We start from the raw sequence: 115,343 nt of genomic DNA on the forward strand, positions 1-115,343 counted from the left end.
CGTCCTTGAATGACGCCATAACGCCCGATTGGTCGAACGTCGGCGGAATCATGGATTTGTCGGCAATCGCCTTCTGATACTTCTTCACGCCCTCGATAAATTGCGGGCTCACTTCCACCTTCGTCGGGTTTACGATCGAATCCGTAAAAGGAGCACCTCCCGCCGATACCGAGTACAGTGACATGTTGAACGCATCGGGGCGGCCATAATATCCGTATTGCTGAACGCCGCCTTTGTTAGATGTCAGTTTCGCCATGTCGCCAAAAAATTCATCATACGTCCAACCCTGCTTCGGATCCGGAAGTCCGGCATCTTTGAACAGCTTTTTGTTGTAGAAAACGCCATATGTATTAAGAAGACCCGGCAATCCGTAAAGCTTGTTATTCGATTTCCAACTGTCGACGACACCCGGATAAAATCCGTTCATAAAATCCTTATCCGAACTCGCTTTGGCCGACCAGTCGTAAAGAAGACCTTTCGTGCCGTTTTGCAGCGTCATGTCGTTGCCTGTCATGAAAATGTCCGGGGCCTGTTTGGCAGCCATCATCTCGTTGATTTTGATGCCGTAATCCTGAAGCGGAGCAGGGAGCAGCTTAACGGTGATACCCGGGTTCTTTTCCTCGAACTTCTTCATCGAAGCCATGATCTTGTCGTTCATAGCCTGGGACTCCCAAGTCATCAACGTGACCTCCGTGGTCGCCGCTTTGCTATCGTTGCCGGACGTAGGCGCCGAAGTAGTCGTACCTCCGCTCGAAACCGTGCTGTTCGAGCAACCTGCCGCCGTCCCCAATGCCAGCGTCAACGCTCCTGCCAAACTAACCATTTTAACCGCTTTCATTTTAAAGACCTCCTAAGATTGTTTATTTCAAGCCGGCGGAATTGACCGACCCGAGACCCTGCATAAAGTACTTTTGGCCGAGGAAAAAGATGATGATCATCGGAAGCATGTAGATTAAATCTGCAGCCATAAAATAGTTCCACTGCGTCGTCCAACTTGATGCAAAAGAGGCAAGAGCTACCGATAGCGTCCATTTGCTTTGATCCGCAATATAGATGAGTGGCTCCAGGTACTGGTTCCATGCTCCGTTAAAGGCGAAGATAATCATGGTGACGATGACCGGCAGCGACATGGGAACAAGCACATACCAAAGGATTTGGAAGTCTCCGGCCCCGTCGATCTTGGATGCCTCGTCGAACGATTTCGGAATCGTGCTCGTGAATTGGATGAACAAGAACGTAAAGGTGGCATTGCCGAGAAATGCCGGTACGATCAGCGGAAGATAAGTATTGTACCAGCCGAGCGAGATGAACAAATGAAAGATCGGAACGAGCCCTACGAAGCCCGGCAGCATGAGGCTGCCAACGAAGAACGAAAACCACATTTTACGTCCAGGAAAACGAAGCCTGCCGAGTCCGTATCCGACGAGGACCGAGCTGACGACTTGCCCAATCGTGCAGGCGACGGCGATGAACATCGAGTTGCCGAACGTCCTCCAGAAGTTGATAGTCTGCGTTCCCTTGACGAAGTTTTCAAGATGAAACTCCTTCGGGTACCAATCGGGCGGTATCTTGAATATTTCTTCATTCCCTTTCAGCGCTATCGTAATCATCCAGAGGAGCGGATACAGCATGGCGATGGAGCCGACGAGAAGAATCAAGAAACGAACCGTATCTTTCAAAGGATATTTGGATACACGGTCGGCTGTCCGGGAATTTTCTATTACCGCAGACTGGGACATAGCCATTCGTTTCACCCCCTATTGTCATTTTCGTAATACACGAATCGATTGGAATACCTGTAAGTAAGCAGAGTGAAGAACATGATGATGAGGAACAGAACCCAAACCTCAGCGATACCGTATCCGAACATTTTACCGTTAAACACATCTCCGTAAATCTTATAATTGAGCAGCATCGTCGAGAAGTTGGGACCGCCGTGAGTTAAGACAACAATTTGGGTGAAGGCCTGAAAGGAGCCGATAATACCCAAAATGAGCTGCAGAAAAAGAATCGGTGTGATCATCGGCAGCGTCACACGGGAGAACGTCGTCCATCCGCTGGCCCCGTCCACCTCCGCAGCTTCATACAAATCCTGCGGTACGGATTGCAGTCCGCTTAAGAAGATGATCATCCCTGAACCGACCTGCCACAAGCCGGACAGGATGATGGATAGAAGAGCCGTATTCTCGCTCGTGAGCCAAGGAGCGGCCGGCAGACCGAACAATCTGAGCACCTGATTGGCCAATCCATACTGCGGATGATACATGAAAAGCCATAGGGTCAAGGTTGCCACCGCTGGGATAACCGTCGGCAAGTAAAAGGCAGTCCGGAAAAACTTGATGCCCGGCAGCTTGCGGTTGAGAAGCATGGCCAACACAAGGCCGAATATGAGTGATGAAGGCACATTGAGCAGAACGAAATAGAAGGTCACTCGGAGCGACTTCCAGAAAGCCGGATCGACTGTAAACATATAAGTGAAGTTATCGAATCCGACAAACTTAGGCTTGTTGATGCCATCCCAATCCGTAAGCGCATAATAAAGCGAAGAGATTAACGGATAGGCGACGAATACGCTGAAACCGATAATCGAGGGGAGGATGAACAAATAACCCTTGATCCATTGGCGGTAAACCCTCTTGCGGGATGCTGCAATCAAAAGTTCCGACCACCTTTCTTTATTCGGGTTTCTGTTCGAGCCATCGGCAAATAAACTCGCCGAACAAACTGTTCGCCCAAGCGAACCATTCTCTTGTGAACGTATCCGGTCTGTCGGGATGAAAGCTTTCGTGCATAAAGCCTGTGCCTGCGGTAGTGGAAACTAACATCCGTACCAGATCGTCCCGCTCAATCGGATCGATCGAGGTCAGCCCTTGGATGATGAGTCCGATCGGCCAAATGTGACCGGGCGGCGTATGCGGGCTGCCGACGCCTTGGGCGAAGCGGCCCGACGAGTAATACGGGTTATCCGGGCTTAGAACGAACTTTCTTGTATTCCTATAGACCGGGTCGTTCGCGTCTCGGTAACCAAGGTAAGGAATCGAAAGCAGACTCGGAACGTTGGCGTCATCCATCAGATTGTAGTTGCCGAAGCCGTCGGTTTCGTAAGCGTACATCCATCCGTGCTCAGGATGCTTGACCTTGCCGTATGTCTCAATACCGAATTCGATTTCTACAGATAATTTGTAAGCGCTTTCAATTAAGCTGTGGTCACGATAAATCTCCTTGGCCAACTGTCCAATATAACGAAGGATGATGACGGCGAACATATTCGAAGGGATCAGGAATCCGAACTTGCAGGCATCGTCGCTCGGTCGGAAGCCCGACCAGATCATGCCGGTATAATTGGTTCGGGTGCCTCTTCCGCCGAAAGGCAGCGTGTCTGAAGGAGGGCAGCCCGTTCTTTCGAAAGCGTACTCGGAATCTCGGTCATGCCGCTGTTCTACGCGCATGATTTCAACAATCCGATGAAACATCGTATGTACCGTCTCACTGAATACCATTCTGTCTTGAGTAGCTTCCCAATAGTCCCAGCACAGTTGAACAGGATAACACAGTGAATCCAATTCGTACTTCCGTTCCCAAACCCAAGGTCCTTTGACCGTTAGGTCTCCCGAATGCCCTTGCCCATTCGGCTCCTTATTGAATGCGTTTGCGTATGGATCGAGCATCAGGTATCGAGCCTGCCGTTCGATTACCCCGCGTATCATCCGCTGCACATCCGGATCGTCGACTGCCAGCTGAATATAAGGCCGAACCTGGGCGGACGAATCTCTGAGCCACATCGCCGGGATATCTCCGGTAATGACGAAGGACGTCCCGTCGTCCAACAGTTCTACAGTCGTTTCCAACGTATTCGGGTAGCATTTCTGAAAGATTTCAGAAAGTCCCGGGTCGATCCGCTGAAGTCGATCCGCTGTTTCTTCAATTTTCCGATAAACCGAACTATACATAACCACACTCCTATTCAGATTGTAATCGCTTCCTTTCGTGATATCAATATAACATCTCAAATAACATAATGTCAATATACTATTTATATACCAAGTATAATTCAATTATATCAACTATTGATTTATAATCTCGATTTGCCGCCGAATCAACTTGTGCTCAACCAGGTGGTTTTCCGGGGTCACTTCACCTGCCCATTTGGTTGCTAGCAAGTCCAACGCACGTTGTCCGATACTCCATTCGTCCTGCCGAATATGCGTGAACTCCGGCGGGCTAAACGAATCTTCAGGGTAATCGAAACAGACTATTTCATAATTATCCGGAACCCGCTTGCCCATCTTGTTCAGCCACTCGGATATGCGCATAGCCATCAGATATTCGCAAGCCACGAAGGCCGTCGTGCCCGGATGCCTTTCGATAAAAGATTGCAGCGTTCCATAATCGTTCGAGATGTATTCTTTCGTCCCGCCGACCGGCAGCGTGCTGTAAAGGTTCGTCACGATCATGTCCGGATTTGCCGGAATCCCGCGCTGTGTAAATGCCGACAAGTACCCTTGAATGCGGTCCTCAATCGTCGAGGTGTTTTCGGACGGCGGCGATACGAAGGCGATTTCCCGATGACCTTGATCGAGAAGATACTCAGTCAGTTCCTGCGCGGCTTTGCGATTATCCGTATACACAGTCGTTGCGGCAATCCCGCGCAAATAGCGGTCCACCAGCACGACCGGAAACCCGTTAAGAACAAGACGCAACAGTTCGGCGTTATAGTGCTCTCCGTGTACCGGAAAAACAATCAAACCCGAAGCACCCTGCCGAATCGATGCACGGATCGCCTCCTCCTCCACGTTTTGTTTATCATAAGTCAGCTTCAGCATAAGCGGGATACCATAGCTCGAGCACCGCTCTTCAATTCCGCGTACCATCTTAAGTCCAAAGGAATGATCAAAGTCGGGTAAGATGAGGCTGACGATCCTCGGACCCGCAGCGTGATCGCGTTCCCCCCGGCCGGAAGGAACCGCTTCCTGCTGTTCGTGGTAATTGAGAATTTTCTGTGCGACGAACGATCCCTTTCCCTGCACCCTCTCGATCCATTCGTGCTGTGCAAGCATCTCCAACGCCTTTTTCGACGTAATGCGGCTAACGCTGAACTGAGTAGACAATTCGTTTTCCGAAGGAATACGATCGCCAGGTTTTAGCCTACCTGCCTTGATTTCATCCAGCAAATGACTATATATCTTCTCGTATAACGACATGACCTATCAATCCTTCACCTGTAATATTGTTGATATATCAAGTATAACATTATCAAATTCTTGATACAACAACATATTAATTGTTGACAGATTTGCAAGTACGGCTGAATATTGAGTGGTAAATATTAACAATCTCCTATAATCGGACGCGCGATAGCAAGCGAGGAATGTCATAAAATCTTACTATACTCTCACATGGATCAGCTTCAAGAATGTTTTGTTCCGCGTCATCAGCTCAGTGTTACTAATCATCGTGTTACGCGAAATATGGACCGCTATTTACAGCAGCGGAGCTGCCAATTTAACCGTATCTCTGCAGGATTTGCTCACCTACTCCGTCGTTGCCAGCGTAATCTGGACGCTGATTCCATCTGATTTTCATTGGCATATTTCACAGCAGGTGCAGACCGGAGACATTGTGCTCGACTTGCAGAAGCCGTGGAATTTTCAAACGATGTATTTTTTTCGTTCGCTCGCCGGCTCATTTATATGCTTATCCCGATCGCGGTCGCGTCACTTTTGCAGTTCCCGATTCGTAACAGATCGTGTTCGTCATGTCATTATCGAGGTTCAGCCATGGTTTATTCGTTACGTTCTTCCAGCAAATCTGGAACTTGGAATATCTAATTCGCGAGGGTCTTATGGATCGAGTCCTCGTCCGCCCCCTCAACCCGCTATTTCAATTTTTCGCAATGCGCATCCAAATTTACGGCTTCGGCGATCTAATGGCCGGCATTGGCGGACTTGCATACGCCGCCCCGCACATTGGTCAATGGAGCATGCTAAAGCTATTTTTCTTGATTATCATTATACTCAGCGGAGCGGCCATCGAATGGGCGCTTATGACAATGCTAGGCGTTTCGGCATTCTGGACGTTGCAGTCGGGAGGTTTATTGGCGCTATTAGACACGCTATTAAACAAGCTCTCTCGCTTCCCGCTATCCTTGTACGGCAGACCGATCCAACTGGTGCTAACGTTTGTGCTGCCGGTCGCATTCATGTCGTTTTACCCGGCATATTTGTTCATGAACGAGGTAGGGCAGCAGCCGCCCTCTCCGTGGCTGGTGTACGCTTCTCCGGGAGTAGCGGTCGTACTGGTTGGGTTAGCTTATCAGGTATGGCGTAGGGGCATAGACGTTTATCAGGGGGCGGGATCGTAGTGGCGGTTATCGAAGTAAAACAAATCGCGCGCGAATTCAAAGTGAGAAGCGGGACTCGCTGCTCATTTCGGCTGTTCAAGACTCTGCTCGGTCGTAATTTCGGCGTGAAACGAGTCGTCGATAATATTAGCTTTACAATTGAGGAGGGCGACTTTGTCGGTTATATCGGTCCGAATGGAGCAGGCAAATCGACAACGATCAAAATGCTTTCCGGTGTGCTAACACCGACATCCGGCACTGTGCAAGTACTCGGTCTGGAGCCGTTCAAGAATCGGAAACAAAACGCCAAAGCGATCGGTGTCGTATTCGGTCAGCGGACACAGCTATGGTGGGACTTGCCGTTCCTCGACTCGTTCAGGCTGCTTGGTTCGGTATACAAAGTAGAGCCGGAACGGCTGCGGAATAATATTACCACTTTTACAGAGCTGCTCGATTGGGGGATTTTCTCGATACGCCCGTCCGCCAGCTCAGCCTTGGGCAACGCATGCGCGGAGATATAGCGGCTTCATTGCTACACGACCCGCAAATCCTATCGAGGATATTATTAAAGAGTTGTATGCACTGGGAGATGCGTTGAGGAAAATACAAGAATCGCACGCGAAGACGGAGTGATAGCGGAAACTGAAGTTCCGTTTATTACTCCATTTTTCGTTCTCTTCGGCGGGATCTACGTTGATTATATGTATTTTACTCATTTAATCGGTCTCTGAATATTTCGATGCAATAGAGCCACCCTTCCGGGGGTAGGAGCCGTCTGTATTCGGCAGCTCCCTAAAAAACATTCAAAGAATGTATAATCATTCATTTTAATACATAAACATTTTCGTGAAACAAAAACCACAACAAATTAATCGTTACGTGCACGTCTTGACTATAAGGATAGCGGATCGCACGGTCAACCGGTTGAATGAACCCGCCGGACAAAGGCTTCATCAAATATAATGTCACCCATCTACAAAGCATTGCCCCGTGCAGCAGTTGACTCTCCGAGGTTTCTCAACCGCTGCACGGGGGTTGTATAAACATGCATAATTATACATTTATCATCAATTCTGAAAATCTTTTCTCATCAATTCTAATAATTTTCTCAAGAAATATGACACCACACACAAAAAAAACCAGGGCTTCCGCCCTGGCTCAATCCTAAGAACACCTGCTGTACCCGCAGTTGACGCAATTCTTACACCCTTCGCTGTTCACCAGCGAAGCGGATCCACACGACGGGCACAGGTCCTTCGGCGCAGCACTAGCCGCGCTACTTCCATGACCCGTGTGCCCCGCGGCCACTACCGGTGCAGGTGCTGGCGCATCCAGCACTTCACTCGTCGCGGTCACGTAGTTCCGCGCGTCGTCTTGCTCGTTCATCACTTCGTCGTGCTGCTCGAGCGCTTTCGCAACCGCGTCCGCGATGGACTCGACGCGGTTGTTGCCGAAGCCAATGGCGCCAGAGCCGCCAATGCCTTTCAAGTGCTTCACGAGCAGCTTCACTTTATCGCCGTGATCGCCATAACGCAGGAACAAGGAGCACACGCGACCGAGTGCTTCGGACATTGCGAACACGTCGGAGCCTGCTTTTCCTACGTTGAGGAAGATTTCACTCGGCGTACCGTTCATATCATTAATCGTGATATACGCCATCCCGAATGGTGTATTCACTTTATACGTTGCACCTCGTAGAATTTGCGGGCGGCGTTTGTATTGTTTATCGAATACTTGCTCCGTCTTCGCATCCACATCTACAGCTAGTTTGCCTGATAGATTAGTAAAGCTCTCTTCTTCTTTCACAGCTTCCGCGGCAACAGCCACTGGAGCCGCCTCTGCTTTCTTCTCATCTTTTTTCTCCGCGCTTGTACTCAATACTTGCACATCACGGCTGCCATCACGGTAGATGGTTACACCCTTACAACCTAGATCAAAAGCCAATTCATACAAGCGTTTCGTCTCTTCCACGGTGAAATCTGCCGGACAATTCGCTGTTTTGGAGATCGAGCTGTCTACCCATGTTTGAATCGCAGCTTGCGCCCGGATATGATCTTCCGCAGTCAATGTCATGGAGGTTACGAAGTAATCCGGCAGCTCTTGACCTGGATTCGCATCTGTCCACTCCTGTGCGATCGGCACATACTGTTTATCAAAGCCAAGACGGCTTTGTCGGTAATATTCAAAAGCAAAGTATGGCTCAATGCCTGTCGATGTACCCACCATTGTCCCCGTACTTCCAGTAGGTGCTTGAGTAATTACGGTTACATTGCGCATGCCATTCTGCTTAATCGCTTCGCCAACTTCTGGGAATACTTTCGTCATGTTTTTCATAAAGCCGCTCTCAAGGAACTTATCTTCAATAAATTCTTTGAAAGACCCTTTTTCACCAGCAATTTCAGCCGATGCCAGATAAGCTTCCCTAGCCATAAAGCCATAGATTTTGTCCAAAAACTCCAAGGACTCCGGACTTCCGTACCGAATTTTCAATTTAATCATCAGTTCAGCAAGTCCCATAGTACCTAAACCTACACGGCGCTCGCCTTGTTGATTCGTACGATTTTCTTCAAAATGATACGGTGTCTTATCGATAACATTATCAAGAAAGCGAGTCGAATAACGGACCACTTTGGCCAAATCTGCCCAATCCACGTCATGCTTCTCCACGTCATAAAACTTAGATAGATTAATAGCAGATAAGTTACAAACGCCCCAAGCCGGAAGCCCCTGCTCCCCGCATGGATTCGTACAAATAATCGGATTGAAGTACCAACTGTTGGACATTTGGTTGTAGTATTCCAAGAATACAACACCCGGCTCAGCTGATTTCCAAGCAGACTCAATGATCGTATGCCAAACATCACGTGCTCTTACAGTACGATAAGGCTTGACGGATTTACCAAGCTTTTTCCAAGCATCTAAGTTGCCATCCCATTTATCGTTATAATCAGGATCCGTCGTATCTGGGAAAACAAGCTCCCACTCGAGATCTTCCTTAACGGCTTTCATAAATGCATTGCTAACACAAACAGATAAATTTGCATTCGTGATTTGACCCATCTTTGATTTCACCGTAATGAAATCCTCAAGATCTGGATGCCAGTCGTTAATCATGAGCATAAGTGCTCCGCGACGGCTGCCGCCTTGTTCAATTAAGCCTGTTGTATAGCTGAACAAACCACCCCAAGAAACAGCGCCGCTGGATGATCCATTAACACCTTTCACAACAGATCGGCGTGGGCGAAGGGAAGAAAGATTGATACCAACTCCACCGCCGCGTGACATAATTTCCGTCATTTCCGAGAGTGTGCTCATAATTCCGCCTCGGCTATCGTGTGGAGACGGGATGACATAGCAGTTAAATAGGGTTAGTTCATCACTTGCATCAGCACCAGCAGCAATACGTCCGCCTGGTACAAGCTTCCAATCATCAAGAATATATCTGAATTTATCTGTCCATTCTTTGCGTTTTTCAGGGGTTGCCTCTACCGATGCCATTGCACCTGCCAAACGGTCCCACATTTCTTCTGGTGTCTTCTCAATATTTAAAGTGAGCTTTTCCACTGCGGATTCAACAGTCTCACCACTTCTTGTCTTTACTTTGACGGTATTGCCATTACGACTGATAATTTCGCCAACTTCTTTGGCTGGGAATTTAGGGTCATCCTTCGTTAAAACGAGAACGGTATCGCCCACCTTGGCCAAACTCGTATCCGCATTTTTGAGTGCATAACGATCCAAAAATATTTTCTCGCTTAATCCATCCAGCTTCTTATTAGACTGTACAATCCCCATCCATAATTCCCTCCCAATAAGCTACATACTCAGCTACAACTAAAATTAAAGTTACTTTATGAAGTTTATGTAAAATTACAATATGTGGTGTGCGAAATTCATTATACCTCACTATATATTGATCTTCTAATAGCTAAAGAACCAAATTTCGTTATTAAGACAACCCTTAATCATATTAGCTAATCCTTACTTACTAATTCTCTCTTTTTCACGGTCAGAATAACCAAATTTAATCATTCAACCAAGCAAGATGAGATCGGCTATACAGCTCGTTTTGACGATCGTTAATTCCTCTGCTAACCTATATATAGGATATCACATTTTACTTGTTTTTAGAACATTTGTTCGATAAATACATTTGTTAAAATGTGGACAGTGGTTTCAGTATCCTACTTTCATAAGAAAACGCTTGAGGAGATGTTGGATATTTATTTCTTTAAAAATGATTTCGTCAACAAGAAGGACGTTCTTATTTCTCCAGATGATCGTGGCTACTACTTTGGAGATGGGATATATGAAGTATTCCGGGTATATAACGGGAAAATTTACGAGCAAGCTGCTCACATGCAGAGACTCCAAAGAACCGCAAGTGAAGTGCGGATAGAACTACCTTTTACTATTGAAAAAATGGGTCATATACTCACACAGCTTATTGAAAAGAATGGTCTCAATGAAGGCACTGTTTATATGCAAATCACGAGAGGCGAAGCTCCTCGGGCACATCCGTTCCCTGCACAAGCTATGCCCATTCTGCTGGCCTACTGCACAGAGGTGCGCAGACCCATTGCCACGATACATAATGGCATTAACGCAATCACATTAGAGGATATCCGCTGGCTGAGATGTGATCTCAAAACGCTCAATCTTCTCCCAAATGTCATGGCCAAACAAGCAGCGCTTGATCACGGGGTGCAAGAAGTCGTGCTCCATCGCAGCGGTACTGTCACCGAATGCAGCGCCTCTAATTTGATGATGATCAAAGATGGCGTACTTTACACGCACCCAGCTAACCATTTGATCCTTCATGGAATCACTCGGGCTGTCGTTTTGAGATTAGCTCACTCACTAAATATCACAGTGAAAGAAGAATCCTTTACGACGGAGCAGCTTCTGCTGGCTGATGAAGCCTTTATCACGGGAACTACCGTGGAAATTACACCTATCTTACAGATTGATGGCAAAGCAATTGGACATGGCGCGCCAGGTCCGATTACACGTACTCTGCAAAGTGAGTTTGAACGTACTTTTGCACAGTAAAAAAAAGCACGCTCCTTTCCTAGAAAGGTCCGTGCTTTTTTGCTCTTTCACGCGCTTTCGCTTAACGACGCAAATTCCACTCATCCGTGCCATATTTCTCACGCACAAGATGTTCAGAAAGCTCAATCTCATAAGGTGTCAACGATTCCTCCACAAGCTCCACACCAAGCCCCCGTGCGATCTCACGACGAAACGCATCCTCCACCTGTCTGAGCGTTACAGCCTCTTTTCCTTGCGCCCGAAGCAGCTCATTAATTGCCACAGCTTTCTTCAAAAAGCTCGTCTTCATTCGATCCGCAACCTTCTCGTTGGAGAAACGCAGCATGCGAAATAGCTGATCGGTATCCATGTCGAGCAGGATGGAGCCGTGCTGCAGCACGACATTTTTTTGCCGAACCTGTGCGCTGCCGGCGACTTTACGTCCCTCAACAACCAGCTCATACCATGAGGGGGAATCGAAGCAGGCCGCTGATCCAGCGGATGCGTACTTCTCCTTCTCCTCATCACTTGCGAGCTGGACCATTTCTGCACCCAGACCAAGCGCACGAAATCCTTGCAAAAGTCCCTCGCTCAGCACGCGATAAGCTTCGGTCACATTTCGCGGAATGCCCGGATAGTCCTCCGCAACGATAATGCTATATGTAAGCTCCTTATCGTGTAGAACGGCTCTCCCCCCGGTTGGACGCCTTACGAAGCCAATTCCCTCATTTGCTACCGCTTCCTGATCAACTTCCGACGCCTTTTGGAAATAGCCAATCGACAGCGTTGCCGGATTCCATCCGTAGAAACGTACCGTAGGAGGAACGAGCCCTTCACTATGGGCGGTCAGTATTGCTTCATCTAATGCCATATTTTCAGCAGGAGATCGATCTCCTGTATGTATAAAACGCCATGTCGTCATCTCTTTCTGTCACCCTTCCCACTTTGCTATCCGAAGACAACCTATATCATATCATATAATCGTACATGCTTACGATGTTGGTGACGGTTGAATGCCACAACTTGCTAATGAAATTCAGATCGAGTACAGTTCTAGCTCGAAACGAGCAGTAATTGCCAGATTAGCTGCACTTTTTGCAGCATATCTTTCAAATCAGAAATACGCTGCTGCAGGCTGAATTAATGTACCTTTTACAGCATTTCAGGTTTCGCGCCACTTGGTGGACATTTTTACTACGAAACAGTTCACGACAACTTCCATGGAAAAGTTATGAAAGCGCCTCTTCTGGACATACTAACACGTAATCGACGCAAATCTGGTGAGCTTGGAGCCATTTCACGACTCTGAAACCCAGTATTGTTCCATTCTCAATTTTCTACGAAAGCTCAGCTCATGCCTGCAAAGTCATTTTTTTACGAACTCAGTACACGCTTACGAAGTTAGTTTTCTAACGAAAACTCTTAGGAGGGCACATCGATGCGTCAACATGAACAGCAAGAGAACATTCGCCCCATTCATAATCAGCTTGATATGCACTTTGAGAGGGACTGGTTTACTGAGCTGGACAATCGTGTGCGCGGAGGTGGTCCATGGGACGATTGGACGCTGTACCAGCTAGCCTACGAATCGGAAGAATCGGGGCTTATTTCGACGTTTGACGAGATGCAGTGCCTCGTTCATCTAGGGCAGCTTGAACCTATGGCTCATCAGATTGATACGGCGAAACGTGTGCTTAATGAGATGCGTGGTCGGGCTATTTTGGCCGATGAAGTTGGGCTTGGGAAAACGATTGAGGCTGGTTTGATTTTAAAAGAATACATGATCCGCGGCTTGGTCCGCAAAACACTTATCCTCGTACCCGCTTCCCTTGTGCTGCAATGGGTCCGGGAATTGAATAGCAAATTCGGCATTCCAGCTGTTGCTCATAAAAAAGCCTATATGTGGAAACAAAGCGACGTCATTGTGGCCTCCATGGACACCGCCAAACGTGATCCGCATCGTGAAATTGTCATGGGTCTTGAATATGACATGCTAATCGTCGACGAAGCCCACAAGCTCAAAAATAAAAAAACGACCAATTATACTTTCGTGAACGAGCTGCGAAAAAAATATTGTCTGCTGCTCACTGCCACGCCGGTGCAGAACGACCTGAAAGAGCTATTCAACCTCATCACCCTGCTCAAACCAGGTCAACTAGGGATTCATAGCAACTTCAAAACCAACTATGTGGTTGGCAAAAGGACACCTAAAAACGAAGGTCAGCTTCAACAGGAGCTTTCCAAAGTTATGATTCGCAATCGTCGCGGCGACGGCGGCGTTCATTATACGAAAAGGGTTGTTAGGAACATTCCTCTCACGCTCTCCCATGATGAACAGGCACTCTACGATGGGGTAACGAATTTCGTTCGAACCAGGTACCAAGAGAGCGCTGGAGATCTCAGCAGTGTACTCTCGCTTATCACTCTGCAGCGCGAAGTCTGCAGTTCCCGTGATGCCGTGTTCATCACGCTCGTCAATTTGTTCAAGAAAACAGCCGAGGACTCGCCGCAACGCGCCAAAATATGGGAGCTAGTTGAGCTGATTCGCAGTATTAAAGCGAACACCAAAGCAGAGACCACGATGAAGCTCGTACAAGATATTAATGATAAAGTCATCATTTTCACCGAATACCGCGCTTCTCAAGAATATCTTCTCAATTATTTGAAAGAGCATAAAATAACAGCTGTCCCTTATCGAGGCGGTATGAATCGCGGTAAAAAAGATTGGATGATGGATTTATTCCGTAATCGAGTACAAGTCCTTGTCGCTACAGAGGCTGGCGGCGAAGGGATTAACCTCCAATTTTGCCATAACATGATTAATTTCGATCTGCCTTGGAACCCAATGCGTGTGGAACAGCGAATTGGTCGTGTACATCGACTCGGGCAAACGCATGATGTCAACATCTATAACCTTTCTACCAGAAACACGATTGAGGAGCATATTCTTTCTTTGCTGCATGAGAAAATCAATATGTTTGAGCTGGTTATCGGTCAACTCGATACGATCCTAGAGAAAATCGAGAAAAAAGGCTCCCTCGAAACATCGTTGTTCCGCATGGTCATGGAGGCTGGCTCTAGCGAAGATATACGCAGAAAGATCGATGAGCTAGGTCATTCGTTTATCGAGGTTAAATCAGAGATTGAACAAAATCCGGTATACGGGGCAGCCTTCCAAGGCATTCTTGATGCTGTTGGCGGGACGCAAAATATCGAGGTAAGGCCATGAATAAACGCAACATTCACACGTTCGTCATGCGCTTTCTTGAAGCATATAATTGCACGATTCTAGAGAAATCACCTACTTACGTCACTGCAAAGCTCTCTCCTGAAGCAGATAGAGAGATGACAGGCCGCCCTTATTATTGGAGCTTCGTAGAACGTACAGGGGCTGCAGCCGAAACGATGACCTATAAGTTCATCTTCGATCCTGAACAGATGAAGCTGGAGACTAAAGCGAAGACCACCGCAACAGCTGTCAAAAGCCCGCCTAACGCGGGAGCGCCCAGCCAGGGCCTGGGCCAGAGCCAAGGGCAAGGTCAGAACCAAGTCCCCCAGCCACCTGACGCAAACTCAGACAGCATTCTTGGCCGCTATTTCGGCTTCGTACCTACGACAGTCATATCCCAGCGGCTTCCGCAGGACGAAGTAACCTTCGGCAGTAGGCGTCTGGAACAAATGTTCAACATTGTCCGTGAACGAGGACGATTCGTTCATTTGTTTGAGGAACCATTCCCAATGAGCGCTACCTATCACGCTGCGCTTGTCTATGACACTTGGTTCTGCGTGAACTACAAGGTAGAGCTTGCTTGCGACCGCAAACGAAGCGAGATTCACTCTCTCGCTATTCATCTGAATAGCGGTGAAATTCGGGAACATTTTCATAAACATATGCTTACCAAGAGCCTCTCTCCGAAGCTTCCTGCGAATAGTCACATTTTGCCTGACACGATTTCACTGCCTAAAGCCATTAATGCCCTTGAAATGATGCTCGAACGTAAGGTCAGTGCGTATGATCATTCTTGGGCTGATGAAGCTAACGAGCAGCACCGCAGCGAAATTAATCGTGTGGAAGCTTATTACAACGGTCTCCTGCTGAGCGCTGAGCCTGACAAAAGAGACGAAATTGAAACCCAATGCCGTAACCGCCTGCAAGAGATTGACTGGCAGCACAAGCCGCGTATTGTCGTATCTGTCATCAATTGCGGTTTGTTTCATTTAAATGCCGGACGAGGACCCAGAAACTGACGTTAGTCGCTAAAACATCGCAAAATTAACACTACAGGTTCTAACAATCTTTTTAAGACATAAGAATTACAATAGGTTAATAGGTTCATACCACTAGAGGTTAACGATAGGTAGGTGAACGAGGATGAAGCTGTGGACAACATGGACGGCGGCCTGCTTCATAAGTGTGAGCAGTTTATTATTCATACCGCTCCAAACCTCTGCAGGCGACTCCGTAGAACGGACAAGCTATACGCAGGCGGCAAGGGAAACGATAGCTAGTAACACAGAGACGAAGCCATTACCTGATTTGCGGAGTGAATCCACTTTGACCGCTACGATCAACACTTGGCGAACAACTCTCGCTCGGGAATCGGGGTTTGAGCGCTGGCAGACGGCAGTTTGGAACAGTTATCCGCTCGGACCAGGCACCCATGGTTGGGTGGTTATCCTCACCGATCATGGACAGGATGTTGGCTATATGATCGTACATGCCACGGACAACGGCTCCTTCCGATTAACCGAGTACGGAACGGGGAACAATCCGCTATTCAGCTTGACCACGCTGTATCGTTCTTTGGTACAGCAGGAACTCATTCCAACTACTACTTCTTACTCTGATTTTGTTCAAAATGAAACGATTCTTTTAGACCGGCTTTACATGGACCAGCTAACCGCTGTATGGAAAATAAGTTTGCAAGATCAAACGTACTATTTGGATGCCAAATCCGGAGAGCTGCTTCCGCTCAAAGAGGACCCTACCCCGAGGATAACTGAGGATCGGCCAGAACCAACCGATTTGACGAGCAAAGCTCAAACGGCGTTATATCCCGCCTTTGATCCTTATGACAGACTCCCATGGGTCCAGGGCAAACCGCTTCCAGTGACCAAACTGAGCGAACTTCAAAAGACTTTAAACCCTCAGGCTAAATTAACTTATGTCACCGAGCTCTATGATGGTCAAGTCACGCTGCCGCTGGCCATTCTGGGTTATCAACAATGGGTATCTGGGGATACCTACCTGACTTTAGATCATGTTGGACCCCGTTACGTGCTGCTGGAGAATGCTTTAAGGTTAGGACATATTTTTCCGTAAAAAAAAGCCTTAGACCACTATTTCCAGAGGTCTAAGGCTTTCCGCTTTATTTCCAAGTAAAATCAATAGCTTTAAGAAAAGCTTTAGCTAAAATAGTATGACCTACGTTGTTCGGATGTACACGATCCCAAGCGATGTAGGCTGGGTAGTAAGCCTGTAGAACAGGTTCAAAGGCAGCTTGCGTATCCACGAAAAGGGAACTCGTTTCTTCGGCTATCTGTTTCACGATTGCTCCGTATTGATCCATCTTGGAACGCATGGCATCTTGCGGATTCGGCTCTATGTAAAAGGGTGTCATCAGTACAAGCCCTTTGACAAGAGGACGTGTCTGTTCGACTAGCTCTCTTAACGTCTTTTCATAAGTCTGAATGCCCACTTGTTTTTCCTTTTGATGCGGTACGTCAAAATGCCTCCAAACGTCATTAATACCGATCATGATAGATAACCAGTCCGGCTTCAAATCGATGACATCCGTTTGCCATCTGGCTTGGAGATCAAGTACCGTATTACCGCTGGTACCCACATTAACGGTACGAATTTGAAGCTCTGGATACGTTGCATTGATCAGCCCGTCCACGATAGAGACATAGCCTTTACCTAAAGCTCCGAATAATCCTTCACCAATCGGTCTTGATCGTTCGCAATCCGTAACAGAATCACCAATCATGACGAGCTTATTATTTTTCTCAAGTTTCATTATGGCATCTTCCCCCAATTTATGGTAGTACGTTCGTCCTGACTATATTCGATATGTAAACTAAAAAACCTCTCGCACCAATCATCCGGATGAACGAAATCTCCCGATGATAGGTGAAGAGGCTTTGTCATTTTATTTTTTGGGTTTTGCCTGATCAATCAGCATTCGTGTGGCCAGCGGCAGCATGCCGAACCAGCGTGTTTGCCAGCTTTCCCGCTGTTCCTTGCTCATCGCTTTAACCTGCTGACGAACTTCCTTTGGTGTTTCTATATACGTGACGACTTGCTGCGTTATGTACTTAACCAGATCATCGCTTTTTGCCATATGTCCACCTGCCTTCTATCCCTATTTTAACCACAGAGACAGGAGCTTAAACTTGCAAAAGACAGGTGGATATAGGGGATTAACCGATTTTGCCGCCACTCTCCGCAATGATTTTGTCTGCAAAAGATTTAATCGTGCTGCAACCGAGCAGCATCGGTTTATTATCACACTGCAATAACAAGGTATGAGCATTCGTATCCCACGCATATTGAAATCCGACATTCATGCCAACCACCGTTACCATGAACTTGCCTTGTGTTGTATTAGGAATCGTAATGCCCTGCTTTCTGCCGACTTGTTGTAAGGCTTTGAATACCGAAGACGAAATCCCTCTATACGTCCATGTGCTGCAAGCCGCCATAGGTCATCTCCTCTCTCCCCTTATAGGATCATTAAATTGTATGAACAGAGAAAGGAAATCGTGCTTGTTTCTTAAAAATCCATTGATCATAGCGCAGTCTTACACGTCTATTCACGTTATCCAAGCATACACTAGAGTAAGTAGAGAGAGAGGTGTTGACTTGGATGTGGAAACAGATGCTGCTAACGGAGCAGCTAGAGATTCAAATGGACGAATCCAATCATCTACTCGAGGTCAAATTAAGCAGAACCGAGCAGGAGGAGACAGCAACCGTCCGATTAAACCATGCTGAACTCATCCAAATCCTGCATACCCTGCTCGAAATTAATCGAAGCTTCCGCGGAGATATTTCCTATTTTCATTCTGTTCAAGTTCAGGTCAAGCCCAAGCTCGATCTCCTAAGATAGCTTCAAGCAAAAAAGCACCTTCGATTCCCACCTTACGGTGAGAGACGAAAGTGCTTTTTGGTGTCTCTGATGATCTGTTTAATCCCTGTTTAACCCAACAATTGAGGCTAGGAACTTCAAGATGTACAAGAAGAGATTAATGAAATCGAGATAAATATTTAATGCTGCAAGTGGGACCTCTTCCGCCGATACACCGTTTCGGTATTGAGCTACATCGTAGAGAACCCAACCGCTGAAAATCAAGATGCCGATCATCGACCATACTAGGTTCATCGCAGAACCAAAGTTAACGAACATACCGACTACACTCATTAGCACGAGTCCGATCGTCCCGGCAAATAAGAAGCCGCCTAGAAAGCTGAAGTCACGCTGCGAACGATGAGCATAAAAGGCAAGTCCGCCGAAAATTGCTGCAGTTGCGAAGAAAGCGCCAGATACTACATTTGCCCCCAGCAAACCGCCATACGCCATAATAACTGGGTACAGAGTAACCCCTGAAATCGCGGTAAATGCATAAAGAAAGCCGTATCCGATATGCTTGCCGCGAACACGAATGATGATTGCGGCCACCAGCATGACCACCTCAGCAATGATGAAAAGCATGATCATCGATGGCGGAACGACAATTGCACCGACCAATGTCCCTAGGAAGGAAACCAACAGGGAAATTGCAAACGTTTGAAGCACATGAGCAAAACTGCCAGAATGCGTAACCGTAATCGTTCTATCCATGAAACATCAGCTCCTTTGTAATGATGTACAATCTATACTATGTATTATACCTAGTTTTCATGAAAGCCGCTATACATCTATGCGTTTAAAACATTAGAGCTCAATAACCAAATCCCAAATTGATGAAAAAGACGAACATGGTTGCATAAAAACAAAAACAACCCCTTCAGACTTATCTGAAAGGGTTATTGCTTGATGCGATCAAGAGGACTCGAACCTCCACGGGGGTAAGCCCACACGGACCTGAACCGTGCGCGTCTGCCAATTCCGCCATGATCGCGTATACGCTGCTCTATGAACGAAGTCATAATAGCTGCGACAAAACTTAATATAACATGGGAAATGAGAGCTAGTCAACGATACTTTTACAATTCGTGAATAATTCTTCCCTTCACTCCTAACCCTATTCGCAAAGGAGGAATGACCTATGAATGAGGAAGAAATTCGTGCTTTGGAACCGAAATATACAGGCAATCAAAGGCACCTTACGGAAGGTGAAGCTGAAGCCATTGTGCATGATCCGAACTACAAAAGTGAAGATGAGGATGAGTCTGGATTAGGCACGATTGCAGCCGCAGCTGCGTTCGGAGTGTTCCGTAGAACTTAACTAACAAAACTTGAATGCTTCATGCAAATGCGGGAGCCAACCAAAAGGAACAAGCGCCCTACTTATCCACATGGATTAGTAGGGCGTTTGTTCATACAATTGTCCGGAATGCATGATGGCTTCGTATACCGTCCTTCCGATCAAGTAACCAATTGCTGTCGCTGTACCCGCGTAACGATAGGTCTGGCCACGGCACGTAGCAGCAATAAGTACGGCATCGGTTGTCGTTCCTGTTGCAGGCTGACCCTCAACGAGGATACCTAATGCTTGTAGAGCTGCAGCTTTGGCCTCCGTTGCCGTAATGACAGCATTAACCATGGCCGCATCGGTTAAGCAACCGTTGATAACGACAATCGTGTTAATCGTTCCAGGGTAAAGGGAAGCGGCAGGGAGTTCAGTTCCTGCTCTTGCTTTATTCCCCAGCCCCACCGTAACCCACGAGCAAACTTGAAGGGGCTCATGATCTGGCTTCATCGCAAGTTCCTGGCCGAATTCGCCGATAACACCGTCTTCGCCCGTTTCCCAGGTAAGGGTGCTGTAGCCAACGTCCTTTACCTTCGCCGCGGTCAGCATACCCGCTGTTTCTTGGGGATTCAAACCCTCACGCTGGATGAATTCCTCCATCTCTCGGAGCGGATCCGCCTCATTATACAGCTTGTCCACCTGCCGGTTCATCATTACCTTATGCGTGCCGAATCCACCGCCCCATGGCGAAGAATTCAGCGTTCGCAGCGGATTGTCGCTACAAATCCGCAAGTACGGACCTTGGTGGGAACTAACCAAGTCCATGCGAATACCGGAGATAGGAACCTCCATGGATCCCATCCATGCGTCCTTATTCGTCATCAGAAACGCCATCTGGTTCGATGGGATCCTGCGGAAGCATAAATTCAGGAGGTCTTTCGGCTTCATATGGTTGATAGATATAATTACGTGCGAGCTTGACTACTTTGCGGTTTTTTTTGCGAATTAACACGCTCTCGTCATCCCAAGCTACTACTATTCCACGCACATCATTCGTTGGACTGACGTCCCGAATAACACGCAATAATGTGCTTTCAACTCTATAGTGATCAAGCTGTTCTTCCGATATCATTAACTTACCTCCAACATTTCATATGTACATCATTAGCATACACCAATTTGCATTTAGATCAAACTTTACATAAAACCGCTTTACTGAGGTTAACTTAACTAATGACGAAACAAAGTTAACACAAAAAAGCAAACTTACTCCATGGGAGGTTCTATAGTGGATAAAAAGACGTACTACATCAACGTTGGCACGGGGGAAGTTCTGGAAGACAAAGGAGCACTTAATTTCGAATTCGAGATCTCAGCAACCGAAGAAGAAATTGATAAGCTTCAAGAGCTTTTCGAGGAAACCGATAACTCCTCCCAAGGCAGTTATGCAACTTCTTGGCTTCCTTGGAAAGTTTATTACTCCAATGAGACCAATCAGGAATACGATTATTATTTAACAGAAGTATATCGAACCCTTCACAAGCTCGGTTCTGAACAAACGAAAAGGCATATTGAAAGCATGAATGTACTGGAAAATGGCGTCTGAGTAGAGTTAGAGTTAGAAGCATAGCCATAAACAGAGCATACGTCTGAGTCAGAGCCCCGCTTCACCGGATCCGAGAAAGCCTCTGACACCGTTCCGTGAGGGAACGTCGATCCTCTATTATGCGATTTACACCCGAATTCACGGTTAAGAGGAACGACGATTCGTTATTTCACTGTTTTGGTCCCTTAATTGTTCAATTTTCATCAAATAAGGCCCTCACGTTCCGCTAATCCACTTTTTAGCTCATATTTCCAAAAATAGCGAATTGTAGTTCCCCCAATCTAACAAAACTAAGCTTAAACCAAGAAACCAACACCATTTAGATCATAGAAAAAGGCCAACGAATCCTCTTCGGATTCACTGGCCTCTTCCTTATATGGGCATAAATTAACTAACATGTTCCTTCGAATCATTCGTCTCGTACCAGAAATCAAGGACTTTGCTGGACATTACGCGCTTCTGAATATACTCCACTTGTGCGGCAGAGAAATGTTGTTCCCACTCGATAGTCAGTTCTGTGCAGAGCTTTACGATCGTTAACAACTCGGACCATGCTACATATCGTTTGTACCAGAAAAATTGAGGGTGTTCGATCATATACGGATACAGGTCATCAAACTCTGTATGCTTACAATCTAGCGCACGTTCAAAATGTGTTTTGGCTTCCCCAAGCTTTGTCATAAAATATTCAATGGAACCATTTTCGATACCCATAGATGTCAGCCTCCTCTCATACCATATACTCATTATAAAGGATAAATCGGTTTGAGGGAAGTCATGAACAAATTGTAAAATCAGTTAAAAGTGATTTGCCCATTTGCAAGCGAGGAAATGCGAGCTAATGATTCCACACGAATTCCACGCTCTCGAATCGAGCTTCCGCCAGCTTGGAATGATTTTTCTACAGCAATACCTACACCAACAAGCTCAGCTTCCGCTTTTTCAATGATACGAATTAATCCGCGTGCTGCGTCTCCATTCGCGATAAAATCATCGATCAGCAGAACTCGCTCGCCTTTGTGAAGCAAATGAGAGGATACCATAATATCCGTAACAATCCCTTTGGTAAAGGATGGCACACGCTCACTATATGTATCTTGATCCATCGTCAACGTCTTCTTCCGACGTGCAAATATCATGGGAACCTCAAGATGTAAAGCTGTCGTATAGGCAATCGGAATACCGGACGATTCTACGGTAAGCACCTTGTCAGGCTTCGTTTCTCTAAATAATCTTGCAAATTCTTTCCCCATCTCCATGATGAGTACAGGATCAACCTGATGATTAAGTATGGCATCCAGCTTTAGCACTTGATCCGACACGACTACACCGACCTCTAGGATCCGCTGTTTTAATAATTCCATGATTCTAGCCCCCTAAACCTGTCTATTATGAGTAAGTTACCATATTGATGAAGTAGGTTTCAAGTCCCAATTTGTGAATATCCCTCTTTTGAAGTGAAACTTTTACTCTGTTCAAGGTGTCTATATGTATATAAGGTTCAGCATTTTGAAATTTGTCTACAATTGCTCACATTTGGGTAACTTGATGCATTGAAATAGAACCAGAAAACAGTATGATTAGTAATGTTGCAATTTTCACTCCAATTATTCGGCAGAAAGGATAGATGACGATGAACAACCTGCTTAAACCTGTCATGCTTGGCTTTGTGCCAGTCGCATTTGCTTCTTTACTGTTAGCTGGATGCCAAGAGTCATCTGCTCCTTCCGGACAGCCTACTATAGATCCAACTAACCATGTACAAAATAACCCTATTGCAGAAAGCACTCCTCCTGCGATCGTAGTATCAACAGCGACAGCATCACCTTCGCCAACGCCGGAAGACACGGCGAAGCACGAGGCACAAGTCGCAGGCACGTCCAAAACGGATTTAACCGACATCCCCCCATTATCTGCGAGTTCGAAGCCAACCGCTAAGCCGAAGATTAAAGCAGAGGATGCGTACCAACAGGAGAAACCAACGTTGATGGGCTTGAAGCTCGGAACGAGTAAGGACGTTGTGCTTGAACGTTTTGGGAAGGCGAAGAAACAATTCGTGATGGATGCAGATGAAGACGCCATTCAAGTCTATGATTTCACGGATTTCTCCGTAGGCTTCAATAAGAAGGATGCTCTTGAGTTTGTTGACGTACATTCCACGGAGATTGATCCTGGGCTACGCGGATTGCGCCTCGGTCAGAAAGTCCAAGAAGCTGTTGACATTCTAGGCAAACCGGACACTAACTCCACTTATGTTCTTTCCTACAAATCGCAAGGAACACTGCTTAAGCTCGATATCGATCCGACGGAGGGCACCATCCAATCGATTAAACTTTTCGCGAACCATTAAATCGCAAAGAATACAAAATAAGACCATGAATGCTCCTCTTATAGGATGCACTCATGGTCTTATTTCATGTGTACGGGAATCATATCGCTCTCCGCTTCCGGAAGCGGAAGTAAATGGCCGTTCCAATAATGGCTATAACCGCTATAGTCAATAAGCTTATTCCCATGTATTTATGTATCAATTGGAATAAACCCTCCAAGTTACTGCCAATAAAATGCCCTAATGTTAAGAAGGTTGTACACCACAGCAGAGCTCCTGTACCCGCGAAGAACAAATATTTATAAAACTTAACCCCGCTTACACCTGACAAATAACAAGTGAAATGACGTACCCCCGGCACGAAATACCCAAAGAAAACAGTCCAGAGCCCATACTTCTTAAACCACCCTTCGGCCCGCTCAATCCGGTTCGGTGTTAGTTTAAACCATTTGCCATACCGATAAAGAAACGGTTTACCCACGCGATGACCGATTAAATAACTAACAACCATTCCTGTCATCGTGCCGGCATAAATCACAATTAACGCTGTTCCAAACTCAAAGGGACCTCCAAGTGCCGTTAGCGAACCCACGAAAGCCATTAGGGTTTCATCTGGTACGGGTACCCCAACGATTCCAGCAGACAGCAAAAGGTATAAAGCAATATATCCATAATGACTTATGAAATCATATAGAAATTCCTTCACAAAAGACTCACTCCCGCATTGTACTTCGTCTTATTCAATCCCATTCTAACAGAAATGACAGCTTGCCCCAAGTTCCAGTCATGCGCGTGGGATCCCGAACATACCTTGTACTATATCAAACGAAAGAAAGCGGGGCAATCTATGCGAACAGGTTCACAGATCGTCCGTGTTGCCTTTACCTACATTGGAACGGTTGTTGGAGCAGGGTTCGCTTCTGGACAAGAGATCCTGCAGTTTTTCACACGTTACGGCTGGCTAGCCTCGTTGACGATTGCTTTATCCAGCATCCTTTTCATCTGGATTGGCATTAAACTCATGTTGATGGCTCATGATCTGAAAGCCGCATCCTATGAGGATTTAAATCGAGCCATTTTTGGCCAAAGAATCGGTAACGCCATTAGCTTGTTTATGATGATCGTCCTTTTTGGGATTACAACCGTCATGCTCGCTGGGGGCGGAACCGTATTTGAGGAACAGCTGCACCTCTCATACCAAACAGGACTCTTCGTGACATTGGTGCTCGCCTATTTCGTATTATCCCGCGGAATTGGCGCCATTATGACCGTGAATTCAATCGTCGTTCCCATCATGCTGCTCTTCAGCTTGGTCATCGTCATTTATACGTGGCATTCGCCTTCTTCAGGAAACTGGTTGCGCATTACTAGTGATGATCCACTAGAAAAAATATGGTTTGCACCTTTCCTCTATACCGCCTTTAATTTAGCCATGGCCCAAGCCGTGCTCGTTCCAATGGGAGCGTCCATTCGCAATCGATCCGTTCTTTACTGGGGCGGACTGCTTGGAGGTGCAGGCATTGGTCTGCTCCTGTTGTCTGCACATTACGCACTATCCGCGCAAATGCCAGGTATCGCACAATTCGAGATCCCAATGGGAAATATTATTACCCGACTAGGATCCGTACCGCAAATTGCTTATTTACTCGTTATTTATGGTGAAATTTTCACGACCTTCATTGCTGACGCCTACGGCTTGTCCCAGCAGCTTCAACAGCGCATGAAACTGCACCCTAAGGTTATTCTCGTTAGTATCCTAATACTTAGTTATCTAATCAGTCAAATTGGTTTCAAAATACTTCTTTCCGCTTTGTATCCCTTATTTGGCTTTATCAGTGTTGTCTGGCTCGTTCTGATGATCTGGCGCAATCGTAACCGTGCGATGTAGAGCACCTGACTGAATAAAACCAAGAACGACGATCAAACGTACAAACAACAGAAGCATGCCCATAGCAGAAATAATGATTCCTATGAGCAGGTAGGAGAAATGGAAATTGGCAATAGCCGTTTGATCTCGCCAAACAGCAAATAGTTCGGCTAACAATAGTAAAAGACCGATAATAAACAGTAAAACGACCGCGTAATCAAAGACCGTCCATTTTGAAAAGTATTTGACGGCAATTTCCACCTGACCTGCTGGTTTTGGCGCTGCCGCCTGCTGCTTCCAAAGCTGATGAACCATCCAAGCTGTATATATGGCAACCCCTGTTACAAAAAGGCCAAGCAGGCCACCTATAATAGCTAATAGCATGTTCATAAAGCTGATCCCCCCTTCATTCAATCCTTACTCGCTGTTAGCCATGACGCAACCCATAAATGAGAACAAGCGTTAATAGGAAACAGAAGACGGGAAGCGAATAAAGTAAGGGGAGAAGCAACCAACTAGGAAGATTCATGGCTGGAAGCCAAAACAGCTGCAGACGCTTTTCTCCAACATGCCCCTCATCTTCTATGGATATTTTGTCGGCTAAAGATTCCGATGCCCCTTCATTCCATTCGATCTTCCCCTTCTTCCATCCGACCTGATAGGTGATTTCCCGATGCTCTTTCTTCTTATCGTTTCCTGATTCCAATTCCGATTCCTCCATTGCAACGCTTCTACAAACGAATTAAGCGATTTCCGGGAATAACTCTTGCTGCCGCATCCCGCACGTGGCTGTGGCAGGTAAAGAGCAGCACTTGATGCTTGCTGCTTATGTCTGCAAGAACGCGTAAACAGCTCTCCATTCGTTCCTCATCGAAATTGACGAGTATATCGTCCATCACCAGCGGTAAAATAGCCTTGTAAGCATACTCCTGGGCGAGTGCAAAGCGCATGGATAAGTAGAGCTGCTCTGCCGTTCCCCGACTAAGCTGAGTCGTATCCAGCGACTCTCCATTCGCTCGTATGGCCACTAGCCGCTGCTCTCCGAATGGCGCTTTGACATGAGAGAAGGCACCGTTCGTCATTTTCGCAAAGTAATCCGATGCTCGCAGAAGCACGCCAGGCTGCCGTTCATGCTCGTAAAATTCGCGGGCTTTCTTCATCAGCAGTGAAGCAAAAGAAGCTACGGCGTATTGATCCACTTGCTGCCGAATGGTAGCTCGATATGCTTCAGCCTGAAGAAGATGATCGGCCTGTTCTGAGCCTTGCTCCAGCTTCTCAATTTGCCCCGCCAGCTTGCCAACGACCTCCCGAAGTTCATTCGTTTCATGGGCAGTATCGGTTAACTGACCTTGGAGGGATGTCATTTGAAGTGAGATATCCTCTTCTCCTTGGGTTTCCAAAAGCTCGGTGTAGCTGGGAAGTAAGGATCGGCTAAGTAACGTTTCGAGCGAGGATTCCAGCAATGTTTGTTCTTCCATCAGTTTCCTGCGTTCTTCCTGCTCTCTCTGATGAATACGCAGTTCTTCACCGTCACATGCAGACGCTTCCTGTAAAAGCTGGTCCAACCGGCCTTGTGTACGCTGCTCATTGGTCTGTAGAAGCTGCAGTTCTTGCTCGGTTTCCGAATATAACTGCTCGCCATGCTTCTTCTCCGTAAGCAGCTTCACTTGTTCTTGCTCCTGCTCTTTCCAGCGTTTGAGCGCGAATACGGGCTCTTGCCGTGTCACCGGTGAAAGTCGAAGAAGTGAACCGACTGTCTTTTCGTAATGATCGATGTTTGTTACTAATACCTCAAGCTTGGACTCCAGCTTATGAAGCTGACGAAGACTTTCCTGCCCTTGCTCAATCGTCTGGATGGTTTCTAACAGGGCATCTGCTGATAACTGTGTACTTAGTCCCAGCGATTGCAGCCAATGATTCCAATCCAACTGGAGCTGATCTGACTCCAACATAAGCTGCTCGAAGTATCCACTACGCTGATCTTCTTGCTGCCGAAGAGATTGCAGCATCTCCTTCGTGTCCTGCAGCTTCTCTAGTTTACGAAGCAGCTCGCTTCGTTGCTGTTTATTTTGCTCAGCTTCACGCATCCAAGCATCCAATTGTGGCTGGAGAACTTCAAGAGACAATGATGCGGAACGGCCCCACGAATGAGCAGCTGATGCTGCCGCAGCTTCACCGTAGCCCGTTTGCTGTTGGGCAAAAGGTTGGATTTGTTCTTGAAGGCGGCGTTCCAGCAAGCGAAGTTCATCACTCAGACTTTCATCCCTGATCGGGGATGAAGTCATCACTCGGGAAGAGCGGCTCTCTGTCTCTGCACGATCAGAAACAAGTAAATAGAGCGCAGTACCAGCAAATAAAAGAAAGGCGCAGAGAGCTGCCAGCCAGCTGCCCTGCCATAACAGCAATAATGGCGCCAAGACGGCCAAAAGGCCGGTTATGACAACGATGCGTTGACGCAGTCTCCGTGAGGCCGTTTTGCCTGCTTTCGCCGCCTCTTCCAGACTAAGCTGGAACTGATTTTCCACAGCATCGCGTTCTTTTTGATGGGCAAGCTCTCTCACAAGCAGCTGCCACCTGGCATAATCTCTCGCTATTTGGTGCAAGGTGGCAGATGGATCTGCTCCTCCCCAACCAGGAGAGGCTGAACCATCTGTTCTTACCCCGCTTTTATGTAGATCGGATTCCAAGCTCCTTACCGTTTCTTGGACGCGTTCCACCTGCTGCTGCAGACTCTCAAGCTCTGTTCTGACGCGCAGCTCACTCTCCTTGGACTTATGAAACCGGTCTTTGTAAGCTCGTACCTGTTCACGCAGCGAAATCGTTACCGAGAAAGAGGCTAAATCTGTCTCCTCCCAGTGAACATCTATTTGTTTAAGCAGCCTATCTACCTGCGCGCGTTGGTGTTCCCGCTCCACGCGCATTTGATCTACGCTGCGTTTATTCTCTTCATATGTGGCTGCTTGCTCCAGCCAATGATTCAGCTCAATCTGATGCTCGAGCAGATCAGGCACAAGCTCTATAGCGCGCAGCTGACTCGTTAGTCCCTGCTGCCGCAGCAGGAGCCGAGCGCGCTCCGCATGAATGCGCTCCAGCTCTGCCTCGAGCGCGTCAAGCCTCGCCGAGGCATGCTCGGGGAAGCCCGCCAGCGCAGGCAGCGCCGCAAGCTCCTGGCCGATCTGACGCAAGCGGATCCATCCGCTGCGCGCCTTGCCGGCCAGGCCAAGCTTGTGCAGTTCCGCGCGCAGCGATTCCTGCTGCCCCTCCAGGGCAGCAATGCGCTCCTCCGCGGAGCGGCGCTCCGCTCGCAGCCGATCGTAGTCGGCTGCTGGGTCCCGGCTGCGGCGCAGCGACTGCTCCAGACCCTCAAGCTCCTTCAGGAGACGGTTCATCTCCTGATTGCGCCCGCGGGGTCTGTACAGGCCGTCGGCCTGCGCCGTCAGCTTGCGCTCGGCCTCCATGATGGCCGAGCCGCTCACACCAAGCCCAGCGCTATACAGATAGCCGCTGAGCTCGTCCGTCTGCAGGGTGCGCAGCTCCTGCAGTTCGGTTAAACCGAAAGCGAACAAGCTGCGGAAGAGGTCGGCCGATAGGCCGCCCAGCAGCGTGTTCAGCAGGTCTTCGCCCCCGGTGGTGCCATCACCGAGGGTAACCTTGACGAGCCCCGCAGAGGCTCGTCTGCCGCCTGCGGCGGGCGCGTCGTAGCGCTCGACGCGAATGAGCTGACCCTGCTCATCGAGCAGGGTTAGCGCGCCTCCATGCGCGCCGCCGCCCAGCGGCTCGTAGCGTTCCAACCGGCTCTGACGAGTCGGGAAGCCGAACAGCACCGCGCGGACGAAGCCCATGAGCGTGCTCTTGCCCGCTTCGTTGGCGCCGTAAAACAGCACCAATGGGCTGTCCGTATCAAGCTGCCGCTCGCGCAGGCTGCCGAAGCCTTGAACCTGCATGGATACGATTCTCATCCATGTCCCCCCCCATCCGCGGACAACAGATCCGCGGCTAATTCTTGTGCGGCGCGCAGCCACTCGCGCAACCGTTCAGGCTCCGCCGCAGCCGGGTCACCGGCTGCCTGCGGCAAGCTCTGCAGCGCGGCCAGCGCCTCGCTTGCAAACAAAGCAAGCGCTTCGTCGTCGCCTTGCAGCGCAGCCGAATACCGCAGAAGGTCGCCAAGGAAGCTCTTCTCCTGCTGTAAGGCCTCGAGGTCGAGCTCACTTGCCGTTCGGTCCTCGATCGATTCCACCCAGACGAAGCGGCTCCGCTCGGCTTCGTCCTCACGCAGTTCGGCGGTCAGCTCCTGCAATGCCCGCCCTTTGCGCAGCAAGCCATGCACCGCGCTGCGCCCTTCCAGAACAAGACGGACGACGGCATCTCTGCCGTCCGCCTCAGACCGGATACGCTCGAGCTGCTCCCCGAGCCGGTCTTTCAATTCCTGCTCGGTCTGTATGCCTGTCACCGACAGCTGCTCTAAGAACCAACGAACCTGGTCCAACGCATGGAAGGTTAGCTCAGCTCGTCCATCCTCAGACATATCGACGATATAACACCCACGTGGTCCTGTTTCCCGAATACTTCGGCCCTGCAGGTTCCCTGGGTAAACAATCGCCGGCTGCTGATGAAGCACATTCCTCGTATGTACGTGGCCTAATGCCCAGTAGTTCATACCCGCTTCAAGCAAATCCTGCTTGCTGCAAGGGGCATAATTATCATGACCGGGATCACCGTCGACATTCGTATGTAAAAGGCCGATCTGACATACGTTCTCTTGGCCTGCTTTAAATTTGACAGCTAAATTATCCGTAACAGCCGAGCTTCGATATGAAATGCCATGAATCTGGGCGATGATGCCGCGATTCGGCTTTTCCACGCTAATCGTCTCCACTTGGTCGCACGCAAAAAAATGGACTGCTGCCGGCCAATCCAATTTCGCGGCACGTCCATCCTCCGGGTCATGATTTCCATGAATAATATAAGTAGGAATTCCCCTGTCAGCTAATCGCTCCAGTGCTTTCTGGAAGCGAATTTGAGCGCGTAAGGAACGATCAGATAAATCATAAACATCCCCACTAATGAGTACAAAATCTACCTGCTCTTGTATCGCTAAAGCCACGAGTTCCTTGAGCGCTTCAAACGTCGATTCTCGTATTCGCTCACGAACCCGTTCAGGCAGCGCCGACATGCCTTTGAACGGACTGTCCAGATGCAGATCGGCGGCATGCATAAACCGCAGTCGTTTCATGTCTCAAACGCCTTCCTAATTCAGCTTTTTTCACTATCCGCACTATCATCGTTATTTGATTGAGCAGCGATAGGATAACTCTCATATACACTTTTAAGCTGCCGCAGCACACGGTTTAAAGAGTAAGTTTTCTTCGCCTTTTCCCAAGCAGTTCGTGCCAAATTATAGCGGAAAGTAGGATCAATGACGACTTTTTCCAAAGCATGGCTAAGCGCCATCGCATCACCAACCGGTACAAGCAAGCCGTTATGTCCATGTTCGATTTGCTCAGCGATCCCTCCGACATCAGTTCCTATTAACGCTAACCAGCACAGTGCTGCTTCTGCAAATACAGACCCGAATGCCTCCGCGCGCGATGGCAGAACGAATACATCAAAGAACGGCATAAATTCTTCTGGATGCAGCATATAGCCATAGAAAATCGTTTCTTCGTAAATATTATGCTGAATCGCGAGCTTCTCCAGCTCTTCTCGGCTCGGTCCATCACCAATAATATGTAAAACGAAGGGATGACCGCGTTTTTTCAGCTCTCCGCAAGCAATCAGCAGCGTATCGAGCCCTTTGGCAGGCACTAAACGGCAAACAGTTATGAACTGCGTAACTGGATTTTCATGTGAAATCGGACGAAAACGCTTTTCGTCAAAACCATTTGGGATAACGCCAATCCGTTCACTATCCTGCACATATTCCGCCATATATTGCTTGAACGAATTAGAGACTGTGATCATCTGATCGACTCTCGCTTCAAGCTCCCCGTAAATTTGAGTAAGGAATTGATGCTCTACGCCATTCTCCTGAATGCGTCCATTCAAAATAAGCTCTCTCTCAAAGCTAGAATGAATGGTTAAAATGACGGGTGTTTCGGGGTAAATCTGCTTCATGGCAAGTGCCGCAATCGGATGATGAGCATGGATGATATCATACTTCTTGGAAATTCTTAGCTTCGTCCACCAAACATAATCCTTGTACGTCTGAATGTATTTATCAACGATCGGGTTTCCGGCATACTTCCGCCAATCAAAAGTGACGAACTCCACTTCCTCAGTACCCTTGCCTCGAATCCGCTTAGGTAGCGAAAATAATTCCATTTCCCAGCCTTTTTTATTAAAACGGTCCAATATATAGGGAACCATGGATGACACCCCACCCGGCTGTTCCGGGGGGAAAAACAATGCTTGCAATATGTTCATTGCATGAGCCCCTCTCCCAAATCCTTGAGCTTACCTTCTTATTGTAACTTGTGTGCGCCGAATAGAAAAGAGAACACCTTCGAGCCCTAACAATCGATTCTATCCCTCTCTCGCATTTTCCTTTATAATAGAGTCACTACATGTCGAAAAACAGGGTATTTTGGAGGAAAGTATGAACGTCGTTGATCTGCTTTTCGGTGATTTAGCTTCATTATTATCGAATGCCATTATCGTTGTCATTGTTGCCCTTATGTTCGTGATCTCTCTTCGATTATTTCTAGACCGTCGCAAAAAAGGCTACATGTCGATGACCATTTCACTAGTTATAGTAGGCATTCATTACCTATTACAATTATATTTATCACTCAGCAACATTGATACAAGTTTAACCGCCTACATGCTGCTAATGCTTAAAATAATATCCTTTATCCTTATAAATATGGGGATCTATCAGTTATACAATCGTACGAATCGTAAGCAGTACATATTCTTCTATGGCTTAATGATTATGGGTTTTGTCGTTTCTATCCTTCATTTCAGTGTGCCGAATATGTATACAGGGACGCATGAGCAAGTTAGATTGCTTCAGGATATTGGTCTAGAGCTCTATGTATTTGTACTGATCTTTCTTTGTTTCTACACAATTCCACCGTACATCGGCCAACAGGTCAAATATCAAATGGCACTGACGGTTTACTTTTTCATTCAATCTGTCCACCTTGTAAATGCCTATATGTATGGGAACGTTCAGCCTTTGTTATCCATTGCAGCCAATGTCTTACCGATTATTTATTATTTTTTATTATTTATGCTGCTCTTTGAACGTGTCGTAGAGCTTATGCAGGCCATTTATAATTCATCCATAACGGACGGGCTTACACGTCTATATAATCGCAAATTTTTCTATAATCGCGTTTCCCAATATGTTGGACGGCATTTGCCTGTGTACATTTTATTTAGCGACATTGATAACTTCAAGAAGCTAAATGATACCCAAGGTCATCAGATGGGGGACGATGTGCTCAAGCAAGTTGCGCTGATTATGAAAGAAGAAGCCGAAGAATGCGGCATTGCCGGCCGATACGGTGGCGAAGAGATGGTCGTCATGGTGACAGATCCTAGTGTCAAAATGGAAGCCTTTGCGGAACGCGTTCGCAGTCGAATCGAAAAAGAAACGATCGTAACCGCAAGTATCGGCTACAGCAAGTACAAGAATGGTCTAAGCGCCGAGGAGCTCATCAAACAGGCGGATGAAGCCATGTACCGAGCAAAAACGAGCGGCAAAAATAAAGTAGTGAAGTATGCCTAATAAATAAGGGAAGTCCCCAGTAGCTATAGGGACTTCCCTTATTTATTGCGATAAAACCTTACCTATGTAAGTCTTTTCTATGTCTATTTACTTATGTAGTGGTGATCTTACAGAAGGACAAAAAGAAGAGCAATAACCGCAGGTAAACCCTGTACTAGCAAAATCGACCTTTTTGCAGTTGCCCCGCCATACAAGGCAGCAATAATCACACAGATTAAGAAGAAAATCTCAATGGAACGACCCATGGATGCATCAGGGTGAACGAGTCCCCATACAAGACCAGCTGCAAGAAATCCATTATATAAACCTTGATTAGCAGCAAGAGATTTGGTTTCCTGGGCTTGTTCCTTCGTCATTCCGAAGGCTTTCAAACCGCGAGGTGTCGTCCATAAAAACATTTCCAATATTAGAATGTAGATATGCTCTATAGCTACGATGCCAACAAATAGGGAAGCTAACATGAATACCTCCTCCTTTCAACGTCATTTTACTTGAAAAGCTTTCTTTTGGCTACAGAGCAGATTGTCTTCATCTCTTTTGATTTCCCGATCACTTTTATACTTACCTTGAAGTAAGCGTCACACCTCCAGGTAACTAAATCACCTATTTATTTGGAACCGCTACAATTAACANGGCTACAGAGCAGATTGTCTTCATCTCTTTTGATTTCCCGATCACTTTTATACTTACCTTGAAGTAAGCGTCACACCTCCAGGTAACTAAATCACCTATTTGTCAGTTCTTACATAAACCGGGGAATGTCTTTATACTAATAGATAGTACTTATCCCACATTGCACTAGGAGGTTAACAATCATGCAATATCGCAAACTCGGTAACAGCGGTCTCAAAGTCAGTGAAATCAGTCTTGGCAGTTGGCTCACATACGGCGGTTATGTCGGGGAAGACCCTGCCGTCCGTTCGATTGAACAAGCTTATGATTTGGGTGTTAATTTCTTTGATACAGCTAACGTCTACGAACGTGGTGAAGCAGAAAAAGTCATGGGCAAAGCACTTGCTTCCTATCCACGGGCTACAGAGCAGATTGTCTTCATCTCTTTATGATTTGGGTGTTAATTTCTTTGATACAGCTAACGTCTACGAACGTGGTGAAGCAGAAAAAGTCATGGGCAAAGCACTTGCTTCCTATCCACGGGAATCCTATGTTCTAGCCACCAAAGTTTTTAATACGATGGGCGATGGTCCTAATGATCGCGGTTTATCCCGCAAGCATATTAAAGAACAGGCCGAAGCCAGTCTACGTCGACTGAATGCGGATTACATTGATATTTACTATTGCCACCGTTATGACCCTGAAACTCCGCTAGAAGAAACTTTGCGTGCATTGGACGATTTGGTCACACAAGGCAAGGTACTTTACATCGGCGTTAGCGAATGGACGCCTGCTCAGATTGTCGACGCATATGCCATTGCAGACAAGCTTTTGTTAGATAAGCTCATTGTCAATCAACCGATCTACAACCTATTTAATCGCTACATCGAAAAAGAAATTATCCCACTTGGTGAGGCTAAGGGATTCGGCCAGGTTGTCTTCTCGCCGCTTGCACAGGGGCTTCTTACAGGCAAATATCGTGCAGGACAACCCATCGCAGCCGATAGCCGAGCAAGCAGTAAGAATTGGAGCGATAAGCAATTAAACGAAGCTTCTTTGAATAGAGTGGCACAATTATCTGGAATCGCCGACGAGCTTGGCATCAAGGTCTCTCAGCTGGCCATTGCTTGGATTCTCAGACAAAATAATGTAGCAAGTGCTCTCGTTGGTGCTAGCCGCCCTGAGCAAGTCGTTGAAAACTGCGCAGCTAGCGGCATCCGCTTGACGGAAGATGTGTTACAAAAGGTGGAAGACATCCTTCAAGGATAAGAAGTACGCCTGAACTTGATGAAAATCCCTTACTACGTGAGGGGTTTTCTTTTTATTCATTATTTTCTTGACTAAACAGTCCGAAAAAGGATAAATACACCGCGTTGATACTTGATTCAATAGGAAGAAAAACAGCCATCCAAGATGCATGCATCTCGAATGGCTGTTCATTTTACTTAATCATTTCCTTCATGAAAATGCTCTTTACAAAACGCTTCTACTGCGGCAACTTCATCATCCTCTAAATCAAAATCCAAATAGAGTTGTGTCGTTTTCTCATATAGCTCGTATTTCATAATTCCGGACTTTTCCTCTTCCACGCTATAGATCGCTCTAATATATAATCCGCTTTCGGAGTAAAGCTCATCATCTTCCTCAACTTCAATATCTATGAGAAATTCATATCGCTGCCCCGTCAATATCCCAAATGGATCTTTCACTAATTCCACAGTGTAACTTGTCATTGTAAACATTGGACCACCCCTTTTTCATCTGCAGGTTATAGTATACCTGAAATTAAGAAAAAAACTAAACTTTCCTGAAGTATCTCTTCTTTATTCTCCATCGTTACTCGACTTATGCTGTTTTCGCGACCAGTTTTTAGGATTTAAGTACCGTCTATATTTTCTCGCCACTTCTTTACCAAGAATGATGCCGCCTGTCCAGAACGCAATTTCGCTAACAATAAGAAGACCAGCGATCCAACCAGCCATCTCACTTCCGTTATGAATGAAGAAGGGAATCGTAAATGCCGACAATAGAGCAACCCCTGAGACGATCAGCAAAGCAATACCTAGTTTTTTCAAATAAAACAACCCCCCACTTTCAACTCCTACACTTAAACTCTACTTGGCTTTTCCATCATTATCAAGTTTTATAAGAAAAACTGATTACTCCGCCCCTTAAAGTCATTCAGCAGCTACGTGAGGTAGATAGGCTTCTATTCAAATACTGATAAACAGCTGGTCAGATCCAACTCTGTGGAGTGATTTCGAACATATAAGCTGCTAATCGGAGGATCGGAGGGAACGAGGAGCCTCTATTTCGGTGATTATGCTGATACAGGGCCGGTAAGCGGAACGTGGGGGCGTTATTTTGGCGTTTTACCGGTTTTTTCGCCTCGAAAGCGGAAATAGAGGCTCCTCGTTCCGCGAAAACGTGATATACGCGTTTTTGAGTAAAATAAGGCATCTACGTTCCGCTACAATCTGGTGAATATGTTCACAGGTGGGTGAACATTAAATATTGAGCTACATGGCAGAAGGAGCGACTATATTGGAGAATCGACACGAAATGGACGGTTGAGAAAACCTTTATCAAGGTCAAGGATGTGTGGCCACATAAGAAAGCGGTTATGAGAACCGAAAACTTATACTTTCTTACATGGAAAAAAGACCGCACAGCCTAAGCTGTTGCGATCTTCATTTAAACTATTTAATCATTACTTATGGCGCATTCGGTCCAACCTCTGTTACAACCAACGGATGTTTCCCAAAGGATGTGCTTGAAGACCGTTCATCTGCACCAATATCCGTGGTGGAGCGTGTTTCTCCATCCATATCCTCTGTTACAAAGGTGTAGGTTCCTAAAGCAGCGTTGATCGCCGGACTGGTAGCGGACAATTTTTGCAACCCGTTAACGGTTGTTAACAACGGATTGATTCCCCAAATTTGGGCAGCCGTCCTCGAACTATTATTGCTAACTGTGCTGCCGAACCCCATATTCCCTTCGAATACGGTGTTGGTGGTCACAACTTCATCGTACAAGGTACCCGTGGAATTTCTCACGATATTATTAGCCACTCTGCTGTCCTGAGCAGCGTATGTTTTACTGGAACCAACAACAATTCCTGTCGTGCTATTAACGATCGTATTATTGATGACTTGCGCTCGGTAAATTTTCCACTGCGCTCTCAAGTCATCAGGTGTTGGATTGGAAGGATACCCACTCGTGCCCCCATCATAATTACCATTGTCAAGAATAATGGCGTTAGCCGTGAGGTTCTCCATGTAATTGTTGTAAATCTTATGGTCATTGCCATAAATACGGATTCCCGCTTCTTCCGTTTCTACACCATCACCAAGGAAATAGTTTCCGTAAAATGAGTTGTTATGTCCATGTCTTGAGGTGAGCCCTCCTTTGGACGTCTTAAAGGTATTATAACGAACCGTGTTGTTGCTGCTTTTCACAGAAACGATTTCGGGTTCGCCATCGCAGTTCTCAAATAGATTATACTGGATAGTATTAAATCCATTGGACAAGGAGATTCCTGATAATCCAAGGCGTATCGTTTCTTTACCATTAGCCACCCATGGACCCACATCATGAAAGTAATTATATTCGATGACGTCATACTGAGAGATGTTTCCGTCATTATCACCTTGATAGGCAATTAGAGGATCCATGTCGCTCTTGGGACCGAAGTCATTATGGTCGATTCGATTGTGATGACTATTGACTCCGCTAACCTGAAGCCAGATGAGGGTTCCTCCGGTTGCTTGCAGCGCGAATTGATTTCGAGTAACTCGAATGTTATTGGATCCATCAAGGAGAAGGGCTGTGTTTCCTAAGTTTGTAAATTTAAGCCCTTCGATAACGACATTGGATGAGTTTTGAATTTGGAGAGACGCCCCGCCAGAAATAATCGCCTGCCCTTGATTAGCTGCCTTGATCGTGATAGGGCTGCTTGCTGTTCCGTTTTTGTTGCTCAAGACGAAGGGGCCTGTTTGTGAGTAGGTCCCATTAGCGAGAACGATCGTAGTACCCGCACTTGCATTACTCAAGGCCGTTGCTAACTCTCCGGATGTGGAAACAGGTATACCAGGAGTAACAGGAACAACACCATAGATTTCTACCTCAGTATAACTGTTCCATGTGTTGACGGAGTTGCCGTGTCCAACAATTCGCACATAACGGATTGGCGTTACATCTGGGAAGTCAAAAGTCTGTAAGCTTGTATTCAAACTGCTGGTCACGTTAGCCTGAACCGTTGTAAAATTCACGTTATCTGTGGAAGTTTGAATATCGAAACTAGAAGTTCTTGTATCCCCGCTTAAAAATGCAATCTTAATGAAGGCGACCTTGACATTCGAACCCAAATCGTACTTGATCCATTGCCCATTTCCGCTAGCAGACCAACGTGTGGTCAAGCTTCCATCCACTGTGTTAGCAGGCACATTCCCATCATCCGCGCTTGCGGTCACGGAAGACCCGGAGATGGAGAACTTCGCGTCACCGGAAGCGCTTACAGAAGTGTCTCCGTAAATTTCAACCTCTGTGTAACTATTCCATGCGTTGACAGAGTTGCCATGTCCAACAATCCGCACATAACGGACGGGGTCTACATCCGGAAAATCAAACATCTGCAGGCTTGTATTCAAACTGCTCGTCACGTTAGCCTGAACCGTCGTAAAAGTAACATTATCCGTAGATACTTGAATATCAAAATTAGATGTTCTCGTATCCCCATTTAGAAAAGCGATTTTAAGGAAAGATACTTTTTTTACAGAGCCCAAATCGTACTTGATCCATTGCCCGTCACCACTTGCAGACCAACGGGTCGTTAAGCTTCCATCCACCGTATTGGCAGGTACGTTCCCATCATCCGCACTCGCCGTCACGCCAGACGTTGCGACCGACAATTTAGCGTCAGCAGCATAACTTGAAAAAGGGATCATGGCAAGAAATAAACTAATCATTAACATAACAATGCCTGCTTTTTTTCCTTTTCCCATTAAAACATCCTCCTCTTATCTTGGTTTCATTAACGAACAACCAAACCTTCCAACCATTGAACTCCTTTCATTGTCGTCGAGTGCGCACTCTCCTTCAATTTTATATAAATCATGGAGATAATAAATCTTCATAATCGTAAATTCATCTTTAAAATCGAAACTCCACACCCTCATTACCTAATCTGGATATTCAAATAGGGATGTAAACATAAAAAAGGGAGTGTCCTTGGTTACCAGACATCCCTTCACTGCATTGCCTCTACATTCTTACAACCAAAGCATTGGTTGTCTGATGGCCATATTTCGACGCACCTCTGAATTCGCCGGGCTTTTGTCCAGCAAGTGCCACAGCTTCAGCAAATCATTAGATTCGTAAGCAAGCCCTGCGAATAATAGAAACGATATCCCTACAGGCCACTCTTCAAAGCACTCCACATCATGCCTATAAGGCCACGAAGCTTTATTCATTAAATATGGCGTCAGAAAATCGATTCCCTTCCGGATTCCCCTTCCATCGAGTAATTGATAATCCCATAGGTTATCGTTCGGAGTCGATAGGATATGGCAGAGGGTGACCAGATTATCCAATGCGAAGATGGAATAGGCGTAAGGCTTAGTTCGTGCCAATTCCCTCGGCAAACTGCCGTTCTGATCCATTTGTTCAGCTAGCAGACGGGTCTTGAATTGTTCCCGACAATAAGCAAGCATTTGTTGATTCCCAGTCATCCGACCAAATGCGGCTGCTTGCACGAACCAACAGATCCCATGATTATTGGACGCGTCCCGTTCCTCAATACCTTGCTGGTGCGTGCTCATCCAATTCAAGTAACTGGAGAACCAATCCTCGAGGCTCAACCTGAAAGCATCCTCCACACTTAAAGACCTTTGCAAAACTTCAAAAGCTACCGTAATGTCGATCAAGTGGAGCGTATCGATAATCCCGATTCCCCTTCCCTCGCATACACCAGGAATCGCTTGGGCATACAGCAGATGCGGATTCATTCGGGTCTGTTCATCCAAGAAAAACCCCTTCAAAAGCTGTATCGCTTTTGCCGCATGCCGCTCATCCTCAGTAATCCGATAGGCCGAAGCCAACCTGACCACGTGCGACCTCATAATCCGCAGCGCACTCCGGTGATAATCGAAATTGCCAGGATTACTTTCGCCATCGCGGCGAATATACGGCAGTTCGTCCTCCGTATCCGGATTCGGCCACCAATAGTCTCCATTCGAATAATAGTCATGCATGCCTCCTGGACTTCCATGAGCAATATGATCTGTTATATGTATCATCGAGGCCTGAAGCGACTCCTCCGCATCATGGAGAATTCTGTCCATATCAAAGTAATCATTCCATTGTTCCTTCTTTAACTTTAAGATTCCCATTATCAGGCTCCTCCCTGCAAACTACTAACCTTCCGCGTGCAACTCATGTAAAAGCAATTGGCCTGTGACCTACTAATTCCATAATGAAATTAGCTAATCACAGGCCAGTTTGCTAGAAAATACGATTCTTCCAGCCTAGCAGCTTCGCAATAGCTTCAACGTAATAATAGTCCCCATAAATCAAGGAAACATCAATGTTCTGCCCAGCGGGTAAATTTCCAGTTCCACCACGTAGGATTGCCTCATGCTCCGGCTGATCCCATGTCGCATAGTTCTGGGTCAAGGAAAGCAGGATCCGTTCCGCTGCTCGTCGATATAGTGCGCCCTCTACGGCTGGAAGTGCATCAGCCAGCTCAAGCAGACCAGACGCAGCACAGGTTGCCGCAGACGTGTCGCGCGGGAGGCCTTCCAATGATTCATCTGCGCGGAAATCCCAATGCGCTACATAATCTTCAGGCAAGCAAGCTAGAAAATAGTGCGCTACGCGTCTAGCGGCATGGAGATATTTGGCATCCCCTGTGTAGCGGTAAGTGTTCGCCATGCCATGCAGCGCCCATGCTTGCCCACGGCTCCAGGAAGAGTGAGGTCCTGCTCCCTGCCCGCCAAGCGATTCGATGAGTTCACCCGACCTAGGGTCAAAGCTTAAAATATGATTCACAGATCCGTCTTCTCGGATAAAGTGTTCCACCACCGTATCAGCATGCGCCTTGCCTACATGCTCAAACCGTGGATCAGCAGACTCTTGTGCAGCCCAAAACAATATAGATAAGTTCATAGACGAATCTACGATAGACCAACCGATTTTTTCTTGATTCCAAGCTCTCAGAAACTGACCAGCCAGATTGAAGCGTCCCGTTAAGAAGTTTGCCGCGAACAGCCCCCGGCGCTTACCGTCCTGATCGCCTGTCAGCTTGTATTTGATAACCGCCGTCGGCAGGAATTGAAAGCCTACATCATGATGATAGTTGTTAGCCTCGATCATCTTCTTTTCAAACTTCTCGTCCCAGCTCCAAGCCGCTTTTTTGTAATGCTCCTTGCCTGTCATTTCGTGCATAATCCACAGGATGCCTGGCCAAAAACCGGATGTCCACCAATCATGCCGCATATCATCGTAGATCCCGTCTTCCTTAGCCACATGCGGAGATTTATCCCCGAGCTGCTCGATCATTCTATCTACCTTAACCTGCAGCGCCTCCCATACGAGGGGCAGTGCTTCCTTCATGCTTGCCGCGTTTTTCCACTTGTCAGCTTGAATCGTTGTCTTGTTTTCCATTCGATTCGCTCCTTTGGTTTTATTGTAAAGTGATAAAAGCAGTAGCAATACCTTCACACTTCGCGCTAACTATCGAAGTAGGCAAATGAGTCACTTTGCCTGCTTTGATCACAGCCATGGCTGGTCCGCCCGCAGATATGAACGCAGTCTCGCCGATGGCAGCTGCGCTTCCTCCTAACGGATCGATATAAATCCCCGCGCGTCCAGTTGCTAGCTGTACAAGCTTCGAGCCATGGATCGTGCCAAGACCATCAAGCAGCTTACCATCGCCGCTAAGTCCGAAACGAATGAAATGAGAAGCATCTGGACAAAAAACACCCTTCTCGTCAAACATACGCGCTTCCACATAGATACGACCATCATCCTGTTTCACTGACGCAAGCCGAAGCTCCGTCGGCTCCCCCCATGTCTCTGTCTGGTAGTCGAAGGTCAGCTCATCTTTCACGATGATGCCTTCCTTCTCAGCGATGACCTGCAGATGGTTCATGCCAGGATTGAAGGTCGTGTTCCAACGTAGACCCGCACATGGGAAGTCTTTGGAATCTCGCAGTTTTATACCTAAACTAACCCCATTAAGGAAAAGCTCCGCCTTAGGGCAGTTGGAATAAACCTTTAGGCACTTCTGCTCATCCTCAGCCCCCCAACGAACTGGCATCGTGTGACCGTAGATGCGCACCATAGGTTCTTTAGACCAATAAGATTGGAATACATAAAAAGCTTCCTTCTTCGTCAAATCACGTTCAACGATTCCCTTCATATTCAGATACGGAATCGGTGAATCCGGTCGGACTGGTGTGGCGAAATCCTTGAAGGACCATTGTGCTGCACCTGTCAGCCAATCCATTCCCTCTTGGCATTTTAAATACCAATCGATCATTTCACAGAAGTAGGTCTCCGACCAGTCTCCGTCGCGAGAGACACGCGTTTCGCCTCCAGTAAGTAAATAATCCCCATCTCGCTCTTCTGTAGCTCCGTTTCCACGAGGGATATACTCGAAACCTGTGTACGTTTTCTCCACATGCCGAGTTGGCAAATTATCAGCCCCCCATTCCATATGGAAAAAGGAGTCCACCTGTTCAAAGGCCATCCGGGAGCTTTTCTCGTAGTCTGTGTATATGCCTCGATACCACCCAGCCCAAATGGATGGCGAGTAGACATCAATAATATCTTTGCAAAACTCACATCGCCGTATCGCGGTCAGGCGCCCTGCATCCAACTGGTGTGACAGGTCATGAAGTTCTTTCATAAATCTGCGGATTTCTCCCTGATCAAAATAATCAAAATCGCATTCCCAATCATTTTCATTGCCAAGCCCCCAAAGAATCACGGACGGATGATTGTAATGCTGAGAGATCATCGCGCTTAGCATATCGCGACATTGCTGCCGGTAAGCTTCGCCGCCTAAACCTCCACGGCACCAGGGGATTTCCTCCCAAACCAATATGCCGAGCTCATCGCATAGATTCAGTACAATTCTTGATTGCTGGTAATGGCCTAGCCGTATAAAGTTAGCTCCCATACTCTTAATCAATCGCATTTCTTCACGTATCATCTCTTCTGTCATCGCAGGCCCAACACCGGCATGATCCTCATGTCGATGTGTACCTCGAAGCAATAACCGCTCACCATTAAGCTTGAACGGACCCTGTTTTATGAACTCGAAGAAACGAATCCCGAATTTCTCGTTAACCGTTGTCTCTCCATGCATACTCGAAAGTGTCACATTACAACCATACAAGACAGGTTGATCCTTCGACCAGAGTTGAGGGGTATCTAGCTCGAATACGGTTAGCTCCTTATCACCTTCCCACGGCATTGAGCTCACATTTGAAACCGCTATCACTTTGCCTGTTGGATCCGTTAATTGAATCGTCAATTGCAGGTTTTCGTTCAAGCCCTTCGGATTATATAACGCAGCGCGAACTTTCACCGTACAGGAGGATATCGAATCCGAGCCGGTTATCATCGACCTTTGCAGGGCTTGTGTGTCGGTCTCGATATGTACTTTCTCCAGCGACATCGCTGGCACATAGACCAGACTCAGATAGCGATACACACCGCCATATAGGTGGAAATCACTAGCATCTGACGGAATCGTCTCTAGCTCGCGGCTGTTATCGCACATGACGGCTACGGCTACTTTACCCTCATACCGTTCAATTGTACGCGCTCGTGCAGCAGCTTCAGTAATATCAACCGTGAATTCATCATAACCTCCAAGGTGCTCGCCCACCTGCTCGGTATAAACAAATACGCTTGAACGCTGTCCAGCTCCTTCAAAGTGCAAAAGCGTTCGCCCGTTCGGATACGGATTGTTCACCTCCAGCTTTGTGCGATACCAGCCCTGTCCTTGATAGTACTTACTGTCTGGGTCCATCGTATCCAAAGCATTATAAGAATGCGGAAGCTCTACTTGCTTCCATGGGACATTATAGTGATTTTGAAGCTTATCACCTCGCCATACCTCCCATACGCCTCCTAGACTCCCACAATAATGCTCCCAATTCTGATTCAAACGTTGACCAAGCAATGTCTATCACTCCTACCGAAATTCTTGCCCTCAGTATAGCAAAAATCAATCGAACAGAGTGTAGTGCTCTTATGATAAAATGTTGTTGTATTATGATTTAACAGATTAGAGAAGATGGGAGTCATTCGGACCATGAAGGTAATGAATTACTTGAACCTTAATCAACACCCTGCACATCTTCAATTTTTCCGAAATCGGACAAATGCTTTTGCTGAAATCTATCACGCACATCAAGGTATGGAAATCCTTATCGTCCACGAAGGCACCGGTACCGTCATTGTGGAACAACAAATTTTCGATCTGGCCCCAGGTATGCTCTTTTACTTCAGACCTTTCCAGCTTCATCGGATTCGTATGAACGAACAAGCCCAGCATGCGTACATCCGATCCTTTTTCGTATTTGAACCTACACTGCTTGATGACTGTTTAGCTGCATTCCCTTCCACACGCGAATTTTTCCAGAAGCTTTGGAAAGACCCCTTGTCTATTCAAAAGATAAGCGGACTAGACACGGAAGCTTTTCATAACTTGCTCCAAGCACACCATCATACAATTGAGCATGCCAAACCAGAACATTTGCTGGAAGAGCAATTGTTCTTCTTAACCAACCTGATGCATCATTTAAAAACATCCTATCCATTAACCGGCTACAACCTATCCGCGGAACGTAATTCCAAAGTAAAGTCCTCATCCATTGCTGAGAAGGTCATGGAATGGATTGAAATCCATTACATGGAGCCATTTGAGCTTAATCAGCTCGCTCAGGCCATTCATCTATCTCCAAATCATATATCCGCGGTATTTAAGCAAATCGTAGGCAGCAGCATTACTGAATATTTAACCGCTAGACGCATTCGTCAAGCCTGTTTATTGCTTAAAACAAGTGACATCTCAATACAGGGAATCGGACAGGCCGTGGGACTGGGGAACTTCTCTTATTTTTGCCAAATGTTCAAGAAACACGTGGGATTGACCCCCTATCAGTTTAAACGGACGTCAGAGCAGCCATAGTATGAAAAGACAAAGATGACTATCCCATAGCCTTCTATCTTTTCCTTAGAGCACGGATTCTTTCTGATCAATTTGAACAATGTTGAAAAGTTTTGTTGATCCCATCCATTCCCCTTCGTAAGTACGGTGCAGTTGTTCTGAAACATGCTTATTAATGAATATTTATGAAGAAAGTATCTTTGCTCTGCTGGGGGGACAAAATTTCATATGTTCATTTACACCGTAAAAAATGGAGATTCTCTTTTTTCTATTGCTTCAAAATTTCAATTTCCCCTCGATAAAATCCGTGAAGTAAACGGCTTGATTGATCCAACGCTGGTTCCCGGTCAAGCTTTGATTGTTCCATCAAATTATTATATTGTTCAGCCCGGAGATTCGTTATATACGATATCACAGATGAGTTTGGTACAAGTGAACACCCTGCGTTCGGCTAACGGACTTCAGAGCGATGTATTATCTGTAGGCATGAAGCTGTATCTGCCGGTGAGAACCAAATACCCGGAAGAAGGCTTAAGTTATTTCATTCCTGCTACACCTGAACAAATTGAAATGACCACCCGTAACTTCTCACCTTACAATGCTTACTTTGGCATTTTTGAATATCACATTACCGAAGAAGGAAACTTGAGCACGTTAAAGAACGATGAACTCGCCGTAATAGCTTCAAGGAATCATCGAGTTGCTCCTCTTGCGACAATTACGAATTTAACGCCGGAAGGGTTCAGCCCTGAAATGACAAGGCAAGTCCTAAACTCTCCTGAAATAAGGAATCGACTCATTAATAATATCTATACATTGATAAAAACAAAAAATTATGCTGGTGTAAATGTTGATTTTGAGCAAGTACGGGCAGGGGAAAGAGACTTGTATACCGGCTTTTTACGTTCGTTAAATGATCGTTTGAATCCGGAGGGATACTTAACATCGGTCGCCCTTCATGTAAAAAAAAGCGATAGCGATTATCCAGGTTATGATTACGGAGGGATCGGTGCTGTCGTGGATTTCGCTTTCATAATGGCCTACGATTGGCATGAGAAGCATTCCGGTCCTGGACCCATCGCCCCAATCGATGAGATTCGTAAAACCCTCGATTACGCCGTGCAGCGCATGCCTCGGAACAAAATTATACTTGGGGTACCTAGGTATGGGTACGACTGGACGATGGATAATGGAACCGTTATGAGCGCTAAAGCTGTTTCCGTTACAACGGCTACCGAAACAGCTATGAGGTATGAAGTACCGATTCAATATTCCATACAGTACCAACAACCTTATTTTTCATATTGGGACGAGAACGGTAGAAGACACAGTGTGTGGTTTGAAGATGCGCGAGCCCGTGCAGCAAAATTTCAAACTGTCGTCGATTACCAACTTAAAGGCGTTGGGGCGTGGCAGCTCGGATTGAATTTCCCGCAATCTGTTTACTTAGTGGAACAGTTCTTTTATCAGAAAAGAGTGATTTGAATCTTTCATACCGTTGGTCGGCTAGATCATTGGATCTAAAGAATTAATGGGGTGCAGGATTCCCTTATAGGCAAACGAAGCATTACCGGTTTCCTCTGAAACAACGAGTACAAGAGCATCGGTTCGCTCTGTCAAACCTATCGCCGCGCGGTGTCTTGTCCCCAGTTTTTTATCTACCGAAATATTAGATACTGGCAAAACATTCGCAGCCGAAACGATTCGATCGGATTGAATCAGTAGGGCTCCATCATGCAGTGGGTTGCCAGGGTAAAAAATGGCTTCCAATAACGAGTAAGTCAACGTGGCTTCCAACCTAATGCCTGAGTGCATAAACATATCCAGCAGATCATTCCTCTGGATCACGATCAAAGCACCATGTCGACGTTCCGACAGATGCTGAATGCAAATGGACAAGTCTAAATAATGGTTGGTGAAAGAGGATAAATAACATTGCAAATAGAAGGAAGCCGCAATGGATTCGACTTGTTTGAAGGCTTCACGAATTTCGTCAAATCGACTTAAAAGACAGCTATTTTCATCATTATCTAAGGTATCCAAGCTGCACTCTATTTCAGCGGAAATGTGGCGCAATTGTTGCTTCAATTGTTCTTTCATCGGGGATATGTCACAATTTTCTTGCTGCACTCGTCACACCTCAGAACTTCATTATTATGTTCTCGAATATGTTGATCAACTTTCGGTATTCCTATGAATTAATATGTACATCCTTCCTTTTATGTATTACTTTAAATGTAATCGTCAGCTGCCTAGATTTCATGGTGAGGAAAAATAAAGTTCTGTAACTATCTCGACAAAATTCTGTACATATCTGATATGATGGATAGGAAAAAATTCTCATAAAATTGAACTGAGGTTGATGGATTGCTTTCGAAAAAACAGATATTGATAATCCTCTCAATACCGGATCAGGGCACTACCGTCACTTTTCAGATCCCACAATAAGGAATGAACCAAAGCAATTATAACGAATTAATTTTCCCATTTCCAAATAAAAAGCCCGCCAGATATCTCTGGCAGGCTTTAATTTTATTTCTTCTTCCATACTCTTTTTCTCAGCATGACTCCCGCAAGGATCAAAGCAAAACCGGCTAACTCTACATATAAATGGCTGGTTTCCCCTGTCTTCGGAAGTGTTTGTCCTGGTATTCCGTTAGCCGTTAAAGTTCCGAGAGGAATGTCTTGAACGTTAATATCAATGAATGTTTCCGTTTCATTGCCATCGGGATCTTTTATAACGATAGTTATCGTATCTTTCCCGATGTAGCCTTGGTCTGGTTTATAGGTCCAGCTTCCATCTGGATCAATGGTTACCTTACCATGCTCCGGCGGTTTGCCGATGGATGGTATGGCTCCCTTTGGAACTTCAATTTTACCATCAATCGGTGTGTCCTTATCCGTTGTTCGATCATCCGGCGTCGGCGTTGGCTTTGCCGACGGTGTTGGTGCCGGCGTCGGCGTTGGCTTTGCCGACGGTGTTGGTGCCGGCGTTGCCGATGGACTCGCTGTTGGTGTAGGTGATGGTATCGTCGACGGGCTCGGCGTTGGCGTTGGCGTTGCGGATGGGCTCGACGTTGGATCTGGACCCGAACCTGACCCTGGATCTGGCGACGGGCTTGGTGTTACTGGCGGTGTTACTGGTCCAGCCACCTTCGTATTCGAAACATTTAAAGTAATACCCGCCGTCGAATTAACTGCTACCAGGTGTTCGCTTGCATCGAGCGTGTATCCAGACGGAGCCGCTGTTTCTTTTACCAAATAGTCGCCAGCCAATAACTTCTTGAATACAACCGTACCGGTCACATCCGTTGTCAGGGTGCTGATCAATGAGCGGGTAGAACCTGACTTCCGATATAGATCAAATGTTGCCCCGTTAAGCCTTATTCCACTATCGGCCGAATCCACTTTCTTAACCGTGAGAGAGCCTCTAATACCGCTGCCTGTGCCTGATCCGCTTGAAACTCCGACCACAATACTTTTGGTCGTGTCTTTGGTCACACTAGTCACATTGTTGCCGCTAAAGCTAACTTTATTGGAGACGGTTTCCTTATCGCCTGCAACGATCAATGATTGATACTCCAGAACATACGCCGTTGAGATCTCATGCAGGAAGTTCAATTCAAAGGTCTGTTTGCCGTCATCGTCCGTGATGATTGCAACCGTATAATCCGTACCTTTTGTTAATTCTGCACCCTTGGTCACATCGCCGTTGGCTGCAACTGTAGTAGCAAATAAATGGAACGAACCGGGAAGCAGCAATTGATTTTCAGTTGGCGTATCCACAATTTTGGCATCCGCTACCGTTGATTGTCCGCGATTGATATCAATCGTCCAGTTGATTTTGTCCCCGTCCTGCACACCGTTCTTGTTGACATACTCGCCCCCTTTTGGGATGGCCACACTCGCCGTCAGGTTACCGGAAACTGGAGCAGAACCGTCAAATAGTCTTGCCGTATTATCTACTTTATCTCCAATCAGTTTGCTGTCCAGACTTGTTTTAAAGACAATGTAATACGGAGAGGAAATGGGGTGAACGAAAGTCACAACCAGTTTATTACCGCTTTCGACCGTGTACGTATAATCTGCGCTATTTACAACCGTCCCTTGAGACGGATTACCGTTCGCAGGAATCGTCATATTATACAAAACCAAAGAATTGGCGACCAATTGCTGACCGGACTCCAAAACATCCTCAACCTTGGCTACGGCAAGAGTTTTACTATTGTAATTGACACCAATCGTCCAAGTCAGCTGTTTGGTGCTTGCATTGTAAGAACCATTCTTAAATCCGTTATTTTCCACTTCATTTCTAGGGGTAAACGTTGAAGTTATGGTTTTGGTTTGTGCATTTAAAGAACTGTCGATCCAATCTATCTTCGCATTATTAATAAAATTGGTCGTGCTGCCGACAGGACTGATCCAGTCGTTATTGAATTCGGTTGTGTAGCTAATGTTAACTGGCCCGGATAACGGCTTGTTGAAAATTATTTGGAAGCCTTGATCAATCGCAGAATCGTCTACTGTATAGTCAGTCGGACTCATCGGCATGGCGCCCTCTTTGACAGTTAATGAAGCCGGAATGAGGTGGAGACCCTTATTCGGAAACACATCCGTAATCACAACGCTATTCATCGTTTGGCTGTCACCGTTAACGGCAATATTCCATTCCACCGTCTTAGCATTATAATTGATTGCTCCCACATTCTTGACAATGACCACCTGGTTCATTCCTTGAGTGGCCGTATCGCTATTCCCGCTGCCAGAGGTAACATTGTTAGTAATCGTAGCATTGTCGATAACACGTTGAATGGCCTTGGTTTGGTACGTAATTTTGTACGCGGATGAAATCGGATTATTGAATTGCAACTTGAATCCGCTTTGGTTGGTTCCGGTTGCTGTACTTACCGTATACTGAGCGCCGGGCAACTCACTGCTTAACGATTCGACTCCAGACGAATTTTGAGTAACCGGATATACATGAATAGATCCTGCAACGAGCTCTTCCGAGTCGTTAAACAAATCCGTCAAGAAGGCTGCGGCTTGTGCAATGCTCTTCTCATTGTAATTGTACTTAATGGCCCAATCGATGGTTTGCGTACTGGAACTATAACCCGTAGAGGCTTTATCCAGGGCGGTGCCATGCTGCACAGTAACGGTTGCCGTAGCATTAACGGGTGCTTTATTGCTGCCTTCAAAAGTGGCTGTATTGATAAATGAAGTTTTATCAAGATCGGTGACAGGCGTTGTATATTGAACCCGGAATGCCGATTGAATCGGGCTGTCCGTAAAGCTCACTTTCAGCATATTGCCCGTTATGCTCACGTTGTACTTGCTGACATCTACCAACGCCCCTTGGACGGCCGTTCCATCCAGATTCATATCCAGATTGTAAACAGCGACGGTAACCGGAACGTCCAGACCTGCAGGAATCGGGTCGGTGACTACTGCGTTCTGAACGGAATTCAGCGCCTTGTTCACATCAACCGTCCAATCGATGTTCTTCGCATTAAAGCCTTGGGGCACACCGCTTTTACCTATTGTTGAAGTGACACTTGGCTTGAAGCTGAGCGTAAAGATTTGTTCCCCGCTTCTAATAGGCATTTTGATAATTTGAGTCGTGCTACCCGTTATTTTCTGGGTGTCAAATTGTGTCTTGAACGTCAAAATTCCCTTCACATTATCATGGCTTTCAATATAGTTATTAAAGGTCATTGTGACTTGATGATTATTTTTATTAACACTAAAAGCTCCTACATCCTCGTCTTCAAACTGAAGAGGGCCGCTGAGATCATTAAAAAGCAGAAATTGCTGTGGAAGCGTGAAGGTAAATATATCCCCGTTGTGGTAACCATGGCTGTTCGGCAAGGACCAGGTATAGTCCAATTGCACCTTGGAACCTTGTTCATAAACGTTTTCCGTTACAACATGGTCCGAACTGTCATATACAGCCATCGTAACGCTGTCGATGATATTGCTTGAAATTGTGGCTGCTTTTGCCGGCATCAAAAAACCAAACCCATATATGCCCTGCATAAAAATCAAAAGCGCAACCAGCAAAACGCTTGTCTTTTTCTTTAACATTTCTTTCGACACCTCTATCTTCCTGTTATTGGTTCAATTCATCAAAAAAGTCACATTTTGTATTGTAGGATATTGAACTGAACGAAATCTGAACAAAAAGCAAAAAGAACCCGCTTCCTGATTCGGATGCGGGTTCTCCTGTCAACAAAAAGATTTGGCTATAGTAGCATATACCTATCTACTTGATTAGTTTATTCTTTGTGTTCTAGCAATTTCCCTTTGACAACGATCCGATGCGTCGGATTTTCCATAGGATCGCAGGTAATTAAGGTTATCTCCCGATCCTTGCCGTTGCCTTCCAGAACCCAGACATCCTCGGGGAGGACATACTGCTTGTCCTGTACTTGATACCAATACTGCAAACTCCCCGTATCTACTTCGATCCAATCACCGACATCGACTTCGTCCAACCTGTTGAAATTTTTGCCATAGGTCAGATTTCTGTGTCCGGCGATGGCGTAGTTGCCGACAGCACCCACTTTACCTGTATGGGCAATACTGGCGACGGATAGTTTCAAGTTCTTCGCCGTCGCATCCGTTAGTATCGGAAGCTTCAGATTAATTTTGTCGATGGCTAGAATTCCCTCGATGGGTCCCCCAGTGATCGCCAATGGCGTTGGGGACGGTTCTACGCTTAGTAGGTTTGACCCTCTGAGTAAAATCATATTATTGTTTTCCTTCGTAAGAAAGGGAGTATCCATATCCACCAGCTCCCCAATCGGTTCAGATGCTACCGCATCGATATGCCCGAGAGTATTCTGCCATTGCTTCAATATTTGCTGCTGCTTGTAACTCTCATAGCGATCATTAATCGTCGGGTATAGAAAAATAATTATCCCAAGCAAAATCAACACCATCGGGAGTGTTCTTCTCATCATCAGAGGTTCCTGCCTTTGAAAGTGTAAACTGTCTCATTATCATCGAATAACTTATTTACTCAGTTAACCATATCCTACTGAACAAAAAATGAAATTTCCAACAATATGAAATTTCCACACGTTATTACCGATATATAGTCCATATGGCCTAGTTACTTGTAAGAAATCTCAATAATTGTTGTATTAAGAAATGTATAACGTCGAATCAAGCAATGTTTGTTAGGGAAATCGGCCTATTTTGTGTCCCGTTGCATGGAATACCATCACCATGCGACTCCCTGTGAAGGAGGTTATGAGAGATGAAAGCGATCATCATTGATGATGAATATCTTGCCGTTAAATACTTGGAAAAACAATTATTGAAAGTCGGAGGAGTCGATATTATCGGCACGTATACCAACCCTGAGATTGCCGTTGAGGGTGCATTGGAGTTGATGCCGGATGTTGTCTTTATGGATATCAACATGCCTGGGATTTCGGGCATTGAAGTTGCAGAAAGGCTCCACAGCCACTTGCCGCAGCTGGACGTCGTGTTCGTTACCGCGTATGACTCCTATGCTGTTAAAGCTTTTGAAATGAACGCCATCGATTACTTGTTGAAGCCATCAAATATTGAGCGCATCCAGGTGACAATAGAACGATTAAAGCAATACCAGGATTGTAAACACAGCATACCAACGGAGTCTCCCTCCCCTCTTCTTAGATGCTTTCAATCGCTGCAGTTCGACGCGGGACAGACCGAATTTATAACCTGGCGAACAGCCAAAGCCCAAGAGCTATTCGCCTATCTGGTTCATCGGAACTGTCGACCTGTAAGAAAAGATACGCTGCTGGAGCTTTTGTGGCCTGAGTCCGATCAGAAGAAAGGCTTAACCCAGCTATATACAGCCATCTATCAGATACGCAAAACGTTGCATGCGATGGGAAGCAGCATAGAGATACTAAACGTTGACAAAGGCTACACGCTCGATCTCAAAAATACCCGGCTTGACGTCGAGGAATGGGAAACTGGTTTGCTCGAGCTCCCGGCTCTAGAACCCGGTACGTTATCCCAATATAAACAACTGCTCGATCTGTATCGCGGCGATTACTTCGCGGAATATGACTACATCTGGGCTGAAAGCGAGAGAGAGCGGTTGAGGGCGCTTTGGTTCCAGCATGCTGTTTGTGTAGCAGACTTCATGGCGGCTTCCGACATGTATGCCGAGGCCCTATCTCTCTACTATCGGATCCAGCAAGCCTTCTCTTACAGCGAAGAAAGCTACTGGGCATTGATGAAGCTGTATCATGCTCAGGGCGACTACGCATCAGTTCAAAGGCAGCACGACAGTCTATGCCTCATCCTCAGCGAAGAATTCGGGATCAAACCCAATCCGGTCATTGAGGACTGGTACCTTCAAAATATGATTCACTCTTAACAAGCACAGTTTCAATTTATGTTCAGATCGTTCCGCTACAATTGGTAGGATTGACCTAAGAGAATTGGAGCGGTGAGCGATGCTAAGAATAATGATTGTTGATGATGTATCCTATATGCGCCTGTTGCTTAAAACAATGCTCGAAGCCAGTGGATATGAAGTCGTTGCCGAGGCCGCGTCCGGTGAAGAAGCCATTGAAAAATACGCCATTTATCGACCTGATCTAGTGACAATGGACATTACAATGCCGGGAATGCATGGGATTGATGCCACGAAGGCCATTATCCATAAAGATCCTTCCGCAATTATCATCATGTGCTCGGCGATTGCACAAAAGGATTTTGTGCTGCAAGCTATACGAGCCGGAGCCAAGGACTTTATCGCGAAACCTTTTCAAACATACAAGATCCTGAATACCATTGAAAGCTTACTTGCAAAGTAGCAACTTTTTGAAAGTGCATTCGATGTCTACATTCTTTCCGAAGTGTCTATGAATCGTTACTCTATATTTACGAATTATCGGATGCTGGTCTTGATGTGATCCCAATTTTGCTGAATTTGATTCCGTCTGTGTTTCCGACATCATGATACTGGCCGGGACTGTCCCGAAAGTAGAGTGTTCTACTTCGGGATGGTCCCTTTTTGTGCTCGGCAGCGCCTCAACGCATAATACAAGGAAGTAAAACTGGGAATTAAATTAGATAATAGCGAGACGCTTTAGTTCCGAAGAATTCTATTTTTGGTAATGAGAAAGAATACTTTCTCACTTGCTGGATGTATGGTTTTTTATTTTTGGCATTTGTTGTAGAATGACATTATTACATAGACCTTTTGGGGAAAAGGTATCCGATTGGAGTAAAATAATGATCTATCAAAATTTAGAAGAATGCTTAGTTGATTTAGAAAAGAACGGACATTTGGTTCGCATTCATGAAGAAGTTGATCCTGAGCTTGAAATGGCAGCCATTCATATGAAAGTTCATGAAGCCGGTGGCCAGGCCTTATTATTCGAGAATGTTAAAGGTTCGAAGTTTCGGGCGGTATCCAACCTTTTCGGTACAGTAGAGCGCAGCAAATATATATTTCGAGATACTTGGGAAGGCGTGAAAAACGTAATCTCTTTGCGAAGCGATCCCATGAAGGCAATGAAAAGCCCACTTAAACATATCGGTACGGGGCTTGCTGCCTGGAAAGCACTGCCGATCAAAATAACCGGTGGTCTGCCGGCTGCTTTTGAGGAAATCAGCATTACTGACCTCCCACTCATCAAGCACTGGCCAGAGGATGGCGGTGCATTCGTCACCTTGCCTCAAGTGTATTCGGAAGATCCGGAGAAACCAGGAATTATGAATTCCAATCTGGGGATGTATCGGATTCAACTGAGCGGGAACGAGTATGAATTAAATAAAGAGATCGGCTTGCATTATCAGATTCATCGCGGCATCGGAGTCCACCAGGCAAAGGCAACTAAGCAAGGAGCCCCTTTAAAAGTAAGCTGTTTTATTGGCGGGCCGCCAGCGCATACGTTGTCAGCGGTTATGCCCTTACCGGAAGGCATGAGTGAGATTACCTTCGCGGGCTTGCTCTCAGGCCGCCGCTTCCGCTACAGCTATATTGATGGCTATTGTATTAGTCATGATGCTGATTTTGTTATCACAGGAGAAATATATCCTGGCGAAACCAAGCCGGAGGGCCCTTTCGGCGATCATTTGGGCTACTACAGCCTTACCCATCCTTTTCCTCTCATGAGAGTTCACAAAGTATATGCCAAGAAGAATGCGATCTTTCCATTTACTGTCGTGGGCAGGCCCCCTCAAGAGGATACGGCGTTCGGGGCATTAATTCATGAACTCACAGGCGATGCAATCAAGCAAGAAATTCCAGGTGTCAAAGAAGTTCATGCCGTAGATGCCGCGGGCGTACACCCCTTGCTCTTTGCGATTGGCAGCGAACGTTACACGCCCTATCAACAAGTCAAGCAGCCGGCAGAGCTACTCACGTTAGCTAATCGAATTTTAGGTACGGGACAAGTTAGCTTAGCCAAGTACTTATTCATCACAGCAGAAGAGAGCCAGCCTTTGGATTCTCATGATGTAGAGCATTTCTTAACTTACGTTTTGGCTCGAATAGACCTTCATCGGGACCTTCATTTTTATACCAATACGACTATCGATACCCTAGATTACTCAGGTACAGGTTTGAATAGCGGCAGTAAGGTTGTATTCGCAGCAGTCGGAGATAAAAAAAGGGATTTATGTCTAGAGGTTCCTGGCGTTTTCAATGAAATACCGGGGGTCCAACATGCGCGTTTGGTCATGCCGGGAATCGTCGCGATTCAGCTTTCTGAATTTAAAAGTTACGGCGAGACACAGGTTGAAATGAAAGATTTATGCGAGGCAATTGGAGCAAAAGGCCCACTCCCTGCTTGTCCATTGATCATCGTATGTGATGACAGCCATTTTATGAGTGAGACCATTAACAACTTTGTTTGGGCTACATTCACACGCAGCAACCCTTCCCATGATATATACGGCGTGAACAGTTATTATGAGAATAAGCATTGGGCTTGCGATAATGTTGTGATTGATGCGCGAATTAAACCGCACCAAGCACCGCCATTAATACCGGATCCAACGGTTGATAAAAACATCATGCGATTATTTGCCAAAGGCGGCAGTTTAGGCGGCATTCAAAAGTAGTAAAGAGCAAAAGCAGCATCACAACCTTAGGGATTGTGGTGCTGCTTTCTTTTGGAGCCACTTTATGGGCAATTTCCAAGTATTAATCAAATTAGCCTTGTAATGCTCTTGCGTCTATAATTGAAAAGTGAGCAATACGTTCCTTTATTAACCAAGTTCCGTTTTGACGTACATATAGATCATCATATTTAACACTATAGTCAGTGATAACTTCTTTGCCATCTTCTTCTCTCACCATTTTCATTTGAGAGTACGAAACACCATTCGTATAAATATACACAAGGAATGCCCACGAAGTCCTTGCGAGACAGTTGGGGATTTGTTGTAGTAATATTTAAGGACCTACTTGAAAAATTGGAACAACTGCCAATGGCAGCTGTTCCTTTTATCGTCGAATAATAGAGGCCAACATAATAATACGCCACCTCATAGAGTGGAGTGTTATTTCGGTAAGGTTGCCATTATCGGATAAAATTCCGTAGTCATCACTCCCGCGATAACGGCAGGATCTTTAGCGATGAGCTGTGGGACTTGGTCTGCATTCTCAACCTCAATGATGGCGAGTCCATGAGGATCGTTTGGTTTTCGAACAGGTCCGAAAACGAGAGCAATCCCCTGATTTTGCTTATCCGTCCAATAGGCGATGTGTTGGTGCATAACGTTCCGTTCTTCTACGGTCATATCCTGAGGAAAAGTTGTTCTTGGCGGCGTAGACCATAACATGAAGTGTATTTTTCCAGGATTGTTGCTTGCAATGTTATCCGACATTACTAAAAACCCTCCAATTCCCTAAATTTGTTTTTCATACTATGACACTCAATGTAATTATCTCCCAAATCCCTTTCGTAATGCAAACAAACCGAACTAAAACATTCTTCTCGTTCTTTTAGGATTAATCTGTCCTTGCTAGAATTGGGAGGGTTTAACCTTTTACTCATCATCTCAAACATCCTAAAAAAAAGGACCCACAGCTACATGCTGCGGGTCTTAGTTTACCTATATTTTTCTTCAAAATCATTTCAATTCAAACTACATCTCAATCAGAAACAACTCTTCCAAATCCTTATCTAGCAAATCACTCAATTTCTTAGCTGTTGATGGGCCCACTGATTTAATAGATCGTTCAAGCAGACTGATATAAGCATGACTTAAACCCGAGTGCTTCGCCAACTCTCGCTGGGAGTAACCTTTAATGACTCTCGCTTTAATAAAAACATCGGTCTTCGCCAAGATCTTGATATTCATTCTGCCATAGACCCCCGTTCTCATTTTGTTCCCCTTAGAACATTATACCATTAAATTTTACTTATGCAACCATTTTAGTTTACATAAGTAACCTAAAATGGATCAATTTTATCTGGTACTTCGATTGTAATTACTTTAGTAAACTGTTACTATTAAATCGTTTACTAATGTTTACTTTTGTTAGTGAGGGTGAGTGAGGGTCTATGTATTTCTACGATAAATTAAAAGATATGCGCAAATTAAAGGGCTTCACCATCCGTGAGCTTGCAGACCGTTCAGGTGTCTCAGCAGCTTATATTTCCCAACTTGAGAACGGTAACCGCGGCATACCTTCGCCGGAAGTATTAATGAAGCTGTCAGAAGGACTTAACACTTCCTATTCCGAACTGATGGATATCGCTGGATATCTGGAATCTTCTCCGTCTGAACAGCAATTTCAAAGCAATCCCGTTAATTTGCGACGTTTTCTCCGAGAGAATGAGCTCATGTTTGATGGTTTTGTACTAACGACAGAAGATAAAGAATGGGTCGAGCGTATGCTGACCGTCTTATTTTGGAAAGACCGCCAAACGAATAATACCGACGCTCAATGATTCATTCTCATTTCACAAGACCGTTTCGAACAATTTTCGTCATCATTTCTGCATTCGGGTAATCGACTTCTTCATATTGCTTGACTACGTCTTCAATCCTATATGGAACACGTTCAATCGATGTTCGGATTTGTCCATTTTCAATTTCAACAATGGCATAGGCAGCTTTAGACATACCGTCAAAAGGTAGACCCACACTTCCGGTATTCAATAGAATTTTACCTTCCATATAACGGATGAATGGTCTGTGGATATGAGCATAAATGAAAATATCCGCATCCGACGCGGACATAAGCTTTGACTTCAGCACTTCATCACCAGCGCCAGGAAGTACGATTTCGAACAGGCTATCTGGCGTCGCATGAAACGCATGAATAGAAATACCCTCTATCTCAAGCTTCATTTCAGTAGGCAGACTCGCCAAGTATGCGATATCCTGCTCGTCCAATTGTGCAACGGTCCACTCCCGTTCTCTCTTCATCATGTCAATGACCTGCTCTGGGACTTCTCCTTGATTTACGCCGCGCACAACCCATTCATCTGCGTTTCCTTTAATGACCTGAGTATTTAAAGAACGGACCAAAGAAAGAGATCGTTTGGGATCTGGTCCACGATAGCAAAGATCACCCAGTACATAAATACGGTCTATCTCATGATTAGCTATATCTTGCAAAACAGCTTCGAGAGCGATTGCATTCCCATGTATATCCGAAATAAAGGCTAATTTCACTCGGTTTTCCCCCTGTTTATCACTCACTTCACAATTGGGTAGTCAATCACTATGACATTCTCAATAATTCCTTCTAATGATTTCACGAATTGCTGGTGCGCAGGATGCGGTCCATATTGTCGTAAAGATTCTTGATCTTCAAAAGTCACACGAAGTCCTAACGTGTATCCTTGCACATTATCTGTTTCTTCTGTCACATTTACGCCTGCCGATAAATCGACGATCCCAGGGATCTTATTTTTTAATGACAATAAGGTTTCAAGCAATTCCTTTTCCTTCTGTGGATCTAAATTCTCTTTAAATCTGAACGAAACCAGGTGCTCAAACATCATGGCTAATAAAGCCTCCTTAAGGATTAATTTAGAATGCTAGACTTCGACCAGGTTCCATGATAAGACCCTTAATTCCCTCAGAAGCCAGACTATCAACAAAAGCACTCGGATCCTGCTTAATGAGCGGAAATGTGTTGTAGTGCATCGGAACGACCATTTTTGCTTGTAAGAATTGTGCTGCGATAACAGCGTCCCGGGGGCCCATAGTATAGTTATCTCCGATTGGTAGGAAGGCAAGATCAATATCATTTAATTTACCCAGCAATTGCATATCTCCAAAAAGGCCTGTGTCCCCTGCATGGTAAATCGTTTTCCCCTCAGCTGTAATGAGGAAACCACTAGCCATCCCTGTATAAATATTTTCTTTGGTTCCTGGCGGGTTATAAGAAGAATCATGCAGCGCTAATGTCATTTTTACTTTACCAAAAGGAAACTGATATTCGCCGCCGATCCCCATTCCGTGGGTTTTTGCGCCTTGGAAAGATAAGTACCTCCCCAAATCATTGGGTGCAATAATAGTGGCTTCGTTGCGCTTTGCAATCTCTAGTGAATCACCTAAATGATCGGCATGACCATGAGTAACGAGTATGTAATCGGCCTTAATATCTTCCGGTTTTGCAGCGGCCAGAGGGTTATGGTTCAAGAAGGGATCAATGATGAGCGTATGCTCCTTTAATCGAATCTCAAGACAGCTTTGTCCATGAAAAATAATGTTCATATAATCGCTCCTTTTTTAATTAGCTGATTTCAATGAAGTGTTCTTGGTTAGGCCTGTGCCTATTTTAGCATACTTTATTTACCACTTGCTTCTTTAAGATTCCCATCTACACTCCTCAGGCTTCTTATCCGGCAAAAAACCACGAAACACCGTAGTCCTTAATTGGTGCGTGTCTGTTCGCTCCAAATAGTCAATCCGGCAGCACAAGCGTGGTTCGATCCACTGTGTTTTGTCATCCATGAACGTGTTCAATTGCTTAGCTAGCACTAAAAACATTTGCTTATCTTCTTGCAGAAAGCCAAACTCAACCACTCCAACTGGCTTATTCTTCACTGTTCTGAAATTCAAGCCAATAACGAGACCAAAAGGATTCGTTCTGTAGCCCAAAATAACCACATCAATCGATTTAAAATATTTCATTTTCAGCCAATCGGCACTTTTGGTATCCAGTTGATATTTGGAGTTCTTTCGCTTCGCTACAATGCCTTCCATATTTCGTGTTTTCATTAACTCAAAAAGCGCCTTACCTTGTCCTCCTACGAACATGGTAGGCATGATAACGGGGGTAGAATCGACGATGTCGCCAAGCCGCTGTTTTCGCTGCGTCAACGATTCATCCAAATGAGCTCTATCTGTGTAAAGGACATCAAATACTACAAATGTTACGGGATGTGTGTTTACCGCGTGATTAATCCTCGCAGAATTACTTAATCGGCCACGATAAGAAAAATCATCAAATACCGGTCTGCCACCGCGCATAACAATTCCCTCACAGTCAAGAATTGCCGTTTGAGCCTTGATCGCCGCTGCTGCTTCCTTCAATTCCGGAAATTTACTGGAAATCAACATGCCGTTACGTGTAAAAGCTTCAATGCGATTCCCCTGCTTATGCAAGAGGATTCGCCATCCGTCCCATTTGGGTTCAAATATATAATTCTCGTCATCAAAAGCTTCTTTACCGATACTCACAATCATTGGTTTTATTGGCTCAAAGAGCATTTCTAACCACCCCATAACACCAGTGTGGCACTTTCGCAACCGATCTAAACAGCTCTCATTTTCACATCCAACCGCTGGAATGCTTTCCTAAGCTCATCTTTGGGTATATTCGCAAAGCGATCACCGATATTTACTTCGTAATAACATGTTGTCTCGCTGCTCTCTCTTACATAGGGGGTTAATCCTATACCTGTCTCCTCATACAAGGCTACTAATAGAGGTTCAAGCTTCTCTTTCGGCAGATCAACATGCACATGAAACATGTTAGTCACGGGTTCTAATGGTTTTGTCACAACGCCATGGCATTGATTATAGTATTCAGCAAGCACTTTGGCTTCTTCATAATACTGATTCATTTTAGGCAATCTCCGTTTGAAATAATAGCCGCTACTTAGGATATACGGATAAAGGCTAATTAAATCGCCTCCGTATCGTCTTTTCCATACTTTGGACTCTTTTGTAAAAGCTTCACTACCGGCAAGTATGGCTCCTGCGATCCCGCCAACCCCTTTATAGAAAGAAATATACACACTATCAAAAAGCTCACAAACTTCTGCTGCTGTTTTTTGATAATAAGGTAGAATCTCGTATAGTCTGGCTCCGTCTAGATGCAATTTAATTCCTTTTTCGCGACAATAAGTACAAATCGCAACAAGCTCCTCGTAGTCCGGCAGCTGTCCGCCAATTTCACGTTGCGGTAATTCTATTAATAAACAAGCAATATCATCTTGCATATGGAGAACATCTTCCAGCCGAATCAGTCTGTCCTTATCCCCAAGCAAAATAGTTTCAATTTGATGCAATTCTTTTAACCCGTCTTCTTCATGAATTTCTAAATGACTCAAAGGATGATAAGCCACTTTCTTACTACCTTTCTTGTCAGACCAGATTCTTAAGGCAATTTGTTGTGCCATAGTTCCACTAGGGAAAAATACGGCTGTTTCTTTACCCAAGAACGTCGCCATTTCTTCTTGAAAACTTTCGATAAGTTTACCTGAACCATACATATCACTGTCCAGATTCCCATCTATATCATTCAATACCTCTTTCAAAACCTGAATGTTTCTTTTACTATGGCCACTTACTGGGTAACTTGCTTGATGAAACGCTTCTAATAATGGGTTGTTCTTGCTCATTTGTATGATCCTCCTTTGTCATTTTTCACTTGGTGAAACAACAGCCGTGACTTATAATCAAACTAATCTGGTTGAAAAGGAGAATAAAGATGAAAGAAATCATAATCGGAACAAAGGATCAATTCACATCATTTCCGGCAGAGGTTCAAGTAGAGGATAACCTGTACTTCCTTGCGGAGATAGATGGAATATACACCCTACTGTCTAGTGTTTGCCCTCATGCCGGTTACACCGTTGACCTTGAAGACGGAGAGCTCGTGTGTCCTCTGCATGGATGGACGTTTGAAGTACATACGGGTCGCTGCCATAATGTGCCAAGTGCTAGACTCCCCTCTTATGAAGTCATATTAAGAGACGGCACTCTATTAGCTCAGATGCGTTAATCTCTAAGTATATTTTACCAATGGACAAGCTATACTAACAGCTGTTATTTCTAGACGAATGGCATTAGGAGGCTATATGTCCACAAAAGAAAAGAGTGATAAGCCAGGAACTATGAAGTGGTGGCAGCTGTCATTGCTTGGAGTTGCTTGTACGATTGGTACGGGTTACTTCTTAGGCTCAGGGATTGGTATCAAATTAGGCGGTGGATCCGTCATCTTTATGTTCATTCTTGCAGCCTTAGGCACTTATATTGTCTTTGATGTTTTGGCGCGAATGACGGGAGCAGATCCCCAGCAAGGATCTTTTAGGGCATATGCCAAAAAAGCATTTGGACGCTGGGCAGGCTTCAGCAGCGGATGGGTCTATTGGAGCTCAGAGCTTTTAATTATGGGAAGTCAATTAACAGCTTTGTCCTTCTTTACCCGAATCTGGTTTCCAGCGATACCTATGTGGATTTTTGCAACGGTTTACGCCTTGATTGGGCTGGGTGTTATCTTGCTTGGGACAAAAGCATTCGAGCGTACAGAGCACATTTTTGCCATTATCAAAGTATCCGCCATTGTTATGTTTCTCCTTATAGCAGGCGCCGCAGTCTTAGGATTTATCACGGGTGGAGCTCATCAGCCGAGATTCCAGATGGTCAAAGAAACCTTCTTGCCAGCTGGGTTAATGGGCTCTTGGTCCTCTTTTATTTATGCTTTTTACGCCTTTGGCGGTATTGAAATCATGGGCTTAATGGCCACAAGATTGAAGAAACCCGAAGAGGCTCCAAAAGCAGGCAATATCATGATCCTTCTTTTAACAACGCTTTATATCGCATCTCTTATTCTTGCTTTAATCTTGATCCCCTTGAATGCCTTACAGGGAAAGGAAAGCCCGTTTCAGGTTGCATTGGGAAGTTACAATCTTCCTTTTGTCCCGCATGCGTTTAACGCGATCCTCATTATTGCAGGATTTTCTACGATGGTTGCTTCTTTATTTGCGGTGACAACTATCCTTATCACGTTAGCCAAAGATCACGATGCCCCCTCGATCTTTGCCAAAAAAACATCAGGGAAAAGACAAATGCCTTTATTCGCCATCGGTTTTACGACTGGAGGTATTGCTGTAGCGGTGCTGATGGCTCTTTTGCTGCCAGAGGAGCTTTATGAATACGTAACAACAGCCGCTGGGATTATGCTGCTCTTGAACTGGCTCTTCATCCTGCTATCATCAGGCCGTTTACTACAACTATCCGCATGGGGAAAGATCAAGCGATATCTGGGCATGGCACTAATCCTTACAGCTATCACGGGTACAGTCTTTCATGAAACGAGCCGACCAGGATTCTGGATAAGCCTCCTATTTGTCGGGATTATAGGCTTGGTCACAATAGGCATGAGTTTCAAATGGAAAAAGAACACCCACGGAACATCTTACAAACCGAAAGAGCTGCCAAATCCTAAACATGATAATCGTGAAGGAGCGACCTAGCATTATCCAAAGAGGGCATGGAAGGCTTTAATCCCAAAATGCAACCCAAAGCCAATCAAGGATAGTCCTGATGCGATGGATATGAACGAGAGCGCGCGAGTTGTGAGAAATCTTCGAAACGTACTGGCTAACGATGCCATAAAAACATCCCACATACAAATACCAGTGAACATAACCCCCGTATACAATAATACGTGGTTTCTATCGAATTCAGCAATGGTTTCAGCTAAAACCGACCCATAGATACCAAGCCAAAAGAGTATGGACAAGGGACTAGTTATAGACATGAAAAAACCGGAGAAAAACGATTTCGATAGCGTTATCTCATTTCTATAACTTTCTTCCTTTATTTTCCCCGCATCAATCAAACTTTCGATACCCGTGTAAAGCAAAATAAAGCAGCCAAATAACCAAAGGAACGTTTTCATAAAAGGTGTAGTTAGAAAATGGACGAGTCCGAAATAAATGAGGATCATCAACAAGGCATCAGCAATCAGTGCTCCAATACCCACTACCCAAGCATGAAAAAAGCCCTTCTTAATCCCTCTGTCTAACACAGCTGCATTAATAGGACCAATTGGCGCAGCCAAAGATAAACCCAAGAGAAAAAAACTAAGAATCGTATACAACTTTGAATCACCCATTCATTAAAATATGTACATGCTTCAAGGCTCGTATCATCCTATTCCTTGCGTATGACTTGTATGACTTGTATGACTTGCAGAATAAATTTCAAAAAAGCATTTGACATTCACGTTGCGTAAAGCTGTACAGTTAAGTTGTCAGGAGGTGAACAGATGGAATACACCGTGCAGCATCTGGGCAAATTGGCTGGGGTCAGCACCAGAACGCTTCGATATTATGATGAGATTGAACTTCTTAAGCCGGCAAGAATCAATTCGTCAGGATACCGAATCTATGGTCAAGCGGAAGTGGATAGGTTACAACAAATTCTGTTCTACAGAGAGTTAGGCGTCAGTCTGGACAGTATTAAAGAAATTGTCACCGCCCCTTCCTTCAATGGAGCCAATGCCCTGAAAGAACACCGTGAACAACTCTTCGACAAAAGAAAACAATTAGATGCATTGATTGCAAATGTTGAAAAAACAATTGCCTTAACCGAAGGGAGAGTAACCATGACAGATAAGGAGAAATTCGAAGGCTTCAAGCAAAAGATGATCGAAGATAACGAGGAAAAATACGGGGAAGAAATTCGCGAGAAGTATGGCGATGAAACCGTGGATAAGTCCAACCAAAAAATCAAAAACATGACACAGGAACAGCAAGACGAGATAACGCGATTGGCGAATGAAGTTAAAGCTACATTGGCGGAAGCTTTCAAAAATGGGGACCCTGCCAGTGAACTGGCTCAAGCAGCCGCGGGTTTGCATAAGATGTGGTTAAGCTATTACTGGAACGAGTATAGTAAAGAAGCGCATGCTGGTTTAGCCCAAATGTATGTGGATGACGAACGGTTTAAGGCTTACTATGATGAAAAGCAGCCCTGTACGGCAGAGTTTCTGAGAGATGCCATCCATATTTACACTGGTTTGAAGAAGTAATTCTATTGAATGGGACACTAGCACTTTTTCTATTATCCCGGTAATCATCCAGTTCTTTTACAAGAATCTGAATATACTAGTATTGTACCAGTCGCCAGCTGCTACGCTCATGTTTCTACTCTTACTAAAAGAAGCACAGAACCCTCAAGGGTCCTGTGCTTCTTTGCCTTCTATCGAATTCTTACTTGGCGACTGTTCCTACAGTTGGCTTCACGAGCGCCTTACTTTGCCATACACGGCTCTTCCACCTTAGATACATGAGTAGACCTCTCACCCATTCATCTACTGCAAATGCGACCCATACGCCTAGCAGGCCCATTTTCATGACAATACCTAACCAATATGCAAGCGGCACTGCGATCCCCCACATCGATAGAATCCCCATGAAGACTGGAAATCTAGCATCTCCAGCGGCACGAAGGGAGTTAATGACAACTAGATTAAATGTCCGGCCAGGTTCTAAGAGAACGGAGAGTATTAAAATACTAGAACCCATCGCAATAATTTCCGGATTGTCGGTGAATAGCCCTATCAGATCCTTGCGGAAAATAGAAGCAATTCCCACAACCACAAAGGTCACAAGAAGACTAATCCGCAAGCTGCGAATTAACTTATGATAGGCTGCCTTGAATGCCCCAGCACCTACCATATGACCCACGATGATTTCGGTCCCCATTCCTATTGCCATAGCTAGCGCCATGAAGTAATTAGTTATATTCATCATGTAGATATGCGTACTCAAAGCCGCTTGACCGATGATATTAATAAAACTGACGATCATCATATGTTGAGACTGCCAAGACAGGTGCTCACCGGCTGACGGTATGCCGATGCTCATGATTTGCTTCACAATACGGCTGTCGTATGTGACATAGTGCTTCAAACGAATCGGTACGGGAATACGGCGATATAAGATGACAATCAAAACGATAAGCCCAATAAGACGGCTTACAACAGTGGATACCGCAGCCCCTGTTACTCCCCATTCCGGAAAACCAAGGTTTCCAAAGATAAGAAGGCTGTTACCAGCTACATGAATCAGGTTCACACCCAACGTAACAAACATGACGTCTCTAGTCTGACCATTGGAACGGAGCACAGATGAAATCGCATAGGACAACGCCTCAATCCATATAAACGCGCCAATGATATTTAAATACTTTTTGGCTATCTCTACCTGCTCCGGCGCCAAATTCATTAGACGCATCAGCGATTCACCAAAGACAACCAACAAAATGCTAATCAAAATTCCAAAAATCAAATTTATCGTAATCGCGAGAGCTGAAATGCGACTGGCTTCTTTCGCCCTACCTGCACCCAGATTTTGCGCGACTGCTACACTCGTTCCAATCCCAACGAAGCCAAACATCAGAATGCAGAAAACAACGATTTCGTTTGCTAATCCGACCGCTCCTGTCACTTTATCTGAGATCAGACTGAGCATAAAAACATCTGCCGTTCCCAGCATCATCCGCAGGACGGAATCAACGAATATCGGCCATGTGACCGCGAATAAACCAAGCTTTTTCCAAGATGCTATCGATTCCATGTCTTTCAATCCCTACACTTTCTCCGTTCAAATGTTATTAGTGTAGGATACGTAAGCGATTGCAGTCAAATGCTATTAAAATCCATTAAAAAATACATTGTCACGTGATACCTTTAAGTTGGACTATACGTGAATAATAAGCCTGAGACTGCTCACAATAATGAAGGTTTGAAAATAAGATCAAAGGACGTGGGCTAATGTCGAACCAACAAAAAAGTCAAAACAATCCACAAAACAAAGGTAAAAACAGTAACAAGAATAAAAACAACAGTAATAACGGCATTGATGATGCAAATAAACATGCCGGTAACTAAAAGCTAGAAAAAAGCCTTGGGAATCGGCTCCGATTTCCAAGGCTTTCTCTACTGTTCCTAAAGTGTCCTTTTAACCTTTAACGCTAACCCATGCACCACGGTTATCCGCGGATTCGATTTCAGCCTCAGCAATTTCAATGCTGCCCATTGTACTGGAGGGAGTCGCTATTGAAATATTTTCACCTGAAAGTAGCGTCTCAATAAAATATTTAAGTTCGTTATAGTAACCCATTTCCGGGGATAGTTCAGGACTGAAGCCTTTTCCTTCATTCACATTTACTTGTAAGGAATCGCCTTTGAAAACGACATTGCCTTTTTCAAAATTAACTCGGAACTGCATGTCGAAGCCATAATCTCCTTCAAGCGTCCAATCTGCTTGAGCATTGATGACTTTGCCATCTTCATACAGATAGTTGGCAGAAACCACATCATATCCGCTGCCGGGAACGACATTACGTGCCAAACAGGATACGGATTCAGGCTTACCGAACAACCAATGTATCATATCAATATCATGAACGTGCATATCTAGCAGTGCTCCGCCGCTTTTCTCTTTTTGTGTAAGCCAAGGTCCCCATGTCGGAGTTGCTCCCCCGCGGTAGAAATAACCCCCCAGTACCTGACCAAACGTTTTCTCCTCAACAACCTGCTTGAGGTATACATAGGCCGGCCAAAATCTTAAGCATTGACCTATCATTAACTGCTTTCCATTCGCCTCGGCTGCCTGAATCATATCTTTACACTCCGCCGCATTGAGCGCCATCGGTTTTTCACACAAAACATGAAGACCATGATTCAAACATTGAACCGCTATGTCTCTGTGTAGATAAGTAGGCAGTGCAATATCTACGTAATCAAGCTGTTCCTTCTCAAGCATTTCGCTCACACTTGTATATTTATTGTAGAGGCCGAAGTCAATGCCAGATGAACCCGTATCGATGTTGCCTGCAGCCGCGCGACCTTCAAGCTTCTCATTGTCAATATCGCACAAAGCCACAACTTGAATGGGAACTCCTTCTGACTCCAAGCGAACGTAATTCTCCAGATGAGTCCTACCCATAAAGCCTAATCCAATTAATCCGATTCTTAGCATGTTGATTACTTCCTCCCTAAGATGGCGTCCATAGCACCCGATGTATTATAAATAATCTGTTCACCATGATGCGTATAACCTGGAATCATTTCGGCAATGACATAATCGTCATACCCGATAGTTTGAAGGGCTTTCATAACCTCTGGATAATTAACATCACCGGCTAGAAGATCCACAAAACCGTGCAAGCCTCCTGCGGCGCGGCGGTAATCTTTGAAATGCACTTTTTTGATACGTTTATTTAAAATGGAAATCCAATGCTCTGGATAGCCGGCATATAAGACATTCCCTACATCAAAGTAAGCACCCACATATGGCGAATTGATTTTATCGATAAAGTCTCTCATTTCAAGCGGGGATAGTAAAAATTTGTTCCATACGTTTTCTATACCAATGGATACCTTCAATGAATGGGCAACATCGGAAAGCTCATTGAAAGCTTCCAAAGCGTAGTCATAGGCTTGATCATATGGAACCACTTCAGAATCCGGAATGAAATCAACGCCAACAGCACCTGGCACAACCAATATCGTATCAACACCTAGAATTGCAGCGTTCTCCAATTGTTTCTTGACGATATCTTTCGCTTTTTGACGCGTTTGTGCATGTCCACTTGTTAAAGAATAAGTCCAGTATAATCCACTGGCTAAGCTCGAAAGCGCTATGCCCTGATCTTCCGCAAGCTTACGGTATTCCTTGATTTCGCTTTCTTTACTTTCCAAGCTTAATTGGCCAGTCTCATTTAGAGCCAACTCAATGCCGTCGAATCCTGCTTGTTTAGCTACGGTTATACATTGCTCCACATTCATAGAGCCTGGAAATGACCAAATATTAATCCCTTTTTTCATCGTTATCTCCTCCGTCTCTTCCCTTTATTATAAAAGAGCCGCGCTCGATAAGATTTATCCAAAAAGCCGATTTATTTGCACTTTTGCAAAAACGGATATGGTAAAATGAGATTAACACTGAGTTTGGAACAAGATCGAGTCTGAGAGAGGACGAGCAGCATGGATTTCCCAAGTATACAACTACAGGAATCACTTACCATTCAAACCCTCTTTTCCTTTCATTATTTCGAGTATGCAAAGGGATTTGTATTTGACGGAGAACAACATGACTTCTGGGAGATTCTTTACGTGGACAAAGGGGAAGTTGAAGTTCGTGCCGATGATCACATTCATACCCTACATCAAGGAAATATGATCTTCCACAAACCCGAGGAATTCCATACGGTCAGCGTGAAGCACGAGCATACACCGCCAAATCTTATCGTCATATGCTTCGAATGCACGTCTCCTGCCATGGCTATTTTCGAGAAAAAGATTCTGGCATTAGGAGATCGGGAAAGAAATATCCTATCCCTCATAATCCAAGAAGGGTTTCAGGCGTTCCTGCCCCCTTTTGACAAACCAACCGTTCATCATTTGGAAAGAAATCCGCATGCGCCTTTTGCCAGCGAACAAATGATCAAATCCTATTTAGAGGTTTTGTTAATCACACTCATTCGGAATCAAGAGCAAGCTTCCACGCCAGATTCTATGAAATACAAACAATCATCCCTTCAAAAAGAAAAAGCCGAACAACGAATCGTTCAGCAAATCATGGAGTATTTGAAAGCTAATCTTTCTCAATCCTTCACGCAAGACCATTTATGCCAAATGTTTCACTTGGGCAAAAGCCGATTAAAGGAACTTTTCCAATCCCAGATGCAGACAGGCGTCTTGGAAGCTTTCAAGTCCCTCAAAATTGAACAAGCCAAAACATTTATTAGAGACGGCCGATATAATTTTACAGAGATTGCAGCCATGTTGGGGTACGCCAGCATTCACTATTTCTCAAGAGATTTCAAGAAAACCGTTGGCATGCCGCCATCCGACTATGCAAAGTCCGTTAAAGCTCGTTTGTAGCATGAACAGGGGCTGTCCCGAACTAACATAGCCTGACGGTCACCACCATGAATGCTGAGTCCCAACCAAACTTTGTAGAGGGAACGTCGATCCGCTATTTGGACGAAAAACACACGAAATGCTGAGGAAGAGGAACGATGATGCGTTATTTCGCATTTTTTTCCTCCGGATCGTTTATTTTGATCAAATAGCGCACTCACGTTCCTCTATTTCGATTTTTATTGCAGATTTCCCTAAATAACGAATCGATGTTCCGCAAACTAGAGGTCAAGTGAGACTTTCCCTTTTAATCGACAGAAAACAAAAAAAGAGAAGGCAAGTATAACCTTGCTTTCTCTTTTTTGTTGAACTGGCCCTTATTTGATGACTTTCAATAAACGCTTAGCCGTTCCATTCTGCGTTTCGATTGTTTCATACACATTGACCGTGAAAGGATAGCTGAATTGATCGGTTGTAATATTCGTTGCATCCAGCATTTGTTTCCCGCTGATTAACTTATTTACACCTGTGAAGGAAGCGTCCTTAGAACCGACAACACGTCCGGCGTTATCAACAATTTCAAATTTCAATTTCGAGAAGTTGTTGTCAACCACGACATTTTCTTTCTGTTTAATGTCCAGATCAAGTCGGAACTTGTACGTATACGCCAATTGAGCAGTCGTCTGTGTGCTCACTGTGACATCATTGAACGTCAGATCAAATGGATATAAGGAAATGGTGGAATCCGTTTCTTCCTTCTGTACATCCGTTTGCAGAGCGGCAATCGTTGTTGTAAAAGGTGCAGCAGCCACGGAATCGAGCAGCTTTAACGAGAAGCTTGTTCTCTCTTCGGTTTGCGGCACAATGTAGGAGTAGCTTACTACGTAGCTTAATCCAGGATTTAGCGTCGTCGTTACATTCGTTTGGCGGGAACCTTGATAAGTAACACCATGTGCATTAACCAATTCCGATAGGAAGGCAGGCGTTGCTGTAGGCGTTGTACTCGTATTCGTTAATTTGAACTTAGCTACCGCAGTTTGGTAGCCTTCACCTGGATTCTCATGCAGATGAAGCTCCATAAGCGATACTTCTGTTGACTTATCAACAACTTTGGTCAAAGCATCAAATGTGATCGGCTGACCCATTGTGTAAGGCGCTGCAGCAGAATTCCCATGCTCTTTTGGCCATGCAATAGCTAGTTTTCCAGTTGCTAGCGTAATGGCTTGACCTCCACCTTTGGGTACAAACGTATCCGTCGATACAACGAGAAGGTTAGACAGTGTCACACCATTTTCCACTGGAATCGCGAAATGAATGTATTTCTTTTCGCCTGCCTCCAAGGTCACCGGGTCTACTTCGGAACGTTTGCCTTCATAACTTTTCAGCTCGGACTGCGCGTCCATTCGGAAAGCAGGAACGGTTTCCCGCCCCGCGCCGGGATTACTAGCTAATACCGTTACGACAGCTACGCGGCCTGACGCCGTATTTTGCATAGAAACTTCGACTGGTGAATAGGTCAGTCCTGAATTAACCCCTGGAATGGTGAATGCTTGACCCCATGCTAAGTTTTCGAGACTCTGCAAAGCTGTATTTCCTGTACCGCCATACCACACGGATTTAGTTGGTATAGCTAGCAGTGTAGTTTCCACCTTTGGATAGGAATAGATATCTACATTGACGAAGGATAATTGCTCAATTTGACCAATTTCCTTGCTATCAACGGAAGTCATGTACACAAGCTCGCCGATTTCTTTGGGCTGCAAAGCTTCTTTATTGCTCGCACTTGGTTTCAAGGTATACGAAACGCCACTAGCAGTTTGAACACGAAGCTCGTGCTCGGGAACTCTGTTCTGCACGGCACCTCCGTTATATAAGCGAACAGTAACCGCAAGTTGTGAACCTGACGCGGTTGGCGTCACGGCTGCACTTTTGATCGCGGCACGTATATCAGGTGTCAATCCGTAATTGACTGTTGGTGCAGAGGCACTAGGCGTCGTTGAGTCGGCCGCCCATACGGCCGTGCCGCCTTGAACGATCATTGCTCCTAGCATGATAGCTGTCAGACTAGATTTCCATGGTTTGTTTTTCATGTAAGTACTCTCCTTATTGTGAAGTTTCGCTGATGTCTATTTGGCTGTTGGTGTTGTTGTCGGCTGCGGCCCCGCGCTAGCATTAGCACTGTCTACTTTTTGTCCGTCCTTCAAGGTGTTCTGTCCGGCAGTAACCAATTTCTCGCCGTCTTTGACGCCTTCAATCACTTCTTGATACTCTCCGTTAATGCGTCCTAATTTCACTTTCCGTTTCTGATATTGATCACCTTGCTGAACAAAGACGAAGGTATCGGACTCTTCACGAATGATGCTTAATGTAGGAATAGCAACCACTTGTTCTTCCGTCTCAGTCGTAAGCTGTACCATGAATCGATTACCTGGCTGCAGCAGATGATCGCTATTGGGAACTTCCAGTTCTAACGTGTACGTTTTTGTTGCAGCACTCATAATAGGTGCCAAATAGCTAATTTTAGCTGTTCCTTTTTTGTCAGGAGTATCCGGATTATAGTAAATGAGTTCTTGCTTTCCTTTAACAAGGAGGAAATTCGTTTCTGTAAGCTCGGTTTTGATTTTGATTGGATCAATCTGCTGGACTTGCCCAACTTTCCCTGCCGCGGCAGCTACTGTTTGCCCAACCACTACGTTGAAATCCGTTAGAACTCCGTTACCTGGTGCTTTAACTTGATAATTCTCTAATGAGCGAGTCGCATCTTCTAGAGATAGGCTTGCGGATTCAGCCTGTGTTTGAATAGAAGAGATAGAATCCGAGTTGTCAAAAGCTGAAAGCTTGCTCTGTGCAGCATCTAGATTCATCTTGGCGCTATCCAGCGCTTGTTTGGATTGATCCACCTGATGCTGAACGGCAATGCCTGCGTCATATTCATTACGAACTTTGTTGTATTCTTGCTCAGCATTCTTGACTGCCGTTTGCGATCTAGTTACATTGTCCGTTAGATCCTTGCGGTTATTTACTTTATTATCCTTTGCTTGCTGCAAGGATTCTTGGGCACTTCTTACAGAAAGCTCACTTTTCCTTTTTGCAGATAAGGCATCTTTATTATCAATAACGAAGAGAATTTCCCCCTTCTCAACATACTCTCCACGTTTTCTCAGCACTTCCGTTACTTCACCGTTAGCTTTCGATACGACATCAAGCGTTGTTCCTGCCGCTACATCAGCAACTTGTTCGATCGGATTGCTAATTTTCTGCTTCTTTATGACATCTGTTTTAATCGCCTTTGGTGCTAACTGCACCGTTGCAGCCCCTTTTGCACCTGGAGCTGAACAAGCTGAAGCCAAGACCGCCGCAGCGGTCAATAGGACTATCACCCCCATCGAACGGGATTTAAATTTTCGTTTCCGCGAACTATCGTTAATCATCTATGTGCCTCCTTATACCTCTAACATCGTTTTTTCGTTTACTTTCTTACGATTGAACATACGACCTATACGGTTCTTTATACTTTCAATCAATTCGTACACAATCGGTACGACAACTAGTGTCAATAGCGTAGAGGTAATCAAACCGCCGATAACGACTACACCCAGTCCTTTACCGATTAATCCGCCTTCTCCAGAAATACCGAGCGCAAGAGGCACCAATGCCATAATGGTAGCTCCAGCGGTCATAATAATAGGACGAAGTCTTACTTTCCCCGCTTCAATTAGAGCATGACGTACCGTGTATCCATCTTCGCGCAGCTGCTGGGCACGATCGATTAATACGATCGCATTCGTCACTACGATTCCAATAAGCATGAGGAAACCAATCATTGAGGTTACGGTTAACGGCTCTCTTGCTATGACAAGTCCGAGAAGACCCCCAATAACAGCAAGCGGTAGTGAGAACAAGATGGCGAATGGTGCACTTGCGTTTCCAAAGGCCAATACCATAATCAAGTAAACTACGAATATGGCCGCAGCCATCGCGATGAACAACTGCATGAAGCTTTCATTCACATCATCCGAAACACCACTAATTTTGGGTGTCACGCCTTCAGGCAATTCGATATCTTTCATCGCAGCGCTGATTTTGGCACTCACACCAGTTTTATCAGCTGCATTGATTTTTGCAGTCACTTTCACAAGCTGCTGCTGTTTCTCACGTGCGAGCGAAGCAGCGCCTTTCGTTTCACTGACCTTAGCTACTTCTTTCAATAAAACCTTTGAACCATTCGATCCGGTCAATGGGATATTACCTAGCTTTTCTAGTGTATCTTTGTCCGATTTATCTAACGATACCGTTGTTGTATAAACGATATTATCGAATTTCATGTCTCCTAGATTTTGCTTTTGAATCCACGCACGTGCGGTATCACGAACGGTCGATGAGCTTAATCCGTATGCTCTCGCTTTTTTCTGATCCACAGCAATTTCAATTTCTGTTTTGGCATCACTCAGGTTATCCCCAATTTCACTTAGCTCCGTGAATGTATTTAGCTTCTCTTTAACCAAACCGGCTGCTTTCTCTAATTGAAGCTGATCCTCGCCTTGCAGGGTATAGGCAAAGTCAGTCGATGAAACACCGAAATCACCTTCCATGGATTTAGGCTCTACTTCAGATCCGCTCGGCAATTCAGAGAGAATATAAGCTTTCATCTGGTCTTTCACTTGATTCGGATCGACCTTATCATTCACTTGGACAAAAATCTGAGAAGCATAAGGCGTCCGTTCGTCATCTTTGCCTGCATAACCGACTAAGGCTTCAACGAATTTGAACACAGGCTCGCCATTTGAATCTTTCGTATCTAGCAGGACAGTTTCAATTTCTTTCGTTTTTGTATCTGTAGCTTCAAAAGAAGTCGCATACGGCATTTTGATCTGGAAATACATTGTTTTTGCAGGTTTCGAGCTAGGCAAGAACGAAACCGATAGGAACGGTACCGTCGCTGCAATTGTGACTACAAGCATAAGTCCTGAAATTAACAATGTTTTTATCCGATTTTTCAAGCTCCACGTCAATACCTTTTCGTAGAATGTTGTTAATTTGGTTGGTTTTGATTCATCATGGTGCCCCTTGCCCGGCTTGCTGCGAAGAACGAGCAATTTTGCGAGCATCGGAATAACCGTTAAAGCAACAATTAAGGAAGATAAAAGTGCACAAGCAATTGTTAAGGCAAAAGGTCTAAAGAACCCTCCTACAACACCCGTTACCAAAGCCAGTGGAGCAAAAACCCCTACGGTTGCCAAAGTTGAGGACGTAATAGCCATCGAAACTTGCTTCGTCGCTAAGGCGATGACGGATTCTTTGCGTTCCTGCGCTTTTTCCAATGAAGCATATATGTTTTCGATAACAACAATGGAATCATCAACCACGCGACCTACTGCGATAAAAATACCACCGAGTGTCATGGTATTAAGCGTTAAATTTAATTGCGACATTAATAGTAAGGTGATCAAAATGGAAAGTGGAATCGAGACAAGAACAATAAGTGTCATCCGAATGTTCCGGAGGAAAATAAGTATCATTAAAGAAGCCAATATCGCCCCTACAATACCTTCACGTACAAGTCCTGTAATGGACTCTTTAATTTGATCTGCACTATCATAAGTGTTTTTGAAAGTAATGTTTGGTAGTGTCGTTTCCCACTCATGAATCAGCTTCTCGATGGATCCTGAGAAATCAACCGCATTAGCACTGCCTGCTTTGTACAAAATCATACCAATAGCCGGCTTGCCATCCAGTCTGCCATTGAAGTCAGATTCCGTTATCGCCTTTACCTTAGAGACTTGATCTAGTGTTACAATATCTCCTTTAGGTGTGGTGATTTCAACCTGTTGCAAATCGTACAAGCTTGATAAATTGCCAGTGACACGAGTCATCTTATTGTTGCCGCTAATTTCTACGCTACCGATAGGACTCTTCGTCGCAGCGGAATTAATTGCATTGCTCACTAGAGCCGGTGACAATCCATATACATCAAGCGCAGCAGCATCCAGCTCAATATCGAGCGAAGTGCTTCTGGCACCAATAACGTCCATATGGTCGATCCCTTTAATTCCTTCAAGACCAGGCTTGATTTTATCTTTAAAAGACTTGTCGAGCTCAGTTTGGCTTACCCCGTCCTTCGCATAAGCGACTAAGTAATTGGAAGGGAATGATGCAGCACCGAATGTTGACGCTTTTGGCGCTCCTGCAGCAGCCGGAAGCTTAACTTCAGCCAACATATCTTGAACGGCCTGCTTCTTCTTGTCAATATCTACATTTTGTTTGAACAGAACGATAATCATGGAGAAATTATCACTCGAAGTTGAAGTTATGGAATCCAGATCTTCAATGTTCGCTAACTTTTCTTCAATAGGAGCCGTAATTTCATCCATGACATCCTTGGGCGCTCCTGTATAGGTAGTTGTTACAGCAACTACTGGAAAAGAAACGTTTGGCATGTTCTCTACTTTAAGCTGTGTGGATGAATAAAATCCGCCAACAAAAAGCATGATCATGATAATGAATAATGCCGAGACATTCTTCATGGAAAACTGTGTTAATCGATTCATTCCTGTACTCCCCTCATGACAAGCGTAAACTTATTCTCATCAAATGTTTATAAGCTAACCATACAGGTTCAATATGAACCCAATATGAACAAATAAAAAAAGTCACCAATCATCTCCGTGAATAACACGGGGATCTATTGGTGACCTTCTTTAACTAACATAGAAACTGTGGCAGGTTATGATAGAACCGCCGCCATATAAAAGGTGCCATTTCCTAATTGATTATTATGCTAACTTTTCAATTACAATAGATGCGCTTACTACAGGTGTGCCTCCACCAATAGCGTTTTGCAATACCAAATTCCCCATATTATCAATCCGATTCAATGTTAACGTACCACCTGCCGTTAATTGAGTAACGACCTGACCTTGGTAAGGTTGGTTTCCTGCGTTTGTACCATAATTGCTGCAAAGTACCAAGGAAGCTGGAGTAGGACCAGCTGGATCAAAAAACAAACCAAACGCATTATTACCTGGTGTAGGGAACACTTCCCAACTTATAAGATAGGTGCCAGACTGAAGGATATTGATCGTTTGCGGAGCTGTGAATGAAATGGCCGTACCAGTGATAAGAGAATTATTGAAAGTAACGGCTTCTCCTTGCCCGCCGGGGACTGATGCAGCATCAACGTTTTGTTCCTCTGTGCTGCAAAGGAAAGCGAATGAAGATATCCCTCCAGCTGGACCTTGCGGTCCTTGCGGTCCTTGTGGTCCTTGTGGTCCTTGTGGTCCTTGTGGTCCTTGTGGTCCTTGTGGTCCTTGTGGTCCTGGAGGGCCTGGGGGGCCAGGTACTCTACCCATAAAAAATCACTCCTTATTTGTTGTCAAAATTAAGGTATTCACCTAACAACGTTTTGGCTGGGCTATTTTACCTCAAAGGCAAATTAATTTCTAATTTAATAAATGAACACATTTTCTATTCCATTGTATTCTTGTCCATACACTTCCAATTTCCTAACATATTCTGTATAGGACTTTCTTTACAGGATTAAGGAGGAAAATGATGGACAAAGGAAGCGGTTTAGTCGGTATCATGGTTGCTAACCAGTATGAAAGAAAGTATGCCCTGCAAAAATATCTGAATTGCAATACGACCCATATGAAATTATTCTGTTTTACCCCAGATGATATTGATTGGAAACGAAATAGCATATCCGGCATACATCGTATAAACCGAAAATGGCTTCTAAGTAAATTTCCTTTCCCCGATGTTGTTTACAATCGTTGTTATCGTTTTAACCCTAAAATCATCGAACGTTTAGGTAAAATAATCGGAAGGGACAAATGTTTCAATCATATCAACCAATTTAATAAGCACGAGATTCATATTCATTTAAGCCAATGGCTCGCACAATATTTACCGGAAACTATCTTGTATGACAGGGAAAATGTTTTGAGCTTACTAGATACTCATAAGGTCCTATACGTTAAACCTTGTTATGGAAATAAAGGGAAAAGCGTTTATCGTGTGGAGGTGAAAGATTCGAAGGAGATTCACATTGGGGAGCATCATTTTTCACCTAAAATCATCGTAAAAGATCCCCTGCAATTCCAAGTGAGCATTGATAAGCTTGTGGGATCCACCCCTTACATCATCCAAAAAGGCGTCGATATTCAACCACTTAACGAACAAGTATTCGATATCCGAGTACTCGCACAAAAAAATAAGAGAGGTCAATGGTCTGCCACCAACGTTATCAGTCGGCTCGCTCATAAAGGCTTCTTTAACACAAGCATGTGCGAGAAGGTTTGTTTATCCGAAAAAGCTCTTAAACAATTGTATCCTCCTGATAAAGTTAATGAAATCATTCGCTCGATTTACGACATAAGTTTAAGAGCGGCGGAAATCATTGAAATGGGAACCCACTGCCATCTAGGTGAACTTAGTGTTGACCTTGTGCTGGACAGCGCCGGATTTCTTTGGATCATAGAAGTGAACGGAAAGCCACAAAAAGAACTGTATGATGAGATAGACAAGCGTGACAGGGTTTATAAACGCCCATTAGAATATGCTCGCTATTTGCGTAAAAAATGATTTACAGTTAACCTACTATATGGGTTACAGCTTGGCGTGGTTACATGTTTTAATAGGAAAAGGACAGCATAAACATCTGCTGTCCTCTTTTATTTATTAGTTGGATATATCAGAATCGGTATCGTAACGACAAACAACGTTCCTCTATCGATCTCACTCTGCAGTTCAATAGTACCATGGTGAAGTTCAACAATTTTCCTTACAATCGCAAGTCCCAAACCGCTTCCGTCTGTCTCGCGCTGTCTGGACGCATCCGCCTTATAAAATCGTTCAAATATCCGTTCTTGATCCGAGGCAGCGATTCCAATGCCACTATCTTGAATGCGAATGCGAATCCTGTCATTGAGAGGTTCTAACTGAATGTGTATTGTCCCTCTTAAGGGTGTGAACTTGATTGCGTTCCCAAGAAGATTCATCCATACCTGACTTAATTGGTCTGCATCAGCAGTAACTTTCACTCGAGGAAGCTCCAAGTCCAGCTCCAATTGCTTACTTGACCACTGCGGCTCATAGAATACAACAACTCTACGTAATTGTTCATCTAGATCGTATGTGGTTGGGTGAAAAGGATGATGCTCCGACTCCAGAGAGGCCAGCTTCAATAAATTATCACTGAGGCGTGATAATCGCTCACTCTCACGTTCAATGATTTCCAAGTAACGTCCACGCTCCGCCTCGTCAATTTCTGAACCCCTTAGCGCCTTGGAAAAGCCCCGGATCGACGTAAGAGGAGACTGAATTTCATGGGAAACGTTCGAAACAAAGTCTTGCCGCATTTGTTCTAGCTGTTTCAGTTCGCCAGCCATATGATTAAAACTTTGAGCTAACTGTCCTAGCTCATCCTTTTGCTTCACTGAAACATGAACATTAAAATTGCCTCTAGCTAATCGTTCCGTAGCCAGCGTCAATTTTTTTAATGGATTTACTAGATAGCGAGATGCGACGAGAATGAGCAAGCTACCGACAATAAGTACGATGAGAAGTACAGTAATGACAGCTGTCTGCACTTGACGACGAGCTACCTCCGAGAAGTTTGGATGAATGAATAGGGCATAAGTTTTGCTATCAACTTGGAGAGGCAATCCTACCTTAATCTGATTGAATGGATCTTTGGGCATCCCATAGTCAAGGCTTTTGTAAATGCTGCCATGTAGAACATAGGCCACTTCCGATGGTTCAATACGAGGATTCCCTTTTTTGTCCAAAGAGATCGCCGTCGCAGGCTCTCCATTTTCGTAAAATAAAGTCAAGGTGTAGTTATCGTTTAATCGGTTGCTTCCTGCCACAAAAGAATCAAGATTTTTTGGCTGAATGTCTTCACTCAACGTGACTAGTTGCCGGCCAATCGCGAGCATGTCTGCTTGAAATTCCGTGGTAATCAGATTTCTGAAAAAGACCGTTGCCAACGGAAAGGCGACTGACACACTAACCACAACTATGGCCAGAAATGTCAGCACCACGCGCAGATAAAGCGACCTTATCTTAATCATGTATTCACCTCGAGCCTGTACCCAAGTCCGCGAATGGTCGTAATACGAAACTCCTCCGTCAGTGGTTCGAACCGCTCTCTCAAACGTTTAATATGAACATCAACCGTTCGGTCATCACCTTCATAATCCATCCCCCAGATCTGCTCAATGAGCTGCGTACGGGTGAAGATTTGTGCTGGATAACTAGCAAGCTTATAGAGGAGCTCGAACTCTTTTAAAGGAAGCGCCAAGCGCTGATCCTGTAATCGAACCTCGAATGCCGTGCGATCAATCAGCACATTACCGAGTGTGATCGTCTGAGAGGCGTTGATCCGATAACGCTTAAGCAAAGCTTTAACACGCATCACCAATTCCACGGGGTCAAAAGGCTTCACAAGATAGTCGTCCGTGCCAAGCTGGAAACCTTTCACCTTGTGGACGGATTCACTTTTAGCTGTCACCATAAGGAGGGGCAAATCTTCATATTGCGCCCTTAATTCGCGACAAAGTTCCCAACCGTCCATCAAAGGCATCATGACATCCAATACGACTAAATCCGCCGGTGTTGTTTCAAGCATGCTGAGCGCTTCTTGTCCATTGCTTGCCTGCATGACTGATAAACCTTCTCTGGCCAAATAAACGCGAATCAACTCTCTGATATCTGCGTCATCATCCACCACCATGATTCTGGTCACGAAACGCTCCGCCTTTCTTGCGGGAAACTTAAGCTAGGTATGGTATCGGATCTTTTGAACCCGCTTCTTCAAAACCCTTCAACCGTAAACGGCAGCTGTCACAAACACCGCAAGCTTCCGCTTTTCCATTGTAACAAGACGTTGTTAGCTCGTAAGGAACACCGATCTTCAAGCCTTCTTCCACAATTCGTGCCTTGGTCCAGTCAATGAGAGGTGTTTCAATCGTGATCCCTTTTCCTTCAACGCCGACCTTGGTGGCAAGGGCTATCACTTCTTCCACTTTATGAATGAACTCCGGACGACAATCCGGATATCCACTGTAATCGAGAGCATTCACTCCGATATATATAGCCTGTGATCCTGTTACTTCTGCATAAGAGGTTGCAATCGAAAGGAATAGCAAATTGCGTCCAGGTACATAAGTCACTGGAATTTCAGATTCCTCTGAACCTTCCGTCAAGCCATCCACAACATTCGGAACATCAATGCTATCATCCGTTAATGCGCTGCCGCCGAAATCACGCAAGAAATCTAGCTTGATGATCTTATGACGACCACTGACACCATAATGCTCAGCGACTTGCTTGGCATTCTCGATTTCGATCTTATGACGCTGACCATAGTCAAAAGAAATCGGATATAGCTCATATCCCGCTTCTTTGGCAAGTCCCATGCATGTTGTACTATCTAATCCGCCACTTAGAATGATGACGGCTCTTTTCTTATCTTCATTGCTTACGCTCATAGTAGACACCTCTTTTTCTTCTTGTGAAAAATGGATAAATAAGCAGATACTCGCTTTAAACGCCGCGCATCGCGGGATCCCAAATGATCTTATGCAGCTGCATATTGAGCTTCACCTTGGACAACCCTGCGTCAAGCATATGCTCGACGAGCTTGCGCGGCGGCATGGTCTCCCACACCGGGCTGAACATCGGCAGCGCCTTCGTCGGGTGCTGCTCAAGCACTTCCACCGCGGTGCGGAAGTCGTGCTCGCTGCCGATGACGAACTTCAACTCGTCCTGCTCGCGCAGCAGGGCGAAATTGCTCATGACCATCTGCTCCATCTCGCCAGAGTCGGGCAGCTTAAAGTCCATGACGTATCGCACCTTCGGCGATGCGACACGCTCTACGAACAGTGCGAGATCGATCGCGCCGTTCGTCTCGATATGCAGGTCATCGACCTGCTCCAGCTCTGCGAGCGCGTCGATTAACGCGAGCGACTTCTCGCCGTACAGGAGCGGCTCGCCGCCGGTAAGGCAAATATGCCGGGAGCGGTACGTCTGGACCTTGCTGATAATTTCAGCAATGGTCATGACGTTCTCCGCTTCCGCGGGCGGGTAGCTGTACTTGGTGTCACACCAGGTACAGCGCAGGTTGCAACCAAAAAGACGGACGAAGACCGTCGGGAACCCGGCACGGGTCCCTTCGCCTTCAACCGTCTCGAAGATCTCGACCATCGGAATGCGGATATCTCGCATTACACATCCTCCTCCATCATCGAGCGTGTGATGGCCGCATAACTAGTCGGCGTTTCCCACAGCCGGATTTCTTCCAGCATGATCGCTGGATAAAGTTGTTCCTCAAGCAAAGCCTGATGAATTTCCTCATACATCCAAACGACCATATTTTCAGCGGTTGTATTCATAGCGGGTAGCACATCATTCAAATATTTATGGTCCAATCGGTCAACGACACGTTCTTTTGCAATACGTTTAATATCACCAAAATCTATAGCGATCCCCCGGTTATCCACTTTTCCGCGCATAATAACTTGCAGTTTATAGGTATGTCCGTGCAGATTTTTACATTTTCCTTCATAACAATGCAAATGATGCGCACTGTCAAACGTAAATTCTTTGGAAATCAAAACGGATTTGTGATGATATTTCAATTGGTTCTCTTGGATGTCACGCCCCAACATTTGCACATCTCTTGGGATATCGTAGCTCATATCTATCACCTCATAATTATGAAAAAAACAGTACTCTACATTCTATCACGAAGAGACCGTTTTTCACAATCAATCTTGCTGTTTTCGTCTTCCCTTTTGCGACCAGTCCAAGTGACCGCGAATCTCCTGAATCCGTTCATTCTCATTACGTAAATCCGATTCGATTAGAGCTGTAAGACTTTCAATTTGATCGACTACGGTATTGGGAAGCTCAACCTCTTCGACTGATTTAACAATATAAAGCAAACATTGCAGCGTCTCATCCATAAGGCTCTTCTTCTTGCCGGTTAAGACGACTTCTGAGAGAAAAATAAGGTGACTAAGCTCTTTTTGCGTCATTTTCAAGAGGAACATCCCCTTTCTTGCTTCCATTATCCAACATTTTCCGACATCGCGAAAGACTCTCTTGACAACTTAAACTATAATATTTATGATTACAGTAATTGTTATTAACTGGTTTACATTTATATCCTTGGAGGGAAACCTAATGAGTACAGAAGTTAAATCCGAAGTTCTTAAAGTTTTAGAAGACCGTCATTCCGTAAAGCAATATCAAGCTGGGCACAAAATGCCAAAAGCTGATTTGGAACAGCTTTTGACGTCCACGTCACAAGCACCATCTTCATGGAACCTTCAACACTGGAAGTTTCTCGTTATTGAAGATCAAGCTCAAAAAGAGAAACTACTTCCTATCGCATATGGACAAAAGCAAATCGTAGAAAGCTCCGTTGTTATCGCTATTCTAGGCGATCTTGAAGCTAATAAAAACGTAGAACTCGCTTTTGGTCCAGCAGTTGAAGCTGGCCACATGCCAAAAGAAGTGTATGACACTCTTGCCGCTCAAATCGAACGCGCATATCAATATCCACAAGTTGCTCGTGACGAAGCTATTCGTAACGCATCCTTAGCAGCTATGCAGCTTATGATTGCTGCAAAAGCAATGGGCTATGACACATGCCCAATGGGTGGTTACGATGCCGGCAAATTCGTTGAAGCTTTCAACGTTCCAGCACGTTATGTACCTGTTATGCTGATTAGCGTAGGTTTGGCTGCTTCCCCTGCAAGATCTGCAGGTCGCCTTCCTTTGGATCAAATCATCGTTTCCAACACTTTTTAATTAAACAGAAAGGCATGACTTCCATCTTTTATGGGAGTTCATGCCTTTTTTATTTGGTGCTAGCTCATGGTGCTAGCTCAATGATATTGGTCTGTTTCGAACCAAATTTCATCAATTAGCTTATTTCTATAAAGCATGGATACATTAAACGTTTCATACTCTTTTTCTTTATCCAACTCTTCAAGCAATAATGTGGCAATTAGCTCTCGATCATCTGAATCCCCTGGCTCCCGGAAATCAATGAATCCTGTTAGCTGGCGAGAACTAATATCTACCGTTGCAGTACCAATAGGCAAACCACCATAGGATTGCTGATAAATTTCATACGTGAGTGTATCGCCATCATCTCTAGCCAAATTAATCGTGTAATCTTCCGGAGAAGGAAGCATCGTATCCTCTTCCATGTCATCAACCAAATCTAATAAATCAATGTGCGTTAATTCCACCGTATCTACGGTTTCCCCATTATAGATCATGTTAAAAATGAACGTATCCGTTTCATCCTCATTGAAATCTTCGACGATGAGCTCGGAGACCCTGTCCATTTCCTCATCAAAAGGATCGAATCTCCATGTTATATCTCCAATTACATCAGTACCATACATATGAAGCGTAATTTCAGCAATAAGCTCCGAGTCTTTATCATAAACATGATAATCCACACGGTTTCTACTTTCACCCACAATAACAAGCTCATAGCCCTGTTGATTCTTGCGTTCTTGAATCATTTCCATTTTATCTGGAGCATTCTCTGAGTCGATGTCATCGAATCGGGTTTCGTCCCTCACCCATTCATAATCAACCTCATCGTCATGTTCGTGACGAGTATACGAATGTGAGTCCCCTTCATGCATGCTAGATTGTAAGGCATGATCTGTCGCGATAACGAAATCATAATCACTGTAACTAACTAATACCTCGCACTCCTCAATAGCCAGTGCATCAATGACACTCTGAATGTATGACTGAACGAAATCATACACCTTCTGTTTGTCCACGATCGTAATGGACTGCTGCTCCAGATGAATCGAGCCTTTAAGTCGATCCGATTCCCTGTAGACTAGCGTTAACGTACCGACAAACTCCCCATTGTACTCAATATCGCAGACTTCTCCGCCTGCCGTTTTCAGGTCGGGTCTAAGCATAATATCGGCCACGACTTTCCTCGCCTCCTCTACAGTTCTTATGATTCTTCTGTAGATTGTCCCAACATCGTCCAAAATATGAGTATTCAGGATAAATGAAAAAGAACAGTTCCTAGCATCATTCTACATGACATGGGAACCGCCCTTTTGTTATTTACTTTGATCATTTAAGCGTTGACGTTCGGCTTCTATGGTTGCGAGTTTATCTTTTAGATTATACATTCCTCCGGAATGCTTTACATGCTTTGCAAAAATACTTTTTGCTATAGATAATCTCCCTGAACGCATAGCTAGCTCACCTAAAGTCAATTCTGCCTTCCATTCAGCGATTTGGTAGTCAGCACTTACACTGCCACGATAATTAGGTAAGCATGTTAACGATTGTTTAATGCTAGCTTCCGCCAACCGCAGCAGCTCATCCGCTTGCTTTATACGTACTTGTGAAAGCATATAATGAGCGTCTGGAAAAGCAGGATTATGTGCAATCGACTTAAGACAATAAGCTTCCGCCTCAGAATAATTTTTACGTACCATCATGATTTGGAAAAGCAGCTTATAAACGTCTGACATCCTACCAAAAGTAGGCAATAACAGCCCCAAACGCTCTGCTTCAAGCAATGCCGTGTACGCTTGCTCTTGTTCTCCTACCCCAATTGACTCCCGACCATAGTACAACCAGTGACCTGGATTCTCCGGCTCTTCCTGGATCATTAACTTCAACAAACGGAGATTTCTCTCCAGCTTTCTTCTGCTTTGCAGAATAGATGGTTCATAACCATGGTGATTCAGCCTAATTTTGACTGCGCGCCTATATATATCATTATGATATATTCCTTTGTTCGTTCCTACTTGTTCATGAACACGCCCGTGGAAGCGAATGCCTCTTCGGACTGGAAACATGCGAATCTGCGAAAAGTCATGGTGCACTATACCATTTACATGATTTACTTGCCAAATATGTAAAGCTGGAATGATATCTAGATGTTGAAAAACTCCTGCTACTTCCCTAATGGAGGGGACATCTTCAGGAACTAGCACCTCATCCGCGTCTACCCATACGACCCAATCCGACTGCACATGTTGCAGACCTTTGTTGCGAGCGGCGGCAAAGTCATCCTCCCATGTTATTCGGATAACTTTAACCTTGGGATACTGAGAAGCGATTCTAGGCGTGTCATCAGTAGATGAATCCACAACGATGATTTCATCAACGGCTCCCTGCAGAGCCAGAATGCACTTGGAGATGTTTGTTGCTTCATTGCGCGTCAATATAGCCGCAGCAACCGTTATTTTAGGCACAGTTAACAGTTCGTCTATATCATTTCGGTTATCACCTTGTGCCACTTGTTGCAACGCTTTATAGATTGGTTTGATCCATTGTGCTTGAGGATCAAGCAACCAGGCGCGATCAAATACTCGTTTGGCTGCTTGTCCTTGACTCTGTAGTAAAAGCGTCTCGCCTAGCATGACCCAGAGCTGGCCATCTAGGGGAGTATGGCTGATTGCTTGTTTTAGTTCCGTTTCGGCTTCTGCGAACTTTAGATCTTGGATGAGAGAAATGATATGTTCATGTTGTGTTGGCATAGTCACCTTATGGTTTAACATAAGGCACATAGAATACACGTTTTCCGCTGTCATCATTACCTTGTTCAGGATCTATCTTAAATAAAACATGTGTTCCTGAAGGTACATTTTCAGTTAGACTCATCGTGACCGTTGAACCTGTCTCAAATGTCCATGAGGAAACATCATTGTACTGTTCAGGAATTACTGATACAAAATCCCTAAAGTGGAATGAACCAGCCCAGTAGTTGCTATCATAATTTTGATACGGATAAAGCGGTCGTGGACTAATGGCTGGGATCTGTGTTTGAGGATTTCGAGTATCTTCAACTGAAATTACCCTGAAGTTAAAATCATCCTGATACAATACGGAACTATCTACTTGATCATGAGCATAAATTTTTATTTTTGAAAGAGAACTGCTTGTATAGTCCTTTGCATCAAATTTTAGATATACATTTTGATAGACCGATGCGGTGACAGCATTAATATCATTATTAAGAATATCATTTGGACCTATCCAAGCCCGGCTTTCCTCTCCGAAACCTAACTCACTTTGATAATCAAAAATATAGCTGCTTGTTCCTGCAGCATTTGATTTATACATGTCTAATGATGAAGGAAATGGATCGTAGCTTGCATGCTCGATATTTACATTAAGCTCGGTTTTATCATTAGGATGATCATAATTGAAAGCATGGATATTCTTAATCCGTAGAATACTGCCTTGAACAATGGTATTTAAATATTCCCATGATAACTTAGACGCTGATCCGAGATTAATGGTCGATGTTGAATTATCGGGTGAACCAAATTGTTCAACAGTAACTTCATAATGAATTTCATCCTCATCTACATCAAAAAATATATCATTAAGATCAATCTCAGCATCTTGTGATAACTTTAATATAGGATTGTTCAACTCAGATAAAAAATGTTGTGCAAGAACGCTATTTATTTTTATATCTGGAGGGCTATTAACCTCAGCAATATGAAAAGGAATCTTCCCTTTCGTAACTCCTCCATTGTGATCCACAACAAGAACGTCAAGGTCAAAGTCTCCTGCATGAAGAGGAATCAAATTATAACCATAAATGATTTCTCCTTCTGATCGGGCTTCGATTTGAATATTCTCATTATTCGCATTTATAAAAAATACTTTTAAATTATCTTCTATATCGTCATCATTGAAGTAATTATTAATTCGCTCTTGGATTTCTCCACTTTCGATTATTTCTCCTACTGTACCTTGAATTTTACTTGTCGCTTCAATTTGATAAGGAGCCGAGTTCACTAAATCATTATTAAACGGATTTACACTTAGCAGTGTTTCTGGATCAACATTTATAAGTAATCCTTTGACTTTATCAGCCGTATCAAACAAGTCAGCAGGTGCTTCATTCATGAGTTTTACAACTTTTGAAATATCAAACTTATATTGATCTGCATTTTCTGTATTCGGGACTACAATAACTTGAAATGTGTCTATGATTTGAGTGTAAGAAGGTACATACCTTGTTCCTTTTACCGTAAATGTTGCCTTTCCTACTTCACCAGCCTTTATTTCTAAGATTCCTTCGCTTCCCTCTAAAATTTCTCCCTTAGCCACATTCATTTCATTCTCGTTCTGTTCAAAATACATATACTTCGAACTATACAAAGAATCTAAATCAATATACTTAGTTCCGTTTAAAGGTATTACTATCGTCGTTATTTTTTCTACTGGAGTTGGAGGATTAGAAGAAGTAACAATGTTTGCATAACCCTGCTGAGCAGGAGCCACCATAAAAGGCACAGCCAAAATTGCCGTACTAGCAATTGCCCCTACTATTTTCTCCTTCTTACTATAAGCTTTCTTCTCTTTCCCCATCTTTACACCACCGTTATCAATTTTCTTTCTCTTATTCTACCATACGTCATAATATGGAAGAACCCCCTAAAACGACAAAAATCCTCAAAAACCGAGGATTTAATCGAATTTTATATTATAAACAGTATTTCAAGATAGCCTCACGGACACCCTCGTCATTATTAGAGGAAGTCACCGCATCCGCTGCTTCTTTCACGCCTTCTGGCGAATTCTCCACAGCGATGCCGAGTCCGGCAAATGCCATCATTTCTAGGTCATTGTAATAATTTCCGATAGCCATGATTTCACTAGGATCAATCTCTAAAGAAGCAGCCAAAGCTTTCAAAGCGTTGCGCTTATTGGCCTTTGTACTCATCACATCAATAAAGAGGTCGCCACTGCGAATCATCCGCATATGACCGTATAGTTTCTGTTCTTCCCATTCCTTTTGAATGCGATCCAACTCATTTTGGCTAAAAATTGTAAATTTCACTATTGGCAGTCCAAGCTCTGATACGTTCGTCACAAGTTTGGGGTTGATCATAAACTTTTGATACATCTGTTTTTCGTACTCACTGATCCGTTCGATATACATGTTAAAAGACGTACATACATCGAAATGAATGCCTTCTCTTCGCACATAATCCAACATAGGCTCAATTTCAGGAAGCGTAAAAGCAAACTCATTGATCAAAGTCTGACCCCGTTCATCCGCATGAACTGTCGCCGCGCCATTATGCGTAATCATCGTTCCCTCAAGCCCGAGTTGTTGAAGAATTGGCAATGTGCTAGCTGGAGCTCTTCCGGTACATAGCACAATGTGACACCCTTGATCATGTACCTCCTGAATCGTTTCAATCGTGCGTTCTGATAATTCATGCTCATCATTTAAAAGAGTTCCGTCTACATCCAGTGCTATTAATCGATATTTCAAGGTATTCTCTCTCCCTTGTACTTCGCCTTTTTATCGACTTATTGTACCATAGGAAGACATTGGATTCATCGAATTTACATAAAAAAGACAGCTATCCGAAGATAACTGCCTCCAAATTATTGAACCCTATGAACGCCGACTGATTTATTGACATTGCCAATGATTTGGACAGGAATGTCCTCCTTTTTCACAACACCGTTACGGTAACGAATTTGAAAATGAATGGTTTGTACTCCTTGAGGCAAGCCCTCCGCGAATGATTGGAATTTCGCATCAAATAGTTCTCCGCTAAAAGACGTTGCATCCCCTCCTGCTGCAACTAAACGCTCATTCACATAAATCGCATGCCCATCTAACCCTGTCGTATCGATCCAAGCTGTCACTTCGTCTACAGGCGCAGGTGAACTCTTGCTAGAAACTATGAATATTTCCCCAGAGTAGAAGTCCTTAGGTGGCGAAACTGTTTGGTGACCGCTTTTTTCATGCAAAATCAGCCAGTTGTCTGTATAGGTTACATCCGAATGAATCGTCAAGGGCATAGCAGCAATCATTTTGACTACGGTATTCGAAAGTCGTCCATCTGATACGGTTAACGACACCTTATACATCCCAGGCTTTAGAAAGCGATGAGAAATATCCTTAGTGGAAAAAGTGGTAGTACCCCCGTCAGGTTGCTCTAATTTCCACGCATAGGTTAGTACATCACCATCTAGGTCGAAAGAGGTATTCATGGTTGTCACTACATCCCCCTCCCAAACTGGCTTTGGAGTCCAGTCAAATTCGGCCTCAGGTGCTCGATTGATATAAAACCAAGTTTGCGCTGAATAATCTGACCAAGTAACCCCATCAAATACTCTAACTCTAACGCGGAGTTTTTGGCCAGCTGGAAGTTCCTGATTGACCATCCAACTCCCCACGTTAGAAACCGTCCCTTGGTAGAACTGCCCTGAGTCCAGTAACAGCACATCGTTAGCCTCATTGGTAATTTGCATTTGGAAATAAGTAAAAGTTGTACCCGGATCAGGATCGCTTTGGCTCCACTCAAAGGTAGGCCGCAGCTCGGAGAAAATAGTAGGCGAAGCTTGCGTCCCACTTGGAATCGTCATGTTCGCTGCTGGAGGTCTATTCGCCGTAAACCAACCGGAATTAGACCACGTTGACCAGTATCTTCCATCATGTACTCTAACTTGAACTTGGAAGGGGCCGTTTTGACCTTGGATTAACGAAAGACCAAACCACTCTGTAGGATGAGTATTCCAAGTATTGGAAATCGTGTAATAATCACAGTTGTTCCAGGAACTATTTTCGCTATTATAGCTACAAGAGTGCGCAAAGCTACCATATCTTTGAGCATCGTACACGTACCCATATTGGTTATACTGAACTTGAGTACCATTAGCATCAAGAATACGATATTGGAAACTACGATACTCCGTTGGAACATCTGGATCATTTTGATTCCAAGAAGGTTTCAAAACCCCGTCAGAAATAGGTGTAGGTTCGGCTTGGGTACCGTTAGGAAAAGTCAAAGTAGCTGTAGGAGGAAATCCTAATGCAAAATACCTTTCCGACCATCCAGACCATTCTCCTTGTTCATCCTGTACCCTAATTCTAACCCTGTAAGTTTGATTGGCGTACACAGTCATTGGATAGTTATAGCTTAATGAAACTGTATGGCCATCACTGAGTACATTAGAGACTTTTGCAATATTAGGGTTATTCATACTAAACCATTGCCATTGCGGATTATTATAATAATTATAGTAGTATTGTTGCACGTCTATTTCCGAACGTACAATTCGGCTATCCGCATCGTAATCTACCGCATTCCATGTAAATAAAGGATTATTCCCTGTTGAGCCAGACGGATTATTCATATCCGTACTCGTATGGCTCGTAATATCAACGAAAGGCGCATGATTCGCAGGTAGTGCGTCTAGCCACAATATAGCTTCTGCCCAATCAGACCACGCACCGTATTCATCTTTTACAGCTACCCTAAATGTATAAGCCCCCATTTCTTTTACTCTCAATAATTTTCCATTTACAGTTGTACCATCTGGCTTTATGTACTCGTATCTGCGCTCAATAATTCCTCTAGTTGCCGAATAATCAATGCCAGTTGGTTCCGTAGAGTAAGTCCAATTGTTTAGCCAACGATCAGGATCATAGCTTTGATCATCGTAAGTCACGTTATAATAGATATCTTGATTTACATTCAAAACCCCTATTGGTCTACGATGGATCAATACATTTCTAGTATAAGGATCAGATTCAGACAGGTACTCTGCAAAGGCAGGATTCGGATATTTAAAGCCAACAGGCGTAGGATCATCTGCACCAATAAAAGTTAATTTATAAACCCCTACCTTATCTAACGTTTTAATCGGATCTCCATTAAATGTTTGATTATTGTAAGCAGAAAGTCCACTTTTACCATCCCCCGAATCTAAAAATTTCGTAGAGTTCGTATGCTCGTATTTCCATTTATCCTTACTAATCAAATGATCATCACTTTCAGGATCCGCATACTCCGTAGCGTACGTCAGTTCTTCTCCCGCAATGCCGGTATCGCTAATTTTGTTGTTATCTACAATTGGTACTTTGACATAAAAGTTACGGAAGTGAGAACCATATCCGCCTATGAAAAATCCATAAGTACCCTCTGTTAAAGCAAGATCGGTTACTTCCAGAATAGGAACAGTACCCATCCGTACTTTTATTTTTCCACCTCTAACACTAACCTTCATGTTGTTAAAAGATGTCGTAGACAACCAGACTGGCGTTGACCGTAACTCAGTACGAACACCGCCAACGAGCTTCGATAAGCTTATTTTGTTTGTTGTAAACTCTAATCGATACATCGTATTGTTATTCGTTGCCCTGAAGATTAAACCCGAAGGAGCATTCACATTCATATTCACACTAGCTTGCAAGAAATCGAACACGTAATCTGCGTCTCCAATACTCGTATCCTTCTTCATGGTTTGACCTATTTCCGCTAAAGCGTAGCTGGAAGGACTAGTCGTTCCACCATTTATCTTATAATAGTAGAATTTACGTTCAGATTGACTATCATCTTCATCATAGTGAGAAACATAGCTGCCTACACTACAAGAACCACAGGACGTCCATTGAAAGTTCCATCTTCTTAACTTATAATGCTCTTCTTGAAGAACGACTTGAAACTCTCCATCTGCACTTAATCCTGCCGAAGATACCGTATATCTAAACCTCTCTTGAAGCGTTTGTTCGTGAGAAAAGGTATTAGTTGGTCTAGTTCCTTTGGTCGTATAGGAAGCAAGTTGGTTTGCGTACTTATCAGCAACTACGATTTTGTTCATACCGTCAACGATATAGACATAGCCATCAGCCGAGACAGAATAATTCACCTCAATTAATGTTGAACTATCGCTATCTGAACCATCACCTCGTATTACGCTGCCATCTTCACTTCTTGAACGATTATTGAAGTAGATATCTTTGTATATTTCTATCTTCTTCGTAACACCCGTTTGCTTATTATAAGATACAAAGTATTCACTAACTGTTCCTGATCGGTTACTGCTAGACCCCCAATTCCCAGAACTATATGTATCCGTAGTTAAATTCATTGGTTGCTCTCGATACAGATATACTTCTGAGTCCTCATAGATACCCGTTAGAGTAGGTGCAGGAATAACAGTATTAGCAGCTACTTCTAATCCTGTCTCTACATCAAGCCAAGTAGTCACAACACACCCACATTGCCATGAGTAGTTACCTCCAAGCGAAACCTTAGTTCCGTCATTGTTTAGTTTCAGATTAGCATGAGGTGATCTTGTTCCACTTTCACTGGACGAACAGTCACCAGAACAGCCATCATAGATGTACTGACCAGAACGTTTCCAAGATGTACCATCAGCAGTTTTACGATAAATAGTCCATGTCTCACTATAATCATTATCATTATAATATCCGGATTTGAAGTCTACCGAATAAGCTCCACCTTTAGCATCATAAGCTAGGAACTTTCCTGGGTTATCAGGTGTAGGTTTAATAGGGATATACTTTTGTTGAACATAATCATAAGTATTTCCCAAACCTCCGTCTATTTTAGTATTAGTACCGTCAAAAAATGGAATGGAACCAATAGAACCAACTCCATATCTGTTACCCAAAAATTGTGTATTAAATAACTGAGGAACGGGGAACGTATGCCAAGCGTTATAGGTTGTTTTTTGGTACTGTTCAGGAGTAATCGTTAATCCTGTGGCAGGGCCATTGAAAGGCTGTTTACCATAATGAGATGTTAATCCGTTGGTAGCCGTGTTGTATGTAAATCCAATATCCTTCACTTTATTTAAATTAGGATTGGTTAAAGATGAACCTTGCCACTGATCCCCATATGCCATTAGCATTTCATTTTCTAATGTTGTATGAAACAAAGGAGGTTCTGGATTTGCGCTTGTGACACTGAATGAAACTTCGGGAGAATCATTTTTGATATCAACCACATAGCTTTTGGTATGCGTTAACCCCCAATCCTCCTTTGTTTTTACCGTTAATTTATACTTACCTACCTTAGGAGCTGAAAGTATAGCCGGTCCACCAACGGTTATCGGTATATTTAAAGGCATATGATCATTGAAAATGCCATCGTCATTGCTATCGTACACATAGGTAATAGACGTTTCTACGATTACATCTCCATCGGGACTGAAAGATAAATCCCTGAACGGAACATTTCCTCTTACAGCAAAGATAGGCAAGTTGATGGCAGCTACGGGAGGTTTATCCTCCACAACGTTTATGTTTTTAATTGCTATGTTTTCTGGCAAGCTGCGGACACCATAATTGTCCTTTACTTCTAAGGTTACAGTCTCTATGCCTACATTGGGATAAACGGGGAGATTATTCGTCCAGAAATACTCCGCTATCGTTCTGTTTTTAGCTGGTTTGCTGCAAGCTCCATTAATTGCATTAGCTGCAAGAGGACGGTTTTGTACGACACGGTTCGGTACATTAATACAGGGTAAAGGCTCCGGACGCATAATAGCTATTGTTGCATCCTTTTGCGTACAAGCTCCCTTATCATCACACATTTTCGCAGTTATCGTATGGTCACCGGCTGTTGATGCCGTTAACCACGTAAGCTTATCCTCACCCTTTAGATAGCCCATAGAAGGAAAGCTCTTGATCCAAGTACTTGAGCTGCTTGGGAATAACCACTCGAAAGTTACGATATCATCGTCAGGATCGTAATGGTTAGGAGCAATTTCTGGCAACAACCTCACATTTAATTTATCACCAACAATGGAATCCGATAAAGGAATCCTACTATAGTAATCAGCATCAGCAAACCATCCAATCTCAAATTGAGGTGGTCTATTCGGAGGTTTTGGACCGACTGTAAACTTGCCTTCATAGAAATAGGAAGTTCCTCCACAGCTATCCTCAAGCTTGTATTCAATAACCACTTCGCCGCTTGTAATATCGCCTGGATAACCCGTAAAACCCATCATCCCATAAGCAAAAATGGACATATCACTCACAGAAGTACTACTTAACGAACTCCAACCGTATTGAATATATGCACCTGTAGTTTGGGATAAAATGAACCTTCCTTGAACAGGGATACAGCCAGAAGGAATCGTCCAGTCTGCTTTAATGAGGTTGGAATCTTTCCAAGGAATTGAGGGCTTATCGGCTGAGGTAGTTCCGCTAAAGTTTCCGCCGCTTGGTGTACAACTTGCTTGGGGAGTAATGAATTGAGTAAGTATATTATTAGAGGCAGTTGTTTCTGAGATATCGTCATTGGAATCAACGGTTAGCGTGATGCTTTTCATACTGCTGAAGGTGTAGGGGATGATCTCGGTTTTGGTCTCTCCTGAAGATAGACCAGATGTGTAGGAAAGAGTTTTGAACACTGAGCCGTCGGCGGCTAGGGTTACGCTGAAGGATGTTCCACTGGGGATCGCAATACCAATGTTTTTAAATTTTATCGTGATGTTTACACTTGCATTCTGAGGCACACAAGCACCTGCATCAATTGATACGGAAGCTAGATCTGCCTTGACTGGGGCGGTGTAAGAAACGTCTATAGACATTTGATACTTATACGTTGTGCCACTCCAAAGTCCGATAGCGAACATTTCATAGTTACGCGACAAACCACCAGAGCCATCAGAGTCGGGACTATCATAAATCTGGTTAGCGGGTACAGTGTCGTCTAATAGCATCATAGTGCGGATCATACCAGTTCCAGCAACATCACCTTTACCATAAGCTAAGGGTCTTGCACCATACCCCGCACTCGGCTTTTCAGCCCCAATTATTTCTATGCTACTTTGATCTAACTTATCCGGATCAGTTATATCTGCACCAAGACCACCCACACTAACAGAAGATTGATTTAAGTACCATTTAGAGGCCCGAGACACTTCATATGCTGTGGTAACAGCATATCCCTCTTTACCGTAATCAGCTTCTTTATCGCCACTAGCACCATTAGTGCTGTATAGGGGTGATTGAAAGGAGTAACGTAAGTCAGGTCCAAAAGTGGCAGAGTCACCATAATTAAAATTGTCAACTAATGTGTATCTTTTTCGGCCCCACAATGGGATAGCTCCCGGATACGGGGAAGGGTTTCCACTAGCACCATCGAACTCAACCGGAATAGTCTTTGATCCCTTGTGTTCCCATATTTTCCCTGATGGTTGTCGATAAATTTGGTGCATTGGGAATGTCGCAGATTTGCCATAAACAGTGGTGTTTCCACCAGCAAAACTGGTCAAAGTTATAGTGGTTCCTGTAAATGAGGCACTACCACCAGAACCACCCTGATTATTTAAAGTAACCCCTGCAATCGTCCCACCAAGAAGTGAACTGACATCCTTAGTGAATGTCTTAGTTGCGGAGGAAGAATATTGAGCAGCAACAGATGATGTGCTATAAGTTCCTTGTTCAAAATTGTAATACAAAGTAATAGATGAGGCGGCTTTGACACCTCCTGTGCCAATGAATGGCAATAATAATTCAATAAATATTATAAATAAAATTGCCCTGTGAACAAATTTACGCAACATGATCACACCCCTATTTAATTGCCAATATTGTATCAGTATTTAAAATATTAAATACAATTCCAAGATTAGCAAATCGATTAGGAAGTACGTAGGCTACATAACCCTCGTTAGTCTGAGGTTTATTAAATTTCATCCACCGTGTCAACGCCTGCTCGGACATCAGAAGATAATTTGAAGTGTCCAACTGCGTTAATACTTGAGAAGGAAACAAATCTGGAGCTCCCACACCAGTTCCAATAGCAACTACAGTGAAGTTTGCTAAAATAACTTTGTTGTCAGTTTTACTGGTTGTTTGTTCCCAAGTCCGCATATCAATAAGCTTCATGTAAGGATCATCTGGATCAGCAGGATCGGCAACGATAAGTTTATTCAACTTAACCGTAACGCCCTCAGCATACTTCCAAGTGGTTCCCATTTCCTTTGCCTTTAAACCAAGCATTGTACCCACATTACTACCAGTCTCAGCAATTTCTGCAGCACTTGCAGCATACTTATCTACCGGTAATTTCTCACCCTTTTTAGCCGACAAGATACGCTCAATAATCGTTATCGCCTGTGCTCGAGTACTAGTACCATAAGGCGCCAAATCTGTCGTGCTAACCCCATGAATCAACCCTAATTTCACAGAATCAAGCATTGACCCCTTCAAAGCTTTATCCACACTCCGAGCGCTTAACATAGCCATTTCAAAGCGTTGAAGTGGCTCATTATATCTCTCCGGAAATTCCACTGGAATAACACTTAACTCCTTCAGCCTGTTAACATAAGGCACGTACCAATCATTTCCCTCAACCTTTTCAACTTTTTCACCTGCGGCAGAAGATAACATTTTGATAAACTCAGCACGGCTAATTGGTAAATCTGGCTTAAAGCTTCCATCGTCATAGCCATCAACGTATTTCTTTTCCACTGCATTTTGAATAGACTTTTCGGCCCAATGCTGCGATGTGTCCACGAACTTGATGGGGCTTTGTGCGGAGGAATTAACCGCATCATACCCTATAGATGTTGCGCATAGTACCGTACATAAAATCATTGAAAACCTTTTTCTCATAATAATCCCCTCTTTCTATTGGTCACTCATTACATACAAAACGTGACTTATCATTATCGGTAGCATCGCATTACATAAAAAACCGCCCAGTAATCGCCTAGCACACAGCGACACATGGGCGGTTCTTCCGCACGCATTCCATATTCTTCTTGTTTGAAAATACCATATACTAGTAGTTTTGTAAATCTCTAATTTTAAGATGTTACTTTTCCGCTTCGTTTTCCCCCTCCCCTTGGCTAAAGCTTTCGTGCCGATTGTCATATGTGTGCTAGATTTAGAATAAGTAGTAATAGAGAAGAAAAGGAGGACCGCTTGTATGCTAACTTTAAAATCATGGACTAGTTTTTTTAACAGGGAAACTCCTGAATTTTATAAAACCGTTAAAGTCCGTGCACCTCGCGATTTTTTTAACCGGGCAGAAGTTTTCATTGAAGATATTCAATACACAACCAATGAAGACCTCCTTGGTATGAATATAACGTTTCTCGTAAAGCTATTATTTGATAATTTTCTCGATCACGTACGCCAAGATAAGGATTTGTATGATTACGTGTTGGATTTGAGAGAAAACTACAGTCACTTTTTAAACACAAATACTAGCGTTGTAGGTAACAATCTGCGAGAGATAAATAGAGTTGAGAAGTTTCAATGGAGTTTGTCTAACGTGTCTAGTATGACCGGTGCAAGGGATTATTTGACCCTTAACGTAGACATCCATCCAAGAGAAGTCAACCGAATAGCGGTGTTTTTCGATGATTGGGATTGCAAGTATGAGATTCCATTGGAAATGGACCTGAATGAGCTTTTGTCGTTGCTCTTCATTGAATTCATCACAGAACTAAGGAACGGACTTGCTGAGGAGACCAAAAAGGAGATTATTGCATCCATCCTAAAGAAATGGGAAGAGCTTTAGTAAGATTCATTAAAATAATTTGGCTTAAGTCGTCCTTGGATAAGCGAGTTTTTAAAAGTTGAAACAAGGCAAGTTACGCCTAAGACATTTATGATTTAAACAACCGATTGCTTTCCGTGTTGTTGCATTTTGTACAACATTTCGCATGCTAATCAGCATTTTTCTCACCGATGTTGCAATAAATACAATAATTTTAGCCAAAATCCGTTCAATCACATCAAAAAAGGATAAATTGTTGTACCACATACAACATCTTTCGCTTAGCCAGAAGAAATCAGTGAAATTGTTGTACGATGTACAACTTTCCTAAAAAAAACACGCACAAGCCGTTTCATATTGCAGCGGCTGTGCATGCTGTTCGTTAAACTTAATTGGCATTCTGTAAAGCAAGAAGTTCCTCTTTACTCAACTCTCTCACTTGACCCAATGCTAAACTTGGATCTAAAGCTAGTGGCCCCATCGAAATCCGTTTCAAGTATACGACTTTTTTGCCTACAGCTTGAAACATCCGTTTCACCTGATGGAATTTGCCCTCCATGATCGTTAGCTCGATTTCCGAGGGCTCATTTTCAGACTCATTACCGGTCTTCAGAATTTTCAAAATACCCGGAAGTGTTTCATATCCATCGTCCAAAGTAACACCTTGAGAGAAGGCTTCGCGGTCCGATTCACTAACCTCCCACTCCACTTTTGCGAAGTAGGTTTTGGGTACATGTTTGCGTGGAGAAAGAAGGTTATGGGCCAATTTCCCATCGTTCGTTAGCAAAAGGAAGCCTTCTGTATCCTTGTCCAATCGTCCAACAGGGAAAACCTCGAATGGCGCATATGCCTTATCCAAAAGATCCACAACCGTGCGGTCGCGGTTGTCTTCTGTGGCAGAAACGACCCCCTGCGGTTTATTCATCATGAGGTAAACGAACTCACGATATGACACCGATTCACCGTTTACAGTGATGATATCGGTATCGGTGTTCACCTGCATACCGCTGTCTTTGACTTTCACACCGTTGACGAAAATCGCGCCTTCTTTGGCGAGGCGTTTGAGTTCAGAGCGTGTGCCAATGCCCACATGGGCGAGTATTTTATCGAGCCTTTGTGTTTGTTTCATGACCGATTAGGTCCACCTCCAGCCGGGCGGGTATTCGTTCTTCAGCATCCCGTCGTGCCATTTGCCCCAACCGACGGGATGATCTTCAATGCAGACTAGGCAGTAGCCTTTGGCTGACTTGGTCACTTCCGGGTCGCGGATGATCTCGCTCTCCGCGACTTCGAGCGTCTCGCCCTTCAGGTACCGAAGGGCTCGCTCGTCGCTCGAAGCCAAGCTCAGCGCTCGCTTGGCTTCGCGCATGCGCAGTCCCATGGCTAGCGCATGGGACGGTTCGAATCGGCCGCGGTGCAGCGCGCCGATGTACCAGCCCGGCCGCACGACTTTCAGTCCGTGCAGCTCGGGCAAACCTGCCGGCGACGCATACGCGTGCTCGCCGTAACACACGAGCCGCGCACGGGCGAAGGGCTCGCTGCGAAGCAGCTCGCCCGAGAAAGCCTCCAGCGGCTCCAAGCTCACAGCCGCGCGAGTCGACGTCTCCGCGCGACCCTTCCGCAGCGCCTCACGGCCGCTGCGCTTCCCAACTACCGATGCCGACACAACGTCGGGATCACTCCCTACCTCTTGCGCATCTCTAGCATCTCCCGCGGTGGCAGCCCCGTCCCGCCGCAGCACAGCAACATAGTGCCCCTCGCCCCGCAAACGATGCGGCCAAAGCCGAGCAGTTCCCGCCACAGCCTCTCGAGCGCGTTCAGAAAACTCCTCCTCACACCAAGGCGAACGCAGCCATTCCGACCTTCCAGCACCAAAGCCCTCAACCGGAACCACATCAAACGCCGGATGCTTGTCCAAAAACTCCGCGATCTGCGCTTCATTCTCCTCCGGTGAGAACGTACAGGTCGAATATACAATCATTCCGCCGGGCGCTAGCATTTGAGCCGCCTGACCAAGCAGTTCTCTCTGCATACTAGCAAATTCCTGTACCGAATGACGCTCCCATTGCTGCATCATCTCTTCTTCTTTACGGAACATCCCTTCACCTGAACAAGGCGCATCTATTAGTATTTTATCGAAATAGCCTTGGAAGACCTTTAACATCCGCTCCGGCTTCTCATTCAAAACAATAGCGTTTCTAACTCCCAAAAGCTCAAGGTTTTTAACTAATGCCTTCACACGATCAGAATGAATGTCATTAACAACAAGCACCCCTTCGCCTTGAAGCTTAGCGGCTATTTGCGTTGATTTCCCGCCAGGTGCGGCACATAAATCAAGAACACGGTCCCCTGGGAGTACTTGCAGCAATTCTACAGGCGCCATCGCGCTTGGCTCTTGAATATAGTAAAGGCCTGCATGATAATAGGGATGCTTCCCTGGTCGTTCACCTTCTTCATAATAAAAGCCATCGGTAGCCCAAGGCACCGCGCTCAGCGCAAATGGACTTTTCGCCAAAAAATCCGCCTTTTCCACCTTCACCGTGTTCACTCTTAAACCAAACGTTCTCGCTTGGTCATACGATTCCAGAAATTGCTCAAATTCATTTTCACCCAATAAATCAATCATCTTTTCTTTAAAAAGGGCAGGCAGCTGCTTCGTCATCCGGACATCTTCTCTTTCATCTTTTAATATCGGTATTATATCTAACTTGTCACCAAACAGCCAATTATTTTCAAAATATCAACAGGATATGCTATACTTTTTATAGAAGATAGTAGAAAGTAAACATTATAAAGAGGTGCATACATTGAAGAAGCTGCTTATTTATCTAGGCATTGTTCTTGTTTTATTTGGAGGCTTATATTTCGTTAATCAGCAGTCTACCAAAACTTCGGACAAAGCTAATGCTGGTAATCCCTATGGCGTTGCTGCATCCAAATTAAATCCGGAAACTGTAAAACAATTAACTGATCCGAACTATCAAAACCTTATTCTACCGAAAGATTTGGATCAAAGACTAAAGAACAAAGAAACATTTTTCCAATATTATTATGCTTCGACCTGCCCGCATTGTAAATTAACAACCCCAGTTCTTGTTCCTATAGAAAAAGAGCTAGGTATTGATGTCAAACAATTCAACTTGGAAGAATTCAAAGAGGGCTGGCAGAAATATAAAATCGAATCCACACCTACACTCGTCTACTACAAAAATGGTGTAGAAGTCGAGCGAATTGTTGGCGGTGTTCCTGAATCAGGCTCAACCGGAGGCAACACTCCTGAAACTTTCAAAGCCTTTTTCCAAAAGTATAAAGGTTAAATCCTACGATAAAAAGCAGCGGAGATCCCGCTGCTTTTTCTATTAACCTAATGGTTTGCGTTTTTTTCTAAAAATAGCCAAAATGAGTAATAACAGAGGGATGACAAGCCCGAATGTCCCCGAATAAAAGACCCATATTTTGCTCGCAAACTGAATGAAATAAGCCGCGTTAGGGTAAGCAATGACCGAAAGAACGATTAATATCATCCCCAAAGGCAAATAAAGCTGCCGAACATCTCTCAGATTAAATACTTCACCGAAAGTCATTGTAGCCGCATAGAAACATATGGAAAGCTTGAAGTAGATGGTAATAAACCAGATCCCTGCCATGAAGACCTCTAGACGTTCAAGGATGGAACCTATACTAATTTTTTTGGCTAAGCTATAGCTCGGATACATTTGAACGGCTGTCAAATTATCTCCTAATACGAGAATAGACAAGAGCGATATAATAATTAACAAACTTCCGCCAATGGAAACCCCAACAAGGAATGCCTTCCCCAGTTTTTTCGTATGCTTCACGAAAGGAATAATCATTAAGAATACAACAAGCTCCATGTAAGGAGTTCCGATAAGTGGAACCGCTGCACGTACGATAGGTTTCAATCCGTAGCCTAAAAGGGGTTTTAAACAATCAATTTGCATTTTGGAGGGGAGAAGAATACACATAAGGAAGAAAAAAATTAATACCCATGGCAGAAAAATTTCCGAAGTTCGAGTGAATGTCTCTATCCCATTTCGAATACCAAGAATGATAACGCCTAAGAAAAAGATTTGCGTGAATTGCAGAGGCGTATCCACTAATACTTGTGTTGAGATAAAATCCCCAAGATTGCGAAGAACGAGTGCCGCTAGAATGAAAAAAAAGCAAAAGTAAAGTAAGGAAACCGCTTTTCCCATCCACTTCCCCATAAGTTCCTCACTATAAGCAACCAATGTTTTTTGGGGGAAACGATTTCCAATTGCTTGATACAGCATAACTAGAAGTAACCCGACAAGTAGTCCCAGAATTGCGGCAATCCATGCATCCTGCTTAGCCTCATAAGCAAGTCCAGAGGGAGCTATGAGAATGGAGCTGCCAATTGTGAATAGGATAGTTAGGATGGTAAATTGATGGACGCCAATTTTACCTTTCTCGATCATTTCATACACCTCTACTTTAGGATACCAAAAACAATTTCGCTGACAGGTTTATAGAAATAGGTAATCAGGTCAAGTGGGTTAGGAAGTTTTACTCTAAGTCTTAACAGGATACTAAGAAGGGTTCCTATAAATAGAAGAGAAAAGAAAACCCAGCTTTCTAAGACTTGCTTTTTACGTATTAGAGCAGGGGCTTCAATTAGACCGATGATAGTAGCAATGATCACGTTCAAGAGAATTGTCACCATTCGAATCAGTCCTCCACTGAACGCTCAATAATTGAATTATTTGTTGTTCCCAAACCACGAATATGAACATCGGTGTCGATGTTCACTTTTATCTTGGCGAATTCGTTCTCCCAATCCGATTTTACTTTCAACCAGGTCTTGGGGGAGACATCTTCTATGGCTTCTCCAAAGCCGAAAATATCAGCTTTGTTCTGTTTAGCCTTTTTAATTGCAGAAGTCATAATTTTTTTTAGCGTAGTTTTGGAGATTTGTTCTAATTCGTGAATGGTGTTAGGATCCAACAAATCGATCTGGCAATGAACTTCACTTATATTTTCCTCCATGAATAAGTGTATGTTAATTTCAGGCTTGCCGTTTACAACATGACCTTTAACTTTAGTATTTGTTCGGATGACTTCAATCGATAATGTTTCACCTTGGGGACACTTGAGATGCCCCATCGTACTTTTAACGTTTCCCATGATGTAGTTAAATCCTTTACTTTCTTCTTCGTTAAGCCAGTCGACAAGCTTATCCTTCATAAATATAGCTATTCCTGAATACTCCAAATAAGAGGAAGGCGTAGTCTCTGATAAATTAGATTCCGACTTTCCTTTCTGCTTATCTCCTAGAATCCGAATCCCAGTCAGTACCGAATTTCTTGTAGGTTTACCAAGGTTGGATATAAATCGATCCAGCTCAACACTAACGGTTGGTGCCCACGCTTTTTCAGACGACTCTAGTGTTTTAAACATTTTATTAGCTGGAATTCTTTCTATTGGGGTCAAAATTTTAAGAACACTGGCTGCCGTCGTGTCTCTGGCAACAATGATATAGAAATCAGATCGAATTTCATGGTCTCTGGCGAGGCCATCCAAAACCTTGGAAACACCTTCACGTGCAAGCTCTTCACCAATTACGAGAATACGTAAATGAGAACCGAATATCTTCCGGGGAATCAATGTCGTCAACTTTCTTGCTGCTTCTAATGTTGAAACCCCCGTCGCTGAAAAGGTTGTAATTGCAGTACTATAGCCACTCCCTTTTTTAGCTGCAACTTCGCTTGGGTTCACAATCTGTGCTGTAACTAGATAATCTTTTCCACTTTTATCTAATCCTACACCAACCGTGATGGCCAGATCATTTAATTCATGTCGATCCCAACACCCGGAGAGCACGATGCCTACTAAGATAAGTGTACAAAGAATACGACCTAATCTTTTCATCAGGCAGAGCCCTCCTCCCTTTTACTTCCTTGTTGGTTTCGTTGTTGGGGTATTATTTTCCCGAATGTTATTTTTTTGACTAATGAAACGTGGTCTAGAGAATAGCCCCCATTGGGGGAATCTAAGAATGGTATCTTTCTGGTCATCAAGGACAAAAGGCGCCATAGGAGCCATATACGGCACCCCGAAGGAGCGCAAGCTGCATAAATGTTGGACCATCGCGATTAAACCAACGGTGATCCCGAATAAACCAAATGTTGCGGCAAAAATCATCAGAATAAACCGAATGATGCGGATTGGAATGCCCATGCTAAAAGCCGGGATTACAAAGTTGGAAATCGCTGTAATGGCAACGACAATTACCATTGCCGGTGAAACTAGCCCTGCATCCACAGCTCCCTGCCCAATAACCAAGGCACCTACGATAGATACAGCTTGGCCTACTGTTTTGGGTAGACGGACACCGGCTTCGCGCAAGATTTCAAAGGTAATTTCCATAAGAAGTGCCTCAACAAAAGCCGGAAATGGTATGCCTTCTCGCTGCGCGGCTAAGTTGAACAGGAGTGAGCTGGGCAATAGCTCTTGATGAAATGTTGTAATGGCGATGTAGAACGAAGGAGCCATCAATGAGATAAAGAAGCATATATATCGTAATATGCGGATAAGTGTGGCAAATTCAGCCCGTTGGTAATAATCTTCAGCGGATTGGAAAAATTGGGTGAACAGCGCTGGCGCCTCAAGCACAAAGGGGGTTCCATCTACCAGGATGGCAACACGACCCTCAAGCAATCCTGACGCGATAACATCGGGACGTTCTGTATTGTATAGTGTTGGAAACGGCGTGAAGGTTTCATCCTGTATAAGTTCCTCGATATTGCCGCTTTCCAGAATCCCATCAATATCAATTCGTGCAAGCCGGAGACGTATCTCTTCAACAATTTTGTTATTTACGATTCCATTTATGTACATAATGGACACTGTGGTTTGAGTGACTCTGCCAATCACCGTGGTTTCTAACCATAAATTGGGGCTCTTAATTCGTTTGCGAATGAGGGATATATTCGTGCCGATCGATTCCGTGAATCCATCACGAGGACCTCTTACTACGGATTGCGTTGATGGCTCTTCTACAGAACGCATATCTCCGCCAGCTGTATTCACTGAAAGTGCAAGTGCATAGCCATCGATTAAAATAACAGTCTCACCAGATAACATATTCTGGCACAATACTTGAAAATCTTCGATCGTTTTGACTTCCCCACAGGCATGAATGCTGTTCCTAATCAAATCTGGTGAATCATAGAAACCGGTATTTATGGCTTCGATGAGCTGAGTAGTTCCTGTAAATAGAGCATTCGTCACTTCTTGAAAAAATGATTTATTAACCAATTGATCTAAGTATACATAGCCAATCTTGTTGGTATTTTCGGCATCCAGGCATAACTCTCCGGTTACTATATCAGAGCTATGTCCAAAAATCGTTTTGATCTGAGCGAGGTTCAGTCCAATATCAAGATAAAGGCTTTGCTGCAAAATAGTCATTTCCATTGGCTCCCTCTCTTGTGAAAGGAGGAGAGTAGTTTTCTTTCTGTTAAATAGTTGATGTAGCGTTTTCGTCCAAGATTTCATCAGATCGCCACCACCAAATTCATAGGAATAACTATGTCTTATGGAAAAGTTTTCCCACTTCCCTTAATTTTATGTATGAAAGGCTGGGTAACTCATTCCACGCAAAAAAGAACTTCTTACACCGCAAGGTGGGAAGTCCTTTCTCTATTTTCGCCTCAAAAACTTAACTACTCGCACTGGTATAATGGCGTAAAGCGATCTTCCATAAAGCCCTCGTCAATCCGAAACAAACCATTGCAATCCCAACACTCCAAACGACTTGCCATCCACTGATTCGACCAATGAGCGCTGCAGCTGGGAATGTCGTTATGAAAGCAATCGGAAAAATATAGGTTAAGGTGAATCGTAATAATCCTTTATAGACCGAAACTGGAAACCGTGCCGTTTCAAAAAACGAACTAAATAAATAGGACAAGTTATCTACTTTAACAGCCCAGAACGAGAACATCATCATGCCCATCCAAAGCGAATAGACCACAACCAACGATGCAAGGAAAACAATGACAAAGCGTATAAGCCCCGCAATACTAGGAATAGCGTCCAGCTCCCAGAGTGCATAAGCCGTCAAGCCAAAGCCAAGAATAATATCGGCTAATCGCCAGAAAACTAGATGTCTAAAACTAATGAAAAATTGGCTGTCCACTGGTTTCGTCAGGATGAAATCCAATGTCCCTTTACGGATATGACTGACGAGACGAGACATATTCGGCTGTAGGATAAATTCAATAAAACCGTGTACCGCGTTAAAAATACCTAGAAGCACCAGCACCTCATAGAAACCCCAGCCGCCAATCTCCTGTGTTCGATAAAAGTATAATTGAACGGTCAAAATCGCCATGAATAGCCAAAATACCGTGGAAAGGAGATTTGCGGCAAAGTTAGCTCTATACTCGAACTCCTCGACTAAACATGCCCGCATAAACTCCCTAAATAGTCGTATGTATTTGATCACTGTCGCACCGCCCCTTCCTCATCCGCCTACAGCGCCGTACTTTTTCATCCCTTGTCGCCACATCAACCGAAACGTTACAAGAAGGACAATAAGCCAAATAAGCTGTATCCCAAAGTTATGAAGTATCGCAGATGATCCAAGCTTAAGCTTGCCAGTTAGCAGCTCAACTGGAAATCCGACGGTTCCATAAAAAGGCAGCCAGGCTGCCATTTTTTCAACCCAAGCAGGGAACATACTCAGCGGGGCTAAACGACCAGCAAGAAACAAATGAACACCCTCATATAAGCTATAAATCGCAGTCGCCCTATTCGTCCAAAAAGCCATCAGACCAAACTCGAAACCAATTAGAAAGCGGATTGCAGAGGATAGCACAATAGCGAAAAACGAGAGCACAATTATTTCCAAAGAAATAGTCACCCTGAGCATAGGGATAAACACAGCAGCTATCGCCCATGCGGGGATTAGCAAGATAGCGAAAAACAACTTATATACCAGGTTTTGCGAGATACTCCAGTGAACCGGATGTAAGGGACGTACAATCTTGGCGGAGAGCGACCCGTCCTGAATACTGGCATCCAGCTCCCACACATCCCACGTACTCGTTAATCGATCTACTAGAAGTACTCCCAGGAAATACACCATATAATCATGTGCGGTATACCCACCAATGGAATTCTTATCGCTTATCGAGAGCCAAACAGCCATACTGACCAAAGGTTGAATGAATGCTCCTATCATCCAAATGAGCGATTCACTCCGATAGGCAAACATTACAGCCCATTCAACTCGAAGCAGCATACGATATTTTTGCCAAAATAAAGCTAACGCCTTCATGGTCCTTAACTTCCCCCTTCGGTCCCCGCTTCAAAGGCTTGTGCGATCACCGATTCCATGGAAGGATCTTCAATGGTCAAATCCAATACCGTCAAATGGGTTAATAATCGGGCTGAAAGTTCAGAAACTTGCTCTCTCGGCACGTCTATTTCCACATTCGGAAACGCATAATGAAATAACGTCCCTAACCCTTGGGTTACTTCGATTAGCTCTGATTCCTTTACCCGCTCAGTCAATTGAAGACGAATACGCTTATTAGGCGCATACTTGTCAACCAGTTGGGATATAGCACCATCATATAGGAGTCGACCTTTTCCAATCACCAGCACTCGCTCACATAACGCCGTAACATCCGCCATATAGTGACTTGTCAGTAAGATTGTCGCCTTATATTTACGGCTGTAATCCTGAATGAATCGACGCATCACTTCTTGCATATTCACATCGAGGCCAATCGTCGGCTCATCTAGAAATACAATACGCGGGCGATGCAGCAGCGCCGCTGCCAGCTCACACTTCATCCGCTCCCCCAGTGAAAGCTGTCTAACCGGTTTACGGATGACTTCTTCCAACTGGAGCAGCTGCACCAAATCTCCTAAGGTTTCTTCATATTCCCGATCAGGTATCTCATAAATGACTTTATTAACGAGAAACGTTTCCGCTGCGGGAATGTCCCAGATAAGCTGACTTTTCTGTCCCATGACGAGCGAAATCTGCTTCTTAAATTCTTTTTTTTGCTGAAAAGGAACAAAACCGCCCACCTTCACTTCACCACCTGAAGGATGCAGCAGTCCAGTTAATACTTTCATCGTAGTCGTCTTGCCGGCCCCATTCGGACCAAGAAAAGCCACAATTTCACCTTCCGGTATGGAAAAGGAAACATCGTCTACGGCTTTAACGGTGCGGAACTTGCGGTGAAACAAGCTTTTCAAAGATGCCATGAATCCAGGCTCTCGCTCATGTACTTGATAATATTTGCTCAGCTGACGAACCTCAATCATGGCCTTCCTCCTCTTCATGTTGAGGTGGGTTAAGCTTCAATTGTGCAAGAAGTTCACCCAGTTCATCATCTAGAATATGAATGTTAAGGTCATAAGGAGCGAACGGTTCTTCCTCTATACGCAACAGCTTTGTTAAGTAATTTTGACTATCTCGAATCAATTTTTCCAAATCAATACCGAGCGAATGTGCAGGGTATGGTGCTAGCTTATCCAGTCCAGCGCTAAAGAGTTTGATGGAACCGCTTACGTTTCCATTGGCATGATGATAAAGGCCCACTGCAACCTGCAGTAGACCTTGGTATAAGGGGCTTCGGCCTTCCTCCAGCCAAAGCTCCTCCATCACTTCATGACATTCGAAATAATCTCGCTGATCATTGAAATAGTATAAGTAAGCCACATATAAACGATCGTAGGTACTCATAGATCAGTTATTATCTCCTTTTTTCGCTCTATTGATTGCAGCCTCAATATCGGACGAAAGATCACTCAACCCTTCTTCCGTCTCCCATATCTCGTTAAATCTCAGCTGAAATTGAGCGGCTTCCCGAACCCGATGATAGAAATAAAGTTCCTGAATGTTATTGAGTACGATATTTACCAAATTCGAGTTATCCTCAAACATCTTCTGAGACGCAACAATCTCACCACGAATGCTGGACATTTCCTGATCCAAGAGATAAGCAGCCTCGGCTGCTTTACTAAGACGGGCTCTAACCTCAACTGGTAACTGTTCTTTATATTTATAATTCAAAGAGTGCTCGATCGTCGCCCAGAAATTCATGGCGAGTGTCCGAATTTGCACCTCAGCTAATATTCGTTTCATTCCCAAAGCGGTTTGAACAGGATATTCAATAATAATATGAAAGCTTCGATAGCCACTCGGTTTCTTATTGGCAATATAATCTTTTTCGTAGACTACATTCATATCTTGTCTGCTGCGAATCAGCTCGGCCAAACGATCAATGTCTTCTACAAACTGACACATAATCCGAATCCCAGCGATATCCTCGATACCGGACTCTAATTGATCCATTGGAACACTCAAGCGTTTCGCTTTCTCCAGTACACTTGATATCTTTTTGACACGTCCTGTTACGAATTCAATAGGTGCATACTCTTCTCTGCTCTTGAGTTCGCCACGCAGTGTCTTGAATTTTACTTTTAGCTCCTCCACCGCTTGTTCATAAGGCAGGAGAAATTTCTTCCAATCTCGTCCATCCATTCTTTTATCCTCCATTCTGAATGAAGTCAGTGCTGATCTGCGCCGATTGCTTGGGAAATATGTGTATACCCATCTCTCCTCAGCAAATCTTGTAGGCCTTTATTCAAGCTAGTAAGCATTCCAGGTCCTTCATAAATAAAGCCTGTATACACTTCAACTAAGCTTGCTCCGGCCCGAATTTTGTCATAGGCATCTTGCGCAGTAAATATTCCCCCGGACCCAATGATCGGCAGCTTGCCTTCCGTCAGTTGATAGACACGTCTAATGACTTCTGTAGTTCGCTGTGTTAGTGGCTTTCCGCTAAGTCCGCCTGCTTGCTCGCGATTAGGGTGTACTAGCCCTTGTCTGCTGAGCGTAGTGTTCGTGGCGATAATCCCAGAAATACCGCTATCCTTAATCGTATGCACGGTTAATTCAAGCTCTTCATCCGTGAGATCCGGCGCAATTTTAACCAAAACAGGTTTTCCTGTTTGACCATTCTTCTTCTCTTGAAGCTGCATTTCCGTTGTAACTGCATCAAGCAGTCGCTTCAAATCATTCCCATGCTGTAAATTACGCAAATCCGGTGTATTTGGTGAGCTAATATTCACAACAAAGAAATCACCATATGTATATAACTCCCGAATGCAAGTTCGATAATCCTCTTCGGCCTGCTCATTCGGTGTCGTCTTATTTTTACCTATGTTAATAGCTACGGGTATGTCGCGTTTACCTGTCTTCATCAAGTTAGTAGCCATCACGTCTGTACCTACATTATTAAAGCCCATTCGGTTGATAAGCGCCTTGTCTTCCGGAAGACGAAATAGCCGCGGCAGCTCATTGCCCGGTTGTGGCTTTGGTGTAATTGTGCCTACTTCCATGAAACCAAAGCCTAGTTGTGAGAATCCCTTAACGGCCTTGGCATTTTTATCTAAACCAGCTGCCAGACCTATTGGATTTGCAAATTGCAGTCCCCATAATTGTTGGGCCAAGATTGGTGAATAGGGCACTCCATACATGGATTTGAGCAGTTGTTTCCCCCCTGGGAAGCTCACTACAGCACTTAGCCCGTCAATCGTAAGATGATGCGCCTTCTCCGGATCCATTCGGAACAAGATTGGTTTTCCTAACTTCTTATACAGCATGTCCTATGCACTCCGTTCTCTAATGACTCTAACAGTCAGTTTAGCTGACAACGTGCAAATATGCAATCCACATAAAGGCATTTCGTCTCTATTTCAAACAAAAAATCCCTGCTCCATGAAGGTTGCAAGGGAATCCAGATTAGCTATTTAATAGCCTATGCTTCTGTTCGTTGAAGCAGTCGTTCCAGATGCATCGTCAAGTAACCCGTTTCATCGTCAGGAACTTCTAATTGAAGAGAATCACTCAGCATGAGAGATAATACCTTCGCCTTCACATAGGTGTCTCCATACTCCTCTTTAATCTTTTCAAGCAGCGAGTTCTGGAGTGTCTTTTTTTGTTTGACCCGTTCAATGACACCTTTCAGGTGACTAATGAACCGCAGTGTTGAGAACGAATCATCGAAATTAAAGCCTAATTCTTTGGCAGATTCGATCGTCTGCGACACTACTCTAACTACCGTTAAGGAATCAGAAGCTTGCTCTTTTTTACGTGCGCCATTGAAATGCATGGCCAAGAAGGCAACTTCATCTTCCGGCAATTTCACATCCAAATGATCATTGAGGAAATCTACGGACTTCTTGGCTACTTTGTATTCCTCAGGATACATATACCCAATTTCATAAGCGAATGGATTCGTGATGAAAATACCCCGCTTTTGTCGTTCGACAGCAAAGTTAATATGATCGACCAACGAGGCGTGAATCGTTTCGGAGAAGTCGCCTTCCAGCATGCTTTGTGCATACGCGATGACTTCCTCCGTAATCCCGATAATTTTCAAATCAACCGCATTCAGAATTTGTTCGTAATTTTTAAGAACTTCGGATGTATGCAGAAGAAATTCTTGTGTGATCTCACCTTCGCTAATGAGCATTCCTGGCGTTTTTTTGAATCCAATTCCTTTTCCAAAAGCAATGGAATTTTTCCCTGATGTCAAATGTGCCATCACCACATTATGGGACAGTACATGAATGATCGTCCGTTCAATCATAAGACACCTCCGCGTTCTTAGGCTTGTCCTGATTTGTCTTTTTGCAGGTGAAGCATGGGTTTAATACTTTCTCGAATTTGCTCCGATTCCGTGCCAAAAACAATGTGCACGTTTCCTTTGCCAAGTCTGATAACTCCAATAGCGCCAAGGTCTTTAAGCTCGCTGTCCATGATTAAATTTTCTTCATTCACTAAGAGCCGTAGTCGTGTAATGCAAGCATCGATCGAGATAATGTTAGAAGGTCCGCCAATATGCCTTAGAATGCTGGTAGGACGGTCTTCTATCTTTTTTTCGATGATCTCTTGGGCATCCTCTGTTTCAAGCTTAGCAGCTTCGTCCTGAGCGGGCACTTTGAAGGGAAAGAAATGAAGATAGGTCCGAAATACGACATAATAAAGGAAGAAGTACCCTACCCCAATAAGGATAATCCAATAAGGATTCGTAGATTGATGCCAGCTGAGAACGAGATCAATAAATCCGGCTGAGAAGCCGAATCCCATTTTCACCTGAAGCATATTCATGATTACCATGGAAAAGCCAGTTAAGACGGCATGTATCAGATATAAGCCTGGTGCTAAGAACATAAAAGCAAACTCAATTGGCTCTGTTATACCTGTAAGGAAGCTGGTTAATGCAGCACTGAGCATCACAGGAACAACAAACTGACGGTTAGAAGACGAGCTTCTGATTAATGCTAAGGCCGCAGCAGGAAGCCCAAACATAATAACGGGGTAATAACCTGTCGTGAATAGTCCTGCTTCTGGATCTCCAGCAAAAAATCGTGAGATATCGCCATGCAGCATTTTACCAGTAGGTGTGACATAATCTCCGATTTGAAACCAAGCTATATTATTAATAATATGATGCAAACCCGTAGGGATTAGAAGCCTGTTCATCATTCCGTAGATAAATACGCCAATGTTTCCATTGTCAACGATCCATAACCCGATTACACTTATGCCCCTTTGAACGGGAGGCCAGATGAATCCCATCAACACCCCTAGGAAAACCATAACCAGAGATGTGATTAACGGAACGAATCGCTTGCCTCCGAAAAACCCGAGCGCTTTGGGCAGCCGGGTATTTTGGAACCTGTTAAAGAACGTCGCAGATAGCATGCCAACGAGCATACCGCCTAGAACACCCATATCCAGCCGTTCCACAGAGTCGGTCCCCACTTGAAAATGCTTCAAGACATTGTCAAACACTAAATAGCCAACCGCAGCAGCAAGTGCCGCAATCCCATCCCCGGACGTAAGTCCAATGGCTATACCAATTGCAAATATGAATGGCAAATTATCAAAAATCGCACTTCCGCCTAACTCAAAAATCTGAGCCACCTGCATAAGAAATGGATCACTAAACGTCATTTTCCCAATACGAAGAAGAATGGATGCCGCCGGCAGCACCGCAATCGGAATCATCAATGAACGTCCTATTTTCTGCAATATATACATAGCTCTCATGTCGTGTTCCCCTATAAAAGCCTACAAGTTTGGCCGTTTCTTGTTTGCTCTTCCTATCCCAATTATAGTAGAAAGAACACCCTCCCGAAAGGATAAAATCCTCTAGGATAAGGTGTTTTTTCTATGCAACCAATTATACAGTTATTTCACGGCACCTGCAGTAATTCCACTTGCAATTTGACGTTGAAAGATCATATACACAATCAACGTGGGAAGTGTCGTTATAAGCAGGCCTGCGAACAAAGGTCCCCACTCAACTCTATACTGCATTTCTGCCTGCATAACAGCAAGACCGATTGGAAGCGTGTACTTGGTTGGTTCATTGGTCAAGACAACCCCTAGGAAGTACTCGTTCCAGTTATTCAGCATGTTTGTAATCATCACCGTGATTAGACCCGGTTGAGACAATGGCAGCATAACACGGAAGAACGTACCGTAATGGGAGGTCCCGTCAATAATTGCCGCTTCTTCAATTTCTTTTGGCAGCGATTTGTAAAACCCTACAAGCAAGAAAATTCCAAAAGGAAGATTAAGTGCTGCATAGACCAGAATTAATCCTAACCACGTATTGATTAAGTGCAAATCATTCAATAAGAAGAACAACGGAATCAGTGCTAGCGCGAACGGTATCATCATGGACGAGACGTAGATTGTTAAGAGGATTTTGTTCCCTTTAAAATCATACCTAGCCAGGATATAAGCTGTCATCGCAGCAAGTATCATACCCAAAAGGGTACTTCCTACCGTCACAATAATGGAGTTCATGAAATAGGTGCTAAAATTATATTTACTCCAAACATAGGAGAAGTTTGTCCAAAGCAGCGGGAATTTAGGCAATGCCCATGGGGCATTTAAGAAAAATTGCTCATTATTTTTTAGCGCATCAAGCAGTGTCCAAATCAATGGATACAGGACGGCGACGCTCCAAATAAGAAGAATGATCCAGACAAACATTTTCACTAACGGGTTTTTGACGACCATACGATGGTTCCCCCTCCTTCAGTATCATTTTCTATGATGACCTTAATGCATTTCGATAGTTTCTTGGCGCATAATACGCTGCAGAACAAGGGTAGTAATCAGTGAAACGATTAGGATCATGACACCAATGGCTGCTCCATAACCGAAATGATATTGTTGAAAAGCCATCCGATACAGATAAGATCCCATAACTTGGGTCGTATTATCAGGCTGTCCGCCGTTTGTCATTAATTGAACAATGACGAATGATCCATTGAGAGTCGTAATGACAATGTTTACAATGGAAACCTTAATTTGCTCCCAGATGAGCGGCATGGTAATGTGGCGGAATTGCGACCATTGACCAGCTCCGTCTATATTAGCTGCCTCATAGTAGGAAGCAGGAATATTCACGATTGCAGCAATCATCAAGATCATATAGAAGCCGATACCAGCCCATATCGTTGGGGGTAATAGCATCCAGATCGTATGCTGTGGAAATCCTAACCAAGTAATATCGACTTTATTTCCTGTGAATAGTGACAAGAACGCATTCAGGAATCCAATTTGCGGATTGTAGATGAAGTTCCAGAGCACACCGATAACAACAACGGAGATCACATTCGGGATAAAGAATATTGCGCGGAAGAAGCCAGAGCCTCTTAGCTTGAAACGAGTTAAAGCAACAGCAAAGAACGTCGCCAGAATCATAATGCCAATGACCTTA

General features: G+C 44.4%; 103 protein-coding genes, 1 tRNA gene and 1 pseudogene (2 of these 105 only partly in view). 28 read left to right on the top strand and 77 right to left on the bottom strand.

Going from position 1 to position 115,343, the window contains the following annotated elements:
- The 5 genes from ASD40_RS30420 to ASD40_RS30440 all read right to left on the bottom strand — a co-directional run.
- A protein-coding gene (locus ASD40_RS30420) for an ABC transporter substrate-binding protein (protein WP_057306862.1) crosses the window boundary here: on the bottom strand, positions 1–838 show its 5' portion. Its footprint begins 494 nt before the window's first position; 838 of the gene's 1,332 nt are visible here — the first part of the coding sequence; it begins with the start codon at positions 836–838; its stop codon lies off the left edge, out of view.
- A gap of 22 nt (positions 839–860) precedes the next feature.
- Positions 861–1,745: a carbohydrate ABC transporter permease gene (locus ASD40_RS30425; RefSeq protein ID WP_057306863.1), complete on the bottom strand. Its 885-nt coding sequence runs from the start codon at positions 1,743–1,745 to the stop codon at positions 861–863.
- Between the two features lie 5 nt (positions 1,746–1,750).
- Entirely contained in the window at positions 1,751–2,656 is a 906-nt protein-coding gene (locus ASD40_RS30430; RefSeq protein ID WP_235549445.1) for a carbohydrate ABC transporter permease, read from the bottom strand.
- A 19-nt stretch (positions 2,657–2,675) separates the two neighbouring features.
- Positions 2,676–3,950: a glycoside hydrolase family 125 protein gene (locus tag ASD40_RS30435; RefSeq protein WP_057306864.1), complete on the bottom strand. Its 1,275-nt coding sequence runs from the start codon at positions 3,948–3,950 to the stop codon at positions 2,676–2,678.
- 114 nt (positions 3,951–4,064) lie between these two features.
- Positions 4,065–5,201 carry a GntR family transcriptional regulator gene (locus tag ASD40_RS30440; RefSeq protein WP_057306865.1) on the bottom strand — a complete coding sequence of 379 codons (1,137 nt, stop codon included), beginning with the start codon at positions 5,199–5,201 and terminating at the stop codon, positions 4,065–4,067.
- A 545-nt stretch (positions 5,202–5,746) separates the two neighbouring features.
- Here ASD40_RS30440 and ASD40_RS30445 point away from each other — a divergent pair.
- Both ASD40_RS30445 and ASD40_RS30450 read left to right on the top strand, forming a co-directional pair.
- The gene (locus tag ASD40_RS30445) at positions 5,747–6,361 is read left to right on the top strand and encodes an ABC transporter permease (protein WP_321166587.1); all 615 of its coding nucleotides are present in this window, start codon (positions 5,747–5,749) and stop codon (positions 6,359–6,361) included.
- Entirely contained in the window at positions 6,361–6,861 is a 501-nt protein-coding gene (locus tag ASD40_RS30450; protein ID WP_057306867.1) for an ATP-binding cassette domain-containing protein, read from the top strand. The genes ASD40_RS30445 and ASD40_RS30450 overlap by 1 nt, the downstream gene beginning before the upstream one ends.
- Before the next feature lie 301 nt (positions 6,862–7,162).
- Here the strand turns inward: ASD40_RS30450 and ASD40_RS39165 are convergent, their stop codons facing one another.
- A complete protein-coding gene (locus ASD40_RS39165; protein WP_268795934.1) occupies positions 7,163–7,297 on the bottom strand; it encodes a hypothetical protein in 135 nt (44 codons plus the stop codon).
- Positions 7,298–7,504: 207 nt separating this feature from the next.
- A complete protein-coding gene (locus tag ASD40_RS30455) occupies positions 7,505–10,135 on the bottom strand; it encodes an adenosylcobalamin-dependent ribonucleoside-diphosphate reductase (RefSeq protein WP_057306868.1) in 2,631 nt (876 codons plus the stop codon).
- A gap of 417 nt (positions 10,136–10,552) precedes the next feature.
- Between ASD40_RS30455 and dat the strand changes: the two genes are divergently transcribed.
- Complete coding sequence (gene dat / locus ASD40_RS30460) at positions 10,553–11,392, top strand: D-amino-acid transaminase (RefSeq protein WP_057307102.1); 840 nt, start codon at positions 10,553–10,555, stop codon at positions 11,390–11,392.
- 61 nt (positions 11,393–11,453) lie between these two features.
- Here the strand turns inward: dat and ASD40_RS30465 are convergent, their stop codons facing one another.
- The gene (locus tag ASD40_RS30465; RefSeq protein ID WP_057306869.1) at positions 11,454–12,293 is read right to left on the bottom strand and encodes a lipoate--protein ligase family protein; all 840 of its coding nucleotides are present in this window, start codon (positions 12,291–12,293) and stop codon (positions 11,454–11,456) included.
- 516 nt (positions 12,294–12,809) lie between these two features.
- On the opposite strand from ASD40_RS30465, the gene ASD40_RS30470 reads away from it, so the two are divergent.
- From ASD40_RS30470 to ASD40_RS30480, 3 genes are all read left to right on the top strand, one after another.
- Positions 12,810–14,600, top strand: coding sequence for a DEAD/DEAH box helicase (locus ASD40_RS30470; RefSeq protein ID WP_057306870.1), 1,791 nt, complete (start codon positions 12,810–12,812; stop codon positions 14,598–14,600).
- Positions 14,597–15,619, top strand: coding sequence for a YqhG family protein (locus ASD40_RS30475; protein ID WP_057306871.1), 1,023 nt, complete (start codon positions 14,597–14,599; stop codon positions 15,617–15,619). Before ASD40_RS30470 ends, ASD40_RS30475 begins: the two co-directional genes overlap by 4 nt.
- 124 nt (positions 15,620–15,743) lie before the next feature.
- Positions 15,744–16,694 (top strand): hypothetical protein, encoded by a 951-nt coding sequence (locus ASD40_RS30480; protein WP_057306872.1) that lies wholly within the window; start codon positions 15,744–15,746, stop codon positions 16,692–16,694.
- 46 nt (positions 16,695–16,740) lie between these two features.
- On the opposite strand, the gene ASD40_RS30485 is transcribed toward ASD40_RS30480, so the two are convergent.
- The 3 genes from ASD40_RS30485 to ASD40_RS30495 all read right to left on the bottom strand — a co-directional run bounded on the left by ASD40_RS30485 (position 16,741) and on the right by ASD40_RS30495 (position 18,076).
- Positions 16,741–17,391, bottom strand: coding sequence for an SGNH/GDSL hydrolase family protein (locus tag ASD40_RS30485; RefSeq protein WP_057306873.1), 651 nt, complete (start codon positions 17,389–17,391; stop codon positions 16,741–16,743).
- A gap of 132 nt (positions 17,392–17,523) precedes the next feature.
- Positions 17,524–17,715 (bottom strand): YqzE family protein, encoded by a 192-nt coding sequence (locus tag ASD40_RS30490; protein ID WP_057306874.1) that lies wholly within the window; start codon positions 17,713–17,715, stop codon positions 17,524–17,526.
- A 79-nt stretch (positions 17,716–17,794) separates the two neighbouring features.
- Positions 17,795–18,076 (bottom strand): hypothetical protein, encoded by a 282-nt coding sequence (locus tag ASD40_RS30495; RefSeq protein WP_057306875.1) that lies wholly within the window; start codon positions 18,074–18,076, stop codon positions 17,795–17,797.
- A 164-nt stretch (positions 18,077–18,240) separates the two neighbouring features.
- On the opposite strand from ASD40_RS30495, the gene ASD40_RS30500 reads away from it, so the two are divergent.
- Entirely contained in the window at positions 18,241–18,483 is a 243-nt protein-coding gene (locus ASD40_RS30500) for a hypothetical protein (protein ID WP_057306876.1), read from the top strand.
- Positions 18,484–18,561: 78 nt separating this feature from the next.
- Here the strand turns inward: ASD40_RS30500 and ASD40_RS30505 are convergent, their stop codons facing one another.
- Both ASD40_RS30505 and ASD40_RS30510 read right to left on the bottom strand, forming a co-directional pair.
- Positions 18,562–19,215: a Bax inhibitor-1/YccA family protein gene (locus ASD40_RS30505; protein WP_057306877.1), complete on the bottom strand. Its 654-nt coding sequence runs from the start codon at positions 19,213–19,215 to the stop codon at positions 18,562–18,564.
- A 196-nt stretch (positions 19,216–19,411) separates the two neighbouring features.
- Positions 19,412–19,495 (bottom strand) — tRNA-Leu (locus ASD40_RS30510).
- Between the two features lie 147 nt (positions 19,496–19,642).
- Between ASD40_RS30510 and ASD40_RS30515 the strand changes: the two genes are divergently transcribed.
- Positions 19,643–19,822: a hypothetical protein gene (locus ASD40_RS30515; RefSeq protein ID WP_057306878.1), complete on the top strand. Its 180-nt coding sequence runs from the start codon at positions 19,643–19,645 to the stop codon at positions 19,820–19,822.
- Positions 19,823–19,897: 75 nt separating this feature from the next.
- Here the strand turns inward: ASD40_RS30515 and ASD40_RS30520 are convergent, their stop codons facing one another.
- Together ASD40_RS30520 and ASD40_RS30525 are read right to left on the bottom strand one after the other, a co-directional pair.
- Entirely contained in the window at positions 19,898–20,668 is a 771-nt protein-coding gene (locus ASD40_RS30520) for an adenosylcobinamide amidohydrolase (protein ID WP_063870865.1), read from the bottom strand.
- Positions 20,658–20,918: a hypothetical protein gene (locus ASD40_RS30525; protein WP_057306880.1), complete on the bottom strand. Its 261-nt coding sequence runs from the start codon at positions 20,916–20,918 to the stop codon at positions 20,658–20,660. Before ASD40_RS30525 ends, ASD40_RS30520 begins: the two co-directional genes overlap by 11 nt.
- 156 nt (positions 20,919–21,074) lie before the next feature.
- On the opposite strand from ASD40_RS30525, the gene ASD40_RS30530 reads away from it, so the two are divergent.
- Positions 21,075–21,392 (top strand): hypothetical protein, encoded by a 318-nt coding sequence (locus ASD40_RS30530; RefSeq protein ID WP_057306881.1) that lies wholly within the window; start codon positions 21,075–21,077, stop codon positions 21,390–21,392.
- 387 nt (positions 21,393–21,779) lie between these two features.
- On the opposite strand, the gene ASD40_RS30535 is transcribed toward ASD40_RS30530, so the two are convergent.
- Positions 21,780–22,106, bottom strand: a complete 327-nt coding sequence (locus ASD40_RS30535; RefSeq protein ID WP_057306882.1) for a hypothetical protein — start codon at positions 22,104–22,106, stop codon at positions 21,780–21,782.
- Between the two features lie 80 nt (positions 22,107–22,186).
- Entirely contained in the window at positions 22,187–22,756 is a 570-nt protein-coding gene (locus ASD40_RS30540; RefSeq protein ID WP_057306883.1) for a xanthine phosphoribosyltransferase, read from the bottom strand.
- 269 nt (positions 22,757–23,025) lie between these two features.
- Here ASD40_RS30540 and ASD40_RS30545 point away from each other — a divergent pair, with 269 nt between their 5' ends.
- A complete protein-coding gene (locus ASD40_RS30545) occupies positions 23,026–23,742 on the top strand; it encodes a hypothetical protein (protein WP_057306884.1) in 717 nt (238 codons plus the stop codon).
- A 79-nt stretch (positions 23,743–23,821) separates the two neighbouring features.
- Here the strand turns inward: ASD40_RS30545 and ASD40_RS30550 are convergent, their stop codons facing one another.
- Positions 23,822–24,427 (bottom strand): DedA family protein, encoded by a 606-nt coding sequence (locus ASD40_RS30550; RefSeq protein ID WP_057306885.1) that lies wholly within the window; start codon positions 24,425–24,427, stop codon positions 23,822–23,824.
- Positions 24,428–24,568: 141 nt separating this feature from the next.
- Between ASD40_RS30550 and ASD40_RS30555 the strand changes: the two genes are divergently transcribed.
- Positions 24,569–25,609, top strand: a complete 1,041-nt coding sequence (locus ASD40_RS30555; RefSeq protein ID WP_057306886.1) for a YkvI family membrane protein — start codon at positions 24,569–24,571, stop codon at positions 25,607–25,609.
- Here the strand turns inward: ASD40_RS30555 and ASD40_RS30560 are convergent.
- The 5 genes from ASD40_RS30560 to ASD40_RS30580 are packed head-to-tail and all read right to left on the bottom strand — an operon-like array spanning position 25,541 to position 32,011.
- Complete coding sequence (locus ASD40_RS30560) at positions 25,541–25,978, bottom strand: hypothetical protein (protein WP_057306887.1); 438 nt, start codon at positions 25,976–25,978, stop codon at positions 25,541–25,543. The two genes, ASD40_RS30555 and ASD40_RS30560, sit on opposite strands and share 69 nt — an antisense overlap.
- Positions 25,979–26,015: 37 nt before the next feature.
- Entirely contained in the window at positions 26,016–26,294 is a 279-nt protein-coding gene (locus ASD40_RS30565) for a hypothetical protein (protein WP_057306888.1), read from the bottom strand.
- Between the two features lie 25 nt (positions 26,295–26,319).
- Positions 26,320–29,547, bottom strand: coding sequence for an AAA family ATPase (locus tag ASD40_RS30570; RefSeq protein WP_057306889.1), 3,228 nt, complete (start codon positions 29,545–29,547; stop codon positions 26,320–26,322).
- Positions 29,544–30,821: a metallophosphoesterase family protein gene (locus tag ASD40_RS30575; RefSeq protein WP_057306890.1), complete on the bottom strand. Its 1,278-nt coding sequence runs from the start codon at positions 30,819–30,821 to the stop codon at positions 29,544–29,546. The genes ASD40_RS30570 and ASD40_RS30575 overlap by 4 nt, the downstream gene beginning before the upstream one ends.
- Positions 30,822–30,841: 20 nt before the next feature.
- Positions 30,842–32,011, bottom strand: a complete 1,170-nt coding sequence (locus ASD40_RS30580) for a glycosyltransferase family 4 protein (protein ID WP_057306891.1) — start codon at positions 32,009–32,011, stop codon at positions 30,842–30,844.
- Positions 32,012–32,183: 172 nt separating this feature from the next.
- Between ASD40_RS30580 and ASD40_RS30585 the strand changes: the two genes are divergently transcribed.
- Entirely contained in the window at positions 32,184–33,320 is a 1,137-nt protein-coding gene (locus ASD40_RS30585; RefSeq protein WP_057306892.1) for a GGDEF domain-containing protein, read from the top strand.
- A gap of 107 nt (positions 33,321–33,427) precedes the next feature.
- Here ASD40_RS30585 and ASD40_RS30590 read toward each other — a convergent pair whose 3' ends face one another.
- Positions 33,428–33,781: a DUF1304 domain-containing protein gene (locus tag ASD40_RS30590; RefSeq protein ID WP_057306893.1), complete on the bottom strand. Its 354-nt coding sequence runs from the start codon at positions 33,779–33,781 to the stop codon at positions 33,428–33,430.
- Positions 33,782–34,135: 354 nt separating this feature from the next.
- Here ASD40_RS30590 and ASD40_RS39555 point away from each other — a divergent pair.
- A pseudogene (locus ASD40_RS39555) lies at positions 34,136–34,255 on the top strand (aldo/keto reductase); the annotation flags it as partial.
- 109 nt (positions 34,256–34,364) lie between these two features.
- On the top strand, positions 34,365–35,201 hold the full coding sequence (locus ASD40_RS30600; protein WP_268795936.1) for an aldo/keto reductase family protein: 837 nt from the start codon (positions 34,365–34,367) through the stop codon (positions 35,199–35,201).
- A 176-nt stretch (positions 35,202–35,377) separates the two neighbouring features.
- Here ASD40_RS30600 and ASD40_RS30605 read toward each other — a convergent pair whose 3' ends face one another.
- From ASD40_RS30605 to ASD40_RS30630, 6 genes are all read right to left on the bottom strand, one after another.
- Positions 35,378–35,674 carry a DUF6509 family protein gene (locus tag ASD40_RS30605; RefSeq protein WP_057306895.1) on the bottom strand — a complete coding sequence of 99 codons (297 nt, stop codon included), beginning with the start codon at positions 35,672–35,674 and terminating at the stop codon, positions 35,378–35,380.
- Positions 35,675–35,755: 81 nt separating this feature from the next.
- Positions 35,756–36,007, bottom strand: a complete 252-nt coding sequence (locus ASD40_RS30610) for a transporter suffix domain-containing protein (RefSeq protein ID WP_057306896.1) — start codon at positions 36,005–36,007, stop codon at positions 35,756–35,758.
- Between the two features lie 639 nt (positions 36,008–36,646).
- The gene (locus tag ASD40_RS30615) at positions 36,647–38,935 is read right to left on the bottom strand and encodes a chondroitinase-B domain-containing protein (RefSeq protein ID WP_235549446.1); all 2,289 of its coding nucleotides are present in this window, start codon (positions 38,933–38,935) and stop codon (positions 36,647–36,649) included.
- Positions 38,936–39,202: 267 nt separating this feature from the next.
- Entirely contained in the window at positions 39,203–40,321 is a 1,119-nt protein-coding gene (locus tag ASD40_RS30620) for an alginate lyase family protein (RefSeq protein ID WP_057306897.1), read from the bottom strand.
- A 112-nt stretch (positions 40,322–40,433) separates the two neighbouring features.
- A complete protein-coding gene (locus ASD40_RS30625) occupies positions 40,434–41,543 on the bottom strand; it encodes a glycoside hydrolase family 88 protein (RefSeq protein WP_063860290.1) in 1,110 nt (369 codons plus the stop codon).
- 70 nt (positions 41,544–41,613) lie between these two features.
- On the bottom strand, positions 41,614–44,124 hold the full coding sequence (locus tag ASD40_RS30630; RefSeq protein ID WP_057306899.1) for a glycoside hydrolase family 2 TIM barrel-domain containing protein: 2,511 nt from the start codon (positions 44,122–44,124) through the stop codon (positions 41,614–41,616).
- Positions 44,125–44,256: 132 nt separating this feature from the next.
- Between ASD40_RS30630 and ASD40_RS30635 the strand changes: the two genes are divergently transcribed.
- Complete coding sequence (locus ASD40_RS30635) at positions 44,257–45,135, top strand: helix-turn-helix domain-containing protein (protein WP_057306900.1); 879 nt, start codon at positions 44,257–44,259, stop codon at positions 45,133–45,135.
- A 207-nt stretch (positions 45,136–45,342) separates the two neighbouring features.
- Positions 45,343–46,599 carry a glycosyl hydrolase family 18 protein gene (locus ASD40_RS30640; RefSeq protein WP_057306901.1) on the top strand — a complete coding sequence of 419 codons (1,257 nt, stop codon included), beginning with the start codon at positions 45,343–45,345 and terminating at the stop codon, positions 46,597–46,599.
- 21 nt (positions 46,600–46,620) lie between these two features.
- On the opposite strand, the gene cdaS is transcribed toward ASD40_RS30640, so the two are convergent.
- From cdaS to ASD40_RS30655, 3 genes are all read right to left on the bottom strand, one after another.
- Positions 46,621–47,244, bottom strand: a complete 624-nt coding sequence (gene cdaS / locus ASD40_RS30645) for a sporulation-specific diadenylate cyclase CdaS (RefSeq protein WP_082562559.1) — start codon at positions 47,242–47,244, stop codon at positions 46,621–46,623.
- A 402-nt stretch (positions 47,245–47,646) separates the two neighbouring features.
- Positions 47,647–51,198 (bottom strand): collagen binding domain-containing protein, encoded by a 3,552-nt coding sequence (locus ASD40_RS30650; protein WP_057307105.1) that lies wholly within the window; start codon positions 51,196–51,198, stop codon positions 47,647–47,649.
- Positions 51,199–51,389: 191 nt separating this feature from the next.
- Entirely contained in the window at positions 51,390–52,076 is a 687-nt protein-coding gene (locus ASD40_RS30655; protein WP_057306902.1) for a class D sortase, read from the bottom strand.
- 299 nt (positions 52,077–52,375) lie between these two features.
- On the opposite strand from ASD40_RS30655, the gene ASD40_RS30660 reads away from it, so the two are divergent.
- From ASD40_RS30660 to ASD40_RS30670, 3 genes are all read left to right on the top strand, one after another.
- A complete protein-coding gene (locus ASD40_RS30660) occupies positions 52,376–53,494 on the top strand; it encodes a response regulator (RefSeq protein ID WP_057306903.1) in 1,119 nt (372 codons plus the stop codon).
- 79 nt (positions 53,495–53,573) lie between these two features.
- Positions 53,574–53,936, top strand: a complete 363-nt coding sequence (locus ASD40_RS30665; RefSeq protein ID WP_057306904.1) for a response regulator — start codon at positions 53,574–53,576, stop codon at positions 53,934–53,936.
- Between the two features lie 421 nt (positions 53,937–54,357).
- The gene (locus tag ASD40_RS30670) at positions 54,358–56,193 is read left to right on the top strand and encodes a UbiD family decarboxylase (RefSeq protein WP_200957485.1); all 1,836 of its coding nucleotides are present in this window, start codon (positions 54,358–54,360) and stop codon (positions 56,191–56,193) included.
- Between the two features lie 91 nt (positions 56,194–56,284).
- Here ASD40_RS30670 and ASD40_RS30675 read toward each other — a convergent pair whose 3' ends face one another.
- The 3 genes from ASD40_RS30675 to ASD40_RS30685 form a co-directional block, all read right to left on the bottom strand.
- The gene (locus tag ASD40_RS30675) at positions 56,285–56,437 is read right to left on the bottom strand and encodes a hypothetical protein (protein WP_235549447.1); all 153 of its coding nucleotides are present in this window, start codon (positions 56,435–56,437) and stop codon (positions 56,285–56,287) included.
- 197 nt (positions 56,438–56,634) lie between these two features.
- Positions 56,635–56,961 (bottom strand): YciI family protein, encoded by a 327-nt coding sequence (locus tag ASD40_RS30680; RefSeq protein ID WP_057306906.1) that lies wholly within the window; start codon positions 56,959–56,961, stop codon positions 56,635–56,637.
- Between the two features lie 261 nt (positions 56,962–57,222).
- Positions 57,223–57,438, bottom strand: a complete 216-nt coding sequence (locus ASD40_RS30685; protein WP_216625547.1) for a helix-turn-helix domain-containing protein — start codon at positions 57,436–57,438, stop codon at positions 57,223–57,225.
- A 203-nt stretch (positions 57,439–57,641) separates the two neighbouring features.
- On the opposite strand from ASD40_RS30685, the gene ASD40_RS30690 reads away from it, so the two are divergent.
- Positions 57,642–58,031, top strand: coding sequence for a helix-turn-helix domain-containing protein (locus ASD40_RS30690; protein WP_057306907.1), 390 nt, complete (start codon positions 57,642–57,644; stop codon positions 58,029–58,031).
- Between the two features lie 7 nt (positions 58,032–58,038).
- Here the strand turns inward: ASD40_RS30690 and ASD40_RS30695 are convergent, their stop codons facing one another.
- From ASD40_RS30695 to ASD40_RS30715, 5 genes are all read right to left on the bottom strand, one after another.
- Positions 58,039–58,761, bottom strand: a complete 723-nt coding sequence (locus ASD40_RS30695) for a metallophosphoesterase family protein (RefSeq protein WP_057306908.1) — start codon at positions 58,759–58,761, stop codon at positions 58,039–58,041.
- Positions 58,762–58,784: 23 nt separating this feature from the next.
- Positions 58,785–59,093: a Dabb family protein gene (locus tag ASD40_RS30700; RefSeq protein WP_235549448.1), complete on the bottom strand. Its 309-nt coding sequence runs from the start codon at positions 59,091–59,093 to the stop codon at positions 58,785–58,787.
- Positions 59,094–59,121: 28 nt separating this feature from the next.
- Positions 59,122–59,811: a metal-dependent hydrolase gene (locus ASD40_RS30705; protein ID WP_057306909.1), complete on the bottom strand. Its 690-nt coding sequence runs from the start codon at positions 59,809–59,811 to the stop codon at positions 59,122–59,124.
- A gap of 93 nt (positions 59,812–59,904) precedes the next feature.
- Positions 59,905–60,810 carry an ATP-dependent DNA ligase gene (locus ASD40_RS30710; protein WP_057306910.1) on the bottom strand — a complete coding sequence of 302 codons (906 nt, stop codon included), beginning with the start codon at positions 60,808–60,810 and terminating at the stop codon, positions 59,905–59,907.
- A gap of 44 nt (positions 60,811–60,854) precedes the next feature.
- Positions 60,855–61,946 carry a threonine aldolase family protein gene (locus ASD40_RS30715; protein ID WP_057306911.1) on the bottom strand — a complete coding sequence of 364 codons (1,092 nt, stop codon included), beginning with the start codon at positions 61,944–61,946 and terminating at the stop codon, positions 60,855–60,857.
- A gap of 89 nt (positions 61,947–62,035) precedes the next feature.
- On the opposite strand from ASD40_RS30715, the gene ASD40_RS30720 reads away from it, so the two are divergent.
- Together ASD40_RS30720 and ASD40_RS30725 are read left to right on the top strand one after the other, a co-directional pair.
- Positions 62,036–62,329, top strand: coding sequence for a Rieske (2Fe-2S) protein (locus ASD40_RS30720; RefSeq protein WP_057306912.1), 294 nt, complete (start codon positions 62,036–62,038; stop codon positions 62,327–62,329).
- A gap of 76 nt (positions 62,330–62,405) precedes the next feature.
- A complete protein-coding gene (locus tag ASD40_RS30725) occupies positions 62,406–63,803 on the top strand; it encodes an amino acid permease (protein WP_057306913.1) in 1,398 nt (465 codons plus the stop codon).
- 2 nt (positions 63,804–63,805) lie between these two features.
- Here ASD40_RS30725 and ASD40_RS30730 read toward each other — a convergent pair whose 3' ends face one another.
- Positions 63,806–64,432, bottom strand: coding sequence for a LysE family transporter (locus tag ASD40_RS30730; protein WP_156390245.1), 627 nt, complete (start codon positions 64,430–64,432; stop codon positions 63,806–63,808).
- Positions 64,433–64,600: 168 nt separating this feature from the next.
- On the opposite strand from ASD40_RS30730, the gene ASD40_RS30735 reads away from it, so the two are divergent.
- Positions 64,601–65,365, top strand: coding sequence for a MerR family transcriptional regulator (locus ASD40_RS30735; protein ID WP_057306915.1), 765 nt, complete (start codon positions 64,601–64,603; stop codon positions 65,363–65,365).
- 181 nt (positions 65,366–65,546) lie between these two features.
- Here the strand turns inward: ASD40_RS30735 and ASD40_RS30740 are convergent, their stop codons facing one another.
- From ASD40_RS30740 to ASD40_RS30750, 3 genes are all read right to left on the bottom strand, one after another.
- The gene (locus ASD40_RS30740; protein WP_057307108.1) at positions 65,547–66,914 is read right to left on the bottom strand and encodes an MATE family efflux transporter; all 1,368 of its coding nucleotides are present in this window, start codon (positions 66,912–66,914) and stop codon (positions 65,547–65,549) included.
- Between the two features lie 384 nt (positions 66,915–67,298).
- Positions 67,299–68,321 carry a Gfo/Idh/MocA family protein gene (locus ASD40_RS30745; RefSeq protein WP_057306916.1) on the bottom strand — a complete coding sequence of 341 codons (1,023 nt, stop codon included), beginning with the start codon at positions 68,319–68,321 and terminating at the stop codon, positions 67,299–67,301.
- A gap of 5 nt (positions 68,322–68,326) precedes the next feature.
- Complete coding sequence (locus tag ASD40_RS30750) at positions 68,327–69,169, bottom strand: sugar phosphate isomerase/epimerase family protein (protein WP_057306917.1); 843 nt, start codon at positions 69,167–69,169, stop codon at positions 68,327–68,329.
- Positions 69,170–69,328: 159 nt separating this feature from the next.
- Here ASD40_RS30750 and ASD40_RS30755 point away from each other — a divergent pair, with 159 nt between their 5' ends.
- Complete coding sequence (locus ASD40_RS30755) at positions 69,329–70,228, top strand: AraC family transcriptional regulator (RefSeq protein ID WP_057306918.1); 900 nt, start codon at positions 69,329–69,331, stop codon at positions 70,226–70,228.
- Between the two features lie 356 nt (positions 70,229–70,584).
- Here ASD40_RS30755 and ASD40_RS30760 read toward each other — a convergent pair whose 3' ends face one another.
- The 4 genes from ASD40_RS30760 to ASD40_RS30775 all read right to left on the bottom strand — a co-directional run bounded on the left by ASD40_RS30760 (position 70,585) and on the right by ASD40_RS30775 (position 77,556).
- Positions 70,585–72,297, bottom strand: coding sequence for a hypothetical protein (locus tag ASD40_RS30760; RefSeq protein ID WP_057306919.1), 1,713 nt, complete (start codon positions 72,295–72,297; stop codon positions 70,585–70,587).
- Positions 72,298–72,333: 36 nt separating this feature from the next.
- Entirely contained in the window at positions 72,334–73,638 is a 1,305-nt protein-coding gene (locus ASD40_RS30765) for an efflux RND transporter periplasmic adaptor subunit (RefSeq protein ID WP_057306920.1), read from the bottom strand.
- A 12-nt stretch (positions 73,639–73,650) separates the two neighbouring features.
- Complete coding sequence (locus ASD40_RS30770; protein ID WP_057306921.1) at positions 73,651–76,755, bottom strand: efflux RND transporter permease subunit; 3,105 nt, start codon at positions 76,753–76,755, stop codon at positions 73,651–73,653.
- 225 nt (positions 76,756–76,980) lie between these two features.
- Positions 76,981–77,556 carry a hypothetical protein gene (locus ASD40_RS30775; protein ID WP_057306922.1) on the bottom strand — a complete coding sequence of 192 codons (576 nt, stop codon included), beginning with the start codon at positions 77,554–77,556 and terminating at the stop codon, positions 76,981–76,983.
- 199 nt (positions 77,557–77,755) lie between these two features.
- On the opposite strand from ASD40_RS30775, the gene ASD40_RS30780 reads away from it, so the two are divergent.
- On the top strand, positions 77,756–78,790 hold the full coding sequence (locus ASD40_RS30780; RefSeq protein ID WP_235549449.1) for a YheC/YheD family endospore coat-associated protein: 1,035 nt from the start codon (positions 77,756–77,758) through the stop codon (positions 78,788–78,790).
- A gap of 89 nt (positions 78,791–78,879) precedes the next feature.
- Here ASD40_RS30780 and ASD40_RS30785 read toward each other — a convergent pair whose 3' ends face one another.
- The 6 genes from ASD40_RS30785 to ASD40_RS30810 form a co-directional block, all read right to left on the bottom strand.
- Positions 78,880–80,280 carry a sensor histidine kinase gene (locus ASD40_RS30785; RefSeq protein ID WP_057306924.1) on the bottom strand — a complete coding sequence of 467 codons (1,401 nt, stop codon included), beginning with the start codon at positions 80,278–80,280 and terminating at the stop codon, positions 78,880–78,882.
- Entirely contained in the window at positions 80,277–80,954 is a 678-nt protein-coding gene (locus ASD40_RS30790) for a response regulator transcription factor (protein WP_057306925.1), read from the bottom strand. Before ASD40_RS30790 ends, ASD40_RS30785 begins: the two co-directional genes overlap by 4 nt.
- 28 nt (positions 80,955–80,982) lie before the next feature.
- Entirely contained in the window at positions 80,983–81,699 is a 717-nt protein-coding gene (gene queC, locus ASD40_RS30795) for a 7-cyano-7-deazaguanine synthase QueC (RefSeq protein ID WP_057306926.1), read from the bottom strand.
- 55 nt (positions 81,700–81,754) lie between these two features.
- Positions 81,755–82,435, bottom strand: a complete 681-nt coding sequence (locus ASD40_RS30800) for a 7-carboxy-7-deazaguanine synthase QueE (RefSeq protein WP_057306927.1) — start codon at positions 82,433–82,435, stop codon at positions 81,755–81,757.
- Positions 82,435–82,908, bottom strand: a complete 474-nt coding sequence (gene queD / locus ASD40_RS30805; RefSeq protein ID WP_056827790.1) for a 6-carboxytetrahydropterin synthase QueD — start codon at positions 82,906–82,908, stop codon at positions 82,435–82,437. The genes ASD40_RS30800 and queD overlap by 1 nt, the downstream gene beginning before the upstream one ends.
- A 69-nt stretch (positions 82,909–82,977) precedes the next feature.
- On the bottom strand, positions 82,978–83,247 hold the full coding sequence (locus tag ASD40_RS30810) for a hypothetical protein (RefSeq protein WP_235549460.1): 270 nt from the start codon (positions 83,245–83,247) through the stop codon (positions 82,978–82,980).
- Positions 83,248–83,395: 148 nt separating this feature from the next.
- Between ASD40_RS30810 and ASD40_RS30815 the strand changes: the two genes are divergently transcribed.
- Positions 83,396–84,025 (top strand): nitroreductase family protein, encoded by a 630-nt coding sequence (locus ASD40_RS30815; RefSeq protein ID WP_057306929.1) that lies wholly within the window; start codon positions 83,396–83,398, stop codon positions 84,023–84,025.
- Between the two features lie 77 nt (positions 84,026–84,102).
- Here ASD40_RS30815 and ASD40_RS30820 read toward each other — a convergent pair whose 3' ends face one another.
- From ASD40_RS30820 to ASD40_RS30845, 6 genes are all read right to left on the bottom strand, one after another.
- Positions 84,103–85,182 (bottom strand): hypothetical protein, encoded by a 1,080-nt coding sequence (locus ASD40_RS30820; RefSeq protein WP_057306930.1) that lies wholly within the window; start codon positions 85,180–85,182, stop codon positions 84,103–84,105.
- Positions 85,183–85,320: 138 nt separating this feature from the next.
- Positions 85,321–86,754 (bottom strand): glycosyltransferase family 2 protein, encoded by a 1,434-nt coding sequence (locus tag ASD40_RS30825; protein WP_057306931.1) that lies wholly within the window; start codon positions 86,752–86,754, stop codon positions 85,321–85,323.
- A gap of 7 nt (positions 86,755–86,761) precedes the next feature.
- Positions 86,762–88,603, bottom strand: a complete 1,842-nt coding sequence (locus tag ASD40_RS30830; protein WP_057306932.1) for a hypothetical protein — start codon at positions 88,601–88,603, stop codon at positions 86,762–86,764.
- Positions 88,604–88,718: 115 nt separating this feature from the next.
- Positions 88,719–89,516, bottom strand: coding sequence for a Cof-type HAD-IIB family hydrolase (locus ASD40_RS30835; protein ID WP_057306933.1), 798 nt, complete (start codon positions 89,514–89,516; stop codon positions 88,719–88,721).
- 116 nt (positions 89,517–89,632) lie between these two features.
- Positions 89,633–96,583 carry a PKD domain-containing protein gene (locus tag ASD40_RS30840; RefSeq protein WP_057306934.1) on the bottom strand — a complete coding sequence of 2,317 codons (6,951 nt, stop codon included), beginning with the start codon at positions 96,581–96,583 and terminating at the stop codon, positions 89,633–89,635.
- A 10-nt stretch (positions 96,584–96,593) separates the two neighbouring features.
- Entirely contained in the window at positions 96,594–97,637 is a 1,044-nt protein-coding gene (locus tag ASD40_RS30845; RefSeq protein ID WP_057306935.1) for an S-layer homology domain-containing protein, read from the bottom strand.
- A gap of 316 nt (positions 97,638–97,953) precedes the next feature.
- Here ASD40_RS30845 and ASD40_RS30850 point away from each other — a divergent pair, with 316 nt between their 5' ends.
- Positions 97,954–98,550: a hypothetical protein gene (locus ASD40_RS30850; protein WP_057306936.1), complete on the top strand. Its 597-nt coding sequence runs from the start codon at positions 97,954–97,956 to the stop codon at positions 98,548–98,550.
- A 367-nt stretch (positions 98,551–98,917) separates the two neighbouring features.
- Here the strand turns inward: ASD40_RS30850 and ASD40_RS30855 are convergent, their stop codons facing one another.
- Positions 98,918–99,658: a pseudouridine synthase gene (locus ASD40_RS30855; protein ID WP_057306937.1), complete on the bottom strand. Its 741-nt coding sequence runs from the start codon at positions 99,656–99,658 to the stop codon at positions 98,918–98,920.
- 6 nt (positions 99,659–99,664) lie between these two features.
- Positions 99,665–101,191: an RsmB/NOP family class I SAM-dependent RNA methyltransferase gene (locus ASD40_RS30860; protein ID WP_057306938.1), complete on the bottom strand. Its 1,527-nt coding sequence runs from the start codon at positions 101,189–101,191 to the stop codon at positions 99,665–99,667.
- A 145-nt stretch (positions 101,192–101,336) separates the two neighbouring features.
- On the opposite strand from ASD40_RS30860, the gene ASD40_RS30865 reads away from it, so the two are divergent.
- Positions 101,337–101,846, top strand: coding sequence for a thioredoxin family protein (locus tag ASD40_RS30865; RefSeq protein WP_057306939.1), 510 nt, complete (start codon positions 101,337–101,339; stop codon positions 101,844–101,846).
- Between the two features lie 42 nt (positions 101,847–101,888).
- On the opposite strand, the gene ASD40_RS30870 is transcribed toward ASD40_RS30865, so the two are convergent.
- The 14 genes from ASD40_RS30870 to ASD40_RS30935 form a co-directional block, all read right to left on the bottom strand.
- Positions 101,889–102,989 carry a GerAB/ArcD/ProY family transporter gene (locus ASD40_RS30870; RefSeq protein ID WP_057306940.1) on the bottom strand — a complete coding sequence of 367 codons (1,101 nt, stop codon included), beginning with the start codon at positions 102,987–102,989 and terminating at the stop codon, positions 101,889–101,891.
- An 11-nt stretch (positions 102,990–103,000) separates the two neighbouring features.
- Positions 103,001–103,234, bottom strand: coding sequence for a hypothetical protein (locus ASD40_RS30875; protein WP_057306941.1), 234 nt, complete (start codon positions 103,232–103,234; stop codon positions 103,001–103,003).
- 5 nt (positions 103,235–103,239) lie between these two features.
- Positions 103,240–104,439, bottom strand: coding sequence for a Ger(x)C family spore germination protein (locus ASD40_RS30880; protein WP_057306942.1), 1,200 nt, complete (start codon positions 104,437–104,439; stop codon positions 103,240–103,242).
- 21 nt (positions 104,440–104,460) lie between these two features.
- Positions 104,461–106,068: a spore germination protein gene (locus ASD40_RS30885; protein WP_057306943.1), complete on the bottom strand. Its 1,608-nt coding sequence runs from the start codon at positions 106,066–106,068 to the stop codon at positions 104,461–104,463.
- 163 nt (positions 106,069–106,231) lie between these two features.
- Positions 106,232–107,020 carry an ABC transporter permease gene (locus tag ASD40_RS30890; RefSeq protein ID WP_057306944.1) on the bottom strand — a complete coding sequence of 263 codons (789 nt, stop codon included), beginning with the start codon at positions 107,018–107,020 and terminating at the stop codon, positions 106,232–106,234.
- 18 nt (positions 107,021–107,038) lie between these two features.
- Positions 107,039–107,854 (bottom strand): ABC transporter permease, encoded by an 816-nt coding sequence (locus ASD40_RS30895; RefSeq protein ID WP_057306945.1) that lies wholly within the window; start codon positions 107,852–107,854, stop codon positions 107,039–107,041.
- Positions 107,855–107,859: 5 nt separating this feature from the next.
- Entirely contained in the window at positions 107,860–108,855 is a 996-nt protein-coding gene (locus ASD40_RS30900; RefSeq protein WP_057306946.1) for an ABC transporter ATP-binding protein, read from the bottom strand.
- The gene (locus ASD40_RS30905) at positions 108,848–109,276 is read right to left on the bottom strand and encodes a DUF309 domain-containing protein (RefSeq protein ID WP_057306947.1); all 429 of its coding nucleotides are present in this window, start codon (positions 109,274–109,276) and stop codon (positions 108,848–108,850) included. The genes ASD40_RS30900 and ASD40_RS30905 overlap by 8 nt, the downstream gene beginning before the upstream one ends.
- 3 nt (positions 109,277–109,279) lie before the next feature.
- The gene (locus ASD40_RS30910) at positions 109,280–110,077 is read right to left on the bottom strand and encodes a GTP pyrophosphokinase (protein ID WP_057306948.1); all 798 of its coding nucleotides are present in this window, start codon (positions 110,075–110,077) and stop codon (positions 109,280–109,282) included.
- A gap of 26 nt (positions 110,078–110,103) precedes the next feature.
- Positions 110,104–111,201 (bottom strand): quinone-dependent dihydroorotate dehydrogenase, encoded by a 1,098-nt coding sequence (locus ASD40_RS30915; protein WP_057306949.1) that lies wholly within the window; start codon positions 111,199–111,201, stop codon positions 110,104–110,106.
- A gap of 155 nt (positions 111,202–111,356) precedes the next feature.
- Positions 111,357–112,190: a PRD domain-containing protein gene (locus ASD40_RS30920; RefSeq protein ID WP_057306950.1), complete on the bottom strand. Its 834-nt coding sequence runs from the start codon at positions 112,188–112,190 to the stop codon at positions 111,357–111,359.
- A gap of 17 nt (positions 112,191–112,207) precedes the next feature.
- Entirely contained in the window at positions 112,208–113,656 is a 1,449-nt protein-coding gene (locus ASD40_RS30925; RefSeq protein ID WP_063860284.1) for a PTS transporter subunit EIIC, read from the bottom strand.
- A gap of 141 nt (positions 113,657–113,797) precedes the next feature.
- A complete protein-coding gene (locus ASD40_RS30930) occupies positions 113,798–114,637 on the bottom strand; it encodes a carbohydrate ABC transporter permease (RefSeq protein WP_057306951.1) in 840 nt (279 codons plus the stop codon).
- Between the two features lie 42 nt (positions 114,638–114,679).
- Positions 114,680–115,343, bottom strand: the 3' portion of a protein-coding gene (locus ASD40_RS30935) for a carbohydrate ABC transporter permease (RefSeq protein WP_057306952.1). Its footprint extends 242 nt past the window's final position; 664 of the gene's 906 nt are visible here — the last part of the coding sequence; the start codon falls outside the window, past its right edge; it ends in the stop codon at positions 114,680–114,682.

Source organism: Paenibacillus sp. Root444D2, assembly GCF_001426375.1.
In the GTDB taxonomy this organism is placed as follows: Bacteria; Bacillota; Bacilli; order Paenibacillales; family NBRC-103111; genus Paenibacillus_E.

Coding starts and splice junctions, on each gene's coding strand:
- ASD40_RS30425 (WP_057306863.1), bottom strand. CDS start 1,745: ATGGCTATGTCCCAGTCTGCGGTAATAGAAAATTCCCGGACAGCCGAC.
- ASD40_RS30435 (WP_057306864.1), bottom strand. CDS start 3,950: ATGTATAGTTCGGTTTATCGGAAAATTGAAGAAACAGCGGATCGACTT.
- ASD40_RS30440 (WP_057306865.1), bottom strand. CDS start 5,201: ATGTCGTTATACGAGAAGATATATAGTCATTTGCTGGATGAAATCAAG.
- ASD40_RS30455 (WP_057306868.1), bottom strand. CDS start 10,135: ATGGGGATTGTACAGTCTAATAAGAAGCTGGATGGATTAAGCGAGAAA.
- dat (WP_057307102.1), top strand. CDS start 10,553: ATGTTGGATATTTATTTCTTTAAAAATGATTTCGTCAACAAGAAGGAC.
- ASD40_RS30465 (WP_057306869.1), bottom strand. CDS start 12,293: ATGACGACATGGCGTTTTATACATACAGGAGATCGATCTCCTGCTGAA.
- ASD40_RS30470 (WP_057306870.1), top strand. CDS start 12,810: ATGCGTCAACATGAACAGCAAGAGAACATTCGCCCCATTCATAATCAG.
- ASD40_RS30475 (WP_057306871.1), top strand. CDS start 14,597: ATGAATAAACGCAACATTCACACGTTCGTCATGCGCTTTCTTGAAGCA.
- ASD40_RS30480 (WP_057306872.1), top strand. CDS start 15,744: ATGAAGCTGTGGACAACATGGACGGCGGCCTGCTTCATAAGTGTGAGC.
- ASD40_RS30485 (WP_057306873.1), bottom strand. CDS start 17,391: ATGAAACTTGAGAAAAATAATAAGCTCGTCATGATTGGTGATTCTGTT.
- ASD40_RS30490 (WP_057306874.1), bottom strand. CDS start 17,715: ATGGCAAAAAGCGATGATCTGGTTAAGTACATAACGCAGCAAGTCGTC.
- ASD40_RS30495 (WP_057306875.1), bottom strand. CDS start 18,076: ATGGCGGCTTGCAGCACATGGACGTATAGAGGGATTTCGTCTTCGGTA.
- ASD40_RS30500 (WP_057306876.1), top strand. CDS start 18,241: ATGTGGAAACAGATGCTGCTAACGGAGCAGCTAGAGATTCAAATGGAC.
- ASD40_RS30505 (WP_057306877.1), bottom strand. CDS start 19,215: ATGGATAGAACGATTACGGTTACGCATTCTGGCAGTTTTGCTCATGTG.
- ASD40_RS30515 (WP_057306878.1), top strand. CDS start 19,643: ATGAATGAGGAAGAAATTCGTGCTTTGGAACCGAAATATACAGGCAAT.
- ASD40_RS30520 (WP_063870865.1), bottom strand. CDS start 20,668: ATGACGAATAAGGACGCATGGATGGGATCCATGGAGGTTCCTATCTCC.
- ASD40_RS30525 (WP_057306880.1), bottom strand. CDS start 20,918: ATGATATCGGAAGAACAGCTTGATCACTATAGAGTTGAAAGCACATTA.
- ASD40_RS30535 (WP_057306882.1), bottom strand. CDS start 22,106: ATGGGTATCGAAAATGGTTCCATTGAATATTTTATGACAAAGCTTGGG.
- ASD40_RS30540 (WP_057306883.1), bottom strand. CDS start 22,756: ATGGAATTATTAAAACAGCGGATCCTAGAGGTCGGTGTAGTCGTGTCG.
- ASD40_RS30545 (WP_057306884.1), top strand. CDS start 23,026: ATGAACAACCTGCTTAAACCTGTCATGCTTGGCTTTGTGCCAGTCGCA.
- ASD40_RS30555 (WP_057306886.1), top strand. CDS start 24,569: ATGCGAACAGGTTCACAGATCGTCCGTGTTGCCTTTACCTACATTGGA.
- ASD40_RS30560 (WP_057306887.1), bottom strand. CDS start 25,978: ATGAACATGCTATTAGCTATTATAGGTGGCCTGCTTGGCCTTTTTGTA.
- ASD40_RS30570 (WP_057306889.1), bottom strand. CDS start 29,547: ATGAGAATCGTATCCATGCAGGTTCAAGGCTTCGGCAGCCTGCGCGAG.
- ASD40_RS30575 (WP_057306890.1), bottom strand. CDS start 30,821: ATGAAACGACTGCGGTTTATGCATGCCGCCGATCTGCATCTGGACAGT.
- ASD40_RS30580 (WP_057306891.1), bottom strand. CDS start 32,011: ATGAACATATTGCAAGCATTGTTTTTCCCCCCGGAACAGCCGGGTGGG.
- ASD40_RS30585 (WP_057306892.1), top strand. CDS start 32,184: ATGAACGTCGTTGATCTGCTTTTCGGTGATTTAGCTTCATTATTATCG.
- ASD40_RS30590 (WP_057306893.1), bottom strand. CDS start 33,781: ATGTTAGCTTCCCTATTTGTTGGCATCGTAGCTATAGAGCATATCTAC.
- ASD40_RS30605 (WP_057306895.1), bottom strand. CDS start 35,674: ATGTTTACAATGACAAGTTACACTGTGGAATTAGTGAAAGATCCATTT.
- ASD40_RS30615 (WP_235549446.1), bottom strand. CDS start 38,935: ATGGGAAAAGGAAAAAAAGCAGGCATTGTTATGTTAATGATTAGTTTA.
- ASD40_RS30620 (WP_057306897.1), bottom strand. CDS start 40,321: ATGGGAATCTTAAAGTTAAAGAAGGAACAATGGAATGATTACTTTGAT.
- ASD40_RS30625 (WP_063860290.1), bottom strand. CDS start 41,543: ATGAAGGAAGCACTGCCCCTCGTATGGGAGGCGCTGCAGGTTAAGGTA.
- ASD40_RS30635 (WP_057306900.1), top strand. CDS start 44,257: ATGAAGGTAATGAATTACTTGAACCTTAATCAACACCCTGCACATCTT.
- ASD40_RS30640 (WP_057306901.1), top strand. CDS start 45,343: ATGTTCATTTACACCGTAAAAAATGGAGATTCTCTTTTTTCTATTGCT.
- ASD40_RS30650 (WP_057307105.1), bottom strand. CDS start 51,198: ATGTTAAAGAAAAAGACAAGCGTTTTGCTGGTTGCGCTTTTGATTTTT.
- ASD40_RS30655 (WP_057306902.1), bottom strand. CDS start 52,076: ATGATGAGAAGAACACTCCCGATGGTGTTGATTTTGCTTGGGATAATT.
- ASD40_RS30660 (WP_057306903.1), top strand. CDS start 52,376: ATGAAAGCGATCATCATTGATGATGAATATCTTGCCGTTAAATACTTG.
- ASD40_RS30665 (WP_057306904.1), top strand. CDS start 53,574: ATGCTAAGAATAATGATTGTTGATGATGTATCCTATATGCGCCTGTTG.
- ASD40_RS30670 (WP_200957485.1), top strand. CDS start 54,358: ATGATCTATCAAAATTTAGAAGAATGCTTAGTTGATTTAGAAAAGAAC.
- ASD40_RS30675 (WP_235549447.1), bottom strand. CDS start 56,437: ATGAAAATGGTGAGAGAAGAAGATGGCAAAGAAGTTATCACTGACTAT.
- ASD40_RS30680 (WP_057306906.1), bottom strand. CDS start 56,961: ATGTCGGATAACATTGCAAGCAACAATCCTGGAAAAATACACTTCATG.
- ASD40_RS30685 (WP_216625547.1), bottom strand. CDS start 57,438: ATGAATATCAAGATCTTGGCGAAGACCGATGTTTTTATTAAAGCGAGA.
- ASD40_RS30690 (WP_057306907.1), top strand. CDS start 57,642: ATGTATTTCTACGATAAATTAAAAGATATGCGCAAATTAAAGGGCTTC.
- ASD40_RS30700 (WP_235549448.1), bottom strand. CDS start 59,093: ATGATGTTTGAGCACCTGGTTTCGTTCAGATTTAAAGAGAATTTAGAT.
- ASD40_RS30705 (WP_057306909.1), bottom strand. CDS start 59,811: ATGAACATTATTTTTCATGGACAAAGCTGTCTTGAGATTCGATTAAAG.
- ASD40_RS30710 (WP_057306910.1), bottom strand. CDS start 60,810: ATGCTCTTTGAGCCAATAAAACCAATGATTGTGAGTATCGGTAAAGAA.
- ASD40_RS30715 (WP_057306911.1), bottom strand. CDS start 61,946: ATGAGCAAGAACAACCCATTATTAGAAGCGTTTCATCAAGCAAGTTAC.
- ASD40_RS30720 (WP_057306912.1), top strand. CDS start 62,036: ATGAAAGAAATCATAATCGGAACAAAGGATCAATTCACATCATTTCCG.
- ASD40_RS30725 (WP_057306913.1), top strand. CDS start 62,406: ATGTCCACAAAAGAAAAGAGTGATAAGCCAGGAACTATGAAGTGGTGG.
- ASD40_RS30735 (WP_057306915.1), top strand. CDS start 64,601: ATGGAATACACCGTGCAGCATCTGGGCAAATTGGCTGGGGTCAGCACC.
- ASD40_RS30740 (WP_057307108.1), bottom strand. CDS start 66,914: ATGGAATCGATAGCATCTTGGAAAAAGCTTGGTTTATTCGCGGTCACA.
- ASD40_RS30745 (WP_057306916.1), bottom strand. CDS start 68,321: ATGCTAAGAATCGGATTAATTGGATTAGGCTTTATGGGTAGGACTCAT.
- ASD40_RS30750 (WP_057306917.1), bottom strand. CDS start 69,169: ATGAAAAAAGGGATTAATATTTGGTCATTTCCAGGCTCTATGAATGTG.
- ASD40_RS30755 (WP_057306918.1), top strand. CDS start 69,329: ATGGATTTCCCAAGTATACAACTACAGGAATCACTTACCATTCAAACC.
- ASD40_RS30760 (WP_057306919.1), bottom strand. CDS start 72,297: ATGAAAAACAAACCATGGAAATCTAGTCTGACAGCTATCATGCTAGGA.
- ASD40_RS30765 (WP_057306920.1), bottom strand. CDS start 73,638: ATGATTAACGATAGTTCGCGGAAACGAAAATTTAAATCCCGTTCGATG.
- ASD40_RS30770 (WP_057306921.1), bottom strand. CDS start 76,755: ATGAATCGATTAACACAGTTTTCCATGAAGAATGTCTCGGCATTATTC.
- ASD40_RS30775 (WP_057306922.1), bottom strand. CDS start 77,556: ATGGGTAGAGTACCTGGCCCCCCAGGCCCTCCAGGACCACAAGGACCA.
- ASD40_RS30780 (WP_235549449.1), top strand. CDS start 77,756: ATGATGGACAAAGGAAGCGGTTTAGTCGGTATCATGGTTGCTAACCAG.
- ASD40_RS30785 (WP_057306924.1), bottom strand. CDS start 80,280: ATGATTAAGATAAGGTCGCTTTATCTGCGCGTGGTGCTGACATTTCTG.
- queC (WP_057306926.1), bottom strand. CDS start 81,699: ATGAGCGTAAGCAATGAAGATAAGAAAAGAGCCGTCATCATTCTAAGT.
- ASD40_RS30800 (WP_057306927.1), bottom strand. CDS start 82,435: ATGCGAGATATCCGCATTCCGATGGTCGAGATCTTCGAGACGGTTGAA.
- queD (WP_056827790.1), bottom strand. CDS start 82,908: ATGAGCTACGATATCCCAAGAGATGTGCAAATGTTGGGGCGTGACATC.
- ASD40_RS30810 (WP_235549460.1), bottom strand. CDS start 83,247: ATGACGCAAAAAGAGCTTAGTCACCTTATTTTTCTCTCAGAAGTCGTC.
- ASD40_RS30815 (WP_057306929.1), top strand. CDS start 83,396: ATGAGTACAGAAGTTAAATCCGAAGTTCTTAAAGTTTTAGAAGACCGT.
- ASD40_RS30825 (WP_057306931.1), bottom strand. CDS start 86,754: ATGCCAACACAACATGAACATATCATTTCTCTCATCCAAGATCTAAAG.
- ASD40_RS30830 (WP_057306932.1), bottom strand. CDS start 88,603: ATGGGGAAAGAGAAGAAAGCTTATAGTAAGAAGGAGAAAATAGTAGGG.
- ASD40_RS30840 (WP_057306934.1), bottom strand. CDS start 96,583: ATGTTGCGTAAATTTGTTCACAGGGCAATTTTATTTATAATATTTATT.
- ASD40_RS30845 (WP_057306935.1), bottom strand. CDS start 97,637: ATGAGAAAAAGGTTTTCAATGATTTTATGTACGGTACTATGCGCAACA.
- ASD40_RS30850 (WP_057306936.1), top strand. CDS start 97,954: ATGCTAACTTTAAAATCATGGACTAGTTTTTTTAACAGGGAAACTCCT.
- ASD40_RS30855 (WP_057306937.1), bottom strand. CDS start 99,658: ATGAAACAAACACAAAGGCTCGATAAAATACTCGCCCATGTGGGCATT.
- ASD40_RS30860 (WP_057306938.1), bottom strand. CDS start 101,191: ATGACGAAGCAGCTGCCTGCCCTTTTTAAAGAAAAGATGATTGATTTA.
- ASD40_RS30870 (WP_057306940.1), bottom strand. CDS start 102,989: ATGATCGAGAAAGGTAAAATTGGCGTCCATCAATTTACCATCCTAACT.
- ASD40_RS30875 (WP_057306941.1), bottom strand. CDS start 103,234: ATGGTGACAATTCTCTTGAACGTGATCATTGCTACTATCATCGGTCTA.
- ASD40_RS30880 (WP_057306942.1), bottom strand. CDS start 104,439: ATGAAAAGATTAGGTCGTATTCTTTGTACACTTATCTTAGTAGGCATC.
- ASD40_RS30885 (WP_057306943.1), bottom strand. CDS start 106,068: ATGAAATCTTGGACGAAAACGCTACATCAACTATTTAACAGAAAGAAA.
- ASD40_RS30895 (WP_057306945.1), bottom strand. CDS start 107,854: ATGAAGGCGTTAGCTTTATTTTGGCAAAAATATCGTATGCTGCTTCGA.
- ASD40_RS30900 (WP_057306946.1), bottom strand. CDS start 108,855: ATGATTGAGGTTCGTCAGCTGAGCAAATATTATCAAGTACATGAGCGA.
- ASD40_RS30905 (WP_057306947.1), bottom strand. CDS start 109,276: ATGAGTACCTACGATCGTTTATATGTGGCTTACTTATACTATTTCAAT.
- ASD40_RS30910 (WP_057306948.1), bottom strand. CDS start 110,077: ATGGATGGACGAGATTGGAAGAAATTTCTCCTGCCTTATGAACAAGCG.
- ASD40_RS30915 (WP_057306949.1), bottom strand. CDS start 111,201: ATGCTGTATAAGAAGTTAGGAAAACCAATCTTGTTCCGAATGGATCCG.
- ASD40_RS30920 (WP_057306950.1), bottom strand. CDS start 112,190: ATGATTGAACGGACGATCATTCATGTACTGTCCCATAATGTGGTGATG.
- ASD40_RS30925 (WP_063860284.1), bottom strand. CDS start 113,656: ATGAGAGCTATGTATATATTGCAGAAAATAGGACGTTCATTGATGATT.
- ASD40_RS30930 (WP_057306951.1), bottom strand. CDS start 114,637: ATGGTCGTCAAAAACCCGTTAGTGAAAATGTTTGTCTGGATCATTCTT.